At 47.1% G+C, this 115,343-nt stretch carries 104 protein-coding genes and 1 other annotated feature (2 of these 105 running past the window's edge); of the genes, 24 read left to right on the forward strand and 80 right to left on the reverse strand.

Features of this window, described 5'->3' with window-relative positions; genetic code table 11:
* The 3 genes in view from M662_RS15010 to M662_RS15020 are tightly spaced (at most 16 nt apart) and all read right to left on the reverse strand, a layout consistent with a single transcriptional unit that may run on beyond the window.
* Positions 1-509, reverse strand: the 5' portion of a protein-coding gene (locus M662_RS15010) for a GNAT family N-acetyltransferase (RefSeq protein WP_026578175.1). 46 nt of this gene lie to the left of the window's left edge; only the first 509 of its 555 coding nucleotides appear in the window; its start codon is at positions 507-509; its stop codon lies off the left edge, out of view.
* A gap of 16 nt (positions 510-525) precedes the next feature.
* Entirely contained in the window at positions 526-1,209 is a 684-nt protein-coding gene (locus M662_RS15015) for a response regulator (protein ID WP_026578174.1), read from the reverse strand.
* A complete protein-coding gene (locus M662_RS15020) occupies positions 1,206-2,798 on the reverse strand; it encodes an ATP-binding protein (RefSeq protein WP_035388314.1) in 1,593 nt (530 codons plus the stop codon). The genes M662_RS15015 and M662_RS15020 overlap by 4 nt, the downstream gene beginning before the upstream one ends.
* Before the next feature lie 96 nt (positions 2,799-2,894).
* Here M662_RS15020 and M662_RS15025 point away from each other — a divergent pair, with 96 nt between their 5' ends.
* Complete coding sequence (locus M662_RS15025) at positions 2,895-3,911, forward strand: DctP family TRAP transporter solute-binding subunit (protein ID WP_026578172.1); 1,017 nt, start codon at positions 2,895-2,897, stop codon at positions 3,909-3,911.
* Between the two features lie 18 nt (positions 3,912-3,929).
* Entirely contained in the window at positions 3,930-4,235 is a 306-nt protein-coding gene (locus M662_RS15030; protein ID WP_008634146.1) for a DUF3870 domain-containing protein, read from the forward strand.
* A gap of 75 nt (positions 4,236-4,310) precedes the next feature.
* Here M662_RS15030 and lhgO read toward each other — a convergent pair whose 3' ends face one another.
* The 4 genes from lhgO to M662_RS15050 form a co-directional block, all read right to left on the reverse strand.
* On the reverse strand, positions 4,311-5,516 hold the full coding sequence (gene lhgO, locus M662_RS15035; RefSeq protein WP_026578171.1) for an L-2-hydroxyglutarate oxidase: 1,206 nt from the start codon (positions 5,514-5,516) through the stop codon (positions 4,311-4,313).
* Between the two features lie 12 nt (positions 5,517-5,528).
* The gene (glaH, locus tag M662_RS15040) at positions 5,529-6,464 is read right to left on the reverse strand and encodes a glutarate dioxygenase GlaH (protein ID WP_026578170.1); all 936 of its coding nucleotides are present in this window, start codon (positions 6,462-6,464) and stop codon (positions 5,529-5,531) included.
* A gap of 258 nt (positions 6,465-6,722) precedes the next feature.
* A complete protein-coding gene (locus M662_RS15045; protein ID WP_008637689.1) occupies positions 6,723-7,253 on the reverse strand; it encodes a chromate transporter in 531 nt (176 codons plus the stop codon).
* A complete protein-coding gene (locus M662_RS15050) occupies positions 7,250-7,804 on the reverse strand; it encodes a chromate transporter (RefSeq protein WP_026578169.1) in 555 nt (184 codons plus the stop codon). Before M662_RS15050 ends, M662_RS15045 begins: the two co-directional genes overlap by 4 nt.
* A gap of 113 nt (positions 7,805-7,917) precedes the next feature.
* Between M662_RS15050 and M662_RS15055 the strand changes: the two genes are divergently transcribed.
* Positions 7,918-9,036, forward strand: coding sequence for a glycerate kinase (locus M662_RS15055; RefSeq protein ID WP_026578168.1), 1,119 nt, complete (start codon positions 7,918-7,920; stop codon positions 9,034-9,036).
* 27 nt (positions 9,037-9,063) lie between these two features.
* Here M662_RS15055 and M662_RS15060 read toward each other — a convergent pair whose 3' ends face one another.
* The 24 genes from M662_RS15060 to M662_RS15175 form a co-directional block, all read right to left on the reverse strand.
* Positions 9,064-9,462 carry a PaaI family thioesterase gene (locus M662_RS15060; RefSeq protein WP_026578167.1) on the reverse strand — a complete coding sequence of 133 codons (399 nt, stop codon included), beginning with the start codon at positions 9,460-9,462 and terminating at the stop codon, positions 9,064-9,066.
* Positions 9,463-9,476: 14 nt separating this feature from the next.
* Positions 9,477-10,256, reverse strand: coding sequence for an enoyl-CoA hydratase/isomerase family protein (locus tag M662_RS15065; protein ID WP_026578166.1), 780 nt, complete (start codon positions 10,254-10,256; stop codon positions 9,477-9,479).
* Between the two features lie 5 nt (positions 10,257-10,261).
* Positions 10,262-11,461 (reverse strand): thiolase family protein, encoded by a 1,200-nt coding sequence (locus tag M662_RS15070; protein ID WP_026578165.1) that lies wholly within the window; start codon positions 11,459-11,461, stop codon positions 10,262-10,264.
* A gap of 10 nt (positions 11,462-11,471) precedes the next feature.
* Positions 11,472-12,623 carry an acyl-CoA dehydrogenase family protein gene (locus M662_RS15075; RefSeq protein ID WP_008637683.1) on the reverse strand — a complete coding sequence of 384 codons (1,152 nt, stop codon included), beginning with the start codon at positions 12,621-12,623 and terminating at the stop codon, positions 11,472-11,474.
* An 81-nt stretch (positions 12,624-12,704) separates the two neighbouring features.
* The gene (locus M662_RS15080) at positions 12,705-13,925 is read right to left on the reverse strand and encodes an ABC transporter substrate-binding protein (RefSeq protein WP_026578164.1); all 1,221 of its coding nucleotides are present in this window, start codon (positions 13,923-13,925) and stop codon (positions 12,705-12,707) included.
* 36 nt (positions 13,926-13,961) lie between these two features.
* Positions 13,962-14,669 (reverse strand): ABC transporter ATP-binding protein, encoded by a 708-nt coding sequence (locus tag M662_RS15085; protein ID WP_008637681.1) that lies wholly within the window; start codon positions 14,667-14,669, stop codon positions 13,962-13,964.
* Positions 14,662-15,426, reverse strand: a complete 765-nt coding sequence (locus M662_RS15090) for an ABC transporter ATP-binding protein (RefSeq protein ID WP_008637680.1) — start codon at positions 15,424-15,426, stop codon at positions 14,662-14,664. The genes M662_RS15085 and M662_RS15090 overlap by 8 nt, the downstream gene beginning before the upstream one ends.
* A 2-nt stretch (positions 15,427-15,428) precedes the next feature.
* Positions 15,429-16,457, reverse strand: a complete 1,029-nt coding sequence (locus M662_RS15095; protein WP_026578163.1) for a branched-chain amino acid ABC transporter permease — start codon at positions 16,455-16,457, stop codon at positions 15,429-15,431.
* A complete protein-coding gene (locus tag M662_RS15100) occupies positions 16,458-17,321 on the reverse strand; it encodes a branched-chain amino acid ABC transporter permease (RefSeq protein WP_026578162.1) in 864 nt (287 codons plus the stop codon).
* Between the two features lie 61 nt (positions 17,322-17,382).
* On the reverse strand, positions 17,383-19,062 hold the full coding sequence (locus M662_RS15105; protein ID WP_026578161.1) for a long-chain-fatty-acid--CoA ligase: 1,680 nt from the start codon (positions 19,060-19,062) through the stop codon (positions 17,383-17,385).
* 66 nt (positions 19,063-19,128) lie between these two features.
* Positions 19,129-19,893, reverse strand: a complete 765-nt coding sequence (locus tag M662_RS15110) for an SDR family NAD(P)-dependent oxidoreductase (RefSeq protein ID WP_026578160.1) — start codon at positions 19,891-19,893, stop codon at positions 19,129-19,131.
* Positions 19,880-20,308: an acyl-CoA thioesterase gene (locus M662_RS15115; protein WP_008637669.1), complete on the reverse strand. Its 429-nt coding sequence runs from the start codon at positions 20,306-20,308 to the stop codon at positions 19,880-19,882. Before M662_RS15115 ends, M662_RS15110 begins: the two co-directional genes overlap by 14 nt.
* A 55-nt stretch (positions 20,309-20,363) precedes the next feature.
* Positions 20,364-20,930, reverse strand: a complete 567-nt coding sequence (locus tag M662_RS15120) for a TetR/AcrR family transcriptional regulator (RefSeq protein ID WP_008637667.1) — start codon at positions 20,928-20,930, stop codon at positions 20,364-20,366.
* A 76-nt stretch (positions 20,931-21,006) separates the two neighbouring features.
* Positions 21,007-22,179, reverse strand: a complete 1,173-nt coding sequence (locus M662_RS15125; RefSeq protein WP_026578159.1) for a thiolase family protein — start codon at positions 22,177-22,179, stop codon at positions 21,007-21,009.
* Positions 22,180-22,202: 23 nt separating this feature from the next.
* Entirely contained in the window at positions 22,203-22,976 is a 774-nt protein-coding gene (locus tag M662_RS15130; RefSeq protein ID WP_026578158.1) for an SDR family oxidoreductase, read from the reverse strand.
* Complete coding sequence (locus M662_RS15135) at positions 22,966-24,195, reverse strand: acyl-CoA dehydrogenase family protein (RefSeq protein ID WP_026578157.1); 1,230 nt, start codon at positions 24,193-24,195, stop codon at positions 22,966-22,968. Before M662_RS15135 ends, M662_RS15130 begins: the two co-directional genes overlap by 11 nt.
* Before the next feature lie 12 nt (positions 24,196-24,207).
* Positions 24,208-24,621 (reverse strand): MaoC/PaaZ C-terminal domain-containing protein, encoded by a 414-nt coding sequence (locus tag M662_RS15140; protein ID WP_008637658.1) that lies wholly within the window; start codon positions 24,619-24,621, stop codon positions 24,208-24,210.
* Entirely contained in the window at positions 24,618-25,052 is a 435-nt protein-coding gene (locus tag M662_RS15145) for a MaoC family dehydratase N-terminal domain-containing protein (RefSeq protein ID WP_008637657.1), read from the reverse strand. Before M662_RS15145 ends, M662_RS15140 begins: the two co-directional genes overlap by 4 nt.
* Before the next feature lie 13 nt (positions 25,053-25,065).
* The gene (fabG, locus tag M662_RS15150) at positions 25,066-25,830 is read right to left on the reverse strand and encodes a 3-oxoacyl-ACP reductase FabG (protein WP_026578156.1); all 765 of its coding nucleotides are present in this window, start codon (positions 25,828-25,830) and stop codon (positions 25,066-25,068) included.
* A gap of 15 nt (positions 25,831-25,845) precedes the next feature.
* Positions 25,846-27,015 (reverse strand): acyl-CoA dehydrogenase family protein, encoded by a 1,170-nt coding sequence (locus tag M662_RS15155; protein WP_026578155.1) that lies wholly within the window; start codon positions 27,013-27,015, stop codon positions 25,846-25,848.
* Between the two features lie 163 nt (positions 27,016-27,178).
* The gene (locus M662_RS15160) at positions 27,179-27,862 is read right to left on the reverse strand and encodes a YetF domain-containing protein (RefSeq protein WP_026578154.1); all 684 of its coding nucleotides are present in this window, start codon (positions 27,860-27,862) and stop codon (positions 27,179-27,181) included.
* Between the two features lie 108 nt (positions 27,863-27,970).
* Complete coding sequence (locus M662_RS15165) at positions 27,971-32,215, reverse strand: cell wall-binding repeat-containing protein (RefSeq protein ID WP_236096563.1); 4,245 nt, start codon at positions 32,213-32,215, stop codon at positions 27,971-27,973.
* Positions 32,216-32,553: 338 nt separating this feature from the next.
* Positions 32,554-34,608 (reverse strand): S8 family serine peptidase, encoded by a 2,055-nt coding sequence (locus M662_RS15170; protein WP_051348926.1) that lies wholly within the window; start codon positions 34,606-34,608, stop codon positions 32,554-32,556.
* A 244-nt stretch (positions 34,609-34,852) separates the two neighbouring features.
* Entirely contained in the window at positions 34,853-35,620 is a 768-nt protein-coding gene (locus M662_RS15175) for a tyrosine-protein phosphatase (RefSeq protein ID WP_026578152.1), read from the reverse strand.
* A gap of 369 nt (positions 35,621-35,989) precedes the next feature.
* Here M662_RS15175 and M662_RS15180 point away from each other — a divergent pair, with 369 nt between their 5' ends.
* The 5 genes from M662_RS15180 to M662_RS15200 all read left to right on the forward strand — a co-directional run bounded on the left by M662_RS15180 (position 35,990) and on the right by M662_RS15200 (position 43,560).
* Entirely contained in the window at positions 35,990-37,564 is a 1,575-nt protein-coding gene (locus M662_RS15180; protein ID WP_026578151.1) for a DUF2334 domain-containing protein, read from the forward strand.
* A gap of 68 nt (positions 37,565-37,632) precedes the next feature.
* Positions 37,633-39,357: a polysaccharide deacetylase family protein gene (locus M662_RS15185; RefSeq protein ID WP_051348925.1), complete on the forward strand. Its 1,725-nt coding sequence runs from the start codon at positions 37,633-37,635 to the stop codon at positions 39,355-39,357.
* On the forward strand, positions 39,350-40,627 hold the full coding sequence (locus tag M662_RS15190) for a glycosyltransferase family 2 protein (protein ID WP_026578150.1): 1,278 nt from the start codon (positions 39,350-39,352) through the stop codon (positions 40,625-40,627). Before M662_RS15185 ends, M662_RS15190 begins: the two co-directional genes overlap by 8 nt.
* Positions 40,628-40,645: 18 nt before the next feature.
* Positions 40,646-41,737: a glycosyl hydrolase family 8 gene (locus tag M662_RS15195; RefSeq protein ID WP_051348924.1), complete on the forward strand. Its 1,092-nt coding sequence runs from the start codon at positions 40,646-40,648 to the stop codon at positions 41,735-41,737.
* An 83-nt stretch (positions 41,738-41,820) separates the two neighbouring features.
* Complete coding sequence (locus tag M662_RS15200; RefSeq protein ID WP_026578149.1) at positions 41,821-43,560, forward strand: ABC transporter ATP-binding protein; 1,740 nt, start codon at positions 41,821-41,823, stop codon at positions 43,558-43,560.
* Between the two features lie 38 nt (positions 43,561-43,598).
* Here the strand turns inward: M662_RS15200 and M662_RS15205 are convergent, their stop codons facing one another.
* The 4 genes from M662_RS15205 to M662_RS15220 form a co-directional block, all read right to left on the reverse strand.
* Positions 43,599-45,122 (reverse strand): tripartite tricarboxylate transporter permease, encoded by a 1,524-nt coding sequence (locus M662_RS15205; RefSeq protein ID WP_008633113.1) that lies wholly within the window; start codon positions 45,120-45,122, stop codon positions 43,599-43,601.
* A 14-nt stretch (positions 45,123-45,136) separates the two neighbouring features.
* Positions 45,137-45,595 carry a tripartite tricarboxylate transporter TctB family protein gene (locus M662_RS15210; protein WP_008633108.1) on the reverse strand — a complete coding sequence of 153 codons (459 nt, stop codon included), beginning with the start codon at positions 45,593-45,595 and terminating at the stop codon, positions 45,137-45,139.
* 57 nt (positions 45,596-45,652) lie between these two features.
* Positions 45,653-46,651 (reverse strand): tripartite tricarboxylate transporter substrate binding protein, encoded by a 999-nt coding sequence (locus M662_RS15215; RefSeq protein WP_008633106.1) that lies wholly within the window; start codon positions 46,649-46,651, stop codon positions 45,653-45,655.
* Between the two features lie 202 nt (positions 46,652-46,853).
* Entirely contained in the window at positions 46,854-48,419 is a 1,566-nt protein-coding gene (locus tag M662_RS15220) for a metal ABC transporter solute-binding protein, Zn/Mn family (RefSeq protein WP_035388309.1), read from the reverse strand.
* Positions 48,420-48,626: 207 nt separating this feature from the next.
* On the opposite strand from M662_RS15220, the gene M662_RS15225 reads away from it, so the two are divergent.
* From M662_RS15225 to M662_RS15240, 4 genes are all read left to right on the forward strand, one after another.
* On the forward strand, positions 48,627-49,304 hold the full coding sequence (locus tag M662_RS15225; RefSeq protein ID WP_026578147.1) for a response regulator transcription factor: 678 nt from the start codon (positions 48,627-48,629) through the stop codon (positions 49,302-49,304).
* Positions 49,301-50,674, forward strand: a complete 1,374-nt coding sequence (locus M662_RS15230) for a sensor histidine kinase (protein ID WP_026578146.1) — start codon at positions 49,301-49,303, stop codon at positions 50,672-50,674. Before M662_RS15225 ends, M662_RS15230 begins: the two co-directional genes overlap by 4 nt.
* Positions 50,675-50,745: 71 nt before the next feature.
* Complete coding sequence (locus tag M662_RS15235) at positions 50,746-51,753, forward strand: ABC transporter permease (protein ID WP_026578145.1); 1,008 nt, start codon at positions 50,746-50,748, stop codon at positions 51,751-51,753.
* A gap of 1 nt (position 51,754) precedes the next feature.
* The gene (locus tag M662_RS15240; RefSeq protein ID WP_026578144.1) at positions 51,755-52,435 is read left to right on the forward strand and encodes an ABC transporter ATP-binding protein; all 681 of its coding nucleotides are present in this window, start codon (positions 51,755-51,757) and stop codon (positions 52,433-52,435) included.
* Positions 52,436-52,563: 128 nt separating this feature from the next.
* On the opposite strand, the gene M662_RS15245 is transcribed toward M662_RS15240, so the two are convergent.
* The 9 genes from M662_RS15245 to M662_RS15285 form a co-directional block, all read right to left on the reverse strand.
* Positions 52,564-53,241, reverse strand: coding sequence for a response regulator (locus M662_RS15245; RefSeq protein WP_026578143.1), 678 nt, complete (start codon positions 53,239-53,241; stop codon positions 52,564-52,566).
* Positions 53,222-54,826: an ATP-binding protein gene (locus M662_RS15250; RefSeq protein ID WP_051348923.1), complete on the reverse strand. Its 1,605-nt coding sequence runs from the start codon at positions 54,824-54,826 to the stop codon at positions 53,222-53,224. The genes M662_RS15245 and M662_RS15250 overlap by 20 nt, the downstream gene beginning before the upstream one ends.
* A gap of 127 nt (positions 54,827-54,953) precedes the next feature.
* The gene (gene dhaM / locus M662_RS15255; protein WP_026578141.1) at positions 54,954-55,331 is read right to left on the reverse strand and encodes a dihydroxyacetone kinase phosphoryl donor subunit DhaM; all 378 of its coding nucleotides are present in this window, start codon (positions 55,329-55,331) and stop codon (positions 54,954-54,956) included.
* Positions 55,332-55,333: 2 nt separating this feature from the next.
* Complete coding sequence (dhaL, locus tag M662_RS15260) at positions 55,334-55,945, reverse strand: dihydroxyacetone kinase subunit DhaL (RefSeq protein ID WP_026578140.1); 612 nt, start codon at positions 55,943-55,945, stop codon at positions 55,334-55,336.
* 16 nt (positions 55,946-55,961) lie between these two features.
* Positions 55,962-56,957 carry a dihydroxyacetone kinase subunit DhaK gene (dhaK, locus tag M662_RS15265; protein ID WP_026578139.1) on the reverse strand — a complete coding sequence of 332 codons (996 nt, stop codon included), beginning with the start codon at positions 56,955-56,957 and terminating at the stop codon, positions 55,962-55,964.
* Between the two features lie 71 nt (positions 56,958-57,028).
* Positions 57,029-58,522, reverse strand: coding sequence for a glycerol kinase GlpK (gene glpK / locus M662_RS15270; protein ID WP_026578138.1), 1,494 nt, complete (start codon positions 58,520-58,522; stop codon positions 57,029-57,031).
* A gap of 28 nt (positions 58,523-58,550) precedes the next feature.
* The gene (locus M662_RS15275; protein WP_026578137.1) at positions 58,551-59,378 is read right to left on the reverse strand and encodes an MIP/aquaporin family protein; all 828 of its coding nucleotides are present in this window, start codon (positions 59,376-59,378) and stop codon (positions 58,551-58,553) included.
* A 492-nt stretch (positions 59,379-59,870) separates the two neighbouring features.
* Positions 59,871-60,755: a hypothetical protein gene (locus M662_RS15280; protein WP_026578136.1), complete on the reverse strand. Its 885-nt coding sequence runs from the start codon at positions 60,753-60,755 to the stop codon at positions 59,871-59,873.
* Between the two features lie 60 nt (positions 60,756-60,815).
* Positions 60,816-61,751 carry an LCP family glycopolymer transferase gene (locus tag M662_RS15285; RefSeq protein WP_026578135.1) on the reverse strand — a complete coding sequence of 312 codons (936 nt, stop codon included), beginning with the start codon at positions 61,749-61,751 and terminating at the stop codon, positions 60,816-60,818.
* A 269-nt stretch (positions 61,752-62,020) separates the two neighbouring features.
* Between M662_RS15285 and M662_RS15290 the strand changes: the two genes are divergently transcribed.
* Positions 62,021-64,525, forward strand: a complete 2,505-nt coding sequence (locus tag M662_RS15290) for a cell wall-binding repeat-containing protein (protein WP_051348922.1) — start codon at positions 62,021-62,023, stop codon at positions 64,523-64,525.
* Between the two features lie 40 nt (positions 64,526-64,565).
* Here M662_RS15290 and M662_RS15295 read toward each other — a convergent pair whose 3' ends face one another.
* On the reverse strand, positions 64,566-66,449 hold the full coding sequence (locus M662_RS15295; RefSeq protein WP_026578134.1) for an LTA synthase family protein: 1,884 nt from the start codon (positions 66,447-66,449) through the stop codon (positions 64,566-64,568).
* Between the two features lie 277 nt (positions 66,450-66,726).
* On the opposite strand from M662_RS15295, the gene M662_RS15300 reads away from it, so the two are divergent.
* A complete protein-coding gene (locus M662_RS15300; RefSeq protein ID WP_008636747.1) occupies positions 66,727-67,296 on the forward strand; it encodes a copper resistance CopC family protein in 570 nt (189 codons plus the stop codon).
* 6 nt (positions 67,297-67,302) lie between these two features.
* Positions 67,303-68,421, forward strand: coding sequence for a copper resistance D family protein (locus tag M662_RS15305; RefSeq protein ID WP_026578133.1), 1,119 nt, complete (start codon positions 67,303-67,305; stop codon positions 68,419-68,421).
* Between the two features lie 78 nt (positions 68,422-68,499).
* On the opposite strand, the gene M662_RS15310 is transcribed toward M662_RS15305, so the two are convergent.
* Positions 68,500-69,111, reverse strand: coding sequence for a GntR family transcriptional regulator (locus M662_RS15310; RefSeq protein ID WP_026578132.1), 612 nt, complete (start codon positions 69,109-69,111; stop codon positions 68,500-68,502).
* 185 nt (positions 69,112-69,296) lie between these two features.
* Here M662_RS15310 and garR point away from each other — a divergent pair, with 185 nt between their 5' ends.
* From garR to M662_RS15325, 3 genes are read left to right on the forward strand one after another with little or no spacing between them, the layout of a single operon-like run.
* The gene (garR, locus tag M662_RS15315) at positions 69,297-70,199 is read left to right on the forward strand and encodes a 2-hydroxy-3-oxopropionate reductase (RefSeq protein WP_026578131.1); all 903 of its coding nucleotides are present in this window, start codon (positions 69,297-69,299) and stop codon (positions 70,197-70,199) included.
* Positions 70,200-70,215: 16 nt separating this feature from the next.
* Positions 70,216-71,643, forward strand: coding sequence for a four-carbon acid sugar kinase family protein (locus tag M662_RS15320; protein ID WP_081694909.1), 1,428 nt, complete (start codon positions 70,216-70,218; stop codon positions 71,641-71,643).
* Between the two features lie 23 nt (positions 71,644-71,666).
* On the forward strand, positions 71,667-73,016 hold the full coding sequence (locus M662_RS15325) for a GntP family permease (RefSeq protein WP_008636753.1): 1,350 nt from the start codon (positions 71,667-71,669) through the stop codon (positions 73,014-73,016).
* A 75-nt stretch (positions 73,017-73,091) separates the two neighbouring features.
* On the opposite strand, the gene M662_RS19595 is transcribed toward M662_RS15325, so the two are convergent.
* The 3 genes from M662_RS19595 to M662_RS15335 form a co-directional block, all read right to left on the reverse strand.
* Positions 73,092-73,382: an RDD family protein gene (locus M662_RS19595; protein ID WP_328700189.1), complete on the reverse strand. Its 291-nt coding sequence runs from the start codon at positions 73,380-73,382 to the stop codon at positions 73,092-73,094.
* A gap of 3 nt (positions 73,383-73,385) precedes the next feature.
* Entirely contained in the window at positions 73,386-73,529 is a 144-nt protein-coding gene (locus M662_RS19600) for an RDD family protein (RefSeq protein ID WP_236096520.1), read from the reverse strand.
* 115 nt (positions 73,530-73,644) lie between these two features.
* Positions 73,645-74,139, reverse strand: a complete 495-nt coding sequence (locus M662_RS15335; RefSeq protein WP_026578129.1) for a lactoylglutathione lyase family protein — start codon at positions 74,137-74,139, stop codon at positions 73,645-73,647.
* Positions 74,140-74,257: 118 nt separating this feature from the next.
* On the opposite strand from M662_RS15335, the gene M662_RS15340 reads away from it, so the two are divergent.
* The 3 genes from M662_RS15340 (at position 74,258) to M662_RS15350 (ending at position 76,302) form a co-directional block, all read left to right on the forward strand.
* Entirely contained in the window at positions 74,258-74,611 is a 354-nt protein-coding gene (locus M662_RS15340; RefSeq protein WP_051348921.1) for a winged helix-turn-helix transcriptional regulator, read from the forward strand.
* Positions 74,611-74,835, forward strand: a complete 225-nt coding sequence (locus tag M662_RS15345) for a hypothetical protein (RefSeq protein ID WP_008636768.1) — start codon at positions 74,611-74,613, stop codon at positions 74,833-74,835. Before M662_RS15340 ends, M662_RS15345 begins: the two co-directional genes overlap by 1 nt.
* 135 nt (positions 74,836-74,970) lie before the next feature.
* Positions 74,971-76,302, forward strand: a complete 1,332-nt coding sequence (locus M662_RS15350) for a hypothetical protein (protein WP_026578127.1) — start codon at positions 74,971-74,973, stop codon at positions 76,300-76,302.
* A gap of 66 nt (positions 76,303-76,368) precedes the next feature.
* Here M662_RS15350 and M662_RS15355 read toward each other — a convergent pair whose 3' ends face one another.
* From M662_RS15355 to M662_RS15410, 12 genes are all read right to left on the reverse strand, one after another.
* The gene (locus M662_RS15355; protein ID WP_026578126.1) at positions 76,369-78,018 is read right to left on the reverse strand and encodes a gamma-glutamyltransferase family protein; all 1,650 of its coding nucleotides are present in this window, start codon (positions 78,016-78,018) and stop codon (positions 76,369-76,371) included.
* A gap of 160 nt (positions 78,019-78,178) precedes the next feature.
* The gene (locus tag M662_RS15360) at positions 78,179-78,517 is read right to left on the reverse strand and encodes a hypothetical protein (protein ID WP_026578125.1); all 339 of its coding nucleotides are present in this window, start codon (positions 78,515-78,517) and stop codon (positions 78,179-78,181) included.
* Positions 78,518-78,548: 31 nt separating this feature from the next.
* On the reverse strand, positions 78,549-79,703 hold the full coding sequence (locus M662_RS15365; protein ID WP_008636772.1) for a CapA family protein: 1,155 nt from the start codon (positions 79,701-79,703) through the stop codon (positions 78,549-78,551).
* Between the two features lie 12 nt (positions 79,704-79,715).
* Positions 79,716-80,165, reverse strand: a complete 450-nt coding sequence (gene pgsC / locus M662_RS15370; protein WP_008636774.1) for a poly-gamma-glutamate biosynthesis protein PgsC — start codon at positions 80,163-80,165, stop codon at positions 79,716-79,718.
* A gap of 14 nt (positions 80,166-80,179) precedes the next feature.
* Entirely contained in the window at positions 80,180-81,364 is a 1,185-nt protein-coding gene (gene pgsB / locus M662_RS15375; RefSeq protein ID WP_026578124.1) for a poly-gamma-glutamate synthase PgsB, read from the reverse strand.
* A gap of 253 nt (positions 81,365-81,617) precedes the next feature.
* Positions 81,618-84,089, reverse strand: coding sequence for a cell wall-binding repeat-containing protein (locus tag M662_RS15380; RefSeq protein WP_026578123.1), 2,472 nt, complete (start codon positions 84,087-84,089; stop codon positions 81,618-81,620).
* 30 nt (positions 84,090-84,119) lie between these two features.
* Complete coding sequence (locus tag M662_RS15385) at positions 84,120-88,082, reverse strand: cell wall-binding repeat-containing protein (protein WP_026578122.1); 3,963 nt, start codon at positions 88,080-88,082, stop codon at positions 84,120-84,122.
* A 256-nt stretch (positions 88,083-88,338) separates the two neighbouring features.
* The gene (locus M662_RS15390; RefSeq protein WP_008638697.1) at positions 88,339-89,064 is read right to left on the reverse strand and encodes an ABC transporter ATP-binding protein; all 726 of its coding nucleotides are present in this window, start codon (positions 89,062-89,064) and stop codon (positions 88,339-88,341) included.
* Positions 89,065-89,079: 15 nt separating this feature from the next.
* Positions 89,080-90,105, reverse strand: coding sequence for an ABC transporter permease (locus M662_RS15395; RefSeq protein WP_081694917.1), 1,026 nt, complete (start codon positions 90,103-90,105; stop codon positions 89,080-89,082).
* Positions 90,074-91,288, reverse strand: a complete 1,215-nt coding sequence (locus M662_RS15400) for an ABC transporter permease (RefSeq protein ID WP_026578120.1) — start codon at positions 91,286-91,288, stop codon at positions 90,074-90,076. The genes M662_RS15395 and M662_RS15400 overlap by 32 nt, the downstream gene beginning before the upstream one ends.
* A 39-nt stretch (positions 91,289-91,327) precedes the next feature.
* Positions 91,328-92,941: a DUF6583 family protein gene (locus tag M662_RS15405; protein ID WP_026578119.1), complete on the reverse strand. Its 1,614-nt coding sequence runs from the start codon at positions 92,939-92,941 to the stop codon at positions 91,328-91,330.
* A gap of 368 nt (positions 92,942-93,309) precedes the next feature.
* A complete protein-coding gene (locus tag M662_RS15410) occupies positions 93,310-93,741 on the reverse strand; it encodes a VOC family protein (RefSeq protein ID WP_008638690.1) in 432 nt (143 codons plus the stop codon).
* 285 nt (positions 93,742-94,026) lie between these two features.
* Positions 94,027-94,240: a binding site (T-box leader), on the forward strand.
* A 101-nt stretch (positions 94,241-94,341) separates the two neighbouring features.
* On the opposite strand from M662_RS15410, the gene M662_RS15415 reads away from it, so the two are divergent.
* From M662_RS15415 to M662_RS15425, 3 genes are all read left to right on the forward strand, one after another.
* A complete protein-coding gene (locus tag M662_RS15415) occupies positions 94,342-95,685 on the forward strand; it encodes a sodium-dependent transporter (RefSeq protein WP_008638687.1) in 1,344 nt (447 codons plus the stop codon).
* A 328-nt stretch (positions 95,686-96,013) separates the two neighbouring features.
* The gene (locus M662_RS15420; protein WP_008638683.1) at positions 96,014-96,214 is read left to right on the forward strand and encodes a hypothetical protein; all 201 of its coding nucleotides are present in this window, start codon (positions 96,014-96,016) and stop codon (positions 96,212-96,214) included.
* A gap of 212 nt (positions 96,215-96,426) precedes the next feature.
* Positions 96,427-96,933 carry a DoxX family protein gene (locus tag M662_RS15425; RefSeq protein WP_008638675.1) on the forward strand — a complete coding sequence of 169 codons (507 nt, stop codon included), beginning with the start codon at positions 96,427-96,429 and terminating at the stop codon, positions 96,931-96,933.
* 37 nt (positions 96,934-96,970) lie between these two features.
* Here M662_RS15425 and M662_RS15430 read toward each other — a convergent pair whose 3' ends face one another.
* The 19 genes from M662_RS15430 to M662_RS15520 form a co-directional block, all read right to left on the reverse strand.
* Positions 96,971-98,401, reverse strand: coding sequence for a peptide MFS transporter (locus M662_RS15430; RefSeq protein ID WP_051348920.1), 1,431 nt, complete (start codon positions 98,399-98,401; stop codon positions 96,971-96,973).
* Between the two features lie 363 nt (positions 98,402-98,764).
* Positions 98,765-99,376, reverse strand: coding sequence for a pyroglutamyl-peptidase I (pcp, locus tag M662_RS15435; RefSeq protein ID WP_026578118.1), 612 nt, complete (start codon positions 99,374-99,376; stop codon positions 98,765-98,767).
* A 57-nt stretch (positions 99,377-99,433) separates the two neighbouring features.
* Positions 99,434-100,363 carry an aldo/keto reductase gene (locus M662_RS15440; protein ID WP_008633184.1) on the reverse strand — a complete coding sequence of 310 codons (930 nt, stop codon included), beginning with the start codon at positions 100,361-100,363 and terminating at the stop codon, positions 99,434-99,436.
* A 79-nt stretch (positions 100,364-100,442) separates the two neighbouring features.
* Positions 100,443-102,017, reverse strand: coding sequence for a sensor domain-containing diguanylate cyclase (locus tag M662_RS15445; RefSeq protein ID WP_051348919.1), 1,575 nt, complete (start codon positions 102,015-102,017; stop codon positions 100,443-100,445).
* A 123-nt stretch (positions 102,018-102,140) separates the two neighbouring features.
* Entirely contained in the window at positions 102,141-102,302 is a 162-nt protein-coding gene (locus M662_RS15450) for a hypothetical protein (RefSeq protein WP_161484912.1), read from the reverse strand.
* Positions 102,303-102,540: 238 nt separating this feature from the next.
* On the reverse strand, positions 102,541-103,905 hold the full coding sequence (locus tag M662_RS15455; protein WP_026578117.1) for a hypothetical protein: 1,365 nt from the start codon (positions 103,903-103,905) through the stop codon (positions 102,541-102,543).
* A gap of 137 nt (positions 103,906-104,042) precedes the next feature.
* Positions 104,043-105,173, reverse strand: coding sequence for a Ger(x)C family spore germination protein (locus M662_RS15460; protein WP_008633188.1), 1,131 nt, complete (start codon positions 105,171-105,173; stop codon positions 104,043-104,045).
* A gap of 1 nt (position 105,174) precedes the next feature.
* Entirely contained in the window at positions 105,175-106,269 is a 1,095-nt protein-coding gene (locus M662_RS15465) for a GerAB/ArcD/ProY family transporter (protein ID WP_008633199.1), read from the reverse strand.
* A gap of 15 nt (positions 106,270-106,284) precedes the next feature.
* Positions 106,285-107,919, reverse strand: coding sequence for a spore germination protein (locus M662_RS15470; protein WP_051348918.1), 1,635 nt, complete (start codon positions 107,917-107,919; stop codon positions 106,285-106,287).
* A gap of 33 nt (positions 107,920-107,952) precedes the next feature.
* A complete protein-coding gene (locus M662_RS15475; RefSeq protein WP_026578116.1) occupies positions 107,953-108,681 on the reverse strand; it encodes a ZIP family metal transporter in 729 nt (242 codons plus the stop codon).
* Positions 108,682-108,798: 117 nt separating this feature from the next.
* Positions 108,799-110,280, reverse strand: coding sequence for a DHA2 family efflux MFS transporter permease subunit (locus M662_RS15480; RefSeq protein ID WP_008633206.1), 1,482 nt, complete (start codon positions 110,278-110,280; stop codon positions 108,799-108,801).
* Between the two features lie 2 nt (positions 110,281-110,282).
* The gene (locus M662_RS15485) at positions 110,283-110,909 is read right to left on the reverse strand and encodes a TetR/AcrR family transcriptional regulator (protein WP_026578115.1); all 627 of its coding nucleotides are present in this window, start codon (positions 110,907-110,909) and stop codon (positions 110,283-110,285) included.
* Between the two features lie 136 nt (positions 110,910-111,045).
* The gene (locus M662_RS15490; RefSeq protein WP_026578114.1) at positions 111,046-111,573 is read right to left on the reverse strand and encodes a GrpB family protein; all 528 of its coding nucleotides are present in this window, start codon (positions 111,571-111,573) and stop codon (positions 111,046-111,048) included.
* Between the two features lie 268 nt (positions 111,574-111,841).
* Entirely contained in the window at positions 111,842-112,300 is a 459-nt protein-coding gene (locus M662_RS15495) for a DUF1648 domain-containing protein (RefSeq protein WP_008633219.1), read from the reverse strand.
* 11 nt (positions 112,301-112,311) lie between these two features.
* Positions 112,312-112,563, reverse strand: coding sequence for a hypothetical protein (locus tag M662_RS15500; RefSeq protein ID WP_235601495.1), 252 nt, complete (start codon positions 112,561-112,563; stop codon positions 112,312-112,314).
* A 159-nt stretch (positions 112,564-112,722) separates the two neighbouring features.
* Positions 112,723-113,280 (reverse strand): hypothetical protein, encoded by a 558-nt coding sequence (locus tag M662_RS15505; RefSeq protein WP_026578112.1) that lies wholly within the window; start codon positions 113,278-113,280, stop codon positions 112,723-112,725.
* Between the two features lie 117 nt (positions 113,281-113,397).
* Positions 113,398-114,399 carry a sugar kinase gene (locus M662_RS15510; protein ID WP_026578111.1) on the reverse strand — a complete coding sequence of 334 codons (1,002 nt, stop codon included), beginning with the start codon at positions 114,397-114,399 and terminating at the stop codon, positions 113,398-113,400.
* Complete coding sequence (locus tag M662_RS15515) at positions 114,396-115,028, reverse strand: bifunctional 2-keto-4-hydroxyglutarate aldolase/2-keto-3-deoxy-6-phosphogluconate aldolase (protein ID WP_008633227.1); 633 nt, start codon at positions 115,026-115,028, stop codon at positions 114,396-114,398. Before M662_RS15515 ends, M662_RS15510 begins: the two co-directional genes overlap by 4 nt.
* An 11-nt stretch (positions 115,029-115,039) precedes the next feature.
* Positions 115,040-115,343, reverse strand: partial view of an SDR family oxidoreductase gene (locus M662_RS15520; RefSeq protein WP_026578110.1) — the final stretch only. Its footprint extends 539 nt past the window's final position; 304 of the gene's 843 nt are visible here — the last part of the coding sequence; the start codon falls outside the window, past its right edge — the gene reads right to left on this strand; its stop codon occupies positions 115,040-115,042.

Genomic DNA, 115,343 nt, shown 5'->3' on the forward strand with positions numbered 1-115,343 from the left:
CAAAGATCATCAAATTTCCCAAGTGTATATTCATAATTCCTGAGCAGTCCTTCCTTCATGAAACCATGACGGGTGACCATCTGTCCGGAGGCAGTATTATCCGGTTCAATCAATGCCTCCACCCGTTCTAAACCCAGCGTTTCAAATCCATAATCAAGGACGGCATCCAGTGCTTCTGAAGCAATTCCTTTTTTCCAATGAGATCTGCTTAATTCAAAGCCGATTTCGGCACGATAATGCTCCTTCTTCCAATGGAGATAACCACAGCTACCAATGACCTTATCGTCTTCTCTCCTTGTCACTCCCCACCGGATGCCGGTACCTTCTTTTCTAATCTTTCGGTACCATGCCACTTCCTTCCGGGCATCAGCAACTGTGATGGATGGTGCTAATCCGAGGTGTGCAACCACCTCTTCATCCGACAGGTATTCCAACATATCTCCTGCGTCTCCATCCGATACTTCTCTTAGAACCAAACGTTCTGTTACGAGCTTCGGGAAGTCTCCCATATCATTCTCTCTCCTTCTAATTATAGCGATAGCGGTTGACTGGTCTTCCTACACCTCCGTACTGAAGATCCAAAGTAACCACGCCCTGCTTTTGAAGATACTCCAAATAACGTCGAGCAGTCACGCGTGCCATACCCAGTCCGTCCGAAACTTCTTCCGCAGAGAGCGCTTCCGATCGACTTTGTATATACTCCTGGACTTGCTCCAGCGTCTTCTCATTCAACCCTTTGGGCAGTGTTTCGTTTCTAGTCTTTTTTTCTCTTTTTAAAAAGGTGTCCAACTGATCCTGACCCAAGTCCCCCTCACCGGTTGTTTTGCTGTAATAAGAATGGTAAGACAGCAATGCCTGCTGAAGCCTTTCAAACTTGAAAGGTTTCATAATGTAATCATGCACCCCGTACCGCAGCATAGCCCGTACCGTCTCTTTCTCCTTCGCTGCTGAGATGACAATGATATCGGAGGGAAAGGCATGCGCCCTGATTTCCTTGATGGTCTGCTTCCCATCTTTCTCCGGCATATACACATCCAGTACAATCAGATCCGGAGACAACTTCTCAGCCAGTTCCACTCCTTCTCTCCCATTCCCTGCTGTCGCGATGACTTGAAAGGGAGTCACCTGCTCAATGAACTGGCGATTGACTTCCTGCACCATCGGATCATCCTCAATTAACAACACATTAATTACTGGCTTCACACTCATGATACCTCTCCTTCCATCGGTATGGTTAACAAGACACTCGTTCCTTCTCCAGGTTTGGTAACAACCTCCCAGTCCCCGCGGCCCTTCTCCACGATCTGTTTCACCAAAAACAGACCGATTCCGGATCCCGTCTCCTTCGTTGTAAACCCTTTGTCGAACATCCGAATCCGTTCCTCTTCTGTCATTCCTCTGCCGTTGTCTTCTACTGAGATCACACAGGAACATCGACCCTGAATCACAGAAATATCCAACCATTTCTGTTCTTTATAGATTCCGTCAAACGATTGGAAGGCGTTCTCAATCAAGTTGCCGATTATAATGACGAAATCGTGCTGATCCAATAAAGGAGGAAAAACGTGCATTTCACTGTAGTCATCCAATGTAACCTCGATTCCAAGCTCCAGACCTCTCGATATTTTACTGAGAAGCAGACCGGCAATGCTGTAATGAGGAAAACGCTGCATGAGGAACCCGGATAAACGTTCCTGATTTTCCGATGTATCAAAAACAAAATCCAACGCCTCTTCTCTCTTGTCCAGTTGAATCAACCCTGCAATGGTATGTAGTTTATTCAGGTGTTCATGGTTCTGTATTCTTAACGCATCCACAAACGCTTTGACTCCCGTCAGTTCTTCAGCGAGCTCTTTTACTTCCGTACGGTCTTGAAATACCATGACAGCTCCGACGATTTCCTCCTCAATCCTAATCGGTATGGAAGTACTTAGAATAACTGTCTGATCCATTCGAACTTCTTTGTTTCTTACCTGCTCCCCGGTCACTAATGAATGGATAATTCCTACATCCGGAATAACACGCTTCCAATGCTGATTCAGGAAATCTCCCTGTAGAGAAAGGATGGCTTTTGCTTTCTCATTCATAATCGTGATCCGGCCTTCCTTGTCAATGGCAATGATCCCTTCATTCATCGCCTGAAAGGTAGCTGTTCGTTCTACGAGCAGCTGAACAATTTCATGAGGCTCAAGACGATAGGTCCCTTCTTTTAAATGACGGGCGAGCATCCAGGAACCGACGATGCCGAAGCTCAAAGTTAGAAGTAATACGAACAATATCTCCCCTTTAACCGCCCCAAGAATATCAAACCAGGAAGGAAGCAGGTTCCCGACGATGACCACTCCGATCTGTTCATGATTCTCATTCATGACGGGGACGAATCCTCGTACGGCAATCCCTGAATCACCCTTGGCTTTGGAGACATAGCTGTGTTCTGCGAAGGCAGGCCCTTCATCCTTCCCAGCAGAAGCTGTCCCGAGTTTGGAAACCATTGGATGGGAGTAGCGGATACGATTCATGTTCAAAACGACGATGTAATCTGCTTGATTGACCATCCGGATTTGTTCGACAATCGGGTTAATGACTTTCCACCCTTCTGATTCTCTCAACCCATCTTCTATTGCCGGCAGGTTAGCGACCGTTCTCCCTGTCATAAGGGACCGTTCCCCTAAAGACTCCTCCTGCGACTCGACGGCATTACCGATAATGACGATTCCTCCGATTAAGATGGAGAACAGGACAATCCCAAAAGACAGAATGGTAATCTTCCACCGGATCGGCATTTGTTTCACTGGCATACATAAGCTCCTTCACTCCATCACTTCTTCTAGTGTATCACTTAAAAGTAAATCTATGGTACACTGTTGTAAACGATTTCAAGAGGGGGATTCTCATTGAAATCATTTCTGGCGATTGCCCTGCTTCTCTTTCTCGGAATCGCTTCAGCATTATTCTTCGGCCGGGATTTCAGTGAGACTGCCCAGTCGCTTGAATATGACGACGAACAGGAAGGATTAAAGGAAGCGGTTGTTATCAACTTCAGTCATGTTGCAGCAGAAAACACACCGAAGGGAATGGCTGCAAGAAAGTTCGCCGAGCTTGTGGAGGAGCGTTCTGCCGGCAAGATAAAAGTAAATGTATATTCCAACGGCTCTCTGTACAATGACAAGAATGAATATGAGGCATTAAAAAGCGGCCACGTCCAAATGATTGCGCCGGCAACATCCAAAATGACCATCCACTTCCCAAGCTGGCAGATTCTCGATCTTCCTTTCGCTTTCCGTAATGTAAGCGAGGTTAAAGCCGTGTATGAAGGAGCGACCGGTGAAGCACTGCTCGGAGAGTTAGAAGAGGACGGTTTAAAAGGAATGACCTTCTGGTATAACGGGTTTAAACAGATAACGAGCAACAAGCATCCACTCATCATGCCGGAGGATTTTGAGCAAATGCATTTCCGGATCATGCCGAGTCCAGTACTTAAAGCTCAGTTCGAAGCGCTTGGAGCAAGCACAAGCGAACTCCCATTCAATGAAACTTACAACAATCTGGAGGTCGACTTCATTGATGGACAGGAAAATACAATCTCCAACATTTACACCAAGAAACTTTACATAGAACAAGCACACATGACCATCAGCAACCATGGGTATTTAGGATATGTGGTGTTGATGAATGAAGACTTTTGGGAACAGTTAACGGACAGCCATCAGCAAATACTGACCGAAACTATGGAAGAAACGACGGCGTGGATCGAACGTCATTCCATTGAAATGAATGACGCTTATCTGAGGCAGATGAAAAGGGACGAATCCATTGAGATTCATTACTTGACCCCCGCTGAAAGGGAAGAGTGGCAGAAGGCGATGGAAGCTGTTTACAGACGTCCTTCCACGTTAACCGAAAACAAATGAAGAAAGAGGCGGAATAGAATGAAAACCATTTTTGTAGCGGGACACGCAAAGCTCCCCGGAGGTATGGCTGCCAATCACATCTCCGAGTCGTTGACATTGACACTGGAGATTGACAGGAAATACGGGGTAATTATTGATGCTTCCTGTACCCTGGCAACCGATCATGGCAGGGAATATATAAAATCTCTCCTAAAAGGATACAGCCTGAAAGACGGCACGGAAGAACCTGTTGCGAGCCTCAGAGAAGGATACCTCGGTAAAGCCGGCAACGCTCTTGAAGCTGCCTTGAAAGACTCTTACAAACAATATCAGCTCCATCACTGACAAAAGCACCATTGCCCGGGCAATAGTAAAAGGACCAGACTTCATCTGGTCCTTCCTTTTTTACTGCACATTCTCTTACCCGGCCTTCCTGCCGGCAACCTCAGGCATTCTCCTGGCAATTTCTTTTCCTATCTCCAACGAAGCCGTTGCCGCAGGAGAGGGAGCATTACACACATGGACCGTCCTTTTCCCTGCAATGATATGAAAATCATCTACCAATCTTCCGTCTTTCAACATGGCCTGCGCCCGCACCCCCGATTTTGTCGGGATGACATCCTCCGTTCCAATTTCCGGAACCAGACGCTGCAGGCTCTTCACGAAGCTCTGCTTATGAAAAGAGCGGAGCATTTCCTTCGATCCCTCTTTCACGTTCGCTCCGGCAAGCTTCCAAAATCCCGGGAAGGAGAGGACGTCCAAAGCATCCCTCCATCCAAAATCCGTCTTCTTGTACCCTTCCCGCTTCCAGCTCAGGACGGCATTAGGTCCTGCATGGACACCTCCGTCGATCATCTTCGTCAAATGCACACCAAGGAAAGGGAAATCAGGGTTCGGTATCGGATAGATTAATCCTTTCACCAGGTGAGCCTTCTCAGGTGTCAATTCGAAATATTCCCCTCGGAAAGGAATGATTCTTACATCCGTGTGAATACCTGCCATCTTTACAAGTCGATCACTGAAAAGTCCTGCACAGTTGACCATGTACCTCGTACGTATCGTCTTCTTTTCTGTCTCGATGTTCACATCTTCGGGTCCTTCGTTGATGGAACGGACGGCTTCTCCCATTAAAAATTCTGCGCCGCCGCCTTCCAACAGAGCCTTTAATTTGTGACTAACCTGCTTATAATCGACGATTCCGGTGGAAGGAACCTTTAACCCGGCAAGCCCGGCGACATGAGGTTCAATAGCGGTTAGTTCCCGCTTGTCCACCCTTGTCACGTTCAGCCCATTTTCCTGAACTCGTTTGTAAAGCGCTTCTAAACGCGGCAGCTCTTCCTGTTCCGTCGCTACCAGAACCTTTCCGCAGATATCGTGTGGAATGTTATGCATCCTGCAGAACGCTTCCATACTGTTCCGACCCTGAACGGCCATTTTCGCTTTTAAACTTCCCGGCTGGTAGTAAACCCCGGAATGGATGACGCCGCTGTTTCTGCCCGTTTGATGTTCTGCTATTTCTTTTTCTTTCTCGATAACGATTATCCTTGCATGTGGATGTTCCTGCATCAGTGCATAGGCAGTCGATAATCCTACAATTCCTCCACCAATGATTCCATAATCATACATCTGCATTCCCCCTTATTGTAAGAACCTCCCGCGCTGTCGGAGCAGCTCTCGGTGCAGGGATTCATTCCTCTCGAAACCGGCTCTCCCGTGCAGCCAAAAGCGGTTGTTGAGCATAACCAAGTCTCCGACCGGCAGTTCCAGCTCCAATACTCCAGCCGAATTTTCCATTGAACGGGATAACTGACTTAAGTATTGAGCTTCCTGCATCGTTTCGGGATACACAAATTGATCGATAAAGCAGATACAAGGTTTGTTATTCCACATATAAAATGTTTTGCGCGTAACTTCCTCCGACACGTTCTTACTGGCCGGCGCCTTATAAACAAATGGATGTTTCCCCAGCGGCTGGTTATAAAAGTAATCGAAATCCTCCCAATCATCCAAGTGCAGCAGACGGGAACTGCCACCGACCGCATTTTCTTCTTCCATCTTCATCATCAAGAGCCAGTCCGTTGGCTCATCGACATACGTACCATCTGTATGAAGGGTGAAGCGGCGATATGCCTGGCGAAGATACGAATCACTGTCATCTGTATGTTTCACGGAAAAGCGTGCGTAATACTTTTTAGACATGGCATCAAAGTTAGGAACTCCGGCAAGATGGGAAAGAGCTGTCGAGAACTTCACATAATCCTCTGTGGATGACGTACGCCCCTGTAATCCGATAGTAAAGCCTCCGGAATTTCTGTCGTGAAGCATCGTACAGACAAGCGTTTGAAAGTCTTCGTCTAACAATTGCATCAGAGCATCAGCCACGATCAGACGCTGGTAGGGTATATACTCCAGTTGTTCCACACTGATATCCTGCACTTCGTTCAAGAACTGGGTAACGACTTCTTCTTCCAATTGAATGGAATATAATCGCTGGTGTTTCGGATGCGGCGCAATGTTATACCCTCTTCCAGCAAAAGTACGGAGACTATCTTTCTTCATTTCTACTGCACACATGTTTACTCCTCCATTTATTAAGTAGTAGGATATCCAGGGCCCTGGAAACGAAAAAAGCCAGTTTTCTCCCTTCTCTAAGGAGAAAACTGGCTTATACTGCGAATTCATCTCTGGATCCGGCAGAGACGAGACAGTCTTTACAGTTTCATTTTTTATTTTACGAAACGTTCTTTGTAACCGGTTGATGAAAGGGGCTTCCTCTCTATCTGGTTACTTCTAATTTGATAGTACAACTAACTGAAATTTCTGTCAATACCTTCATCCTAAAAAGAGAGCACCATAAATAAGAGCCCCGAGGATGACGAACGCAGGGTTTAGTTTAACCTTCTCCAATAATACAAAGCTGACCACAATCAGTCCGGCTGTCTGGACGGTACCACTACCTTCATAAGAATTATGGAAGAATTCAAAAGCCATAACTCCCAGCAGAACAGCGATGACCGGCCGGATCAAACTCGTCATTTCCTTGACACGCGGGGAGTCTTTGAACTTAGATAATAAACGCATTAAGAACATCATTAAAATCAGGGACGGAGCAACTGTAGCAAACACTCCGACAAATGCACCTAATACTCCAGCCTGTTGATATCCGATTAAGCCGGCAATTTTCGTATTAATTGGTCCGGGCAGGGCATTTGCCAAGGCCAGCATTTCACTAAATTCAGAAACGGACATCCAGCCGAAACGGTCAACGATCTCGTTTTCCGTCAATGGAATGGCAGAAGGACCTCCCCCATAACCGACGATACCAGGGATGAAAAATGCAAGAAAGATCTTCCATAATATCATGACGCCTGCCCCCTCTCTTTTTTACGAGGACGAAGCAGTGCGTAGGCCAACAGGGCCGCTATAAGTATAGCAGGGTGAACTCCCATCCATTCCATTAGGAAAAGCGAGAGAAGTCCAAGCGAAATGGCAAGAAGCCATCCCATATGTCCTTTCGCTTTTATCATAAAATCATAGGTGAGTTTAGCGAGCATGACTCCGACGACAGGAACGACTGCCTTCGTCATTCCGGACACCCATGCCTGATCTCTAAAGTTATTTAAAGATGTGAGGAAAATGATCAACAACACGATGGTTGGAAGGACCGAAGCCACCAGTGCATTCATCATCCCGACTACGCCCGACACGCGATAACCGATATATCCAGCCATTTTTGTGGCAATCGGGCCGGGCAGGGAATTCGCAAGAGCAAGGACGTCCCCGAACTCATCATCCGACATCCATTTATATTTCTCGACCACTTCCTTATGCACAAGAGGAATAGAAGATGGGCCGCCGCCATAGCCGAGCATGCCTACTCGGAAAAATGCTATAAAAATATCCCACTGTACCATTACCATACTCCTTTCTCCGCTCCCCACTGTACTCCAAATCGATTGGATTTTCTACTCTTACCTATCTCCTCTGGTACAATAAAGGGAAGCAAAAGAAGGGAGTCTTGCCGTTCATGAAATTTGTATTAGCACCGGATTCATTCAAAGGCAGTTTATCGTCAATCGAAGTCAGTCAGGCGATGAAACAGGCCATTCGCGCAGTTCTACCGGATACAGAAACCAGGGCTATACCGATGGCGGATGGAGGAGAAGGAACCATCGAAGCATTGGCAGCCTCTATTCCTCATGAAAAAATCTCCTTCCCATGTACCGGCCCCCTGGGAGAAGAATCGACGGGCTGGTATGTCAAGACGGAAGATAGAGCAATTATAGAAGGTGCAGCCATCGCGGGACTTCCTCTCGTCCCAAAGGACAAAAGAAACCCTGATCATACGACAAGCTACGGCATCGGCCAGGCAATCAGACATGCGCTCGATGAGGGGCTGCGCGACTTCATCATCGCAATCGGCGGCAGTTCTACAAATGACGGGGGACTCGGTATGCTTCAGGCTCTTGGAATAAAAGCATTAGATGGTAACCGACAGGCTGCAGGTATCTTCGGTAAAGACTTACATAACGTCGAGCATATGGACTTTACGACCATCGACCCAAGGGTGTCGGAAGCGACGATTCAAGTAGCCTGTGATGTCGATAATCCATTAACAGGTAAATCCGGGGCCAGTCACGTTTATGGCAGGCAAAAGGGAGCAACAACAGAGCAGATACTCGCCTATGATCAAGCGTTATCGTGTTATGGGAAATTGGTAGAAGAAGCAGTAGGTCATCCACTGATGGATCAGAAGGGAGCAGGTGCTGCAGGAGGACTTGGATTTGCTTTCCTGGCGCTTGGCGGCATCCTTACGTCCGGAGCCCAACTCGTGGGAGAGGCCGTCCAATTGGAAGAAGCGGTCCGGCATGCAGATTTGGTGATTACGGGGGAAGGGCAGAGTGACGATCAAACACTTTACGGCAAAGCACCAGGGTATATCGCCGAGCTATGCCACCGGCACAAAAAGCCGGTCATTCTCCTCTCCGGAAGCCTGGATGGAGATATTGAAAAACTCAACGATCGATTCACCGCCTGCTTCTCCATTGTACCAGGACCCAGGACACTCGATGACTGCCTGGACCATGCAGAAGCCTATGTGAAGCAAGCAACCACACAAATCGTACGGTTATTTAACCATAAGTGAGAGGAGGGCGCATGGCCCTCCTCTTTTTTATCTGATCAACTTGAACGTCCCCATTCCTTTGGCAGCCATCACACCCTCCGTGTCATACATTTCTGCTTCCGCAGTAACAATCTTATAGCCTTGCTGCAGCAACTTTCCTTTGGCGTAGAGATCGCCTCCAGAAACCGGTGCAAGATAATGGACATTCAGGTTTATAGTAGAACAGCGCGTCTTGGTCGCAGAACGGATGGTCATCCCGAGAATCAAGTCGATCATGGATGCGTGGACGCCTCCGTGCAACGTGCCGTTTACATTTCTAAGCTTATCTGTCACAGCAAGCTTCAGAAGAACATCCCCCTCTTCAAAGCGTATAATTTCAAACCCAATGTGCTGGAAATAAGGACTTTGTTCAAAACTCAAACGAACATCATCAACAGAAGCAAGCATGGAGTTATCCCCCTTCATTTCCCCTGGAAAACAGCTCTGCGTTTTTCCATAAAGGCCTTGGTCCCCTCATTTTTATCTTCCGAATTGAACAGGATCGCCTGAGACAGCTTTTCAAGAAGCAAGCCGGTCTTCATATCCGTCTCCGCTCCCATGTGTACGGTCAGCTTGGCAAGCTGGACTGCCAACGGTCCTTTGGCGAGGATCTTTGCAGACACTTCCTCCACTTTTGCTTTCAGGTGCTCCGGCGGTACCATGTCGGTTACAAGTCCTATTCTAAGCGCCTCCTCTGCTTCGATGACTTTTCCGGTCAAAATCATTTCCAATGCTTTTCCTTTTCCGACAAGCCTTGTAAGCCGCTGGGTGCCTCCTGCCCCGGGGATGATGGACAAATTCAGTTCAGGAAGACCAAACTTTGCGTTAGAAGAAGCGATACGGATATCACAAGCCATAGCCAGTTCACATCCGCCACCTAAGGCGAGACCGTTGACCATGGCAACCGTCGGCTTTTCAAAACTCTCGATACGATCGTACACTTGCTGCATATCGTTTTCCTTTAAGGCATCGATGCCTTTCTTGTCAGGCATTTGACTAATATCCGCTCCGGCTGCGAACGCTTTCTCCCCGCTTCCAGTGAAGACGACGAGTTCGACTTCCGGATCGGCTGACGCTCGATCCAGTGCCTCACTCATCTCCTCAAGCGTCTGTTTATTCAGTGCATTCCTTACTTCCGGACGATCGATCCTTAAATATGCGAGCTTCCCTTCTTTTCCATATTGAAGCATTTTCTCCTTCATACGTCTCATCCCTTCCTTTTTTGGTCGATTTGTTCCACCATCAATGCCATTCCCTGTCCTCCGCCGGCGCATAAAGCAGCAATTCCTACCTGTTCGTTACGTTTCCTCATTTCGTGGAGCAGGGTTACAAGTATCCTCGCGCCGCTGGCACCGACTGGATGACCTAAGGCGATGGCTCCTCCATTGACGTTGACGCGTTCCCTGTCCAGTCCGAGCTCCTGTATGACAACAAGGGATTGAGAGGCGAACGCTTCGTTCAGTTCGAATAAGCCGATATCTTCCATTCTCTTCCCTGTCCTTTGCAGAAGCTTCATAACGGCAGGTATCGGGCCGATCCCCATAATCTCCGGAGACACTCCCGAAGCAGCCCAATCCACAACCCGGGCGAGAGGAGTCAGCCCCATCTCCTCAGCCTTTGATGCGCGCATCATAATTAGTGCAGCTGCACCATCATTACGACCACAGGCATTTCCGGCTGTTACGGTGCCGCCTTCTTTAAAAACGGTCGGTAATGCGGCTAGTTTCTCCTCCGTTGTCTCCGGACGTGGATATTCATCCGTTTCAAAAATACTGGTACCTCCCCGCTTATTTAAAGAAACCGGAACAATCTCATTCTTAAACTTCCCGTTGCTGACAGCTCTTCCAGCCCGCCGCTGGCTTTCCGCAGCAAACTGATCCTGTTCTTTCCGTGAAATACCGTAGCGCTCTGCGACATTTTCCGCTGTCACCCCCATCCCAAGACCACTTCCATATAGTTCATGAGGTTGCTGCCCTGCTTCTGTATTGGAGTCGACAAGGTGTGTCCGGTCGCCCCCAAACCTTGCGTTTCTAAGATATATTGGTGATCTGCTCATGCTTTCCGTTCCTCCTGCCACAACGATGTCCGCCTGCTTGAAAAGGATTTGCTGGACGGCGGAAGCGACACACTGCAGACCGGAAGCACATAAGCGGTTGATCGTATAGGCGGGAGATTCTTCCGGAATTCCTGCACGCAGAGCTGCGACCCTTGCGACATTGGAGGCTTCCGTTGTCTGCCTGACTTCTCCAAAAATCACCTCGTCGACTTGATCTTTTCCCACTCCCGAACGGTCCAGAGAAGCTTTAATGACAGTCGCTGCTAGGCTTGAGGAGGGCTGGTCCTTCAACGCTCCCCCGTATCGGCCGATTGCGGTTCGGACAGCACTGACAATGACGACGTCTTCCATCTCATTCCTCCTACCTGGCATATTCCTTCTTCAATTGTCCCGCAATGATGTTTTTCTGAATTTCAGAGGTTCCCTCATATATTCTTGTAATCCTGGCGTCACGGTAAAATCGTTCGATCGGGTAATCGGATATGTATCCAATCCCGCCATGGACTTGTACCGCTTTATCAGCGACGCGGTTGTAGACCTCGGAACCATATAACTTAAGCATGGCAGCTTCCTTGATCACCTTCTGTCCTTGATCGACCATCCAGGCAACTTTGTAGGTCAGTGCGCGAAGTGCTTCTATTTCCACCGCCATTTCCGAGACCATATGAGCTACTGCTTGATGATCAATGATTGGAACGCCGAACTGTTCCCGTTCCCGGGTATAGTGCATCGATAAGTCGAGCAGCTTTTGACAGGAGCCGAGATTCCTTGCAGCCAGTCCTGCCCGGCCATTGGCAAGTATCTTAAGCGCGTTGACATAACCTTGACCGATTTCTCCAAGAACATTCGCTTCCGGCACCTCACAATCTTCCATAATGACTTCCGCCGACTGGGAGCCGTGAAGCCCCATCTTCGGTTCTACTGCCCCTACGTGAAAGCCCGGAAAATCCTTCTGTATGAGGAACGACGTAATCCCCTTCGCTCCTTTCTCCGGATCGGTCACTGCCATTACCGTGAACACATCCGCAATAGGTGCGTTTGTTATATAGTGCTTCGTTCCGTTTAACAGATACGTATCGCCATGTTTGACGGCTGTCGTCTTCAAATTGGAGGCGTTGGAACCGGCACTCGGCTCGGTAAGGGCGAATGCGCCAATCGAATCCCCCCTTGCCATAGAGGGAAGATACCTTTCTTTCTGAAGATCATTTCCCATCTCGACAATGCCCACTGTTCCAATACCCGTATGCGCACCGATCATCGTGGTATAACCGTTGTGTGTCGCTCCAATTTCTTCATAAAGTGCACACTTACCGACCATTCCAATGCCAAGTCCTCCATAGGCTTCCGGTATACTCAAACCAAACAAGCCCATCTGTTTGGAAGCTTCCAAGATCTTATCGGGAATCCTGTCTTCTTTTTCGATGACTGCCGCTGCCGCTTCCACTTCCGACTGGACAAATTCTCTGACGTTTTTCTTCAATAATTCCACGTCTTTTCCCAAGGTGAAATCCATCTGCCGCTCTCCCTTCCTTTTTCTGCCTTCTATATAAGAAAAAGCCGGTCTATCAGTCTACTGATAAAACCGGCCATCCCGTCATTCTACAGCCAGGTCGACAACTTTGCCCTCTTCAATGACACCGATACGAAGATTGGTATGGAAGCCACCGTTCTCATCCAACTTAACAATGGTATAAACCTGCTTCTCTTCCGGCAGTGCTTCCAGACCTTTCTGCATATTTGCCCGGATTGCCTCAGGATTATCGACACTGCCTGCTGCTTTCATTGCTTCCATAAAAATATACGTGGCAACATAGTGATAGCCGGCCTCCGATCCAGGTGTTTCCCCATGTTCAGCTTCATATTTTTCTATGAATTCAGCCGTACCCGGAAAATCAGAATCTACTAATGGAAGCACTCCGACAGAACCGTTCAACATGTCATAGGATTCTGTAACGACTTTCATCTCATCGAACTTCGCCTGGTCCATGACAAGGAATCCGCCTTCAAAACCAAGCTCTCTTGCCTGCTTGGCTACTTTCGCCGTCGGTTCCGAAGGTCCTCCGATAAAGAGTACGTCCGGATCTTCCTTCAGCGCATTTGTCACGAGTGTGAAGAAATCCGTATCTTTTGTGAAATCGATGGAGGAGTTGTAGACGACCTCGCCACCCTGCTCCTCCCAGTAAGGAACAAGTGCTTCCGTCCAGTCTTTTCCGTATTGTGTCGCTGCAGGGAGTGCTGCGAGCTTCTTCCCATGGTTCTCCATGGCATAATTAGTGAACGGCTCCAAATAGCCATCATAGCTGGGCGGAATTCTTACCGTCAGTTCATTGCCTGCTGCTGTAATGTCCGGCTCACTGGAATAGGCGGCTACTAAGAAATTTTCCTCTTCATTGAAGACCTGCATTGCTTTGATTCCACCGCTGTGAGGAGAGAAAATGATCGGTGTGTCATTCTCCTGAAGCATGCGTTTAGCGTTCGCTGCCGTTTCGTTCGGGAGGTATTTGTCGTCGAGAGCAACGACGTTGAACTTATACGTCTGTCCGTCGATTTCAAAACCACCGTTCTCATTAATTTCATCCACTGCCATCGAAAGCCCGTTCAAGGTTCTTTCCCCATAGTAGGCCGCAGGACCACTCAAAGGACCACTGTATCCGATATGGACGACTTCCTCCCCGTCCTTCACTTCCGGCTCATTCGTTTTTGCATCCGCCTCTCCTTCTCCTCCCGACTGGGTGGACGGGTTATCAATACATCCTGCCATAACCATCATCATCGCCAACATCACGAACAAAACCGATAGTTTCATAGATTTCATCGTATAATCCTCCTATGGTTTTTAACTGACTTGTGATTACGCACCAATATATGCTTTTCTTACGGTATCGTTGGCCAGCAGTTCTTCCGCCGTTCCTTGGACAACAACTCTGCCGCTTTCGTATACGTAGCCGCGATCCGCAATCTTCAAAGCTGCATAGGCATTTTGTTCCGCAAGCAGCACCGTTGTCCCGTCCTTATTAATCTTCCGGATGACGTCAAACATTTGCTCGACAATGAGCGGTGCGAGTCCGATGGATGGCTCGTCTAGAAGCAGAAGCTTGGGCTTCGCCATCATAGCCCGTCCAATGGCCAGCATCTGCTGCTGTCCTCCACTGAGTGATCCGGCAGCATCTTCCTTCTTATCGCGAAGGATCGGAAAAAGCTCATAGGCTTCTTCCAAAGATTGTTGAACCTGTTTCCGCTTTCTCCTGTGCACATATGCTCCCATTACAAGATTCTCTTTCACAGACATTTGCGGAAAAAGTTTTCGATCTTCCGCACACTGAACAATACCGGAACGGACGATTTTATCCGGAGCTGTCCCTTGAATGGGTTTTCCTTCAAACAGAATCGTACCAGTGCTCGGTTTATGAAGTCCGCTCACCGTATGGAAAGTAGTGCTTTTCCCCGCACCGTTCGAACCGAGGAGCACAACGAGTTCCCCTTCCGCTACGCGGAGATTGACATGTTCGACAGCGGCAAGATCGCCATATTTCACAGTCACATCCAACAGTTCAAGCACTGGCACTCCCTCCCAGGTAGGCTTCGATGACAGCTTGGTTATTCATTACTTCATCAGCTGTCCCTTCCGCAATCTTCTCGCCGTAATTCAACACCATGATTTTGCCTGCAAGTTTCATAATCATCTTCATTTTGTGCTCAATCAGACAGACAGTAATACCACGTTTGACCATTTTCTGCATGAGCTCTGCCAGGCCCTCCGTCTCCCCGGGGTTAATACCTGCGGTCGGTTCATCGAGAAAAACCACTTCCGGGTCGGTAGCGAGTGCCAGAGCAAAAGCGACACGTTTCTTTTCTTCCTGGGATATTCCTCCCGCAACTTTGTCGCGGACGTCCGTCAGTCCGACAAACTCCAGGACTTCCATCGCCTTATCCCGACACTTCTTCTCCTCTCTGTGGAATCGCTTCGTTCGGAGAATGGCATCCCACAGATTGGAATTCGTTCTCAGACGATGTCCAACAATGACGTTATCAAGCACCGTTGCCTGTTCAAATAAATTAGTGGTTTGGAAGGTTCGTGCCACTCCGAGCTTCGCAATCCTGTTCGGAGGCAGCTTTGTAATATCTTCTCCCTTGTAGAATACTTGACCGGTACTCGGTGTATAGGTCCCGCTTAACAAATTGAAGAATGTCGATTTCCCGGCACCGTTCGGACCGATAATGGCATTGATTTTCCCTGCTTCAATTGTGAAGTCCACTTCATTGACAGCGACAAGGCCTCCGAAGCGTTTCGTCAGCCCCTTCGTTTCCATTAACATCCTCATCCCTCCTTCACTTTTTGTTCCGATTCTTCTTCCTGTGGTTCGAAATACGCTTGGCGCCTTTTCGTTTCCGACCGCTTCTTCGACCCCATCTTTACGCGCCAGTCCATATAAGCTCCGGCAATCCCCCTCGGATAGAAAATGATTAACAGGGTGAGGAGTGGACCGAAGATCAGCATTCGATAATCCTGCAGAAATTGAAGCGACTGGGACAGGGCTACGATGAGAAACGTACCGACTATCGGTCCTGCTAAAGTGCCGATCCCGCCGACAAGCATGTACGTCAACAAGTCGAAGATGACCGTCATATAGCCAATATCAGGACCTATGAATCGAATGAAAGATGCATAGAGAGCACCGGCAAATCCAGCAAAGAAGGCAGACAGGACAAAGACAATCAGCTTATTCTTCATGGTCGAAATACCGATAGTTTTTGCAAGATCCTCCCCATTACGGATGGCTATAAAAGTACGGCCGGTCAGCGAGTGTACGATGCGGTACATAACGAGTATGGTGAGTAAAAGAAAAAATAGGATTAAGTAATATTGAGAGAGTGGTGTGTCAAATGACAATGGTCCAATTGCGGAGGGGGCGGGGATTCCAATCAAACCGCGGACACCGCCTGTGAGACTGTCCCATTTATCAATGACAAGGTAGATGATGTAACCGACACAAAGCGTGTAGATCGCAAAGAAGTGTTCTCTCGTCCGAAGAGCAATTAATCCGACGAGACAGCCGATGGCGCTTGTGATCAGGCAGGCAAGCAGAAGAGACAGCCAGTAGTTGAGTTCTGCCTTGACCGTGAGGAGTCCCAGAGCATAAGCTCCGACAGCGAAGAAGCCGGCATGGGCAAGGGACAGATATCCCGTATAACCAGCGAGCAGGTTCAACCCATAGACCGCAATCATCCATATGAAGGCCAAAGTCAATACATGAAGGAAATAACCGTTATTCAGAACGAAGGGAAACAAAACAGCGACGAGGATGAACCCAATAATCCAGCCCCGTTGTTTAAGAAGCGCTCCCAATCAAAATCCCTCCCTTGCAAATAAACCTTTAGGCTTGATGGACAAGATGGCGACCAGAAGCAGAAACGCGATAATGTCTTTATAATCGTTGGATATATAGGTTGCACCGAGACTCTCGGTAAAGCCAAGAATATAGCCGCCGAGAATCGCCCCCGGGACGCTGCCCATACCACCGATGATAATAATGACAAATGCCTTCAATATAACGAGGTGGCCCATTCCCGGAAAAACGAGGTTAATCGGTGCAGACAAGGAAGCAGCAATGGCGGCAAGCGCGCCTGAGATCATGAACGTCAGCATGGCAACTTTGTTTGTGTTGATACCGACAAGGTGTGCCCCTTCCCGATTCTGAGCCATCGCGATAATCGTCGCTCCGACGTATGTCTTTTTCAGGAACAAATAGAGGAGGACCATGACAACAATGGCACCAACGTTGATCAGCACCCGCTGCACCGTCGCCGTCATTCCAAAAATATCGACGACCTGCCCATATGGGGTAACCATCGTGCGGTAATCTGCTCCCCAAATTAATTGAGCGAAAGCTTCCAAAAATAACAGGATTCCGATGGCGGCAATTTTGTCATGGATCGGCGGGGCGTTACGGAGCGGATGAAATACAATCCGGTCCATCAGTACACCAAGCAGACCGACAACGAGGACGGAGACGGCCATAGCAACCCAGTAATGGACACCGTAAAGCAGCATCATAGTCAGAGTGACATACGCCCCGAGCATATATAATGCACCGTGAGCAAAGTTAGGAATATGAAGAATACCGTAAACAAGGGTGAGACCAAGGGCAACCAGACTGTAGACACTTCCGATTGTCAAGCCATTGAACAACTGTTGCATCAGAATATCCATGAAACTTCCCCTTTACGCTCGATTTTTAAGCATATGCCCCGGCCGCCCGGGGCATCGGTGTTCAGGATTCTTGATTGGCTTCGACCTTTTTGCGTTCATCCTCCTGCAGTTTCCGCCACAAAATCTTTCCGCTGTTGGTCATCGGAAGTTCCTGGATGAATTCAATCATCCGCGGATATTTATAAGCGGCCATTCTCTCTTTCGACCATGCAATGATTTCTTCTTCTGTAATATCACCTTCGTAGGATTCGTTCAGAATGACGAACGCTTTGATATTTTCTCCTTTACGCGGATCCGGTACACCGACGACACACGCCTGCTGGACAGCGGGATGATCATAGAGAGCGGATTCCACCTCTGTCGGCCATACGTTATACCCTGAAGCATTGATCATTCGTTTCAGTCGATCGACGATAAAGTAATAGCCCTCCTCATCCATCCGGCCGATGTCCCCCGTTCGGAAAAAGCTCTTTCCGTCCATATCAAGAAACGCATGCTCGTTCTCCTCCGGACGATTGTAATACCCGACCATGATTTGTGGACCGTTCACAACGATTTCACCGACTTCTCCCGTCCCGACCTCCTCCAAGGTCGCAGGATCTATAATTCTCGCATCCACATTGAACGATGGAATACCGAGACATTGCATCTTCGGACGATCCGGTGGATTAAAATGGGTTTGGGCGATTGTTTCGGACAAACCGTATCCTTCAACAAATTCGAGGCCGGTAAGCTTGTACAGTTTTTCACCAAGCGCTTTTGGAAAGGATGCTCCTCCGCCGGAGATGGCGTAGAGAGTGGTCAAATCCTCTGCTTTCACTTCCGGATTGGCAAGAAAATCAACAAGCATTGTGCTGATTGTCACCCAGTGCGTGCATGCTTCATCTCTGATCGTCCGTCTTGCCATTTCCCGGTTCCACCGCGTCATTACGACTGCGGTATTGCCACTATAGACAGGCATAAGCATACTGTGGACCATACCTGTAACATGGAAGAATGGAAGCGTCGCGAGCGACTTGGAATCCATCGTCGTCCTGGACCAATAGAAGGCACCGAGTGTATTTGCCTGAACCGTACGATGCGTATGCATACATCCTTTCGGCAGCCCTGTCGTTCCCGAAGTATAAGGCATGACGGCAAGATCTTCTGCGCGGACATCGACATCTATCGGTGTATGCTCCCGCTCCAGAGCATCGCTCCAGAGGGTAATCGCTTCCGATTCGAATACCCTTTTCTCTGCTGTTACTTCCTGCGGCTGGAGTTCTTCATCCTTCTTCCCGCGATAATCGGAATACGCCGCAGACAGAATGCTATGTAAAGTCGTAGATGTTAGCAGCGGTTCCACGACGGACATAAGCTCCTGACCTGCAATGGCATGCTCGATGGCTCCGTCTTTCACATAAAACGCGAGCTCTTCTGCTTTCAACATCGGATTGATGGGAACGACAACAGCTCCTGTACGCAGAATGGCAAAAAAACTGACGATATACTGAGGGGCATTCTGCATCAATAAAAGGATTTTATCCCCTTTTTTGACCTCCCACTCTTTCTGCATATATCCGGCAAGGGCATCAACTTCCCCCAGCAGCTTCTCATACGGTATAGTCGTGCCATAATAAGAAATGGCCGCATGCTTCGGATAGCGGCGTGCGGACACTTGCAGGTTTTCATATATCGAGGTTTCCGGAATGGTCAGTGACTTCGTAAGCTTAGGCCAGAATTCATAATGTTTCGTGTGCATACATAGTCCTCCTTCTTCCTTTTTCACAAGACTTTTCTGTAAGCGCTTTCTAAACGGGGCGAAAATTCAGCTGATCATCCATCCTCCATCGACCAGCAAATCGGTGCCTGTCATATAGGATGCTTCTTCGGAAGCTGCAAAGCAGATGACGGCTGCAATCTCTTCCGGTTTTCCTACCCTTTTCAATGCTGTATGACGTTGAATAGACTTCTCAAATTTTTCATTTTTCAACCCTTCTTCGGTCATCGATGTCACTGCAAATCCGGGAGAAACGGAATTGACGCGTACACCGGAATCTGCGAACTCCAATGCCAGCGCTTTCGTGAAATTGATGACCGCGGCTTTTGATGAACTGTAATGCGGAATTTTCGCTCCTGCCTTATGTCCGGACAAAGAAGCAACATTCACAATCGACCGTTTTCTACTTTCCTTCTCCATCATCAGTGGTGCCAATGCCTTCGATACGAGGAAGACACTCTTCAGGTTCACGTCCTGAATGCGGTCCCATTCTGACGCTTCCATTTCCAGAATAGAAGATTTCCCGGAGGTTCCCGCGTTGTTAACCAGAACATCCACGTTCCCATATGTTTCGTAGAGAAAAGCAGCAAGACCAGCTAACTGCTCCTCTTCGGAAACGTCTGCTTGATAAATCGAAGCTCTTCGCGCTCCGAACGCTTCCTGAATATCCGCTGCCACATGCTCAAGCTTGGAAGTCGTCCGTCCTACAAGGACCACAACCGCTCCTTCTTCAGCCAGTCTCATAGCAGTCGCTGCTCCGATTCCGCTGCCGGCTCCGGTCACGACGGCGACTGTGGAATCAAATCTTCCCACGGCTCCCACTCCTTTCCGTCATAAGACAATCGTCAAGTAAAAGGCGAAGCTCATCGGGAATCCGTTCACTTATTTGCTTATCATAATTGAAATGAACAATGACGGCACTCGCTTTCGCTACCAGCTCCTCTGTTCCTTCGACGATGATCCGATGCCCGAAGGAAAAACTGCTGTTGCCGATATCAGATACCCAGGACTGGACAATAAGCGGCTGTCCGAAATAGGCCTGGCTGACGAAATCGCACGTCGTTGTTGCAAGGATGAACGTTCCAACTGTATTCAAGTGGCTCGGGAAAATATCTTGAAAGAACTTTCCCCGTGCCTCTTCCAAGTAGATGAAGTAGCTTGTATTATTGACGTGTCCAGCCATATCCGTCTCGCAGAAACGGACCCTCACTTTACTCTCATGCTCCACTTCCTCACCCCTTCTGACTAGTCAGTATGTTATGGCGATAGCTCTTAAAGAGCTATCATGATTTTGCAATTCCGTTCAAAATCATTTCAAGATAAATGGAAGTGAGATCCTCCTCAGAAACTTTCCCGGTTGGATCAAACCAATAATAGCTCCAGTTCGTCATACCAAGAATTCCACGTGTCACCATATCCGGATTCATCCCTTCCTCGAACTCCCCGTTCGAGATTCCTTCCTCGACTACCTTTTGGACATTCACCCGGAACTGGTCCCTCTTTTCAATAATCGGTTCCAAGTAATCCGGACCCAGATTCCGCATTTCACGGAAAAAGATTCGGGCACTCTGCTTTCGATCCTTAATGCTGTGGATACTCATATAAATCATGCTGCGGAGCTTTTGCTTGCTATCTTTCGAGACGTCATGCAGAATCTCCTCCTGGTTCCGCAAAAGAAATTCAATGAAGTCCAAATGGATGACCGTCAAAAGCTCCTGTTTGTTTTTGAAATAATAGTAAAAGGTACCTTTTGTTACACCGATCTCTTCCACGATTTCCTGCAGAGACGTTTCGGTAAATCCTTTTTCATCAAAAAGGTGGATACTGGTATGAATGATTTTATCTCGCATAGAAAAACACGATCCTCTCGTTTAGGGATGATATAAATTATAACATTCCTAAATCGGGAAAAAGCGACGGATTTCGTCAATCACGTTCGATGATCATCGATATCCCCTGGCCGCCTCCGATACAAGCCGTGATCAACGCATATCTTCCACCGATGCGTTTCAGCTCATAGGCTGCTTTCGTCGTCAGGATCGCTCCGGTCGCACCAAGTGGATGGCCATGAGAAATGGCTCCGCCGTTAACGTTCACCTTCTCCATATTCATTTTCAATTCCGCCTGACAGGCAAGAACCTGGGCTGCGAACGCCTCATTAATTTCAATGACATCCATGTCAGCCAGTGATAATCCCGTCTGCTCCATGATTTTTTGTGTGGCGGGAACCGTACCTATCCCCATAATGTTAGGGTCAACGCCGGCAACCGTACAGGCAACAATTTTTGCGAGCGGCTCCACTCCAACCGCCTCCGCTTTTTCACGCGACATAAGGGTTAATGCAGCAGCGGCATCGTTCAACCCGGAACTGTTCGCTGCCGTCACACTGCCCCCTTGAGCAAATGCAGGCTTCAGCTTCGCCATCCCCTCAATCGTTGAGGACGGTCGTGGATGTTCATCCTGTTTAAATTCGACCGGTTCACCTTTCCGCACTGGAATGTGAAGAGGTACAATCTGTTCATCGAACCGCCTTTCTGCCATGGCAAGCCCCATCCGCTCCTGACTACGCTGGGCAAACGCATCTTGATCCTCCCGGGATATATTGTACTGTTCGGCAAGGTTTTCTGCCGTGATTCCCATGGGTGGATCTCCAATCTCCTTCGGCGATAACTGTGAGGATCGGAACGATGGGGGGACAGGACTGTAGGGACGCTCCGGCCGATCCATCAGATAAGGAGCCCTGCTCATGCTTTCTGTTCCCCCAGCGACATATACATCTCCGTCTCCAGATCTAATGGCTTGAGCAGCTAAGTGAATAGCATTCACCCCGGACCCGCACTGGCGGTCCACCGTCAATCCGGGGATTTTCATTGATAACCCTGTCTGCAGGGCGGAAAATCTGGCAATATTTCCTCCCCCGCTCAAAACATTACCGAAAATGACGTCTTCAATCTGTTCGGGATTGACTTTCGCACGCTTCACGGCTTCCTTAATAACTTCTGCACCAAGAACATGCGCCGGTACGGTTGCAAGAGAACCTCCCTGCTTTCCAATGGCCGTCCGGACTGCTGATACGATCACTGCATCTCTATTCCCCAATTACTCCACTCCCTTCGAAAATGTCACATAGCGTGAGAACCACCATCGATGATGACGACATCCCCTGTAATATGGTTCGACGCCCGTGAACTTAAGAATATTGCCGTTCCTTTCAAATCATCATCGCCGCCGAACTTCCGCAGAGGCGTCCGATTAAGAAACGTATCCTCTCCCCGCTCCATCAGAACCTTGGACATTTTCGTCGGGAAGAATCCAGGTGCAATCGCATTAACGCGGATACCACGGGGACCCCATTTGACGGCAAGATCTTTTGTAAACGTAAGGACGGCACCTTTGCTTGAGTTGTAACCGATTGTATCCATTTGTTCCGGATCAGACCCTTTCATTCCAGCTACGGAAGCGATGTTAATAATGTTTCCTTCTCCTTGTTCCAGCATTATTTTTCCTATGGCCTGGGACATGAGGAACGTTCCTGTGACGTTCACATCCATGACCTTCTGCCAGGCTGCAAGCGGCATTTCTTCCATTGGTGCTCCCCAGGTCGCCCCGCTGTTATTGACCAAAATATCAATGCGGCCGAAATGATCGACGGTCTGATCGACCACATGCTGAATGCTGGAAGCATCTGTTACGTCGCACTCGAACGCCAGCGCATCGACCCCTTCTTTTTTAAGCAAATCACGCACTTGTTCACAGGGCTCAAGTTTCCTTGAACAAACGACGACATGTGCACCTGACTCGGCCAAGCCAAGCGCGATCTGCTTCCCAAGCCCGCGACCACCTCCGGTAACGACGGCTACTTTGCCGCTTAAATCGAAAAGGTCTTTAGCGTGCATGGACTTCGCTCCTCTTTGAAGCTTTTTGCAGTTCATACTTCGCTACCGCACGCCGGTGTACCTCATCCGGACCGTCCGCAAGACGAAGGGTGCGGATGTTGGCCCAGCTTGCGGCAAGGGACTGATCTTCACTGACACCGGAAGCACCGAAAGCCTGGATGGCTCTGTCGATGACATTCAAGGCAATGTTGGGTGCCACTACTTTGATCATCGCGATTTCCGATTTTGCTTCCTTGTTTCCAACTGTATCCATCATGTACGCAGCCTTCAGTGTCAAAAGACGGGCCTGTTCGATTTCTATCCGTGAATCAGCGATCCATTCCCGAACAACTCCTTGATCCGCGATTTTCTTTCCAAACGCTGTACGTTCCTGAACACGTGCACACATCTGTTCAAGCGCGCGTTCTGCTGCACCGATTGTGCGCATACAGTGGTGAATACGTCCCGGGCCGAGACGGCCTTGTGCGATGGCAAATCCTTTTCCTTCTCCCCAAAGCAAATTAGTGGCCGGAACGCGCACATCCTTGAATTCTATCTCCGCATGACCGTGAGGCGCATGGTCATAACCGAATACCGGAAGCATCCGTTTGATAGTGACGCCTTTTGTATCCAGTGGAACAAGAATCATCGACTGCTGCTCATGCTTCGGTGCATCGGGGTCCGTTTTACCCATTAAAATGCTGATTTTACAACGAGGATCTCCTGCTCCGGAGGACCACCATTTCGTTCCGTTGATGACATATTCATCCCCGACCCTCGTGATACTCGTCTGCACATTCGTAGCATCCGATGAAGCAACATCCGGCTCGGTCATCGAGAAACAGGAACGGATCTCTCCGTTTAATAACGGTTCAAGCCACTGCTTCTTCTGCTCGTCCGTTCCGTATCGGACGAGCACTTCCATGTTACCTGTGTCAGGTGCCGCACAGTTGAACACTTCCGGTCCGACGAAGGAACGTCCCATAATTTCACACAGTGGAGCATACTCCATGTTCGTCAAACCTGCTCCATATTCGCTGTCCGGTAAGAACAAGTTCCAAAGCCCTGCTTCTTTGGCCTTCTGCTTCCATTCGTCCATGATTGGCGGAATGTTTTCGAAACGATCCTGTTTTCCAAGCTGTTCTTCATAGATCGCTTCGTTCGGGTAGATATGTGTATCCATGAATTCCTTCAACTTCTCCTGCAAGGCTTTTACCTTATCGGAATGTTCAAAGTACATATAACATCCTCCTTAATGAATAGGCGCTTCTATTAAACGCTTACAAAATACAACATTCCCTTTGATGACATCTTCTTCTTTCTGATTCCTTGCATACACGCGGAACGTAGTCTTCTCTTCCGTATCCTCTTCCACTTCCGCATGAAGGGTGAGCACATCACCAAGGAACACCATGCCCTTGAAGCGGATGGAATAATCCTGGATGAAGCCTTGGTCATAGTAAGGAGTAAACAGCTTGGACAAATTCCCCATCGTCCACATGCCGTGAGCGATCACCCCCGGAAGTCCTGCCCGTTCCGCTTCCTTATCGATCGTGTGGATCGGATTGTAATCGCCGGATGCTCCTGCATACTTGATCAAATCCAGCCTCGTTACCGGTTTCATCGTCACCGTATCGAGGGTTTCCCCAGCTTTCCAATTCGTCATACGCGCATCTCCTTCCTGACCGCTTCCGTAATGATCGCTGTCTGCTCTTCTGAGAAAATCAAACGACCTTCCAAGTCCTCTCCATACTTTTTCACTTTCAAGAATCCCATATTGCCGCTGGAGCCGCTCCGTTCGTAATAATCTTCGATGACCGTATAACAGAGCACTTCCTCCCCAACGAACAGCGGGCGCTCATAATGATAGTGCTGCTCTCCGTGGATAAGCCCTTTAGCGGGAAGATCCAGACCCTTCACGCTTCCATAATCAAACACTCTCGGAAATGTTGGTGGAGCAATATTACGCGTGTAAGCGACATCATCCAAATAAACAGGGTGAGGGTCACCGATTGCCTCGGCGAACTTGATGACCGCTCCCCGCTCTACCGTGTTCTTCACTTTTTCGGATTTCTTTCCGACCGCATGTTTAAACATAGGTATCCTCCTTTTAGTTTCTCGGGCCACCGGCGACATAGATGACCTGCCCGCTTACGAACGAAGATTTTTCGTCAGCGAAAAACGCCACTGCGTTCGCAATATCTTCCGGATGCCCGCTCCGGCCTACCGGTATATTCTGAACGCTTAAGCGAATCATTTCTTCAAAAGAAATTCCTACCCTTTCAGCCGTCTGCTTCGTCATTTCTGTTTCGATGAATCCCGGCGCAACGGCATTTGCGGTAATGCCGAATTTTCCAAGCTCAATGGCAAGCGTTTTTGTAAACCCCTGCAGGCCGGCTTTCGCTGTGGCATAGTTTGCCTGTCCCCGGTTTCCTAATGCAGACGTGGAGGAAATGTTTATAATTCTTCCGTATTTACTTTCAACCATGTACTTTTGTGCAGCTTTGGCAGCGTTGAACGACCCTTTCAAATGAACGTTCATGACTGTATCCCAGTCCTCTGCTGTCATTTTAAACAGCATATTATCTTTGATTACACCAGCATTGTTGACAAGAATGTCGATCGATCCAAAGCGCTTATAGGCTTCCTGCATCGCATCTTCCACCTGGCTGAAATCACTGACGTCCGCGACTTTCGTGTACAGCTCAAGTCCTTCTTCTTTAAATTCTGCTTCTACTTCCTGCAGCGCTTCTTCATTAATATCGATGACAGCGATTTTTGCACCGTCCAATGCCAAGTGTTTGGCAATACCCTTGCCGATCCCGCGGCTTCCACCGGTTACAAAAGCGACACGATTCTTAAATCTGTCCGCCATGATGCTTCCCCTCCTTTATCCAATTTTCACATGCCCTTTAAGTAAATTTCGAGATATGATCAGCCTTTGAATTTCATCTGTTCCGTCGTAAATCCTCCAAAGCCTCGCTTCTCTGTACCAGCGCTCAATCGGCAGTTCCTTCGTATACCCCATGCCGCCATGGATCTGTAAGACGCGGTCGATAACGTTGTTTCCCATGTTAGCCCCATACAGTTTGGCCATCGAAGCATAATGTCTGTTATCTTCCCCCTGATCCAGGGTGAACGCAGCGTTTAACACCAGCCACTTCGCCGCTTCAATCTCTACTGCGGAATCAGCAATCTGCCACTGGATCGCCTGTCTCGTTGAAATCGGCTTACCAAAGGTTTCCCGCTCATTGGCGTAGTCGATTGCCATATTGAGAAGACGTTCTGCTGCGCCGACCGCCCGTGCTCCAACGATCCAGCGGGCGAAGCCAATCCATTCCAAGCCGAGATCGTATCCTTTATGAAGTTCACCGAGAATATTTTCTTCCGGGACACGTACATTGTCGAAAACAAGCCCCGCCGGTCCCCATTCTCCCATCGTGTGAATATATTCAGACTTCCACCCCATATCACGGTCAGCGATAAAGCAGGTGACTCCTTCCCTTCCGTTGGACGTTTGGTGAAGCTCTTTGTCCGTGATGGCGATGACCATGACGAAATCCGCTTCGTTTCCACCAGTGATGAATGTTTTCTCCCCGTTTAACACCCAGTCGTCTCCATCTTTCACGGCCGTCATCCTTATGTTCCTCGTATCCGATCCCGCCCCCGGTTCTGTCATGGCAAAGCAGGATTTCTTCTCTCCATTGATGGTAGGGAGCAGGTATTTCTCCTTCTGCTCTTCGTTCCCATAGTAAAGAATATTGTCTGCAGAACCACCGAACTGAAACGGAACGAACGTGCGGGAAACCTCCATCATGACGATGGCGAGCATCATCTGACCGAGGTCAGCTCCTCCATATTCTTCAGGGGTATTTATGCCCCAGAACCCGGCATCCTTCGCTTTCTGCTGCAGCTCCTCCAATTTCCCGGCAGGAAGACTGGGCTTTCCTTCCCGTTCATTTCTAAGCACATCATTTTCAAGAGGTATCAATTCTTTCTCCACAAATTTTCGTATTGTTTTTCTGACCATTTCCTGTTCATCGGTCAAACGTAAATGCATAACTTTTCCCCCTCTTCATCGATACACATACCTACCGGTTAGTATGTTACTTCTATATTATTTGAAATTTTCTAAAAATACAACAACTTTTGAAGAAATATCCATATGAAACACCTAAAAAAGCCACCTGGAAAAACAGGCGGCTTTTTTAGGTGTTTCATTTTCATTCGCTGCAATCTACATGGAGTTTTCCATCTTCCTGTACTTCTGCATAATAGACATTTTTTATGTCCTGCACACCACTGTCTGCCAACCTTGCATCCAGCCACTGCTCTGTAATGCCCAATTCTTTCAAATTGTATTCAATCTTTCTTCCATCTGCTATTAAAGTCGTCGGCGCAGGGTACACTTTTCTGATTGGTGGAGTACCGGTATCCCTTTTCGTAGCCGTTCTATTCTGCTGGTATTTCAGGACAGAAACCGTACCGTCGATTTCAAACACAGCCATGTCAACCTCAGCGACCGCAAATGCATTCTTTTTCCTCAGCAATACCCGCAGCGCATCCAAATCCAGGCGTGCTTTCTTTAAGGCATTTTTTTCTATCTTTCCATCTTTAATCAAGATGATGGGCTGCCCGTTCATCACTTCCCTGATAGGCTTTGACTTGAGATCCAAATAACCGAGCAGAACGGTAAAGACACTCCATGCAAGAAGAGCGATGATGCCGTTCCGAACACTCAGGGTAGAATCAATGGCAAGTGAAGCTCCTATTGTGCCGACAGAGATTGCCGAAACGAAATTAAAGAAAGTCATCTGGGATATCTCTTTCCTCCCCATCAACCTTGTAAGAAGAAGTAACGTCGTAAAGGCAAGTAACAGCCTGAGGATAAGTTCCACAGTAGACATTTCGTTCACTCCCTATCTTCTTTATCTTCTATTATCAGGAGCCGAACGAAATCTATACACAAAAAGAGTACCTTCCCTGACTCGGGAAAGTACTCTCCTGCGACTACTTTATTCTGTAACTTTCTTCTGTAGAGCTTCTTTAACTGCCGGGCTGACAGCGCCGTCTCCACCAAGAACGGTTACGGATGTAACATCAGTCGTATAGACGTATTTCGTCAAATAAGCATCCAATTCTTTAGGAAGCTTCTCTGGATCGACCAATAGAAGCGAACCTCCATTACCTGTTACCAGTGGTGCTGCTGCGAGAGCGTCCGGATAGTTTCGTCCGCTTGCCACATACAATTCACCAGTATTCGGTCCGAACTCTTTCAACAGCGATACAAGCGTACCGTAACGGTTCGTGCCGGACAGGCGTTCCACGGAAAGAGCCTTCTTGTCGACTTGATTCACCAGGTCATCCGAGATAACACCAGTTCCACCGACAACATAGACATCTTCATCTTCCAGGATGGCCATTGCTTCTTTAGACAGCTTCTTACCATCTGTCAAGACGATCGGCATTCCTTCTGCTCCGGCAAGAGAAGCGGCACTTAACGCGTCTGCATAGTTCTTACCTGTAGCAAGGAAGACACCGTTGCCTTCGAATCCAAAGGAATTCTGCAGCTCATCTGCGATCGCAAGGTTTGTTTCATAACGGGTGTCACCTGACAAACGTTCAACCTTATCAGATGCGATGCTGATCGTGTTCAATTGGCTGAACACTTCTTTAGAAACCGCACCTTCACCGCCTAACAGATACACGTTCTTCGCACCAAGGCGTTTGATTTCCTTAAGGGCTGCATCTGTTAATTTACCTTTACTGTTTACCGGTATGATCGGTGCTTCTGCTGCGGAAGCTAGTGGTCCGGCAGAAAGAGCATCCGGGAAGTTAAATCCTGTGGTTACGATGACTGTATCTGCACCGCCATCAGGATAAAGTTCCTTAGAAATTTCAATAGCTGTTCCTACCCGTTCTTTTCCGGACAGCACTTGTACAATATCCGCATCTGTCGTAATTGGAACGAGATCGAGCACTTCATCTGTCGCTTTGTCCACCATGTAAAGCGCGGAGTATCCTTTGATGGATTTCTCCGGTGTCGTAATGGAGACAGGAACCGTTACAGATTGTCCAACGTCCACTTTCGCAGCGTCTTTCCCTGCTTTTACGGATCCTTCACCCTTCTCCTCGGAATCATAGGATAGGACTTTTTCTTCTGTCATATTCAAGGTGTAATCGACAGAAGCGGTACCTGTACCGAAGTAGTCAACAGCAATCTGGTATTGTCCATCCGGAAGTCCTTTAACAGAGAAAGCTTCACTATCCGAAGCACTCGCACTGGCTGCTACCAGTTCTCCGTCGCGGAATAGGAACAAGTCCAAATCAGCCGGGGCAGCCGGGGCAACATCCACACTTAGAGACACGTTGTTCTCGATATCAATATCGATAACTTCTCCATCCACCTGGGATGCTTCCGTATCCTGCTTCACTGTTCCCTTAATCGTGTCTTTGATCGGTCCTGTGAATCCGACCGTTTCAAATTTAACGTCTTTTGCATCCTTCATGTAGTTCGTGAAAGTAACTTCTTTATCTATCTTCTCGGAAGAAGAAACTTTACCTAAATCTATACGTCCCGGCTCACTGACAAAGTCCTGAGCAACGGCATCCAACGTATATTTATTCATTTCTTTCCCTTGTTCAGGATTGGTTGCACCGTATACATGTACTTCCCAAACCCCTTGCTTAGGAGAAGAGGCGACATATTCATCCAAGTCCTTCCCGTCATAGCCGGCATAGCCGGTAGAAGGTACATTTACTTGAACTCCATCCGGATCAAAGACCATAAGACGGACTCTCGCCTGCTCTTCGCCACCCTCCGTTACGGCATCAAGCGTGAAACGAAGCTCACTCACACCGGAATCTACATCAAATGTATATCCTTTTGTTTGAGCGGCCTGCACTTCATCCGTCGCGCGGAAGCGGTGCTTGTTCTCTTTTGTGAACTCATACCCTGTAACGATCGTCTGGGCACTGCGCGCTTCTACGTATGGTGTAGAAGGATCGTCAAATGTAAGCGTTCCGGCGTTGACGCCCGTCTTCAGCTTCTCGGCATCATAATTGACCGTAATATACTTATACTCTCCTGCACCAAGAGAAACCTCTTTAACAGAAGGCGTAAACCAATCATCAGAAGCTTTCACTTCCAACTTCTTCGCTTCATCGGATGTGTTGTGGACAAGAACTTCCACTGTTTCAGGGATGTCTTTGTTACGGACATATAGGCCTGGTCCGCCGGCGACTTTCTCGCCGTGGAATACAGTGACATCGACATCCTTCACTTCACTGATGAAGTTATCGCGCATATACTCATAAGCAGCCGGCACATCAATCAAGCCGCCACCCTGTTGAGCACGATCATAACCATCCAGCTCTCTCGCCGTCTGGATCAATGCTTCACGAGCAAGCTCGTAATCAAAAGGCATACGATCTTTCTCTGCCGCTGACTTCAGAACGGCCACAGCACCTGCGACGTACGGCGCTGACATACTAGTACCCTGCAGGACATCATATGCTGTCTGGCCTTCTGCTTGATATTGGTGAACCGGCTGGGCGGCATAAGCAGAACCAGGTGCTACGATATCCGGCTTCTGATCACCGGCTTCGTTCGGTCCGACAGATGAGAAGTACCATAAGCCTTCCCCATCAAGTGGATTGCCATCTTTATCTTTTCCATATGGGAAGTTGTTATATTCTTTCGCCCACATCTCCGAGTTGATATAAGCCCCTACAGAAATAACACTGCCTACATCCCCGGGAGACCCGACCGTGTCGATCCCCGGACCTGCATTACCGGCAGATGTGACGAAAACGATGTCGAAATCATCGGAAAGCAGCGTCATCAACTCGCCGTAGCTTCCTGTACCATCGTTCAAGTCAGGGGAAGACCCGAGACTTAAGTTTGCAACATCGACGCCGAACCCACCTTCTGATTCCGGTAGAGCCGCATCAATCATGGCCGTTTGTATGCTCCATGTGTAGGCACCGCCGTCTTCTTGGAAAACACGCATACCGACAATATCTGCCCCCGGTGCGACACCTTCTCCTGCAACTGCTCCATACGCGTTAGAGCGTAGCGGTCCATCCGCTGCGGAAATACCTGCTACGTGAGAACCGTGGCCGTTCAAGTCCGTAAACAGGTTGACCGTTTTAATGCCGAAGTCTTCCTCATAACGGTTCATATCGTTTACTCGGAAGTTGGCACCGACCGTTTCGTCTGTCACATCAACATCGAACGTACCTGCTTCACCATCTTTATAAGCCGTTTCGTCCGTGAAGTCTCCGTCGATATCTGTATCGATGTACACTTCATCACCGACAAGCAGCACCCCGAAGTTGTCCATCACAGGATTGCCGTCTTCATCTACTTCTTCGCTTCCATCCCCATTCAAGTCTGCAAGCGCATTAAAATGGGTGCTACCGAAATAGGCATCTTCTCCATCTGGATTGATTTCATCCAAGGAAAACGCATCTTCTAATTCTTCTGGAATTTCCATGAAGACGACATCACCTTCTGAGAAATAACCGTATGGTTCATTCTCCAGATATTCGGCGTATTTGTCTTCAAGGGGATAAACACCAGTGTTTGCTGCGTGAAAATCAGAGATCGTATAATCTCGGACCTCAGTTATCTTAGAGTCACCGAACTTTCTTGTTTCTGCAAAATCAGCGTCATCCGGCTGTTCTGTGAAGGACTCATGCCCTGGATCGGGACCGGAGTCAATGATCCCTACACGGATTCCTTCTCCGCTGAACTTATCCTGAATTTCATCGACCCCTGTCGCTGGATGCGTTTCCAATTGATCCGGAGTGACATCTGCTTTTGGATCGACTGCACTCTGTTTATCGGCATTCAGTTCCTTCGGCTCCAGTGGTGCAAGCTCCACTTTAGCATTCTCTCCGACCGTACGGACGGAATCTAGTTTGACGACATCCAATATTTTGTTTGTCGGTACATCGGCTAAATAACCATAGTTCTTATGATTTTGTTTGACTTTTACGCCAAGCTTCTCCAACTGTTTCGTAGCATCCGTTTTCCCGTTACCGATGATTACGAGTTCCTGTGTAGCTGCTTCATTATTTGCAAGCTTCAGGACTTCTTCCTGGTTCAACAGCGTGTTGAACGTCTTCGGAGCCTTCGTTTCTGCCTGTACTGCTCCCGGACTATATGTACTGACTCCGGCAAAGGAAGAAGCTACGATCGCCGCACTGGCTAGGACGGACAGCGCTTTTTTCTTCATATTCTTCTTATTTGACACCAAAATAATAACCTCCCTGGTTTTCTTGGTAATCTGACAAACTAAATCCTTCCTCCACCTCCTTTATTTATTAAAATATTGCAAAAAATTACAATATTAATTTTACTTTACAGTTGTATTAAGGTCAAACTATTTATTAAATTCAGAATATTTACCTAATAAAAAAGACCTAACTGTTGTTAGGCCTTTTTTAACCGCGGAATTCACAGGCTGGGATATCCGAAATGGACAGCCTTTTCTATACCTTAAATTTCTACTACTAATTCCCTGCAAAAAAGATAGCAAAGGAAAAATGTTAATTTTTCTACTCGTTTGTAAGAAAAGTTTTATAGAAACTACTAATTTATTAGAACCCGGTCGATTTTCCATGCCAAAGGTATGCTGATTGCTTCTGAACCGCCGATAATATGGTAGTCGGCGCGCTCTCCGAATAACTTCATACTGCGTTCCATAGTCGTCCACTTATTTTGGTTCGTCAAAAGGACAGGGCTGTTCGATTGGACGGCAAGCGGCGTCACCGCCATGGCATCAGGGAAGTTTCTACCTGTCGTAAAATAGAGGGTATCTGCCTGCTTATTTCCAAAGGTGCGATGCATGGCTTCATTCGTTTCATAACGTGTGGCACCCGATATCCGATAAGGGCTGAGAGCCTCCAGTTCCTTTTCCACCTCGTTGGAAACCGGATTCGTTCCACCGACAATATAGGCTTTCGTAATACCCAGGTCTTCCAAGTAGGATCGGGCGCTCTCCGGGATCTTGTTTTGTTTCACATAAATAATCGGATACTGCTTCATCCCACTGTACCCAGCAGCAGAAAGAGCGTCCGGAAATTCCTGACCTGAAACAACGAATGCTTTATTGGTGTCATAAGGAATCAGCTCATTGACAGCAATCGCTGTTTCGTAACGATCGGCACCTTTGATGCGATGAACTCGGTATCCCGCTTCCTTCAAATCCTTCTCAACATCCGGATGGACAGCAACGGTACCACCTACCATGATCACATCGGTTGCCCCGAGACGCTTCAATTCCTTCGCAACAGTTGAAGATAATCTATCTTTCTTCTCCAGTAGAACCGGGCTGTTCAAGTAGGAGGCGAGTGGTGATACAGCAAGGCTGTCCGGAAAATCTTTGGCTGTTGCGAGGATGACAAATTTACCTTCCTGTTTACGTCCATCCACCATCAAGGATTGCTGCTGAAGCTCATTCCAACCCTGTTTAGATATTTCGACAGCCGTATCGACAGCGGTGGCGCCTGAGATTCTGTGAGATTCTTTAATCTGAGCGAGCGTCTTCTCTGCATCAATCATCCCATTCCCTAAATCATACGCACCGGCTACCGGGGATGCCGACTGTTCGATGAGACGCTTCGTCTGTTGTCCGGTCAGGAAAGGAGCTTGATTCTTTACCATAGCTGCCAGACTGCTTACATGGCCGGTGGACATGCTTGTTCCTTCCATATATTCGTAATCGTCTTGCAAATATGTACTGATTAAATCCGTTCCCGGTGTAACGACATCGATATCGGCACCATAATTCGAGAACGAGGCCTTTTCTTTCTTGTTCAGGTCGTAGCTTCCAACCGCGACTACCTGATCGAATGCCGCTGGATAAAGCGTATCGTTCTTCTCATCATTTCCGGCTGCAGCGACGACAAGCACCCCATGTTCGACGGCATATTGGACAGCCTCTTCCAAAGAAGAGCGGTAGGTATATGTACCGAGGCTCAAGTTGATGATGTCTGCATCGTGATCAACTGCATACTCAATACCATCAATAAGGTCTGATACGCTCCCTTCGTTCTCTTCCATCATCTTGACAGGCATAATTCTGACATCACCTTTTGATAAAGAAGCAACTCCTGTCTTATTGTTCGTAACTGCACCTATTAACCCCGCTACATGTGTTCCGTGACCATAATGGTCTGTTGGATTCTGACCACTTTCCAAAAGGTTGGTCCCTTTAATTACCTGTCCCTTTAAATCAGGGTGGGACGCGTTCACACCTGAATCGACGACGGCGACTACAGGCTCTGCATCGGAAGCGTCTTTATAAAGGTTCCAAGCCTTTATTACATTCATTCTCTGAAAGGTTACCTGTTGATCGGGGTAGAACGTATCATTTGGAGCACCCTGCGAGTACACTTTCGCATCAAGCTCCACATACTCCACATCTGGATCCTGCTCAAGGTCTTCTTTCTTCTCTTTCCAATTTCGTTTGTCCGTTTCCACTACATCCAGAGGAAATACCGGATCTGTCGACTGAGTCGTAACCCTGTCCTTGTATTTAACGATCAGCTTAACAGACGCATCCTCTTCCGCCATGACGTGACTGCTTCCAAAACAAACCGCTGCAAGGACAATGAGAATTGCCCATAGTTTTCTAGATTTCATATCGCAACTCCTCTTCTAAAACTTTTCCTATCTCCACAAAATATAAGTTCCTTCGCTCATTCAGTTTACATAAAAATACAAGACTTTTAAATGTTTCCGAGTTTTTTTCTTACTATTATTCAAATAAAAAGCACACCACAAAATGGTGTGCTTTTTCAGACTGTCTTTGAAGTTAACGGCTTCTGGGTCGTTAGCTTCAAAGACGTCGAATGTATGTCGACTATGCTTGATACGTAAATACCCGTTAGAATAAACCCAGCCGCTTCTTCACACGGATGCGCTCCGGTGGATTGGTGAAGACCATTTCTCCGTCCAGTACGACATGGGCGTTCTCCATGAATTGATACATCATATCCGTTCCGAATTTCTTCCCTACTTTATCATACGCCTCTTTCAGGAAGAACCCCCGTTTCTTCGAGTCATGAGCATCGGAGGCGATGACGTGTCCAAGGTTATGTTCAATGATCTGATAAGCAAACTTTTGGGAATCCCTGCCGAATCTCCCGACAAGACTCCCGGCTGATAACTGCGTGAACGCGCCGTTTTTAACAAAGTGATAGAGCAGGTCCGGCTGTTCCCGAAGTGTACGGTTCCGTTCAGGGTGGACAATCACAGGCTTATATCCCGCCATCTGCATGTCGTAGAGCATCTGCTTGGCATAATGCGGAACAGTATTCTCCGGAAACTCTACATATAAATACCCGCTTTTTTCATTTATCGGAAGAACCATTCCCTGCTCCAGCTCTTTTATGAATTCCTCGTGGAGCCGAACTTCTTGTCCAGGCAGAACAGTAAGGTCTATTCCCTCTTCATATAAACGTTCATTTAATTTCCTGCATTGTTCTATGATCTGTTGTGGTTCGTTATAATACTCAGATGTTTGGTGATGCGGTGCAGCTACAACCGTCTCGATACCCTGCTTAAGTGCTGCTCGGGCCATTTCAAGACTTTCTTCCATGTGGCTTGCTCCGTCATCTATACCTGGAAGTATATGACAGTGTAAATCGATCATAACATCCACCTCTTCTATTAGTTTTCTATTTGTGCGACATAAAATCCGACTGTTCATTCACAAGAACAGCCTTCGAAAAAAATAAGGCTTCAGCCTCAGTGACACTTTCGTTCATTATTACGAATCTATTTAAATTATAAAATAGATATCAAAATTATTCAAATTATATTTATGTCGAATAATGTAGTAATTTTCTATGAATTTTGATAGTTTTTATATGCTTACTCTTATGCGAAATCGTTCGTTATACAAAAAAATCCGTTTTATTTTGACATATCTATTATTGAAATATCTTCCCCTTTCCTGTATTGTTCTTTATAAAGAATGATATTATCCTACAAAGAACACCCGATGAAAGGAGGTCTGCTTGTGTCTCGTTTTCTAACTATTCTTTTTATATGGAGCGTTCTACTCCTCAGCACATTGATAACAGGAACTGTAGCAGCTGAAGAAGTGCAGCCAAGCATTCTTGTCGTCTATTCATCGACTCAAGAGGATCCGGGACCAAACATTCACCGCTTGGATATGGTAGCTGGTCATTTTACCAAGGACGTTCGAATCGTTGCAGCCAATGATTTAAATGAATCCCATATAAAAGAGGCAACCCACCTGATTTACTTCGGCGAAGTGAAGTTGAAAATTCCAAAAGAGGTAAAGGAATACATAAATCAATTCCCAGGTAAAATAATTGCTTTTGGTCATAACTACGAACAATTCAGGCCTTTTCATTTCATTAATCATCAAGGAACAGTCCAAGTGGACCAATATACAGTCACAAATCAGGATAACCATACTCTTCCACTTCCAGAGAAAAGAGAGATTTCCGACATTAAGAATTCGGATGCAACGAAGGAATGGATTACAGCGGGAAGACACTATCCTCTTCTCCTTCAAAAAGGAGACTATTATTATTATGCTGCCGACGAATTGACCCTCGATGACATGATAGTTTTCGGGGAAGTACTTCACTATATTCTAGAAATCGATCACCTAAAGGAGCATCCTGCTTATTTCCGATTAGAAGACGTCCATCCCCTTCTCGATCCGAAATTGTTGAAAGATTCGGCTCACGTCCTCCTGGAGAACGATATTCCCTTTATGATTTCTGTCACTCCTGTGTACGTTAATCCAAAAACAGGAGAGCGCTACCGATTATCAGATGCTCCCGATCTCCTTCAAGTTTTAAAGGACCTTCAATCCCAGGGGGCAGCTATCGTCTTACACGGATATACAGATCAGGCATGTTCTCTTCCAACAGGTAGCGGATTCGAATTCATAGGCTGTGAAGAAGACTCCCAACTTCCAAAAGAAGTAATTGAAGAACGGATCAGAAAAGGAACCGAAGAGTTGGTATTACATGGTTTGGAGCCTGTTTCTTTTGAATCTTCCCATTATATGATTCCACAAAACGGGTATGAGAGTGTCCGTCCTTTCTTTACTCTTTATACGGGCCAACTGCAATTAAGCGATGACAATTGGAGAATCATGGACGAGTCCCCTTTCCTCACCACCCCATCATTCTTGAAAGGAATCGCTCTTATTCCGGAGACGCTGCGATACAAGAAACATGCCCAGTCTTCCATTGAAGATATGGAACGGAGAATTCACCAGTTGTCCGCAGCCAGAGACAGCGTAATGAGTGCCTTCTACCACCCTTACCTCGGTCCTGATGGTTTAGAAGAAATGATTGCAACTATGAACGACGTTCCAACTATTGCGTGGAAGGATATTAGTCAACAGGCAGAATTAACATGGAAGAAGAAGGGTGTTGTTCTGGCTGAACATCACGAGCAAAAACCTGTGCCGGAGCAACCTAAAGCAACCATTTTCTCCATCCTTGCATCTGTGCCTTGGAGCGGACTGATCATCGGGTTTTCATCAGCAGTTATGATAATAGTTATCTCATTTATACAAAAGAGCAGATGGCGAAAATACGATCAGTAAATTTTTTTATTTTTTAGTTCTTTATAATGAACGTTTGTACCAATTAAAAAACACAGGAGAGATAAGTTATGAAAAAAATTTGGTGGCTGTCATGCATGATCGTTTTCCTGACCGCTTTATCTCCCGTCGTCATTCTGGCAGACAACAATGTTGAGGAGCCTGATGTCCTGGTTGTTTATTCGAATGAGACTGGAGAAATGGATGAAAACCAGCGGAAACTCGATATGCTTCTTACCCACTTTACAAAAGAAATAAAGATAATCAGTGTGGACGAATTTAAGAAAAGTGATTTAAACGGGGTCACTCATTTGGTCTACCAGGGAATGAAGAAGCACCAGCTTCCTAAGGTATGGATTCGTGCAGTGGATGAGTACGAGGGGAAGGTAGCTGTCTTCGGGTATAACCAGGAGCAATTGGGAAGCCGCTATCGTTTTGCAGAGGCGAACGGTGAAAAAACAGTCCACAGCTTTTACTTAACCCAGAACGAAAACACTAAGTTTAACAGTTCTGTTCAAAGCATTCACTCCATCAAACCAGGGCCGGGATCAGATGTCCTGGTAAAAGCGGTTGGAGGCGATCATACTCATCCCATGATTACAAAACAAGAGAACTCCTACTATATCGGGGTCACGAATTTGATGTCTGACTCCTCCATACCGGTCGGTGAAGTCCTCCATACCTTTTTCAACATGGATCATGAGCACCAACATCCAGGATATATTCGGCTGGAAGACGTCCATCCACTTGTTGACCCGGTTAAATTGAGAGCAGTTGCTGATGTTCTGATTGACAGAGATATTCCTTTTATGATTGCTGTCATTCCTGTCTACACAAATCCGGATACAGGGAAGCAATCCCACTTGTCTGATTATCCAGAAGTACTGAAGACATTAAAATACATGCAGAACAACGGCGGCTCTGTGGTTCTGCACGGATATACCCATCAGTACCATGCGACAGAAACAGGAGAAGGTTTTGAGTTCTGGGACGTGAAGAATAACACTCCGATTTATAAGGATGCAGCGGAAGATACACCCTTGAAAATCCGTGCTGACTTCTCTAATGCAAGAGAATACGAAGCACACAGGGAGGAGCAGAAAGACTTTGAACGTACGTATATAAACCGGAAGCTTTCACAAGGTATTCGTGAATTGAACAGCTTTGGATTAAAGCCACTAGCGTTCGAAGCTCCGCACTACACCATGTCACAGAACGGTTACCGGACCGTCTCTGCCTCCTTCTCCACCTATGTCGGACAGGTGCAGCTGAGCGATAAAAATTGGGAGGTCATGGACAGCGTTCCTTATAAATCGTCTCCCTCTTTCTTTCATGGGATGAGTCTCCTTCCAGAAACATCTGGATATGTAGATCCCGATAATGAAAAATCAGCAGATGAAATAGCCGCCAAAGCAGAGAAACAGATGTTTCTGCGGGATGGCATGGTTTCTTTTTTCTATCACCCCTATTTAGGGCCGGAACGCCTGGTGGAAGTACTGGATAAAATCGATCATCTCCCTGTAAATTGGATCGACATGAATAAAGAGGATGCAATCGTCACAAGTGGAGACTTAACTATCGAAGCAGTCGATGGGGAGGTCAAAACAAACCAAACTATTATCGCCTCTACGACTGATACAAGATTAGGATTCACCTACTTCTTGAAAACATCCGCAGAGAAAATTATGTGGAGTATGGTAGGCACCGTTATACCTGTCCTTATTTTCTTCATTGCTGCTGCATTTCTTTCCAAGAGAAGGATAACGAAAGAGGAAAGGAGGAGACACATTGGCTGATTTGTTATTATACACCTCACTTTTTTTAATCTGGATCATGCTCTTCTATCACATGTTTCTCATGCAGGGAGGATACCTTCATTTTCTTCAATTTCGGAAGACAAAAGCAGCTTGGGAGAAGAAGCAGGAAGAAATGCCGACGGTGAGTATCCTGATTCCTGCTCATAATGAAGAAATTGTCATCGACGAGACGCTTCATGCGATGCTCCGGCTTCAATATCCAGAGGGAAAGCTTGAAGTTATCGTCATTAATGACAACTCGAACGATAACACAGGAAATATAGTAGATACTTACGCAGCAGCACATCCGATGATACGTGCTGTTCACACTAAGCCTCCTCATGCAGGTAAGGGAAAGTCAGGGGCTTTAAACCAAGGATTAAAGGCAGCGACCGGGGATATGATCGTGGTTTATGATGCAGATAACACTCCAGAACCTGAGGCGGTCTATAACTTGGCTCTCGGATTAATGAATGATAAGAAAGCTGGAGCCGTCGTCGGTAAGTTCCGTGTCACAAACAGCAATCGAAACCTTTTGACCAGACTTATTAATATAGAAACGATCACCTTCCAATGGCTCGCCCAGGCAGGGCGTTGGTTCTGGTTCCGGATGGCCACGATTCCAGGAACAAACTTTGCCATCCGCAGATCGATTCTGGAAGAACTGGGCGGGTGGGATGAGAAAGCCCTGTCCGAGGATACGGAACTCAGCTTTCGAGTATACAATCTTGGGTACCACATCCGCTTCTTCCCCGCTGCCATCACATGGGAGCAAGAACCAGAGCATCTGAAAGTATGGTGGAAACAGCGGACTAGATGGGCGCGCGGAAACGAATATGTGATCCTGAAGTACCTGCTGCAATTCCACCGTATGAAAAGAAAGAAAATCATTATTGATCTTCTGTATTTTCTTTTTACGTACCTTTTATTCTTCAGTGGTGTCATCGTCTCCCACTTTCTTTTCATCTGGAATCTTTTCCAGGACCTGAACTTGTCCATCGGAAATGTATCCATTGTACTGCTCGTTCTCGGATTCCTCTTATTTGTAACAGAAGTGACGCTTGCACTCAGCTTCGAACAGGGACAACTGACTTGGAAAAATTTCTTCATCGTCCTTTTCATGTATTTCTCATACTCCCAATTGTGGATCATTCTTGTTGTCTATGCCACATATCTTGAAACGAAGCGTGTTCTTCTCAAACAAGAAGTGACTTGGTACAAAACTCAGAGATTTAAAGGAAAACAGCATTCGGAGAAACATTCCGCATGATCGACAGGTGAATAGACCATGAAGAAAACAACGATTGGAGTCTTGCTGATGACATGTCTTGCCTTCGGATTTTTTGTATTCGGTTCGTTCTCAGGTCACGCAGATAATGCAGATACTCTCCGTTTTATTCAGCGGTCGATGACCAATAAAAACGGGACGCTGGCCACCTACCTGAAAGATGAAACGGGAATTGACAGTGACGAAGTCCGTGGCCGGGAAGCGCTCTCGGAATCGGTGGGGCTGTATCTTCTCTATACTCTGGAAACGAACGATCAAAAACGCTTCCGTAAAATGTACCGCATTCTGGATGATAAATTTCTTATGAACGATGGATTCATTTATTGGAAGCTTTCCAAGAACGGCAAAGCGGAGGTCATGACTAATGCTTTAGTGGATGACCTTAGAATTATGAACGCCCTTTACCTTGCCTCCGAGAGATGGTCTGTTCCTGCTTATAAAAAAACGGCCGATGAAATCGGAAAATTCATCGGTGATCACCTGCTCCGCAGCGACACACTTGTAGACTTCTATGACCGCACAAACTCCCATACTCCTGGATCTTTGACTCTGTCTTACTTAGATCCAAAGAGTCTGGATATCTTATTGGAACGTGGGCATATCAGTCAGGAAAGCTTTGATCACATGTTAGGAATACTGCGCAACTTGCCGGAGCAAAACGGCTTTTATCCGAAATCCTATGGAGTGAAAAACGGGAATTTCCGCTTCGAGGAAGAAGTAAATATGATTGATCAGCTGATTGTAGCTTCCAACCGGGCGCAGCATTTTGGAGAAGACACCACCTTCACTTCTTTCCTCCTGGCTGAATGGCAAAATAACGGGGTCGTATATGGACGATATGACTCTAAGTCCAAAAAACCAACCGTCCCCTATGAGTCTCCTGCTTCCTACAGTTTAATGATTCAGTATGCTATTCAAATCGATAATAAAGAACTCGCCCTTCTCGCTTACGAACGGATGATTCAATTCCGAACCAATTCCCGGGAGTATCGAGGTGCTTATTCCGTAACAGAAGGCAACACGCACATCTTTGATAACCTTCTTCCACTGCTCTCCATTGAACAGTTAAAGAACAAAGACTGGATTTCCTAATCCAGTCTTCTTTATTACCTTCATTCTCAGTGATTCCGTTATAATTAATAGAAAGAAACCACCACTAAAAGTGAGGTATTTGGATGAACTCATTGACGGAACAACCGAAATGGGAACAACTCCTCAGCTTGGTCAAAGCGACAGACCCACCGAAGATCCTATTCAGCACTGCCCTCTTCCTAAGTCTGCTCACAACTTTGGCAAGCCTTGCCATCCCGCTTTTTGCAAGCAGATTGATCGACGATTTCGATTGGAAGGACTTGAATACCCCCATCCTTATTGGAATCGGAGCAGCCTTACTGATTCAGGCGGTCGCCGGCGGTGTTTCTGTGTACATGCTCGCCCGTGTCGGCCAGCATATCATCGCATCCTTGCGGGAAAGGCTGTGGAAGAAGCTTCTGGTCCTTCCTGTATCGCATTACGATACACACGAAACAGGAGATTCCGTCAGCCGGATGACGAACGACACCGGAGTGATCCGCGATTTGATCACCGATCATTTCACCGGATTCGTGACAGGGATCATCTCGGTGACAGGAGCAATCGTCATCCTGTTCTACCTGGACTGGCCGCTCACGCTCGTCATGTTTTCGATCATTCCGCTTTCCCTTTTGTTCCTTATTCCCACCGGTAAGAAAATGGCGGAAATATCCCGCGGTCTCCAATCCGAGACGGCCAGCTTCTCCGCCAACCTGACTCGCGTCATCTCTGAAATCCGCTTAGTGAAAGCATCGAATGCAGAAGACATGGAATGGGATAAAGGTAAATCAGGCATACATAAGCTGTATCGACTGGGATTGAAGGAAGGCGTCATCCAGGCATTAATGTCTCCTCTCGTCTCTTCGCTGATCATCGTCGTCCTTGTTCTGATCATCGGCTTCGGAGGCATCCGTGTCTCTTCCGGCGCCATGACTGCCGGAGAACTTGCCGCTTTCTTTATCTATCTGTTTCAGATCATTATGCCGATCACCCAGATCGTTTTCTTTGCGACCCAATTCCAGAAAACGATCGGAGCCACGGAGAAAGTGATGGACATCCTTACGCTGGAAGAAGAGAAATTGGAGGAAGGACATGATGTATACACAAGGGATGACAGTCTCATCATCGACGGCATCCATTTTGGGTATGATCCTGCTGAAAGGATTCTGCATGATGTAACATTTACAGCTGTGAAAGGAGAGGTTACGGCAGTGGTGGGGCCAAGCGGGAGCGGGAAGACGACCTTGTTCTCTTTAATCGAACAATTTTACAAACCAAGTTCAGGAGTCATCCGCTATGGGAATGAACCGATCGATGCGTTCACATTAAAGTCCTGGCGACGGAAACTCGGCTATGTATCTCAGGAGAGCCCGATTTATGCAGGAACGATCCGTGAAAACTTGACCTATGGTCTGGAGGGAGAAGTTCCCTTTGAAAAAGTGAAAGCAGCTGCTGAAATGGCTTATGCGCATACGTTCATCGAAGCATTCACCAATGGATATGACACAGAGGTCGGGGAGCGCGGCATCAAACTATCCGGGGGACAGCGCCAGCGGATTGCCATTGCCCGAGCCCTGCTCCGGGATCCGGAAATCCTCATGCTGGATGAGGCGACATCCAGTCTCGACAGTCAATCTGAAATCGTCGTCCAACAGGCCTTAAAGAATTTGATGAACGGCAGAACCACGCTCGTCATCGCCCACCGGCTTTCAACGATCGTGGATGCCGATCAAATCATCTTTTTAGAGAAAGGACACGTCACAGGAATCGGCACTCATGAGGAACTTTTTGAGAAACATGCGCTCTATCATGACTTCGCCCGTCAACAACTGCGCGTTGAATAAGGTGACACAAAAAAAGCAGGCAGATGCCTGCTTTTCTTTTATGCTGATGCAGAGTTGCTTTCTGATTCCTCTTCTTCTTTCTTCGTCTGCTTTTTACTGCGAATGAAAGGAATAACGAATGAAAGAATACTTACAATGTAAAGGCTGATGGATACAGGGTCAGAGACGAGGATCATCATATCCCCACCAGAAGCCGTCAACGCCTGACGAAGCGACTGCTCCATCATACCACCAAGGATGAAAGCGAGAATGAACGGTGCTGCCGGGAACTGAAACAGACGCATCAAGTAACCGATGACACCGAAGATCAGGAGTAAGTACAAATCGAACGTACTGAAGCTTATGGCATATACACCGATCAAACTGAAGATGGCGACAAGCGAAATCAGCAGCGGACGAGCGATTTTCAGAATCTTGGCGATGTACGGAATCAGCGGCAGATTCAAAATAAGCAGGAAAATGTTACCGATATACATACTTGCAATGATTCCCCAGAATACTTCCGGCCTGTCCGTCATAAGAAGCGGTCCAGGCTGGATGCCGAGCACAAGGAAGGCGCCGAGCATGACGGCGGTCGTACCGGATCCCGGAATACCAAGGCTTAAAAGTGGAACGAACGCGCCGCTTGTAGCCGCGTTATTTGCCGTTTCAGGAGCAGACAATCCTTTAACAGAACCTTTTCCGAATTCCTCCGGACGCTTCGTGATTTTCTTCTCGGTAATGTAACCGATGAAGGAAGCGATCGTGGCACCGGCCCCGGGAAGTACGCCTAACAGGAAGCCGAGGAAGGACTGCCTTGTCATCGGCCCACGCATTTCTTTAAAATCGGATTTAGACAGTTTCAAACTGCCGATATCCCCTTGGCTTTGCAGCGATTTATCTTTTCTTCGAATAACAAGAAAACAGATTTCAGCTAAAGCGAAGAGTCCAAGAGCGATGACAAGAAAATCGATTCCTTCCAATAAGTTCGGCGTATCAAATGTGAAGCGAGCTGTTCCTGTCTGGCCGTCAATACCAACAGTGGCGACCATAAAACCGACTGTCGCCGCAATCAACGCCTTAATTGTAGACCCATCAGACAGACTTGCAATAGCTGTCAAACCGAGAAACATCAAAGCAAAATACTGAGCCGGTCCGAATGAGACCGCCACTTGAGCCAAAGCCGGGGCGAACAACATCAACAAGACTACGGAAACCGTTCCACCTACGAAGGAGGAAATAGCTGCGATTGCCAATGCCTTTCCAGCTTCCCCGCGCTGAGCCATTGGATAGCCGTCGAACGCTGTGGCAACGGTCCCGGAAACACCAGGAGCATTTAATAGAATAGATGATGTCGAACCTCCGAAGATGGCACCGTAATAGACGCCGGCCATCATGACAAGTGCGATTGACGGGTCCATTCCATAAGTGATCGGAATCATGATCGCGATAGCACTGATTGGTCCAAGACCGGGCATCATACCGATCAATGTACCCGCCATGACTCCGATGAATACGAATAATATACCTTGCAGACTAAAAGCGACTTGAATCCCTTGCATTAACCCTTCCATTGCACCCATAGCTACTCACACCTTTAAAATGGTAATAAACCTTGCGGCAGTCGAATTTGCAGCAGGTAGTTGAACGATAAATACATCACCAGCGGGAACAGGACAGCAACCAGCACATTCGTCTTATACTTCCTGTAGCCTAAGAACAAAGAACAGAAGAAAATAAACAGTGTGGAAGTGATGACGAATCCGAGGATTTCCAACAGAAAGATGTAAACGAAGATCATACCGCCCACTGCCAGTAGAAAGAGAATCTCTTTCTTCGGAACCTCCCTCTGTTTTTTTGCTTCTTCGGTTTCCGACGAGCGGTCAAAAAATAAGAAAATAGCAAGAACGATCAATAAATATCCGAGAACTTTTGGAACGAGATCCGAATCGACTGGTACGTAAGGATATTCCTTCAAGTTGTAGCTCAAATACAAGTATCCGGACGCAAACAAGATGAGAAAAATACTTAATTTTTGATTCAACGTTTTCAACATATGCATCACCTTCACCTTAATGGTAAATAGAAAGGGTCGAAGCGACCCTTTCCTGTCTTACTCTCCTAATCCAAGCTCATCCATCAATCCGGAGAGCTCTTCTTTTTGTTCTTTCAAGTATTTACTGTATTCTTCGGAATCCATGTACAGTTCGTTCCAGCCGTAGCTGTCACGCATTTCCGCAAAAGCGTCGGAATCACTGACTTCTTTTAACTTCTCTTCGTAATATTTCACCTGCCCGTCGGTCATATCTCCAGGTCCGAAGAAGCCTCTCCAGTTAACGAACGTCGCATCGATGCCCTGCTCCTTGGCTGTTTGGAAATCAGACAGCACTTCCCCTTCCAAACGCTCTTCTGCAGTAATACCAAGTACTCTCACCTTACCCGCTCTCACCTGCTCCACCGTTTCCGCAATCCCTGTGGAATAGACATCAGCGCTGCCGTTGAGAATCTGCGTCATTCCACCACTGTCTTGTGCAGATACGTAGCGGATCTTCTTGATGTCGACGCCGGCTTCCTTCGCAATGGCAACGAACTGCATATGGTCCATAGAACCAGGGGAAGAAGTTCCGACTACCGTCACGCTCTCCGGATCTTTCTTCATATCTTCAAACAACTCATTCAAATCCTGCCATTTCGCATCATCAGCGACGGCAAAAGCACCATAGTCCGCAATCATATTAGCAAGTGGTGTAAAGTCTTCATGAGACAATTGTGACTGTCCATTCAATGGAACGAAAATAAGTGGTGGAGAGGAGACAAAAATGTTGTGCGGATCGTTCGTACTGTCGATGTAGGACCAGCCTACCGCACCGCCGCCCCCTTCTTTGTTGACGACACCTACGCTCTTCTCAATAATCCCTTCTTCCTCCAACACTTTACCGACGGTTCTTGCAGTCGTATCCCATCCGCCTCCAGCGCCCGCCGGAGCAACGATTTCAACATTCCGATCCGGCTTCCATTCTCCGTCATCTCCATCACCGGACGCTTGCGATCCCCCACACGCTGCCAAAAATAATACAATCAATAAAGCCCCTAGTTTCCACATGTGTTTCATGCAATAACCCCTCTCTATTTGTCGTTCCTTGATGATAGTGTATCGAAAGAATTCAGAAATGTAACCGTTTTCAAAATATTCTATATTAAATGCAATAAAGCTAATTAACCAAATAAAATTCACGATATAGAAAGTAACAACGAAGCCGGCAAAACAGAAAAAAAAGCATATCCAATTCGGATATGCTTTCTTAGGAATTAAATTAGTGAGCCATCATCTCATGAGCTATCTCCTCTCCGTCCATGTCACTCGGGTAATAAGTCGGCCAGTTTGTCACTTCCTCAAGCAGTGCTTCACGATCATCTCCCCAGTAGAGGTGATAATGTCCAGCATCTGTCGGTTCGATACTGTGGTCGCTGAATTGGAAGTAAGCAGGCATTCCTTCTGATCCGTCTTCCTTCTTGAAAATGTAGCGGACACCGCGATTTCCTCCTTCGTATTCCAGGATCTCATAGCCATCATAACTGTACATGGCAGATTTCTCTTCGCCGTCTTCAAAGAAAGTCACGCTGCCGTCTTCTTCCATGATGATACGATCGACATTTGTTTTATAGCCTGTTTCATAGTACTCTTTGTACTCCGCTTCTGTCTTATCTCCTTCATCTTCCGCTTTATGTGCGAACACCTCATCTAACGTTCCGTCTTGAAGGTAAGGGTAGACAGACTGCCAGTCACCGGCCCAATCGGAAAGGGGGCGGTCTTTTACCTGGCTGTCTTCAAAATATCCATCATAGATCTTCTGTTCCTCTTCACTTAAGGCATGATCATGTCCATGCTCTTCCTCCACTTCTATATCAACGTCCGACTTTTCAGAAAGCGCTTTGGTTAGAACATCCAAATTCTTCTCCATTAAAGAAAAGTAGTCTTCCCCGTTATCGATATCTTCTTCTGTTAATGTTGCAAGGTTATGGATACGCAATGTTTCCGCATCTATTTCCTCTCGGACGACGTCCGCAACTTTCGGTGTAATGTTCTGTTCGAAAAGCACATAGTTTAAGCCGTACTTCTCCGCAGTTTCAACAATCCCCTGTAAGTCTTTCTGCGAAGGCTCATTCGTCGGACTTAAACCGGAAACTGCGATTTGTTCAATGCCGTATAAATCTTCCCAATATCCATAGGCTGCATGGGAGACAATAATTTTATTCTCCGGAAGGCTGTCAATTTGGGTACGGAACTCCTCATCCAGGCTTTCAAGCTGACCTTTTAACTCTTCGAAATTCTGCTCGAATACCTCTTCCTGTTCCGGACGAAGTTCTACCAGTGTATCTTTAATATTTTCTGCCATTTTTATGGAACGGACAGGATCAAGCCAGACGTGCGGATCCTGATCTCCGTGGCTGTGTCCGTGGTCGTGATCATCTCCATGATCATGGTCATGGGCGTGTTCCGCCAGTTCTACTCCCTCCGTCGCTTCTAAAATCGTCACATCTTCATCCTTAATAGAATCAGAGATTTTCTGTGCGTATGTCTCAAGCCCTGCACCGTTGTACAGGAAAGCATCTGCTTCCGCGATTTCTATCATTTCCTTCGTCGTCGGTTCATATGTATGCGCATCTGAACCTGGTGCGAGAATGGACTCAACCGAAGCACCATCCCCTGCAATCTGCTGAGCAAAAAACTGGAGCGGATACACCGTGGTAAATATCTTCAGCGGTTCCTCCGAGGTTTCTTTTTCCCCTTCTCCACTGCTCGCCGTATCGTTTCCACATGCAGCAAGAGCAATTAGTACAGTAAGTAAACTGATGATTCCTAGTAATTTCTTAACCAAGTTCTCTCTCCTCCTTTTGTTCAAACTTATATTATCGTAATCATTACTATTTGTAAACAGTAATTATTACGATTTTTATCAATTCCATGACAGACTTGTTTTTTAGTTACATAGTAAAATGGGTAGGATGAGGTTATCCGTTCACCTTCTGTTCACTTTACTGTGTAAAGGTAAAGGGAAAGAAGGAGTAAAGAGAGGATGAAATGAATGATTTCCATTTTAATCGTTGATGACGATCCCCATATATTGGATCTTGTAAAACTTACTGTGGAACAGGCAGGGTTCCTTGCACGGACTGCTGAAGACGGCAAAGCAGCGCTTCTTATGCTCGAGAAGGAATCCTTTGATCTCGTCATTGTCGATGTGATGATGCCGGGGCTGGATGGTTTCTCGCTAACAAAAGAAATTCGTAAATTTTATGACCTGCCTGTAATCCTGCTCACAGCTAAAGGAGAGCTCTACGATAAAGAACGGGGCTATGATGCGGGGACAGATGATTATATCGTGAAGCCGTTTGAGCCGAGGGAATTGGTCTTCCGAATACGAGCCGTTCTGCGACGTTATGATAAACCGGCTGATTTGGTCGTCCGCGCCGGAGATATAATCATAGACAGAAAAAATTATGAAGTGGCAATCGGCAGGCAGCATCTTCTACTCCCTCTCAAGGAATTCGAACTGTTAAGCTTATTAGCCAGCCGCCCGAATCGTGTCCTCCAGCGTGATATGCTGATTGAGCAAATATGGGGACTCGATTTTGAAGGCGATGAGCGAACGCTCAATGTGCACATCAAACGAATCAGAGAAAGGCTGGCCGGCGCTGAATCATCTGTCAAAATTACCACGGTCCGGGGGATCGGTTACAAGTTGGAGGCGTCTCTTTTATGAAAACCCTGTATTCTAAATTCCTATGGACGACGTTGTTCATTATGATCGGAAGCGCTTTTGCCGGATTTCTCCTTTCCAATCTTTACTATCAGAATGAGCTGAAGCCGGAAAATGACACGAAGAACACGAAGATTGCGCTTCAAATGGCTGCCTATGGAGAAACAGAGAAAAGCCTTGAGGATTTTCTTGAACATACCGCCTCCACCGGCTATCAGCTCTACCTTTTCAGTGAGAAGGAAGGGGAACAATACTTTGGACGCTCGTTTAATGAACATAATTTGCCGGCATCCGCCGTCAGCCGGGTGATCGAGGGAGACATCTATCATGGTATGCGTGATTTTCCGAAGGAGACGTTTGTGACAGGCTTCTTCGCCAATGAACTGCGGAACACCGTCGGGGTGCCTCTAACATATGAGGGAACACGATACGCCTTGTTCATGCGGCCGGACATCGAACTGCTGTTCAATGAACTTCACATCCTGCTCGCGTGGATGGTTGCTGCCATCGTATTATTAAGTCTTGCGGCTATGCTGATTTGGTCAGGGTTGATCATTCACCCCATCCGAAAATTGACGGCTGCTGTCAACAAGGTCGGCGAAGAAGGGTTCGGTGTTTACTTGAAGGTGACAAGGAAAGACGAAATCGGCCAGCTGGCCCGCCGTTTCAATGACATGATCACCCGGCTGGGCAAGCTGGATGAAATGAGAAAAAGTTTCGTTTCAAACGTATCCCACGACATCCGGACGCCGCTCTCCAATATTCAGGGATACAGCCGTCTGCTGGAGAATGACAATCTTCCGCATGCAGAGCGGCAGAAATATTTGGCCGTCATCCAGGAAGAAGCAGAACGGATGTCTGCCTTATCCAGTCAATTGCTGACTCTCTCTTCACTTTCTCCGGAAGAAGAAAACATAAAGAAGAGCCCGGTCGACGTAAGCGGCCAATTAAAGCAATTGATACGAAGGTATCACTGGAGAATAGATGAAGCGGGGATGTCGATCAGCTACAATCTGGACGAAATGATCTGCCTTGGGAACGAAGCTCTACTTTATACAGTCTGGGAAAATTTGCTGACAAACGCAATCAAGTATAACAGCACAGAGGGGACAATATCGATTCAGGGAACCGCCACAGCGGATGAGATAAACGTCTCCATAACGGATTGCGGCATCGGTTTATCAGAAGAGGAGCAGGAGCAGGTATTCGACCGCTTCTACCGGGCGGATCAAGCCAGATCCCGTTCTGTGCCGGGTACTGGACTGGGGCTTTCCATCGTCAAAGAAATCATCGACCTCCATGATGGGAGCGTCCATTTACACAGTGAACCTGGTTCCGGGTCCACTTTCCTTGTCACCCTGCCAAGGCTGTAATCTTTCATTCACCTTCTGTTCACACAGGATGATTAACATGGAAGCAGAAAGAACAGAGAGGAATGAAGTAGATGAATATGGCATGGAAGGAAATGAAGAAAAATAAAGCAAGATTTCTGCTGCTCGGATCCATCGTTTTTCTATTAAGCTTAATGACCTTTATCTTGTCCGGACTTTCCGAAGGGTTGTCGGAAGATAACGTTTCGTTGGTCAAGCAGATGCCTGACAAAACTTTTCACTTAAATGCAGGAGCAGAAGGGTCTTATGCACAGTCGACCATCCCGTCGACAGAAGCGGAAAGCGGGATATTTGCTTTCTCCATTCAGATGGGAACGATGACAGGTGAACAGGAAGAAAAGCATACGGTAGCCTTTTTTTCTTCTAATGAACCGGAACAGGTACAACAGGTCGGCGATGGGGAGGTCATCCTAGATTCATCGCTTAAGAAAGAAGGGCTGTCGGAAGGAGAATGGATTAAGACACCTTTGTTGAAAGAACCGCTGCGGATTGCAGGGTTCACAGACCATAAACGGTTTAACCACTCCCCTGTCGCTTTGCTAAACGAGTCCACCTACCAAAGGATGACAGGACTGAAGGAGTGGCAGGTTCTCGTTGCATCAGATGAAAAGAACACTACAGAATTACGCCCCTTCTCAAAACAAGAATTTTTAACTACCATTCCTAGTTACCAAGCCGAACAGACCACATTGACCATGATCGTCTGGTTCCTGGTCGGGATCAGCGGCCTGTTGTTCGCTGTCTTCTTCTACATGATGAATGTACAGAAAGTTGGGATGTATGGAATTCTAAAAGCCTTGGGGCTGCGGACAAGGACACTTTTTCAAATGATGTGGACTCAAATGGGTGTACTCATCGTCTTATCCATTGTGGCTGCAAGTGCCGTCAGTTTGAACCTGATCCACCTTCTCCCTGAAGGTACGCCTTACTCGCTGTCGGTACAAACCGTTCTGCGCTTGTCTCTCGTGTTTTTCATTGTCGGATTTGCAGGTTCGACATTATCTGCCGTTCAAATCAGGCGAATTGATCCACTCACAGCCATTCAACGAGGAGATGCATAAGATGAAACGTTTAGAACTGAAACAGATAAAGAAAACCTTTCAGAGCGGAGAGGTGGAAGAAGAGGTACTGAAGGGAATTAACCTATCCTTAAAAGAAGGGGAATGGACCGCTTTGACAGGTGCATCCGGTTCGGGAAAGAGCACACTTCTTACGATTGCAGCAGGACTTCAACCTGCTACCGCAGGCGAAGTCCTCTTTGATGGCAAGGTTTTGGATTCCAACAATAAAAAAGCCATGCGGCAGGCGAGAGCGGAAGCATTCGGATTCATTTTTCAATCTTCCCACCTTGTTCCTTTCCTGACCGTGGAAGAGCAGCTTGCAATGATGCTGGATGTCTCCGGATGGACAGCGTATAAAAGGGAGAAGAAACAGCGGATCCGGGAGGCCCTGGATAAAGTCGCCATGACACACCGGACAAACGCTTATCCTTCCTCGCTTTCCGGCGGCGAAAAACAGAGGGTGGCAGTGGCACGGGCGATCATCCATGATCCAAAGGTGCTGTTTGCCGATGAACCGACAGCGAGTCTCGATTCGAAACGTTCCATCGAAATTATGGAGCTGATCCAGGATGTGACCCAGTCTTCCCGTACCACAACCTTAATGGTCACCCACGAAGAAGAACTGCTTTCTTACGTCGATCGGACCGTAAAGATGTCCGACGGCAGAATAACTACATCGTGAAGAAGCCAGTGTCCTGGAGGGAGGGTGCTCAGGGGGATTGTTCATTCACCACAGATGGGAACAAGATAAGAAAGACTTTCTTAACAGTTAATCTGCAGAGAAAATAAAGCCGGACGTCAGGTTCGGCTTTATTTATTACTGTAGTATTTCCGCTCCGGCCTGCCTACCCGCCCGTAATTCATCTCCGCCTTCCCTTTCCTGATGCTGATTAAGTATTCCAAGTATCTTCGTGCCGTCGTCTTCGATGCTCCCATTTCATTACTGGCCTGCTCCGCCGTCAATCCGTCCGCGGAGTCCCTTAACAGCCCTTCGACTTTTTTCAGCGTCCGTGGATCGATTCCTTTCGGTACGTGAATCGGTTCTTCCGCTTCTATCAGTGTCGAAGCTTTCAGGAGGCGGTCGATCCCCGCTTGATCGAAAGAGTCGGCATTCTTTAATAACGTACGCCTGCGGCGGTAGTCTTCTATAGTCTGCTGGAAGCGCTCCAGTGTAATCGGCTTGATAATATAATCGACGACCCCGTATTTCAAGGCTTGTTCAACAACTTCTTTTTCTTTGGCGGCCGTGATCATGATAATGTCCACCTCCAAAGCAGTTTCTCTGATTTCATGAAGAATTTCAACACCAAGCCTGTCCGGCATATACACATCGAGCAGTAACAGGTCGGGCCGCTTTTCCTCGAGGAGCACCAGCGTCTCTGACGCATTCAGCGCTTTTCCTACCACTGTAATACCGGGCATGCTCTGCAAAAACTGTGCATGCATGTCAGCCACCCGAAAATCATCTTCACTGACCATCACTTTCATACTCATCCGCCCCTTTCACTTTAGGGAAGAAAATGGAGAACACGGTTCCTCCATCCGGCGCATCACTGATTTCCATCGATCCCTTCTGCTTGTCTATGACCTCTTTAACATTAGACAAACCATACCCGCGCATTTCCCCTTGTTTAGTTGAATATCCCCGGATAAACAAATAGCAGAAAGAATCTTCCGGGATCCCCCCGCCACTGTCCGTCACTTCAAAAACGACTGCTTCCCCCACATCTGTCGCAAAGAACTCCACCCGTTTTTCCTCCTGATTTTGTACGGCTTCGAAAGCATTATCAATGATGTTTCCGAGGACCGTCACAAGATCCGTCCTGCTGATATGACTCGGGACCCGCTGCAGCTCCGATTCTTCCTGTATCACAAACTCCACCTTCAACTCACTCGCTTTACTCATCTTGCCTGCCAGGATCGCCTGTACGGTGTCATCCCCGATGCGGTCGAAAATAATCCGTTGGTTCTTCTCCGCATAGGTGTACTCCTCCTCGATCATCGCTACGGCTTCGTTTTGTTTCCCTAATTGAAGAAGACCGAGCAGCAGGTACATTTTGTTGGCATGCTCATGCGTTTGTGAACGCAGGCCTTCTGAATAACGCTTCACCTCTGATAACGCCTGCACCATTTCCCTTACCTCCGTTTTATCACGAAAACTGGAAACGACACCGATGACTTTGTCATCCTGGATGATCGGGGTTCGGTTGACGATGACAATCTTGTTTTGGAGGCGCATTTCCTCATCTTTCACCATCCGTCCTGTCCTCAAGACATCCAACATCTTCGTATTAGGAAAGACTTCCTTAATCGGTCGTCCTTCCGTCTTATCCTTGATGTTCAAAAGCTCCATGGCGGAATTATTGATCATCGTGACATTTCCCTGTTCATTTATGGAAATGATTCCTTCTTTGACCGAAGAAAGGATTGCCTGCCGTGCTTGATAGAAGGAGGTGATTTGATATGGTTCGAGACCAAGCGTGTCTTTCTTAATACTGCGTGCCAGGAAAAGACTTCCGATGACCCCGATCAATAACGTCAGGAGAGCGATACCGAAGACGTGGCTCATCTTCTTCCAAACAGAAGAACGCACGTCTTCCAACAGAAAACCGACCGACACGAGACCTACAATATCCCCGTCATTGGAGTAAATCGGTGCCTTTCCCCGCATTGAAGGACCGAGCGAACCTTCAGCGGTGGAAACGTAATACTCACCGTCCATCACCGCACGATCGTTATCGCCACCAACCATCTTCTTCCCGATTTTGTCCGGGTCCGGATGGGCATAGCGGATGCCGGCGGCATTGCCGACTACAACGAATTCCGCTCCCGTTTCTTCCTGCACTCGTAACGCAATGGGTTGAATAGTCCTGGACGGGTCCTCCTGCTGAAACGCCTGTTGGACAGAAGGCATAAAGGAGACGGTACTCGCAACACGAAGAGCGAGCTGTCCCATTTGATCTTCTACATCTTCTTTCTCAATATAAGCAAACGCACCGGTAAGGAGGGCAATGACAAGAAGGAGCAATGAAAGAACCAAGCCCGATATCTTCGTTCTGAGTGATACTCTCATCTTCATTCCCCCCTTCTATGAAACCGTTATCTTATTTCCATCGTATCATATTCCGATTCGTTTGAGTTTTCTAATTTGTCAGACGTTGTAAAAAAACAGAAAACCGGGGGAAGGATCCCCCGGTTCTTCAGTCCCTGCCGAATTCTTTCTGCAAGGAGGCCAATATATCCTCCAACGACTTGTCGATGCTTGCTTCCACCGCTGCTAAATAAGCACCCTCAAGGATAGGATAGGATACAAGCTGAGCTTTCACCTGTTCGCTCATTTCAATCGCCATTTCCGCATTCATCTTTGCACTTCCTAAATCATAAAAAACAAGAACGTTTTCTGCTTCGATCGACTGAATCGCTGTTTGAATTCGGTCAAAGCTTGTCCCGATCCCACCGTCTTCACTCCCCCCGGCGGATACGACCGGAACGCTGCCGACAACCTGATCCAACAGTTCTTTTATTCCTTCGGTCACCTTATCGCTGTGGGAAACAAGCACGATTCCGACATTCGACATGATCACTCAGCCCCTTCCACAGATGCCAGCGCTTCAAATAAGTAAAAGGTAGAGACAGCACCAGGATCAAGATGACCGACGGACCGTTCTTTCAAGTAGGAAGCCCGTCCTTTCGTCGCTTGGAGAGATTCTGTAGCTTCCATTGCCGTTTCTGCAGCTTCTTTCCATTTCACAGGCTCCCAAGTGCCTTCCTCTTTTACTGCTTCGGCGACTGGAGACCACACATCGATCATCGTCTTCTCGCCAATCTCTGCTTTTCCTCTCTGCTTCAAACCTTCCAGTGCTTCCTGCACCATTTCACTGAAGACGGACGCATCGACGTCTCTTCCTTTGCATGCCGTCGACATTTTCAAAAATGCGGTACCATAAAGGGGGCCAGATGCTCCGCCCACTTTTGACATCACGGTCATGGCTGCCTTTTTCAACACATCTGAAACGTCGCTGAAGGACCCGTCTTCCAAAGCAGAAGCCACTTCCTTGAACCCTCTAGCCATATTAATACCGTGATCGCCGTCTCCGACCGCGCGGTCCAGGGAGGTGAGATAATCTTTCTGTTCCTGATACTTCTCATTCGTAATCATCATCCATTGGATGGTATTTTCGACGTTCAACATCGTATACTCCTCCTTCTCAATAACGGAATGCGGGAGCCTCGGACGGCGCATTCAATAACGCCTTCAAGTCGTCATCCACCTTCAATATAGTCAGAGAGCAGCCTGCCATTTCAAGGGATGTCATATATTCCCCAACAAAAGTACGACAAACGGAAACCCCTTTCTCGGCAAGCAATTCCTGTACTTTGCGGTTAAACACGTACAGTTCCATCTCCGGTGTAGCTCCCATCCCATTGATCATGACCGCAGCCTGGTCGTTTCCTACCGGCTCCAATTCTGACAGCACACTGTCCAGAAGCGCTGTGGCGATTTCGTCTGCGGTGGCCAGGGGCTTGGTCTCCACCCCCGGCTCCCCGTGAATGCCGATCCCGAGTTCCATCTCACCGTCCTCCAAATGAAAGCTCGGCTCCCCGGATGTCGGCATGATGCACGGGCTTAGTGCCACCCCCATCGTCCGGACATTATGAACAACGTGTTCAGCTGTCTGCTTGACTTCTTCAAGGGAAGCTCCTTCTTCTGCTTTCGCCCCGGCAATTTTGTGGACGAACACCGTACCGGCGACCCCGCGTCTGCCTGTCGTAAATGAGCTATCCTCGACGGCTACGTCATCATTCACAAGCACACTTTCCACAGCAATTCCTTCTGCTTCTGCCAACTCTTTAGCCATATCGAAGTTCATGACATCTCCCGTATAGTTTTTGACGACCAGCAGGACGCCGGCTCCGCTGTCAACGGCTTTAATGGCTTCTAATATTTGATCAGGAGTAGGAGATGTGAACACCTCTCCGGAAACGGCTGCGTCCAACATGCCTTTGCCCACAAAACCAGCATGAGCGGGTTCATGTCCGCTCCCGCCTCCGCTCACTATCCCGACCTTTCCTTCCACGGGTGCGTCTTTTCTTACAATCACCGTAGTTTCTTCCAGGCGTCTCATTTTTTCAGGGTAGGCAGACGTCAAACCGTCCAACATCTCATGAATAATTTGTTCAGGTTCATTCATTATTTTCTTCATCCATACTCACTCCCTTTTGACAATATGTAAGAGGGCACCCTCTTTCCATGGAAAAAAGGTGCCCTTCTTCATTACTTGAATTGTCTTGTTGCTTCTACAGCTTTCTTCCAGCCGCTGTACAACTTATCTTGTTCCTCTTTGCTCATTTCTACCGTAAACGTACGCTCATTATCAGAATGCTGCTTAATTTCATCTTTATCTTTCCAATAACCGACGGCAAGTCCTGCCAGGAAGGCAGCACCTAGTGCTGTTGTTTCCTGAACCACCGGCCGCTCAACAGGCACACCAAGCATGTCGCTCTGGAACTGCATAAGGAAATCGTTCTTCACGGCTCCACCGTCCACACGAAGGGCCTTCAAATCGATGCCGGAATCAGCAATCATTGCATCCAGCACATCTTTCGTTTGATAAGCTAGTGATTCCAGTGTAGCCCGGACAAAGTGGGCTTTGGACGTACCACGAGTCAATCCGAAGACAGCTCCGCGGGCATCGCTGTCCCAGTACGGTGTTCCAAGACCGACGAATGCCGGTACAAGATATACACCGTCGGAAGAATCGACAGAAGTCGCATATCCTTCTGACTCCGGTGCACTATCGATGAGATTCAAACCGTCACGCAGCCATTGGATAGCTGATCCTGCTACAAAAATACTTCCTTCCAAGGCATATTCGACTTTGCCATCGATCCCCCACGCAAGTGTCGTCAAGAGACCATGTTCAGAAGCGACCCCTTCTTCCCCTGTATTCATAAGCATGAAGCAGCCGGTTCCATACGTATTCTTAGCCATCCCTTTCTCAAAGCAGGCTTGTCCGAACAATGCCGCCTGTTGATCTCCTGCGATACCGGCAATAGGGACCTCCTGTCCGAAGAAATGGTAATCCACTGTCTTCGCATACACTTCTGAAGATGGTTTGACTTCAGGAAGCATGGATTTAGGTACACCTAAAATATCAAGAAGCTCTTCATCCCATTTAAGATCGTAAATGTTGTACATCAACGTCCTTGATGCGTTGGAATAGTCGGTGATATGCGCTTTTCCACCGGAAAGGCGGTAGACAAGCCAAGTATCGATCGTACCAAACATCAAGTCCCCGTTCTCCGCTTTTTCACGGGCACCTTCCACGTTATCCAGAATCCACTTCACCTTTGTACCAGAGAAATACGGATCGAGCAGAAGACCTGTTTTCGAACGGAACAACTCATTATGACCCGCCGCACGCAGCTCTTTACAAATGTCTTCCGTCTGTCTGGACTGCCAGACAATTGCGTTATAGATTGGTTTCCCTGTATGACGGTCCCATACGACAGCTGTTTCCCGCTGGTTCGTAATACCGATTCCGGCAACCTGCTGTGGCTCTACGTCTGCTTTACGTAATACGTCGGCAATACAAGCAAGGACGGATGTCCAAATTTCATTCGCATTATGTTCGACCCAGCCTGGTTTCGGGAAAAATTGTTCAAATTCCTTCTGGCCTGTTTCTACAATTTTTCCTTCTTTGTTAAAAAGAATTGCTCTCGAGCTCGTCGTCCCCTGATCAATAGACAAAATGTACTTCTCTGCCATGAAAATCCTCTCCTTTTTTATATCTCTATCAGCTGATTTTTTCTTCAATCTTCGTTACGGATGCATTCTTCTTTAATTCAGAACTTGCTGCCGCAATAAGAACAACTGCTACGACGACTGACAATCCCCAGAAAACAGCAGTATAGTCCTGCATGAATATTGCGCGGTAGAATACCGCCCCATAAATACCACCAAGAACAGGTCCGACAATCGGTACCCATGCATAGCTCCAGTCTGATCCGCCTTTGCCCGGGATTGGAAGCAGAGCGTGGGCGATTCTCGGCCCAAGATCTCGTGCCGGGTTAATGGCATACCCTGTAGCTCCACCCAGTGACATTCCGATCGCGATAATCAAAGCACCGACGATCAGCGGATTTAATCCTTCCGTGAATTCGTTTGCACCAATGAACAACAAGCCCATAACCAATACGAACGTACCGATAATTTCACTTACAAGGTTTGAGAAAGGGCTTCGTACAGCGGGATCTGTGGAGAACACAGCCAGCTTCGCACCTTTATCTTCCGTTTCCCTCCAGTGAGGAAGGTAGTTCAAGAACACAATCACTCCACCGATGAAGGCACCAACCATTTGTCCCGCAATATAAACAGGAACCTTCGCCCATGCAAATTCACCGATCGCCGCAAATCCGAGCGTCACCGCCGGGTTCAAGTGTGCGCCGGTAAATCCTCCGACCGCATAAACCCCCATCGTAACAGCCAGCCCCCATCCGATCGTAATGACGACCCAGCCGGCACCTTCCGCTTTCGACTTCTTCAAAACAACACCGCCGACGACACCGCCGCCGAAGATGATCAAAATCATTGTACCAATCAATTCACCAAGGAATTCAGACATCAGCCACACCCCTTATCTTGTTTTCAAGCTGCATGGATTAAAAAAAGACTCACCTAAAGCGCTTACTTTTTGATGAAAAAGTAGCGAATAGTGTGAGTCTCCTCGTCTCCATCACATGCTTAACTTGTTGATTCCTACTATACACTCACATGTAAACGCTGTCAACTTTATTTTCATAATTAAATGAACAAATGGAACTAGAAAAAATTACTATTTCTCTATTTCCATTGGATTTGTTGTTTCCTTAGTATGGTTCAAATTCGCTTCTATATCCTCCTATGTCTGAAGCTTCCGTTCCACGTTGTGTAAGGAATAGGCTTCGTATCCATTTGTCCTTTAGGTTATTGTCTTTCCAACTAAAACTTCAGTCCATTTCATCGCACTAAACGAATGGAAAAACGATACCCTGCTCATATTATCGAAGTGTGGGTGTAGAGGTGAGACCACAGAAGAGCGGGGTGCTTCACTTAGAACGTGTCGTCAGGGAGCTTTTTACTCTATATCTCCAAGATACTTCCCGTAAAAAGCATCGTAGCCGATCAATTCATAATAATCCCTGCGTAAATTAGTTCCTTCCCTGTCTTCCTCCTCCAGAAGATTCCACTGGTCTTCATTCATTTTCACGATCGTAAACGGAATCCCTTCTTCCATCACCTTCGCTTTGACAGACAGACTCTCCTTCACCTGCTTGTCTTCATAAAAGAAAGAATCAAAGGTGTACGTTTCGCCTTCTTCCGTATCGAATTCAAACTTCCAGCTCAGCACTTCTTCGTCCGTAAACAATGGATAATCGATGAAGGGAATGAGCCGGGCTTCCTCCACCTCCATCCACGACACCTTCTCTTTCGTGCCTAATTCCACCTGAACGATCCCATCATCTCTTATTGCACGAAAATCATCCATCGTAGAAAGCAGCGTGCCACTGTATAAGAAAAGAAACAAAACAAGCAGCCCCCAAACATACCCTCGTATCCTTCTGAAGGTCTTTAGAAATATGTAAGAGAAACAGATAAGAAGACCCGTTAGCAGAATAGTCTGCACGTTGGAAATCCACCCGACAGACGAAGCATCGAACGCAAAGTCCTGCTCCGTCCGGGAAACACCTTTCCACTTAGCAGGCAGCCATATCAGAATGTAAGCGAATAATGGAAGGAACAAGGTGATTAAGGTGTACACTTTCATGTCCCTGAGCGTTACACGGATTTTCTCCTTTCCTCTAATCAGGTAAAAACCGGCGAAAGCCGGCAACAGTCCCAATCCTGTATATGGAAGTACCTTCTTAAACAGGGATAAATTTTCACCAAGGACGATACCGAGCCCCAAGAAGACCGATGCAATGACCAAGATCCAGCCGGCACCCTTCTTAAATTTCAACATGGAAATTCCCTCCTTTCGACAAAATGAAAAAGTTCCGCTTGGAAGGCGGAACTTTACCGTTTATGAATTATAATCCTGGATTTTTTGACGAGCTTTCTGAACTTCTTGATCACTGATCTGCATGTAGTAGATACCGCCGATCCTAGTGCCTGAACCGGACATTTGGTAGGTAGTCATGTCCTTGCGTGTATCTTTATAATTGACCATGAGATCTTTCATCGTATCAAAATCCAAGTTTGTCGCCACATTGTTTCCAAGGACGTCGAGAACATCATCGATCTTATTGACAGAACCGACATTTGCCCCTTTATCGACGACAGCCTGGATAATCTGGCGCTGGCGCTCGTTCCGCCCCAAATCACCTTTAGGATCTTCATAACGCATGCGTACATAGCCGAGTGCTTCGTCCCCATCCAGGTTCAGCGTCCCTTTCTTGTAGTGGAAACCATTGGAACCTTGCCAATCCAGGTTGTTATCAATGGTGACACCACCGACAGCATCAACCAGTTCCGAGAGGCCTTCCATATTGATCCGCACATAATAATCGAGATCGATATCTAGAAAGTTCTCTACCGTTTGAATCGACATATCTGCACCTCCGAAAGCATAGGCGTGATTAATCTTATCCAGTTCGCCGTTATGCTTGGAGTCGCCGACCATTTCGGTTCGTGAATCCCTTGGAATACTAACGATTTGACTTCTGTCATTCTTCGGATCAAGGGACAGCACCATCAGTGCATCCGATCTTCCGCGGTCATTCGCCCGTTGATCTACGCCGAGCAGAAGAATGTTCAGAGGTTCGGTTGCTTTCACTTTCTTCTTGGTCACCTTTGTGTCTATGGCAGCGACCTGCTGGTTCATCTTCTTATCGACTGTGGCTTTGGCACCATTGTAAACGGTGAAAGCATATACCCCCGTCGTAATCGCCAATAGTACGACAACAATAACGGGAACCTTCCACCATAATCCTTTTTTCTTCTTGTTTGCACGACCCATTCTCTTTCACTCCAATTTTTTCTAGCAATCTATTCCCCATTATATAAAAAGTAGAATATTTATACAATTCGTTTTTAGTAGAAAAGAACGGGACTCCGTCATTATTATGTAAAAAATGACAAAAAAACGGCTAAGATCCCTACCCCGGGGTATATACCTAACAGGACTATATTCCTGAATATATCCTATGCAGTACGGAATGGAGCATAAGTCATAAGTCTTACGTATAAGCATAATCATATTATCTCAAAAAAACAGGGGGGATCGTATTGAATAAGAATCGACTCGGCTTCCTAATTCTAACCATCCTGTCTTTTACACTTATGTCCGCTGTTCCCATATCAGCAGAAGCAATGAGAAAGATTGACAGCTTTGATAAAGAAATAGAAGCCATACGTCTTGGAGAAAAGCATAAGGGTGTATATGTTCAGAGTATAAAGAAAGTGCCCATGACGGCGATTCATGACAGGCAGGTAGTCGTCCAACTAACTCCCGGAACTTCTTTAGATTTCCCTGAATATGAAGAGGTCCAAGCGGATCCATTACTCCTATTACGTATCCCTGTACAGCTTGACTACCATCAGGAACTCCGCCGGATTCAAAGTATGGAGGGAGTGGAAAGCGCTTCCCCTAATATCATTTATACTCCGATGTACAAGCCCTGGGATGTCTATTACCGCTCTTACCAGGATTATTTAAAAAAGATTGGTATGGAACAGGCCTGGGATGTGACCAAGGGCACAAAAGAAGTGAGCGTGGCAGTGATTGACTCGGGAGTACTGCCTTCCCATGAGGATCTGCAGGGTCGTTTGACAGCAGGGTTCGATGCATTTACGAACGGTCCCGTCCGTTCTGATGGTGCGGGACATGGAACCCATGTAACAGGGATACTTGCTGCAAACACCAATAGCAGAGGCGGTATCGGTGTTGCACCCGGTATTAAAGTGATTCCTATCAAAGCTGGAGATGACCGAAGCGTCTACACTTCAGCAGTCCTGCGCGGAATCGATTACGCTGTCGATAACCATGCCGATGTCATCAACATGAGTTTTGGAAGCTTTTATAATGACCCAGCCGTACAGGAAAAGCTGCTGGAAGCCTACGACGCTGGAATTACACTCGTAGCCGCTTCCGGGAATGAAGAGACCAACGTCCCTGCTTACCCGGCCGGCTACCCTTGGGTGATTGCCGTCGGCGCAACCGACACGACCTCATCCTCCCCAAGACATGCGCCGTTCTCCAATATCGGCAGCCACATTGATGTCGCTGCGCCGGGGGTGGACATTTTCAGCACAAGTTACGACGGCACATACGGAGTCGGCAGTGGTACTTCCTACTCTGCACCGATTGTCAGCGGACTAGCCGCCTTACTGATATCCGAACATAGAGACTGGGAGCCTTCGGAAGTTGAATATGCCCTTCAGGCAAGTTCCGATCAGCTGCTCCGCGGAGAATCTAATGAACAGCTGGGATTTGGACAAGTAAACGGCGCTGCTGCTCTTCGCACCGGACTAAAATCTTTAGTAGAGGACTCCTCTGCATGGGATCTCAGTAAAACAAGGCCCCTTCAAATCGGATCGCTTTCCGAATCGTTAAATTATCCAAGTGACAGAGACTTATATAAATGGAACGCGGAGGCACCAGGGCAAGCTTCACTAAGGCTCCACCATCCAGCCGGGCACATCGACCCCGTCCTGGTCGTATACCGGGAAATGAACGGATCGATTTATGAGCAGGACTACATCGACGAGCATGGTCAAGGAATAGCCGAGACGCTCACGTTTCAAGCTGGAGAGGGCACCTATTACATCGGTGTGTATGACTACTATGAGAACTGGTCTGCGCAGCCCTATACTCTTACGCTTGATCAGGAGCTTCCACAGGCCGAGAGAATCAGCGGTACAGACAGATTCGAGACAGCAGTAGAGATCTCCAAACAAGGATGGCAGGATGGAGCAGGTTCCGTCCTGATTGCAACAGGATTTGACTTTCCCGATGCTCTTTCCGCTTCTCCGCTGGCGTATCAGTTGGATGCTCCCATCCTTTTGACAAGACCTGATCGGTTGGGAACAGAAACGAAACGGGAAATAGGACGACTGGGTGCATCTTCGGTTTATATCATCGGAGGCATCAACGCGGTATCTGCCAACGTAGAAAAAGAAATACGGTCACAAGGCCTCCAAGTGACAAGAGTTGCAGGGGGTGACCGCTATGAAACTTCTGTAGAGATTGCTGAAGAACTGAAGCAATTACTGGGAAGGTCACTGACGAGTGCTGTCGTTTCGTCCGGCCGAAACTTCCCGGATGCCCTTGCGTCCGCTCCCTACGCTGCAAGGCATTCCCTGCCCATATTATTGACAAAGGAAAAAACGCTGTCACCTGAAGTGAAAGAGATTACCGATACCTTGCAGGAAACCATTGTCATAGGCGGAACGGGTGTCGTGAATGATTCCGTCGTGCGTATGCTCCCGAATCCCGTCCGATATGCAGGAGAGAATCGCTTTGATACGGCTGTAAGGTTTATAGAAGGTACAGGTATGGAGGCTGATGGAATATATGCTGCTACCGGCTTTCAATTCGCAGATGCGTTGACCGGTTCCGTCCTTGCAGCCAAGGAATCGAAACCGATCGTGCTCGTACGTCACGACCGGATATCACCGGAAGTCATCACATTCTTGAACGGCGCCTCTCCTGAGGTGATCTCCATTCTGGGTGGTACAGCCGCCATCAGCAAAGAGGTAGGATATCATTTAAGAAAGTTTTTGGATCAATAAATAAGAAGAGCCCTCTCCATAAATGGAGAGGGCTCTTCCTTTACTTCAATGACTCAAAATAGGCATCCGACCATTCCAGAAGCTGCAGAATGTCCTGCTGTTCCTTGGCAAATGATGCTTTTGGATCGTCATATTGGTTCTCAATACGCTCGTTTGTTTCCAGATCGATAATGCGTGGTGCGAAACGACTGTTCTCAGCGATGTAGAACCTGCCGTTTTTAAAGAAGGAACTTGTCGGTACATAATACCTCATACCTAAAAGGTTATCCTCATAATGAAGCAGATCATGTCCGAAATAAATAGTATCCGGTTCCACACCAAGAAGATTCAAAACCGTCGGCATCATATCGATTTGACCGCCGAGGTGATCCACTTCACCCGAAAGCTCCTCTTCCTCTCCCGGAACGCCGATAACAAATGGAATGTTGAAACGCTTGGCCAGTGAATAACGGCCACCAATGAAATCATCAAGCAAATCCTGGTCTTTGGATGTAAGCAGTTTTCCGTGAAGGCCGGAATGATCCCCATACATGGCGATGACGGAATTTTCCCAGAGTCCTTTATCTTTCAGACCTTGGAAGAACTTCCCTAGCTCCTGATCCGCGTAATGGACAGACTGTAGATAGTTACCGGTCAATGTCCCTTCGTATTCCTCAGGAAGATCAAGTCCTTCCTTATCTTCCGGCATTTCAAACGGGGTATGACTTGTTAACGTAAGCGCATGCGCGTAGAATTTACCTTCTTTGTCCGCAATATTGTCCAAAGCAGCAAGCGAACGTTCGAAGAAAACTCCATCGGATGGGCCAAAGCCCACCGTATCTTTCTCCCCGTAGAATTCCTTTGCATAGTAATCATCGAAACCGAGGGCCGGATACATGACATCTCTGTTCCAATACTCGACTTCGTCCGCGTGCATCGTAACGGAGTGGTATCCGTTCTGATCAAGAATTCTCGGCAGGGACGGAATCTTCATATCGGTCATTTCCTCTGAGGTAGCCTTACTTCCCAGTGGATAGAGAGATGTATTCATCAAGTATTCCGCATCAGCAGTATTGGCAGATCCGATCTGCTGATAAAGATTGGAGAAGTACATACTGTCTTTGATCCATTTATTGATGTTAGGCGTTATCTCCTGACCGTTTAGTGATTTTCCAATGACGAAGTTCTGCAGAGATTCCACCTGAATCACAATCAAGTTACGATCTTCAGCTACACCGAAATGATTGTGCTCACTCATTGGTACATAATCATTTCCTTTTGTTTCTTCAATCATCTCCTGCGTCACGTTCTGATCTGCGCCGGAGAAAGCGAGAGCCGTCTCACTGTTTGCCCGGTCCTGGTAAAACTGGACAAACTGTGAATTAAACAATCCGTTCTCCTTCGCAAACAAAGCGCTGTCCAGCATCGGATCGCTCTTACTCATCTGAAAATTGACGATGGAAGCAATTAATCCAATAACAAGCAGGCTGCCCATCCATACGTTCGATGTGTAGTTGCGGGTCTTTCTGCCCCACTTTCTCGTCCATACCGTAAGGATGGCGAAGAGGACGAGGTCGGCGAAGAACAATAAGTCTGTCGGCCGGAAGAGCATCATCGCACTTTCATTGACACTTCCTACTTGATTAAGCTGAGTCAAATCATAATAGGTAGGAATGGTACCGAAATACCGCTCATAGACAAGCATGGAAATGAACAGGAGGGTAAGAATGACATCCAGAACTATGTAGACATAGACTTTCCCTTTCTTCAGAACCAATTCAAAGGCGGCAATTAAGGTCAACACGACCATGAATTCAAACCATATCCCCCTGAAAATGTTCGTGTCGTACAGCAGTACATATCGAAATATAATAAACTTTAAAGCGATCATGATAGAAAAATAGAAAAAGTAACTCTTTATTAACCTTGTAATAGAATCTTTCATATAAACACCTCTACAATATTCTATCGAAGTGTTAAGATTATGTAAACGATTTGTAAATAATCACAGGGTCATAAGCCGCTCTTATTCTTATTTTGTTCACATTTCTATGACGATTGTGTGGAATCTCTTTGATATGTTTTGACTATCCTGTGTACTATAGACTAAAATGACTACGTCAAAAAGCCGCACCTTCCCACTGCCGTCAACATTACATTCCAATGACGACATGATTGCAGCACCGGGACGATCGGACAATAGAAAAGAAAGGGAGAGATCCATGAAACAATGGACGATTATAATGGCAGCCCTCTTATTCTTTGTAATGGCGCCTTTAACTATTGTAGAAGCACATACCTCACTGGAGAGTTCTAATCCAGAAGCTGATTCTACCGTGGAGGAACCTGTGGAATCGATTGAACTTACCTTCAATACTGAGATTGAAGAAGCGAGCACCCTGACCATCACAGACGGAAACGGAGAAGTGATGGAGCCTGCTTCTGTAGACATTGCAGATAATATGATGACCGCAAACCTTAATGATCCGCTTCCTGCCGGTGACTATACGGTGAACTGGAACATCGTCGGTGCAGACGGTCATATCATTGAAAAGGAATTTACCTTCACCACAACTTACGAAGAGCCGGAAACAGTGGAAGAAGAAGCGGTGGAAACACCATCCGATGAAGGACAGGAAGAGTCTCCAGATCAGGAAGATTCCGCCGTTGAGTCCGAGCAGGATACTGCAGATGAGGACTCAGGATTCCCCGTCTTCTTTTACGTACTTCTCGGCATCATTATTGCACTTGTTCTCGTTTTAATCGGACGTCTTGCCTTTAGTAAGAAGTGAAAATAGATGATGGAAATTACGCTTTTCGCAGCTGAAGTCGCTCTCTATATCTCTTTCTCTCTTTTAATTGGGGGATTATTGTTATTACTGATTGCAGAAACGTCTAAACCACCGATGGTTATACCGAATAAGCTGATTATCACGGCGAGTATGCTTACGATCGCTGCGGCCTTTCTGCCGATCCTGCCCGTTACCCGAACGCTTGCCAGGGTAGACACGTGGCAGCAGGCATTCATGAACGTCCTGTTTACATTTTCCATAGGAAAATCATTTTTATTCATCACCTTATTCGGCGTGCTGCTTCTTTTGATTTGGACAATCAAAGGGGCAGCGGAGAATAAGTACCTTGTGTCGCTTTCGCTCGCACTCGTCATTGCCATGATTATCAGTTACACCCAATCCAGCCATACCACTTCCCTTGCAGGCTGGCAGGGGCAAATGGCTCACACAATTCATTTTCTTGCCGTCTCCCTCTGGCTGGGGATTTTGTTCATTGTCAGTTGGCTGTCTAAAGGAACGGAAAACTGGAGTGCTTTTTTACGCTGGTTTACACCGACGGCAATCGCTGCCCTGCTCATCGTAACCGTCTCCGGTTTCTTTACGATGTCGATCGATCTGCATGCATACGGGAATACGAACTTAGGTACTGTTCAAGCCTATGAAGACGGTCTCGCCTCAAGCTATGGACAAGGGCTGCTTTGGAAACATCTGTTTTTCTTGGCCATCATTATGTTCGCTGTGATTAACGGTATTCTCTTCAGGAGGAAACGGGAAGATCAAACATTCAATCCGTTTCCATGGACCAAGGCGGAAAGTCTGTTCGCTCTGATTGCCTTCTTATGGACGTCTTACATGGGAAGGGTGGGAATACCGAGTCAGGGAGGCACACCGGCTGCTGATGCCTCTTTCTTATACTCGGTCTTTACCGACAAACAAGAAAGCGGAATCGTCAATGTCACTTTTGCTTTCGGTCCAATGAGCTGGCTGTTGCTCCTGCTTGGTACACTTTTTCTTCTGCTTGCCTTGGTGACAGCAGTGAAAAAATCTTCTGTATCCATGACAGCAACGGCGGGCGCCGCCATGATCATTACCTTCTATCTCGGCGTCATGACCGGTGTCCAATAAATATAAAAAAACGAATCCTTATAAGGATTCGTTTTTTTATTTTGTTTAGAAACATCTTTCTACTCCAGTCTCACTGGTTCATTTTGTCTTTGATATATGCAGAAAGAAATCAAGATCTTCCTGGAGATGGATTTGTAGAAGGCGTTCCGCTTCTGCTGCATCCCTGCGTTCGATTGCCTCATATATCTCCTCATGCTCATCAATCAAGCGCGGGCGGTCATGATAGACGACCGTTTTACGAAACAAGTAAATAATCGACTGCATCCGGTTGATCGTCTCGATTATAAACCGGTTCTTACTCGATTCTACGATAATATCATGGAAGCGCTTGTTTGAATTCATCATCTCTTCATGATTGCCGCGGCGGCTGACAACGATCGTTTCCTTCAGTTCCGCAAGCGTCTCTTTGTCCATATACGTTGCCGCTGTTCTGGCTGCGTCGCCTTCCAATAAGATGCGTACACGGAAGATATCACGCAGATCTGCTTCTGTCGGCTGAACGACTTTTTTTTCTTTTACAAGCCCTTCCTCCTCCAGCTTGCGTAACGCTTCGCGAATCGGCGTCCGGCTGATTCCGAGGAGCTTTGCGTATTTATCTTCTACCAGTTTTGTTCCTGCAGGGATCTCCCCGTCTACTATCTGCTCTCTTAAGTATTCATATGCTTGCACGTATGCTGTGTTCTTTTTCATCTATGTACGCTGCATAGTCCAGCAGCTTTCGCCCTCCTCTAATACACCTTTTTCCAATTATAACATGGTTGGCAAATACTTATTTGTGTACATTTTTTATTTTTTTGTATACAAAATAGAGTATATACTATACAATGAGAACAATAAATGAAAGCGATACCATTACAAAACGGAGGGATTCTACAATGAAGATAGGATTTATCGGCTTAGGAATTATGGGGAAACCGATGGCAGGTCATCTGATCGCCCATGGACATACAGTGAAAGCTTTCGACCTTAACCAGAAGGCGACAGAGGCACTGGCCGCCCAAGGAGCCATCGCTTGTACGAGTTCCAAAGATGCCGCTTATGAAAGCGATGTCATCATTACGATGCTTCCCAAAGCTGCGCATGTGGAGAGCGCCTTATTCGCAGAAAACGGCGTGGTGGAAGGCGCCAAACCGGGCGCCATCGTCATCGATATGAGTTCGATCTCCCCGGTCGAAACGAAGAAAATAGCGACAGAATTGAAAACGCATCACCTGCGGATGATGGATGCACCAGTGAGTGGTGGCGAGCCGAAAGCGTTGGACGGAACCCTTGCTATTATGGCAGGCGGAGAAGAAGATGCTTTCCAGGAAGTGCTGCCGCTGTTGGAATGCATGGGAACGAACATCGTTTTGGTAGGAGCGGTTGGCAGTGGTACAACAGCGAAACTGGCCAATCAGGTCATGGTCAATGTTAATATCGCAGCGATGTCAGAAGCCTTCATTCTGGCTGCGAAAGCAGGTATCGACCTTCCGAAGATGTACGAAGCGATTCGAAGCGGCCTTGCAGGAAGCGCTGTACTGGATGCGAAAGCACCGCTTATCTTCGAACGAAATTTTGTTGCCGGTGGCAGAATCGATATCAACGCAAAGGACTTGACGAATGTATTGAACACAGCGAAAGAATTGGAAGTGGATATGCCGCTCTCCGATCGTGTTCTATCCATGTTTAATGAACTAATTACAGATGGGAAGGCAGCAGACGATCACGGCGGTCTGATCCAGTACTACGAGAAAACAGCCGGTACGAAGGTAGCTGCACCAGTTTTCGAAGGAAAATAAAGAAAGGATGATGAGAATGATCGAGACACATAATCCAGAATCTTATATCAAAAGCCTGCCTGTACAGAACGAAGAAGAATGGGAAAACGCATTTAAGGATGCCTACGCAGACTTCCAGCACAAAATCGTTGTTCTTGATGATGATCCCACTGGTGTGCAGACTGTACACGGCGTTACCGTTTTTACCGACTGGGAGGAAGCGACGATCCGCAAAGGCTTTGAAGAAGACGGACAGATCTTCTTCATCTTGACGAATTCCCGTGCTTTCCGTGCGAAGAAGACGGAAGAAGTCCACAGAAGAATCGCCGCTCGTGTCGAGCAGATTGCACAGGAAAACAACACTCCCTATCTTCTAATCAGTCGGGGAGATTCGACACTTCGCGGCCACTACCCATTAGAGACAGAAGTATTAAAAAACGAATTGGAACGAAGGTCAGAACGCAGGATTGATGGGGAAGTAATCCTTCCTTATTTTAAGGAAGGAGGAAGGCTGACGGTGGAGGGCGTTCACTATATCGTCAGCGACGGAAGCTGGACCCCCGTTGGAGAATCGGAATTTGCCGGAGACCGGACGTTCGGCTTCTCAGCCAGTCACCTGGGCGACTATGTGGAAGAAATGACCGATGGTGCTTACAAGGCTGAAGACGTTACTCATGTCACACTCGCTTCTATACGCCAAGGCGAAATCGAAGCGATTACAGACCAACTGATGAAGGTCGATCATTTCGGCAAAGTCATCGTCGATGCCGTGACGGAAACAGATGTAAAAGTATTTACCATCGCTCTCATCCAGGCACTCCAGTCTGGAAAAGAATTCTTATATCGAACGGCGGCAACCTTTACGAAAATTGTAGGCAATATCCATTCAAAGCCTCTGTTGACGAAAGAAGAACTCGTCCATGACCGGTCTGAACAAGGCGGACTTGTCGTTGTCGGTTCCCATGTCCAAAAGACGACAGACCAGCTGGAGCAGTTAAAAACGATCTCCGGCCTTCACTTCATCGAATTCAACAGCCACCTTGTTCTTGAACCAAAAGCATTCCGTGAAGAAGTGGAACGTGTGAGACGAGAAGCAGATGAGAAAGTGGAAGAGGGAACATCAACTGTTATTTACACAAGAAGGGACCGTCTGGAGTTGGGGGACGGCCAGGAAGAGAAAGAGCTGATGCTTTCCGTCCAGATATCGGAAGCCGTAACAGCCATCGTCCGGCAGTTAAAGAGCTCTCCGAAATATATCATCGCTAAGGGTGGTATTACTTCAAGCGACGTTGGGACAAATGGTCTTGGTGTAAAACAGGCGACGGTCAAAGGACAGGTGGCTCCAGGTGTACCTGTTTGGGAGACGAGCGAAGAAAGCAAATACCCACACCTCCCGTATATTATTTTCCCGGGCAACGTCGGAACAATCCATACATTGAAAGAAGTCGTCGCGTTGATCGACTAAATCCTTTGAAGAGGTGAACCCTAATGCTAACAGGAAATCTACTGATTCTCGTGTTCTTCCTTTCTTTGGCTCTCCTATTCTTCCTTATTCTAAAGGTCAAGCTTGAGCCGTTTCTTTCTTTACTTGCTGTGGCATTGATGACAGGTCTGATCATCGGCATGCCGGTTTCGGAAATTCCAGGCATTATCGTCGGCGGTTTCGGTAACACACTGGCAGGGGTCGGTATTCTTATCGGCCTCGGCGTCATCTTCGGCCAGTTCCTCGCCGCTTCCGGTGCTATCGAAAAAATCGCCAAGTCCATCCTGACCGTCTTTGGACTCAAGAAGTCCCCGGCAGGTCTTGGTCTTACTGGAGCTACGGTTGGTATTCCCGTTTACTTTGACGCCGCTTTCGTCATCCTATCCGGGCTTGTCCGCAGCTTATCCCGTCGTACCGGCATTTCGATCGTCACCTTTGTCACAGCTCTCGGGGTCGGTTTGATCGTTTCCCACAGTATGATTGCCCCAACTCCGGGCCCGCTCGTTGTCGCAGAAAATACCGGTGCTGATTTAGGACTATTCATTTTATACGGATTAATCTGCGCCATTCCTGCGACGCTTGTCGGGGGATACTTATACGGTACATTCATCGGTAAACGCGTCCGCTCCGGTCAGGATGAGGACGCGTCTGCCGAAGTGGCAGCGACCGTTGAAGAAACAGGACCGACGATCAGCACCGGCTTATCGTTTACCATCCTCCTGCTTCCTATCGTATTGATTCTTCTGAATACGGTTACAAATTTAGCGGTACCGAATACGGGATTCGCAAGCATTATCGGACTGATCGGAGATAAAAACGTCGCGTTGTTCCTCAGTGTCCTCGTTGCGATTATCGTGCTGCCAAAATACATTCAAAAACCTAACCAAACGTTGTATAACGAAGCGCTTAGTACATCAGGAAGCATCCTGCTTATTACAGGAGCCGGCGGAGGATTTGGTGCCGTAATAAATGAAAGCGGTATCGGAGATCATTTGATTCAGACGATGCAGAGCTGGAGTATCCCGGTCATCCTGCTTGCCTTCCTGTTTTCTCAAATTCTGCGCGCTTCCCTCGGTTCCACGACTGTTGCGCTTGTCACCACTTCCAGCATCATGGGACCGATGATCGTAGAACTGGGCGTCTCCCCTGTTCTTGTCGGTCTGGCGATCTGTGCCGGTGGTGTCGGGTTATCCCTTCCGAACGATTCCGGATTCTGGGTGGTCAATCGGTTCAGCAAGCTCTCTGTTCCAGATACACTGAAGGCCTGGACACTCGGTGGATTTATTGCCGGGGTCAGTGCTCTTGTTATGGTCTTCCTCCTGAGTCTGTTCAGCGGCATCCTGCCTGGCATATAAAATAAAGCCCGTCGTTCCAATGGAACCGACGGGCTTTTTAACTTTCCTGTTCCGCTTGCTTATACGTGTGAAACCTCAGTTTTCATACGATGTTTCCGCCTTAATTACCTGTGTGCCTCCGATGAAATCATGGATGGCCCGTTTATCTTCCCGGAAAATGACCATGAAAATGCTGACGATAATGGTCACTCCGAAGCTCACGATACTTAGCAGGTAATAGCCGACGAATTCTCGAAGAATCATATTCGATAATTTCACCTGCCCCCCATCTTCATAACGATGCACCCTGATTTTACAAATTCGCTTACCAAGGACATAACCACTCCAGATTAACGGTGTGATGATTAAGTAAAAGGTGTAGAGCAGCTGCTACTCCAACGTGTCCGCCCAATCGGTTGAAAATTCCCCGGTAATCGCAAAATAAAGCAGTCCAATTACAGAGACGAGGATTAATGAATCAAGGAACGAAGCGAGCAGTCTCGATCCGAACCCTGCTGGTTGTTTACGTTCCACGGGATCTCCCCCTTTTTCTCTTTCTACAATACCCTACGATTTTACCAGAGCTGACAGGCGGACATCCAGTCATGATAATAGAGAGGCCGGGAGGATTATCTGCCCGGCCTCTCTATTAATAAGCGCCTTCTGAATAAGTCAGTTCATAACTGTGGGTGTATATTTCAAAGATATTTCCGAATGGGTCTTCCACATAGACCATTTTAAACGGTTTTTCTCCAGGATAATATTCCCGGATCGGCATGCGCTGTTTCCCACCATGAGCCTTGATCTTATCGACCATGCCTTCAATATCCGGGTCTTGAATACAGAAGTGAAAAATACCGGTCTTCCAATACTCGAAGTTGTTCTCCGGTTTTTCATTATTCGGGAATTCAAACATCTCCACTCCGATCTTATCTCCTGTAGCCAGGTGGGCGATCCGGAATTCCTCCCAATCATTCCCGAAGACGTCCCGGCACATCTGGCCGATTGGTGAATCATCATTTTTCACAGGAGACGGGGCCATAATGACATACCAGCCGAAGACCTCTGTATAAAATTTAACTGCTTCATCCAAATCAGGAACGGATAGACCTATATGAGAAAACGAGCGTGGATATGGTAGCATAATACTTCCTCCTAGTTTCTTTTTTCTTTCAGAACCCATTATAATAAGGAGAAGTTCCTTACGTAAGTATGCACTTTTTTGTAAGACACTAACCCGCAGGTAAGAAAGGAAGGAAGAAATGGATGCATCTTTGGATTCTAACGGAAAACTAAAATGTTCAATTGAGTACACATTGAACAAAATAGGCGGCAAGTGGAAAACGGTCATCCTCTGGCACCTGACCGTCGATGGTACACATCGGTACAATGCACTCCGCAGACTTCTTCCCGGCGTCTCCCATAAAGTTTTGAGTCAACAGCTGAAAGAGATGGAAGAAGATGGATTTATCGATAGAACTGCTTATAATACAATCCCCCCGAAAGTGGAGTACTCAATCACGGCTTCCGGGAAAACACTACTTCCTATTTTGGAAGCCATGCACCGCTGGGGAACAGAACATGGATCCGAATCTAACGAGAAAGGAGAATTATAATGGGTTTATGGCAGAAAGGACTGCTCGCTTTTGCACTACTCGCTTTTCTATACTCCTTAATGAACCAAAGCACGTCGATAGAGATCACACTTTTCACTGCCGGTTTGATCCTTATCGCTTTCGGTTGGCAGTTTATGACAGATGACAAGAAAACAATCGGATTTATCTATATCATTCCAGGAGGATTCTTCTCTTTCATCGGCCTGATGGCTTGGCTGACATAACTGTTTTCGCTACTCTGTACAAATGAAATAAAAATAAATAAAACTTTTTTCGTCAAAAAGTGATCCAAGCTTCTCTCCTCTCCGATAGCTGAGTGAAAGAAAACAAATAAGACTCAAAAAGGAGAGGAAACAACAATGAAGTTTAAACGAATTTTTGCCGTATTGATGGCAGTCATGCTTATGGTTCCATCCCTCGCATTCGCAGACAGTAAGGATGAGGCGAAAACACCGGTCCAAACACCGGCCGCTGATTTAAGAGCTGACTTAAGCAGTCTACTTTCCGCTCACTTTGAATACCAAGTACTTACAGCAATCAAAACCTATCAGGACGCTCCTGATGCTGACGTTGCCCGTGAAATGCTCGAGAAAAATGCCGATGAAATGACAGCTGCAATCGAGTCCCTGTACGGGGAAGAAGGCGCGAAGCAGTTCGCAGACATCCTTTCCTCCCAGTATGAAGACAGCACTCAATTGGGACAAGCTCTGAAAGACGGCGACACGACAGAAGCTTCTCAAGCACTTACAGAAGACTTCCCGAAAGAGTTCGGTGCCTTCCTTGGAACAGCTACAGAAGGCAATCTTCCAGCTGAAACAGCAACAGAAGTATTGATGGCTCATGAGCAGGATGTCATCGATGTTGCAACAAGTTATGTAAATGGTAACTACGAAGAAGCTTACAATCAGTTTGATGAAGGTTTCGAGCGCATGTACACAATCGGTACAGCTCTTTCTGACGCTATTGTTAAGCAAATGCCTGAAAAGTTCAATGATACAAAAGCCGTCACACCAGCTGCCGACCTTCGCATGACATTCAATCAGCTTCTGGGTGTACACTTCGGCTACCAGACACTTACAAGCCTGAAACAGACCCAAGGTGCGGATGATGCAGAGATCGTAACAGAGAAACTGGAAGAAAACGCTATGGATATGAAAGCTGCCGTTTCCTCTATCTACGGTGAGGAAGGCGCACAACAATTTGCTGATATCTTCGCTTCCCAGTATAAAGACAGTGCAGACCTTGGTATGGCGATGATGAACGAAGATATGGATAAAGCGGACGCAGCGAAACAGTCCCTTACTCAGGATTTCCCGAAAGAACTGGGTGCTTTCCTTGAGACAGCAACAGAAGGCAACCTCCCTGCTGAAACAGCTGAACAAGTACTGATGGCTCACGAACAAGATGTGCTTGACGTCGTTTCTTCTTATATAGATGAAGATTACGAAATGGCTTACCAGACATACGACGAAGGGTTCAAACGTATGTCCACAATTGGAACGGCTCTTTCCGGAGCAATCGCGACACAAATGCCGGACAAATTCTCTTCTGAAGTAATGCCTGAAACAATGCCTGATACAGGTATGGGTGGAACAGCTTCCAACTCCATGTCCATGTGGGTATGGATGGCAGCAGCTGTCCTTGCAGTCGGTGGAGCTTTCGCCGTAGCCCGTAAAAAAACAAACGCATAATCATAGATAGAAAAAAGCAGGAAGCCTAAGGCTTCCTGCTTTTTTTGGACTTTCAAAAGTAAATTCCTACTCTTCTTTAACCTGCCAGGCACCACCGCGGCGGTCGTCTCCGACGCCGTACATGGTGCTGTTCTGCTTATCAACGACCAGCCCCTGGATTCCACCGTAATAGAACGGAGAATCCTCCAAATGGACGGTGTATCCACGTTCTGTAAGCTTCTGCCTCGTTTCCTCATCGAATTCCTTCTCGACATAAATATCGTCATCTTCGATGTAGAAACGCGGTTCCTTGACCGCATCCTCGAGCGGTTCCTCATACACAAGGTTTCTGGTAAGTACTTGTGTCAACACCATTGGAATCCGTTTTCCTCCCGGCGTACCGATTCCGATCAATTGATCTTCATTCCTCAGTATCGTCGGCGCTGTAAAGCTCCTTGGGTGTTTCCCTGGTTCATACTTGTTCGCACCTGTTTCGCTCTTGCTGAAATTCCGCATCGTATCATTCAGAAAGACACCAGCGACGTTCTGACCGGACCCGAAAAAGTTACTCAGTGAGTGCGTTGCCGTAACGACCATTCCGTCTTTATCAATAACTACAAAGTGGGTCGTGTTATCATCATCCTCTTCGTCCGCTACCGAATCGTTGACTTGGTAATCTTCAGACAATCGGTCCATAGAAATAGTCGAAGCCATCTCTTCTGCATAATCGATATCTGTAAGCTTGTCGAAGTCATTGTCAAAATAACGGGGATCGGCTATTTCACTCAACCGATCATGATACGTCCGCTTCGATATTTCTCCAATTAAGTGGATGAAGTCCGCATCATTTCCCTGCGCACTCTTAATATCAAGCATGTCTGCCATCTGCAGTGACTGAATCAATGTCGGTCCTGCAAGAGGAGGTGCTGCCGAATACACGTCATACCCGGCAAACTTCCCGTGAACAGCTTCATCCTTTTGAATCTCATAGGAAGTGAAATCACTCTTTTTAAGACCGTCGACATGTGCAACGATTTCATCTGCGATTGGTCCATTGTAAAACGCATCTGCTCCGTCCTTTTGAATCAAACGCAGCGTTTCAGCCAAATCCTTCTGGACGAGCGTTTCATTCGGCTGGATCGGACGCCCTTCCGGGAAGAAGTTCGGCGTATCCGAAGCACGCATCCTGTAGGAAGCGGCCGTCAAACGTTCCGTGATGAAGCGGTCGTTGGCAAATCCGTTCTCCGCATACCCGATGGCAGGCTCGATCAGTTCTGCCATATCCACCGTTCCATAGTCCTCATGCACAGCCTCCATCCCTTTGACTACACCAGGAATGGCAAAATTACTTGCCGGCTTAGCTCCGGATGGGGGAGCGATTTCTTTATACTTATAGTTAACCGGTGTCTCTTCTCCGGAAGGCAGGACGAGCATCTCTCCTCCACCGCCGATTCCGGAACCGTACGGCTCAACGACCCCCAGCGTATAGCTGACCGCTACTGCGGCATCTACAGCATTTCCGCCGTTTTCCAATACTTCCATACCGACTTTGACTGCAAGTGGATGGGAGGAGCTGACCCCGTACCCATTCGCCGTTTCCAAGGCCGGTGTTGACTCGACCTCATAATCCGTTTCGTCACTTTTCAGGAAATCGAATTTTCCTTGACTGTAATAAATGAAACCGACGCCTAAAATGACGACGATAAATAAGGTGATGAATATACCTTTATTCTCCAAGCATTCGCGCTCCCTTCCTCTTCCATAGCCACTGACTTATCATCTGCTTCTATTAATTTAATACACTATGTGGCAAAAATAACGTTCCTAATTATAAGCGATTTCTCCCGGAAGAACAATACGACGAAAAAAGCACACCGTTGTCGATGTGCTTTGGGTATTAAGACCCTAACTGGTACTTTTCGTAGTAGTCCGCTTTGTTCGCTTCCCAATCGGCAAGGGAAGTTTCATAGACTTGCTGGCCTTCTTCATCATAGACGCGGACGACACTGCCGTCGCTTGTGATGGCGTATTCTTTCTCTGCTTCATTCGACACAGCTTCCATATTATCAGAGCCTCTGGTCACAGGCTGTGCTTCCGCTTCTTCCTGCTGTTTCTGGAATGTCTCAATATGCACTTCCTCGTTCGCTGAAAGAGATTCTACCTGTTTGAATTGTGTCATAAAAACAAGAGCAGCAGCCAACAAAGCAAAGGGTACGATTGATTTAACTAGTTTCATTATCTATAAGCTCCTTATGATAAAAATGAAATTAACGCGCTTTCTGTTCCTTCAGAATATCGGAATGATCTACTTCTATGACGAGCTTGCCGTTCTCTTCTGTATAGTTATCGTCCGGCTGACCGCGAGTCAGCTGCATGAAGATTTTCTTCTGCGTGTACGGATTCTTCGTCAAGGAAGGCCGCGCTTCCCGGATCCGCATCGGATTTATTTCAAAACGTCCGGTCCCATCTTCCATCAAATCATATTGAACAAGGGCACTGTCTCTTGTACGGGACCACCCCTGGTCAAAAATGAAGTTGCCCAGACTGTAAAAGATGACGGAATCGTCATAGACTTCCACAGGCGATAAGACGTGTGGATGGTGGCCGATGATTACGTCTGCTCCCGCATCGACGATCGCATGCGCCATTTCCTCTTGTCTCGGATGCGGCTCGTTATCATATTCCGCTCCCCAGTGGATATGGACGAAGACCATATCCGCATTCTCTTCGGCTTCCTTGACCCTTGGAAGAACGCTGTCCAGGTCCGACACAGCCACACCTGCTCCGAATTCAAGGGCACGGAATCCAGGAACCGTCACATCCGTTACGCCAAGCGTTGCCACAGTCATTCCATTGATTTCCTGATAATCGATTGCTTCTGCTTCTCCTAAATCTTCCCCAGCCCCAACATAGTCGAGTCCCGATTGCTTCAGTGATGCTGTCGTATCCAGCAAGCCTTGTTCACCGTAGTCCATCGTGTGGTTATTTGCCAGATTGATATTGGTGAAGTTGTTCGCTTTCAAAGCTTCAATCGGTTCCTCATTCGAACGGAGCAGAATCGCTTTATCTGTTTCCGTGTAGGCATCTTCTTCTCCAAGCGTTACCGCATTTTCAAAGTTTCCCGTAACATAATCAGACGATTGGAAATAAGGGGAAACATTCTCAAATAAGTAATCCGTCCCATTTTTATCCCGGACATCCGTTACGTGGCGGCCGAACATCATGTCACCAACGAAAGAGGCTCGGAATGTAGAACCCTCTTTCTGTTCCGCTTCCGGAGCGGACGGTGAATAAAGCCATTCGAATCCGACGATAAACAAGGTAAGGATAAGAAGGGCAATCCAGACATGTTTGTTCGTTGATTTTTTCTGCCGCTTCAGCGTCTTTAAATACTTTTCTTGAAAGGTTAGTTTTTTTGACATTTTACATCCACCCTATATCAGGTAATAAACCGTCATGATCAGGAAGGTCAAACCGCTGAGCAGAAGGGTACTGACCGTCGTCAAGACGAGTCCCTGCTTCTGCATCGTATTTGCGATCAACCCAGGTACGATGACCCCGATCCCACGGAATTCCATGATTTCGAATGGTACGACAGGATATAGAAAGTCAAACAGCAGCTTCAGCACAATTCCCGTACTGAGCATAGCTGCGAATTTCCTACGGCCGTATAGAATAGTGAATTTGGATATACCGTATGTAACGATCACATAGGTTAACAAACTCAGGAAAAAGACGACAGCCAAGAAGATTGGCTGATCAAAAACGAGGGCCAAATATCCTGGGACGACAAGACCCGCAGGCAGGACGCCTGTTTTTTCTGCAAATATTAAACTCAAGATGATTCCCAAAACGAGGGATATATATAAATCAGAACCGAACATTTATCTGTTTCCTCCTAGATGACTTGTGGTTTTTGAACCTTATATTCCTGTAATTGCTCAATCATCGGTTCGGCTGCACCATGGATGTTACCGACACCATAAAGGACACGGCCGTTCATCATTCCAGCCAACACGTCCATAATCTCGTCCGTAGACTTTCCTTCCAGATCGATAAAGTTCTCGACCCTGATGCTTCCTTCTTCAACGGCTTGTACAATCGGCTCCGTCGTTTCTCCGATCAGCACAAGTGTATCTGTCGGAATGTATGGAAGGACATCTTCGGCAAACTGTTCTGTACGATCGACCCGGTCCTCCCGGCAGTTCATAATGACAATCGGATTTTCAGTTGGATAGCCTAGAAACTCGACCCGTTTCCATATATTAATCGTCGAAGTGGCATCATTTGCCGCGAACCCGTTGACGAAGTAGGAAGGATTTTCATAGTTTCCAAGTGGGAGAATACGCATTGCCCCTGGATCGGGCTGAGCGTTCAACATTCCCCGGAAAGCGGTCTCTTCATCGATACCGATGGCTTCTGCTACGGCAAGAGCAAGCGATGCATTTTCCGGAAACACCATATACTCAAACTTCAACAGAAAGTCATCCGGTATTCTTGAATTATCTGCAACAATAACTTTAGTATTACGTTCCTGTGCTGTTTCACGAAACATATCAAGATAAGGGCTTTCTGTCACGATCAAATGTCCGTTGTATGGAATGGTCGCTGTAAAGGAATCCGCCACTTCATCCAGTGTCGGCCCAAGCACATCCATGTGGTCCTCCAAAACATTGACAATAACCCCGATATTGGCCTGCAGCATTTTCTCCTGGAATGTGACTTGATAATCAGGGTTAACCGCCATACACTCACTGATCAGCGCTTCTGCACCGCGATCTGCCGCCTCTTTAACAACCATCCGCTGTTCACGGATATTCGGGCCCTCCGCACGACGCTTGATCGGCTGTTCTTCCGGTGTATCCCAGAAAATCATGCGGGCGGATGTTCCCGTCGTCTTTCCAATCGTTTTATAACCTGCTTCTTTAACGACCCCCGTGATCAGGCGGGTGACGGTTGACTTTCCGCGAACCCCGTTCACGTTGACACGGATCGGGAGCGCATTGATATGTTTCTTGTGCTGCTGCCACTCCAGGGCACCAATGACAAGAACCAAAATCAATACGATCGGAATAAGTAACATGTCTTTTCACTTCCTCTATGGTGTAAATTCTTTACTAATCTCTACAATAACCTCAATTATTATAGAATAAGTGATAGTATTCTACAATATCTGTTTCATAGAAAATAACTATTTGTCGAATAATAAATAATAACCCCCTTAAAAAAAGAGGGATATTTTAGAATTTTAATAAACAATTCAAAAAGAATGTTATATTCCGAATTTTCCATACAAAAAAACCACCTCCCATTGGGAAGGTGGTTTTTCCAGTATATTATTCCTGCTCTAATTGATCTGCTACCTCATCACTGACGGCATTCGTTCCGCCAAGGACTTGGAAATTGTTCAAATCAAGTTTTTCGATTGTTTCTTCTGTCGTTGCCGGCAGCTTGTCTTTTCGGACAAGAAGCATGGATGCATCTTGTTTGGCAGCAAGGACAGACCCTGTAAGTGCATCAGCGAAATCCGCTCCTGTCGCAACAAAAGTTTTCCCTTTTGGTGCGGTCAGTTTCTCAGCAATGATGGAGGCTGTTTCATAACGATCGGCTCCTTTGTAGCGGGTCGGAGCAGGAAGCATAGCTTCTACATCTTCCGAAACAGCGTTTGTTCCACCGACGATGATACTCTGGTCGAAATCACGGAGAGCTGTCTTCGTGATAGCAGGAAGCTTATCTGTCTTAGATAACAGAATCGGATACCCTTCCTTCGCTGCGTATGGAGCGACTGCAAGTGCATCTGGGTAATTGAAGCCGTCTGCTACGATGACGTTCTCAGGATTTCCACCAAGACGGGCAGCGATACCGGCAGCGGTTTGGAACCGGTTCTTACCGGAAATACGCTCGACCTGGACCCCTATACCGTTAAGCTGATATTTCACATAGTTGGATACGGCACCAGTACCTCCAAGGATAACCGCATTCTTCGCACCAAGGCGTTTGATTTCTTCTGTCACTTTACTGCTCAGACCATCTGTCTTCGTCAAAAGAATCGGCGCATCCTTCTGGTAGGCAAGCGGCGCACCAGCTAAGGCATCAGCGAATTCGTCGCCCCGTGCAATGACAACCGTATCTGCGTGATCCCAGCCTTTTTTCGAGATTTCGATGGCTGTCTCATAACGATCGGCTCCTTTAACACGCTCGGTCGCCTTCTCGATGATTCTTCCTTCTTCTTTCGGGGACACGGTTTCTTTTGCATCTAAATATTCCGTGAATACTTGATAGTCAACGAAGAACAATTCTTTCATCTTACCGGCATCTTTCGCTTCCTTGAAGCTTGTATAGCCATCTCCGCCGTCAGCAATGAAAGCGTTCGTCGCAATCGTATATTCTTTGTCCAGATCGAGTGGTTCAAACCCGTCGTCCGTCTTCACTTTAACATCGACAATTCGTTCACCGACTTCATTGGAGCGGTCGAACGTGTACTGCAGTCCGGAAACGTGGGCAAAACGACCGCCGCCGTTTTCCAGATCGCTCACACCATTTTCAAGCGCACGGTGAATCTGGTCTCCTGTCAGATCAAGCGTTACAAGGTTGTTGGCAAACGGCATTGTCGTCAATACCTCACCCATTGTAATCTCACCTTGATCAATGGAAGCACGGATTCCTCCACCGTTATGAATGGCAATAGATGCTTCCGGAACGCTCGTTTGTGCTTTCCAAAGCATGGAATCTGTTATCAAGTTCCCAAGGTTGGTCTCTCCCTGGCGGACATCTGCCCGTTCCCCGTTCAGAGGAACTGTCGTCTCTCCTACCACCTGCTGTTTCAGCTCATCCAGTGGTTTTTCCAATTCGGTCAGCAGCTCCTGCGCCTCAGGATCCGCCTCAATGATATACTCCTCGTCTTCGTTCTTAGCGTCAATTTCGATCAGGTTCTCGTCCCACTTGGTAAGGACGCCTTCCTCGTCGAAGCTTACTTGAAGATCTCCAAGGAATTCACTATATTCCCCCGTTTGAACGACAATGGTAGGTTCTCCGCCCTCATCATAAACAACGGCCTCATCAAGCTGCGTATGGCTGTGTCCGCCGATGATGACGTCGATGCCGTCAACTTTTTCAGCCAAGTCGTCATCATAAGTGACCCCGACGTGTGTTAAAGCGATGACCTTGTTTACACCCGCATCTTCAAGCATTTTCACCGTTTCTTCTGCTTTTTCAATGTAATCTTCAAAAGCTATCGTTTCTCCGGGATTAGATAGGTATGCCGTCTCTTCCGATGTTAGTCCGAATACGCCGACTTGTTCGCCATCCACATCAATGATCGTTGCAGGATAAATGTTTCCCGCTTCCCCCGGTTTTCCGATTTCATTTTTGAATACCGCATTCAATCGTTCGTTTTTGCTGTAATCAATGTTGGCACTGACAATTGGGAAATCTGCTTCCGCAATAAAGTTGGCAAGCGGCTCAGGACCGTCGTCGAACTCATGGTTTCCTGGGACCATGGCATCATAGCCCATCATATTCATAAACTTCACATCAGCAAGACCCTTGTACTGATTGTAGAAAAGCGTTCCGGAGAATACATCCCCGGCATCCAGCAGAATGGAATTGTCACGCGCTGCACGGATTTGATCGACCAGTGTCACCTTACGGGCAACACTGGATAGATGCGCGTGCGTGTCATTGCTGTGCATGATGGTTAAGTCAAAATCCCCCTCTGCCGCCTGGACTTCCCCCGATGGCAAAGCGAACGTACCTAGAGCGATGGCTCCTGTGGCAGCAACAACCGCCAATGGTTTAAGTTTCTTCATGGTTCTACCTCTCCCCTATATCGTTATGATTTACTCTTTTAAATCATCCATGACATCATCACTTACCGCATTCGTTCCACCGAGAATGTGATATTGACTGTAATCCTGTTCTTCTATAACTTGTTCGATAGATTCAGGAATCTGCTGTTTCTGCACGAGCAGCATCGGGGCATTCTCCTTCGCTGCAAGAACAGAACCTGTCAACGCATCTGCAAAATCCGCTCCTGTTGCGACGAAGGCATGATTCGTCTTTCCGAACAGTTTCCCAGCTATTTCTGCGGACGTATCATAACGCGTGGCACCACTGTACCTTGTTGCATTCGGCAATTTCTTCAAGATCTCTTCACTGACTGCCGCCGTTCCGCCGAGAACGATGGTCTCTTCCATACCGGACAACGCACGTTTCGTTTCCGCAGGCAGTTTATCCGTCTTAGTCAGAAGAATCGGGTAGCCGTTGGCCGCTGCATAGGAGGCAGCTGACAATGCATCCGGGTAGTTTCTCCCATCCGCTATGACTGCTTTATCCGGGCTGCCGTCCAGGCGGGCAGCGATGTTCGCTGCTGTTTCATATCGATCAGCACCTTTGATCCGTTCTACGGACAAGCCTTCTCCCTTAAGCTGGTACCCGACATAGTCAGATACTGCGCCTGTTCCACCTAAGATAATGGCCTTCTTCGCACCCAACCGTTCGATTTCCGCCTTCACTTCAGCCGAAAGACGTTTCGACTTCGTTAAAAGAATCGGTGCGTCCTCTTTAAAGGCAAGCGGTGCACCTGCCAGAGCATCCGGGAAGGAGTCTCCACGTGCAATAACAACGGTATCTGCTTCCTCCCATCCCTGCTTAGATACTTCAATAGCGGTTTTATATCGGTCTTCTCCAGACACGCGCTCTACCTGCGTACCGAATTCCAATTGAGCAAGCATCGGATCGTGGTCACTTGCTCTGCCGTCTGCTTCAGAGAAATTTGAGTTAATGTTTACACTGTCGATTTCCGCCAATTTGGCAAGGTTATTGCTGACCAGGATATGGTCGAGCACCTGGGCATTCCCCTGGTAGTTATAGGAATAACGTTCTGTGATCGGCAGCATTTCTGTCATGTTTGTTAAAATATCGCCTTTCAACGTTTCCAACGGCATTGAAAACTCAAAGTCGTTCAAGTCTCCAAGTACGACGACGTTCGCATCATCCACGTTGTCTATAACATCCTGGACAAAACCGTTAAGAACGGCTGCCTGCTTCATTCGCTGCACTTCACTTCCAAGCTCCACAGGATGATTGGCACCGAAGAGCGCATCGTCTCCACCTTTAGAATTGAAGTGGTTGGCAACAACAATTACTTTTTCTCCTTGGAATTCAAATTCTGCCGCCAAGGACTTCCGTGAGTCTTCAAACGCTTCGTTCATCGGATCGACACGGCCCGGATTCAGACTTAATCCATCTTCCGACACTTCGACAGCCGTCTCCGCGTCTCCGTCCTTTTTATCTGTCATCGTTACACGGTCGGGATTGTAAAGGAAGCCGACACGAATGTTTCCTCCCGGCTGACCACCGTCCTGTTTATCGACAGGAGCGATGTCCGTAAAGGCATACTCCGGCCCGCCATCCGCTTTAATGGCATCTATTAATTTCTGATAAGACTCATCCGCTTCGACCGTCCCGTCATCTTCAGCCCCGTTGTTATCCTGGACTTCAACAAGTCCGATGATATCCGGCTGTTTCAGGTTCGCATTGATCGACTCAGCAATTTTATTTACTTTATCCTGATCTGTGGATGCAGAGAAATTCTCCACGTTATAGGACGCGATATTCAGTTCATCTTCGACATTTTCCAGCTTGGTCGTCTCTCTTTTTGTTCCGCCATCAATAATTTCAGGAAAATCGCTCGTCAGGCGGATTTTGAAATTACTGTAGTCATAGCTGACGACTCCGGTGACAGAACCATCCAACTTGTCTCCTACTTTGGCGTTGACATCCAATCCATCCACATCCAGCTGGATTCGTTCCGGATTGTAATCTTCAGGAGAAGCCAGCAGCCCTCCGGCATTTGTAAACAACTGGTCATCGTTCGTATTCACATAGACAGGGAGCTCGTCATATTTAGGTGGGCCGGTGACCGTGGCATCCTTGAGTTCCACCCGCATTCCTTCCAGGCTTTCATAAAAGTCCAAACCGTTTTTATCAGGATCAAAAGCGTCTCCTTCTTTAATCGTCACCGTTGGAGGGATTCTGTCTTCTCCAAGAACAATGGCGGCCGGTAGATCATTGCCTGAGGACTGTACCGTGACGGACGTGGAAGTAATCTGCGTCGTCAGAAGGTCTGCTGCATCATCATAACCGTCCTCCCGCCATTCCTTCACTTCTCCGTTTACCGACACTTCATCGCCGACTTTCACACCGGAACCTTTCGCGTAGACATAGATTCCTTCTGATGTTGCATCATTATCATCTGGATCAGGTTCCTGCATGTAAAAGCCGTTCGTTCCATCAAGAGCCGTAACGATGCCACCGACACTTGATACGTTGACTCCCTCATAAGGAGAGCTGTGGGCTTCCCCTTGAATATCATGAATAGCAATATCCTCCACATCCAAGACATCATAGGAGAATGTAGATACTTCGCTCGTTTCGCCGTCTTCTTTCACGACGACAGCCTTGACTACCGTGTCTTCGGTAAGCTCAATCGGTCCTTCATAGGCTTTGCTGTCTGCTGAGGGAGATGTTCCGTCCACTGTATAATGTATCGCTGCATCCGGCTGGGCCGTCTGCAGAGTAACCTTCGTCCCGGTACTGACTGTACCGCTCCCCGGGCTGGCCGTCACGGAGAAGAGCTTCTCAATGATATCGCCCTCATCTCTCGGCACGAGACGGTACTCATCAAAGCTGTAATTAACGACACCTTGCAGCCTTTCGTATGTCTTACCGCTTTCCAGAGCAAGAGCAGTTGCCGGACTGATCAGGAACTCGCCGCTGTCATCTTCGGCAATGAAGTCTCCACGGTCGTTCTCACCAGTAACTTCTATATCAGCCACTTGAACGAATTCACCTTCGATTGCTTCCCCGGACTCTGCCTGAAAATCAGCCGCTTGTACGACTTGAGGCGCCGGTACTCCTTTAGCAGGGGTCGTAACGACGACTTTGTCCCCGCCGGTTTCAATCTGAGCCATTCCATAGTAGCTTGCGAACTTTCCTTCGGCTGTTATTTCATCACCGACATTTGCCTTCAAACCGGAAGCACGGACAATGATGCCTGCTGTGTCATCCTGTATGTATGCGTTCGTCTGGCCGCCGGCTTCGAACATTGCTGTCACGACACCTTGTACTTTTACTGCAGTACCAATGTTATTCGTTCTTGCATCCGCAATACTTGTGAGAGCAGCTGGATCTTCCGGATCACCTGAACCGGCATCATCCGGGTATTTCCCTAAATGAGTAAATGTATCTTTTGGTAGGCTTTTAAATGAGGTGCTGGTGTCAAAAGCATCATCAGGATTGACATCGCCTGCCAGGCTGTCCGTCTTCCTGGTCAGTGTCACATCTAGTGCGTATTTGTCGGTGGATCCAATCTGGCCGATTGAATCGATGACTTCACCGTTCTTCTTCAGAACGATGACGTCGTCACCATTGAAGTTAGCGACCTGCGAATTCGTGGTATCGGCGACATTCATGATCTCTTTTCCTGCTTGCGCGTGGGCGATTACATAAACTTCACCAGCTTTGAGGGTTCCTTCGAGCTGGAGCTCGGCGGGGTCTACTGTTTTTCCATTAAAATAGGTTTCTAGCGTGAAGGCACTCAAGTCCAGGTCGCTGCCTGTCCCATTGTACAATTCCAAAGCTTTGTTGAACGAGGATCCTTCGATATACTCTGAGATCAGCAGATCATCAGCGGTCGGTGCTTCTGCGCGGACATTTCCGGCTGGAAGCGTGAAAGCTCCAAGAACGAGCGAACCGACAACCACAGAACTCACACTGCGTACGAAGTAGTTCTTCTTCAAAACAAAACCTCCCATATTAATTTTAATTTCTGCAACAATATTCATTATATAACATTAAATGTAACATTAGTGTAAATTGTATAAAAAATTAGTAAAATAATGAATATTTCCGTTTATAAAAAACCGGATTCCTCCCTAAGGAAAGAAATCCGGTTGATTGGAACTATATAAAAAGAAGGAAGCCCCTCAAAAAGTGAGAGGATTCTACACCAAATGACACTTGATTCATCCGACCCTGTCTTCCAATAAGTCTCATTTATGAAAATTCAAGAATACGCTTTAACTCTTTGTGAGATTCATAGGACTTAAGCAGTTCTTCCTTCCCTTCCATCCACTCTGCCTGCGATCCTTGGAAGATCGGTTTCTTTTCAGCAAAGAGAAGGAACTCATCACTCAACGTTTTTAATTCATACCAGTCATGACTGATATAAATGAGCGTCTTGCCATCTGCATGAAGCTGCCTTAACCATGATAGAATATCCTCCTTTGCTGCAAGATCGACGCCGGCCGTAGGCTCATCCAAAAGACAGATTCGAGGATTCCGCATCAGCCCGATGCATAAGTTTACTTTCCGTTTCCACCCCCCGGAAAGGCGATCCACCCGCTGCTGGTACACTTCGTCAAGCCGCAGCATTTCGATCATCGTCTGAAGAAAACCTTCATCTACCTTCCCCTTCTCCAGTTTTCTCCAAAAGGAAATCTGTTCTTTGACTGTCAATTCCTCATAGAGCGCAATGTCCTGTGGCACGTAACCAATATCTGCCCGGACACGGCGCACGGCCTTGTCATACGGTATGTCATCATAGAAGACTTTTCCTTTCGTAGGACGATCGAGGGATGCAACCAACTTTAGAAACGTGGACTTACCGGCACCGTTTGGACCAATGACACCGACGGAGCTTCCCTCTCGAATCGTCAGAGTAAACGGTTCAAGCACTTCTTTTCGCTTATATTTCTTGGAAACGTTTTGTAAATGAATCATGACTGTACTCCCTTCCTACCATTTCTTCACGAGCCAGTAATGGGGCCACATATCGAGGTATCCGATTCCGGATACGGTCAGCATGAATGATGCGAGGGCAAGCAGCAGTAAGACAGGAATCGACCACCGCTTCCTCCCCGTCCCCATGAATAAACACCAGGTGATGAATAAAGTGACAGCGAATACAAGGATACTGCGGATGACCCACTCCTCGATTAACTCTTGAGGAGTAGCAGCGAAATAAAAGAGTCCGCAGATACTCAGAGCGAAGCTGCCAATTCCAACTAAACTGAATAATAGAAAATGATGAAAGAAATAGCGCGTCGTCGTCCCCTGCAGCAATCGGATACGATCAAGGCGTCCTTCTCGATCGTCAGCCAATATTGTTCGAAGGAAGAAGAGAGCAAGCATCCAGCTGTACAAGAAGAATAATTGGATAACCATCACCTGCCAACCTTCCAGTTTAGGAGCTTCCATTGATGGATTTTCCGGGGATCGTTCCGTAAAGCGGACTTGGAACAAAGGCTCCGGTTCCCAGAACTCTTCCGAATAAGCAAACGCTTCTTCAAAGGATGCCGTGCCGTTCGCTGCCGAGACGTCCACCCCTGCTTTTGCATTGAGGGCAAGCCGCATAACTTGAGCTCCAACCGCCTCTTTAGCAAAAACGTCTAATAGTGATTCATCCGCCCGTATCCATGTGACGACATTGTCCACCTGCCCAAGCCGTATCGTATCTTCAAGGCCGCTTTCCAAAATAAAGGCAGCCTCCATGGTACCTTTCCTTACCGCTTTTTCTGCTTCTTCTTTCGTCATAGCAGTAAAACGGAGCCGTTCTGCCTCTTGAAGACGTTCGAGAATGATTCGTGAGTAGGAACTGTCATCCTCGTCAGCAATGGCTACCGGCACAGCCGTCTCTTCTGCTGTCCTTTCAAGCAATGGATATAAAATACATGTCGAAAGAAGTGGGAATAAGAAAAGCAGCAGAAAAAGAACCGGGCGCTTCTTCCATTTATTTAGATGTAAAGATAGATAAGTAAGCATCCCGCTTCTCCCTCCATAATGCAGCCGCCAAGCCAAGAATGTTCAAACCTACGCCCCACAAAGCCAAGCCTGTCAGATGTCCCCGTTCATCCTCATCGAGCAGAGCTGATTGAAAGACATCATAACTTAATTGATAAGGATTCCAGTTCTGGGACAGCCACTCAGGTAAATAAATTCTCGGTACCCATGCCCCAGCACTTAAAAGACCGATAATGGATATAACAAATAAGATTAAGAACCTCATGCCTGCCGGGATTTGTAGAGAGAAGAGGAGAACGGCAAAGGCAGACATCCACAATGCGGCAAGCAGAAGCCCAAGATGAAGGGTCGGAGACTGCACCAATGCAGCATCTGTGCGGGAAGTGATTGCAACGAGCAGCTCCAACATTCCAAATGTTACAAAGCCCCATTTCCACTGCTTTGCCATGACCCAATGGACAAAGGTGATATCAGCCATCCGCCACCTCATCAGAATGGACCCTGTTTCCCTGTTTCCGTCGAGCATCTGATAACAAACGAGAAAAAGGAAGATGAACGTCATCATAACAGCGAGATACGCATGCCTCTCCCATCCGATACCGGCTCCTGAAACCACCATCTCTTCCTCAAAAACATCGTTCCGGTCCAGTGCGAATAAACTATAAGTTATGATGACCTCCTGAAGCCGTCTGCTTCTTTCCCCTTCAGGCATTTCGCGGATACTTAAATCATAAACAGCATTAACAGCACTCTGGGATGCCGATATGTAGTCGGCTCCACTATCCAGAAGTACTTGAAGCATCGTTGCATCCACAGGATCGTCTTCATTCGTCATGACAACGATTGGATCATTCTCACCGTTCATCAGACTGCTCGTAAATCCTTCCGGAATCATCATGACACCGGCAAGCTCCCCTTGTTCAAAAGCCGCTTCTGCCTCTTTCGCATCCATCGGGGTAAGCGTCAATGCCTGACTCAGCCGCTTCTCTTCTGAAAGCTGATTGATAAGTGCTTTTGTCTGGAACGTATCGTCCTCATCAACCACCGCCGCCCGTACAGGCTCTGCGCCTTCTTCTACGAAGCTTTGAAGCATCAATGCTACGAGTACGATCAATAGTAAGGGAATAGCAATAGATAAAAAAAGAGGGGCAGGCCGTTTGACGGCTGCCCTCATTTCATAACGCAATAACGAGAACCCATTCATACGACCTGCCTCCTTTTCTCACTCAGGGTGTTCATCGGATTAGAAACCTGCACCGAAACCGCCCATAATGGAGTTAAGATGTTCCTGGAAGTTCATTTGAACTTCTTGACCAATCTGCATCATTTCCTCATCGGAAACGTCCATAAGCTGAACTGTGTTGTTCTCTTCCAGTGCCGGGAACTCAAGGTCATCCGTAAACGTCAAGTTGTTGTCGAAATTGAACTCAATGTCTGCAGACATATTGCCCATCGCAGGATCATCCATGCTCAGATTCAAACCGAAATCTGTTTTCTGGTTGACTTTATTGTCGCCGTCTTCCTTGGAAGTCGTGTTAATAAATCCAGAAATCGCCGGCATTGCCTGCTGTTCGAAAGCTTCTCCGCCAAGTTTCAGTTCGAAGTCTGACTTAGAACCTTCGTTCGTATAGTCCGTGTTCAAAAGAAGGTCGGCTGTAAAGTTATCCTGCTCGAAGTCTGACTTCACTCCGATTGTATAATCAACGTGAAGTCCTTTATCTTTCTCTTCACCTTTCTCTTCATACTTAACAGCAATGCTCTCGTCTTTACTGTCAGGGGAAAGGTTAACATCAAAGGTAGACGTGTACTTATCTTCGCCATCCTTCATGTAGTCGTTAGAGATTGCAACCTTAATTGTTTCGTCCGTATCATCAGCAATGTTCATTGTCCAAGTCTGGTGGGCTACTAAATCGTCCTTGATGTAGGCTTCACCATTGATTCCACCAGGGATTTTAACTTTGTCGATATTTTCGATTGCTTTATCAAGCTCTGCCTGAAGGTCTTCCATTTGAACTCCTTCGACATTTCCTTGAAGCGCTGCCTGCTGTTCCAGCGTATCCTGGATGCGCTCATCTTCTTTCACTTTCTCAAGAAGGGTAACAAGCATCTGCTTCGCTTCTTTTTCACTGATTTCAATCGTTACTTTATCATATTTCTCGCCTTCATATTCTTCGCCTTCAGAAAGCGTGAACTGATCCTGCTTCAACTCTTTACCCAAAGCTACTGCATACTCTGTCAACATTTCTTTCGCTTCTTCCTGCGTCATTTGAGACTGCGCATATTCAGCGAAATTAGGGAGTTCTTCCAAACCTTCGGAAGATCCTGTGTATTTGGTAAGGACATCACCAAGCTGATCGTTGCCGAATGCAAAATACTTATCATATACAAATGGAGCCTGTGCAGCGAAAGTATCTTCGCTCTGATAGAAGTTACCATTTGCCAAACTGCTTCCCTGCATCTGCAGATCCATGCCTCCGTAAAGTTCCTTTGTTTCAGGATTGTACTTGCTGTCGAGATTCAACTGTACGGTTGAAAGTACCCCTTGAATCATCGCTACTTCAGGGAAGACCTGTTGAACCTGGTCTCCTTGGAAATTCATATCCATTGTCACTGTGCCTTCCGACTTATACGCTTCTTTCATTTGACGGTCTGCAAGTTCCATCTGGTCTTCTGTGTATTCAGCCATGCGTTCTGTCTGCTCATCGATCGTATTCTTCTGAGCATCCATGTACATAACCATAGGATTGTTCTCTTTAAGTAATGCAAAAGCCGTTCCTCCGATTGCTGCAATAACTACGACTGTCAGGATGATAATTAACCACTTATTCATCCCTTTTTTCTTTGGTTGTTCGCTCATGTACCTCTCCCTTTCTTCTTTTTAATACCATTTCTGACTATACTTACGTGAGTCGTTTGAGAAAAGTTTCAAGAAATGTCCATATTTCTTGAAAAACCTTCCTCATTATACACCGATATATACCCCATTCCTACACATAATCGGCAAAAAAATACAAAAAATATGCCTGGATTATCCAACTAAATATCTATTCAGCATATTTTGGACCGGAGGGACTGGAAAAGTCAGCACGTATTTATCCTATCGGAGGGCAGCTGAGCTTATGACCATTATTATACAATTGATGTTGGAGAGTTATATTGAAGGATTGAAGGAGAAAAGGGAGACACAGTCAGACAGTATCTCCCACAAATAAAAGAAAGTAAAGATCAGCTGGAAGGTTCCTCATCCACATTAATTTGGAATGTGATGCCGAACTTGTCCTTTACCTGCCCGTAGACCGGACTCCAATCCGTCTTCTGCAGAGGCATGATGGTCTCCCCTTCCGCCGCAAGCGCGTTGAAGATATGCTGCGCCGTCTCCTCATCATCAGGAAGAATGGCCAATTGGACGTTTTCTCCCTGTTTTAAAGACATGCCGGGATACGAATCCGAAAACATGATGTCTGCCTCTCCTGCTTTCAATTGTGCATGCATAATCCGGTCTTTCATTTCATCCGGCAGTGGATGATCAGGGTTTTCAGGCATGTCCTTGAACTTCATGATTCCTGTTATACGGCCCTGGAGTGCTTCTTCATAAAAAGCCAGCGCCTCTCTTGCATTCCCGTCGAACACTAAATAAGGGGTCAATTTGATAGACATTTCAACCACTCCTTCTTCAATTTTTAAGAACGTATGTTCCTATTAAGGATACACCAAGAAAAGACGGGACGCCACCTATATTTTTATTATTCCGAAAATATTGTTCCGTTTTTTGCCTTGGGTTTATAACACTCAAAATCCCTTTGTTTATTTAAATTTTCCCACTTCCACTTGCAAACACCCCTTCTGACAGGGACTATTTCTATACGGCCTTCCGCTATTTCCAAAATAGATTGACAACCTTATAGAAAGCATGATAAAAATGATAACAACCAATAAACATGCAGAACGGCTTTGAAAGAAATACAGTAGCGACTTTTTCCCTGTCACAGAGAACCGGTGGTTGGTGGGAACCGGCACACAAAAGGTACGTGAATTTCATTTCTGGAGCTTTTTTTGCCTTCGGGCAGAAGACGGTGACGACCGTTATACGTTTGAGTGATGGGGATTTTTTGTCTCCATAATCAGGGTGGTACCGCGATAAAAAATCGTCCCTACGGCATGTAGGGGCGATTTTTTATTGTTTTTTCGGAGGAAGACTTTAGTGGTTCTCTGCGCCAAAGAGTCTTTCAATTTCATTGGAAAAGGAGCTTAGTCACTATGAAACAACAAGAGCAATGGACATCCAAGCTCGGCTTCATTCTTGCAGCCGCAGGATCCGCTATCGGACTGGGTGCAATATGGAAATTCCCGTATATTGCCGGTCAAAATGGAGGAGGAGCATTCTTTCTTCTCTTCATCTTATTTACTTTGTTTCTCGGGCTTCCGCTGCTTCTGGCGGAATTCTCCATTGGACGTACATCCCAGAAAGACGCCATTGCATCCTATAAAGAAATCGCCCCCCGGACGAAGTGGCATTGGGTAGGTATTCTCGGAATGATTACTTCATTCCTGCTTTTATCCTTCTATAGTGTCATCGGCGGCTGGATTGTGGCTTATTTATACAAAGTCATCACGGGCCAACTCAATGATTTGTCCTCAACCGATTACGCGGATGTTTTCGGGAGCACCATTTCCAATCCCGGAATCAGCCTGCTCGTCCAGTTTATCTTTATGATCCTTACGATTCTAGTAGTAGCCCGAGGCGTTCAAAAGGGTATTGAGCAAGCCAGTAAAATTATGATGCCGGTCTTATTCTTACTATTTATCCTGCTTGTCATCCGTGCTGTGACGCTCGACGGAGCTATGGAAGGAATCACGTTCCTGCTGCAGCCGGATTTCAGCAAAGTAACATCACAAACCGTTCTGGAAGCAATGGGGCAGTCCTTCTTCACTCTTAGTGTCGGCGTGTCCGTCATGGTGACGTACAGCTCTTACCTGCCAAAATCAGAAAGTCTTCCTAGAGCGGCCTTTTCCATCGGTGGAATGAACATCTTCATCGTATTGTTGGCGGGGCTTGCTATTTTCCCTGCTGTCTTCGCCTTCGGACTTGAACCGGATGCTGGGCCTGTGTTGCTATTCCAGGTACTCCCGACGATCTTCAGCCAGCTTCCTTTCGGCATGGTATTCTTCGGGGCATTCCTGCTTTTGTTCCTATTCGCAGCTTTGACCTCTGCCTTCTCGATGCTTGAGATCATCGTTTCCGTCCTATCAAAAGGAGACACTCGGAAAAGGAAAAAATGGGCCTGGATCATCGGACTTGCGATCTTTATCGTCGGTACGCCGTCCACACTTTCCTACGGCTTACTCGCAGACTATACGCTGTTCGGCCGTACGTTCTTCGACAACATGGATTACGCCGTCAGTAACGTCCTGTTCCCGATTGGTTCCCTGTTGATTGCCCTGTTTGTCGCAAATAAAATGAAGAAAAGCGCTTTATATGAAGAACTCAGTCATGGCAGCAGTCTGAAAAAAGGGTTGTTCAATGTGTGGTTCATCCTGCTTCGCTATGTCGCACCCTTACTAATCATCATCGTTATGCTTGATGTGATCGGAGTTATCTAAAAAACTTATCCGGTTGAGAAAAGAGTTGTAAGCTCGAATTACCTCGATGTGATTATGGAAGCCCCATTACGGCAAGGGGCGGAGAGAAACAGGCAGCGTCCAACGGCGGAATAATGCAGCGATGAGGACGCTCACCTGCCGCCCCGTGGAAGGCGTCCCGTTTTGAACACTTCCTCTACCTATGAAATGTATTACTTCACCAAGTTGAATGAACAGAGGGATACCCCCCTCTGTTCTTTTTTTATAAAATCATGAAAGCTCCCTTCTTTTATTTTCCAGGTGATTGAGGTACCATGAGGTAGAAAACCAAGGAACGGAGTGATTACGAGTGACTAAACGATTCATGCTTTTCAATACTATTTTTCACGGAATCATCCTTGTGCTGGCCTTTTTCATCGTCACGGTTTATGCCCTCGATGGCTTCCAAGTCTTCTATATGGCGATTGGAACACTGATTGCAGCTAACAGCATTTTCCGTATTTTCAAAGGGATGAAGCACCTGCGTTTACGAAAGGACCAAGCAGTGTGAAAAGAAGCCTCTATACTTTGGAGGCTTCTTTTCATAAAAGTAAACAGGAACCGTGCAATAGTCATGATAAAGACATATGTTATCGTCCAATTTGTGAAATGGTGAACAAAGTTATAGCCCTCCATCCTTTTCCAGCTTATACTGTAAGTGTAAGGAAGAGCTCTTATCCATTATCATGTGAAGTGGTGAACAAACTAAAAGGAGTGAGAAAAATGATTAATGATCTTTTGCGGAATAACAAGGTTGCTGCTGGTGTGTTGACGTTCGTACGGTTGTATCTTGGGTATGTGTGGCTGACTTCCGGTATTGGAAAATTAACAGGAGGCTTCGAAGTTCAGGGGTTTCTGCAAGGGGCGATCGGCAAAGCGGAAGGGGCGCATCCAGCTGTCCAAAGCTGGTGGGCCGTATTTCTTGAACAAGTGGCACTTCCAAACCACGAATTGTTCGCCTTCCTCGTCATGTGGGGCGAAGTTCTCGTAGGTCTGGCATTGATACTCGGCTTATTTACGAACCTTGCCGCTCTTGGCGGAATCATGATGAACTTCAGCTTCCTGTTAAGCGGAACGACAAGCACCAATCCGCAAATGGCGATATTAACCATATTCCTCCTCGTCGCAGGTGCGAACGCAGGACGTTACGGCCTCGACCGCTGGGTGCTTCCATATTTGATGAAGAAAACAGAACAGAAGCGGCATAAACGAGTGCTTGCTCATACGTAAAAAAAAAGGACTTCCTTAATTGGAAGTCCTTTCTTCGTTATGCTGTTTTCATTTGATCTTCTTTCTCCAGCTCTTCCAAGTTCATCAGTTTCTGAATCTGCTTGGTCAATGCGAGAAGAATGAAGCCGAGAACGATGGCAGCCAGACCGATATAAACATAGATCTCCAGGTAACCTGCCTCTGTCGTCCATGATGCAACGACACCGGCAAGCTTGTTGGATGCTGCGTTACTTAAGAACCATACGCCCATTAACACAGAGGCGAACTTGACAGGGGACATTTTCGTAACCATCGACAAGCCGATTGGTGACAGACAAAGCTCTCCTATCGTATGAAGCAGGTATGTGATCACCATGAAGCCAGCGCTTACTTTCATCGTTACATTATCCGGATCACTGCCTGTGGCCATTACTGCAGGGATCAAGACCATGAAACCAAGTCCTAACAGAATGAGGCCGAACGCCATTTTTGTCGGTACACTGAAATCCCCACGCTTCGTTTTCGTCAGTTTCAACCATATAGCTGACACGACTGGAGCAAACAGCAGGATGAACAGCGGGTTCAAAGACTGGAACCAGGATACAGGAATTTCATAACCGAAAATGGTACGGTCGATGAAATCTCGTGTGTATAACGTGAACGATGCACCTGCCTGTTCGAATCCTACCCAGAACATGATGACAAACACAGCGAGAATCAATATGACCAACGTCCGCTGTTTCTCTTGTTTCGTAAGCGGCTTCGCCTTCTCTTTCTTTACGGGAGCCGCCTTCGTACGGGCAGGCTTCGTACCGATATCACCCAAGTATTTCTTAGAAAGTGCATTAAAAAGAACCTGACCGATGATCATACCGAGAGAAGATGCAAGGAATGCGAATTTGAAACCGAAGTGCTCTACTCCATTTACGGTGGAGTAAAAAATATCCTGATAAAGGAGACCCGCAATCAATGGTGAGAAGAAAGCACCAAGATTGATTCCCATATAGAAGATGGTGAATGCAGAGTCTTTCCTTGAATCATTCTTATCATAGAGCTCACCCACGAGGGTGGAAATATTCGGTTTAAAGAAACCGTTACCTATAATTAATAGAAGCAATCCTAAGTATAATCCCCATTGCTCTTGCACGAGGAACAGCGTAAAGTCACCAAGGGCCATTGTAATACCACCAATGGTGATCCCTGTCCGCAATCCCATGAACTTGTCCGTCAGCCAGCCGCCGATCATCGGAGTCAAGTAAACGAGACCGATATAGTTACCATAAAGAACAAGCGCTTGGCTGTCACTCATTCCAAGACCGCCGCTTACCAGCTCAGCCGTCAAGTATAGAACAAGGAAGGAACGAATGCCGTAATAACTGTAGCGTTCCCACATTTCCGTAATGAAGAGCAGGAATAAACCAGGCGGATGTTTTCCATTACCTTGTTTCGGTGCGTTATCAATAGTTGCCTGCACTATTATTCCCTCCATTTGTAAAAGTGTGTTAGTTTTTAGAAATTTCATTATAAATCAAAATTCGACATATGTAAGTAATAAATGAAAAAGTCTTTATTTTACTATAATTAAAAGTTTTTAGATAATAATAGCGGGATGTTGATATATCAATTGTTATAAACACACAAAAAGGTAGATTCCTCCATAATTTTTTCATTGGAATTTTTCGAAACACGAAACAGTTATCCTTTTTACGCGTTTCCTCTTATCCAAAGTCCACATCTCTACATTTCCCGGGAAATGATGGATCGTGTCAGCTGTATTCCCAATAGGGACACGGTCCATACAAAAAACGTCCTTTTCCTCATGAATAAGGAAAAGGACGTCGAAAAAGTCAGATTAATCATAAGTTACTACTTCAATCGCAGCTTTTACCGCTGCTGCCAAGTCTTCCAGAGACCAGCTCGGGAGATTTCCGTGTCGAACGGCTAATTCATGTGACGCGGGAATATGTATGAATCCTGATGGTGTACTTCGATTCTGTTGTCGGAAATAATAGAGCACCTGGTACATCACATGGTTACATAAGTAAGTCCCTGCTGTGTTAGATATTTCCGACGGAAAACCGTTCTTTTTTATGACTTGAACCATCTCTTTCACTGGAAGCGTGGAGAAGATTCCGTCCGGACCCTGAGAATAAATCTTTTCTCCTTCGGATGTATTTCCCTCATTGTCCTTCTCGCTGCTTTCATTCCAGTTGACAGCGACTCGCTCCGGGGTCACTTTGTCACGTCCTCCTGCCAAACCGAGGGAAATAACTGCATCCGGTTGAACGCGGTCTATATGCTTCTTTATTTCCTTTCCTGACCGGTTAAAATCTACAGGAAGGATTTCTCCTTCTATTCTATATCCATTCATCTCGCTTCCTTTAAGTTCTTCCACGATCTGCTGCGTGGGATTGATTGGAAAATGGAGAAATGGTTCAAACCCTGTTAGTAATAGTTTTTTCAAAAGATCAGCTCCCTAAAAAATAGAACTCCCCGTTAAGGGAGTTCCGAGTTCTTGACGTTATGAAAATATATGATCGATCTTGGAAATATCATCATCCGTCAAGGAGACTTCCAACGTCTTCAAGTTATCAATGACCTGGGATGCACGTTTTGCACCAGGTATAACGGCGTCGATGGACGGCTGATTCAAATACCAGGCGAGAACAATATGTGGAATTTCCACACCCTTCTGCTCAGCGATCGGGCGGAGCTGCTCAACCTTGGCGAGGTTCTGTTTAAATGCTTCTCCCTGGAAAAGCGGATCCTTCGCACGCAGGTCATTGAATGTCGTATTTTCATCATACTTACCTGCAAGCAGTCCGGATGCGAATGGGAAATACGGCACAAAGGAAATTTGGTTGTCTGCTGTGTAAGGCAGCATATCCTTTTCAGCTTCGCGTTTAAACAGGTTGTATTCACCCTGAATGACGTCAACATAGCCGTCTTTATTGGCTTCTTTCAGTTGTTCGACAGAGAAGTTGGAAACTCCGATCGAGCGGATTTTCCCTTGATCTTTCAAATCTTTCAACATACCGACTGCTTCATCCTTCGGTGTATCTTCATCAGGGAAGTGAATGTAGAAGAGGTCGATATAATCGGTATCCAGACGCTTCAAGCTTCCTTCGACCGCTTGTTTTAGAAATTCAGGCCGGTTGTTTATGACCACATCGTCCCCTTTGAATTCGTGGGCGCCTTTTGTCGCAAGGACGATGTCTTCACGCTTGTATTCTTTCATGACCTGCCCGACAAGCTCTTCTGAACGCTCCGGCCCATAAATGAAGGCTGTATCAAGGAAGTTCATCCCTTGGTTAATCGCTGTACGGACGACATCCTTCCCCTGCTCTTCATCAAGGTTCGGGTAGAGGTTATGTCCGCCGACAGCATTCGTTCCAAGGCCGATCGGATTGATGTGCAAGTCAGATTTACCTAAACGGATAGATTTGTCCATAACTATTCATCTCCCTTATTATCACTACTCTCCTATTATGTACCACGAAGAAAGCGATGAAAAACCATCTGCACCTGTCCTATTTAGAGGGGCTTGTAACCCCCGTCCGGCTCGACCAGAAGCTGTGTCCATTTCGTCTTTCCTGCTTAACCACGTACATCGCCTCGTCCGCCTTCGCTATCAACACTTCCAACTCATCTCCATGCTCCGGAAAGCAGCTGATGCCGAGACTGAAGCGTACAGGAATGTCTATGGTTCCATAGTGAAAGACGCGCTGTCTTATTTCTTTCGTCAAGAAGGTAACTCTCGACTCCAATTCTTCGCGATTTTCATAATGAATCATTCCGTAAAATTCATCACCGCCGACGCGGGCAGCAAATCCGTCTGGTGGGATGAATTCTGTCAGGCTGTCGGCGATATGAACGAGAAAATCATCGCCTACTTGGTGGCCGTAAGTATCATTAATGGTTTTAAATCCGTCCAGATCGAATACGAGAAGGGCCATATTTTCTTTCCCTACGAGCGCTCCCTCTGCTTTCTCATAAAATCGGCGGCGGTTCGGGAGTTTTGTGAGCGGATCATGGTAGGCGAGAAACTCGGCGGTAGATCGGGCTTCTTTCATCATATGGATATCCCGTATGATAAGCATCAGATAGATACGCTGGTCGATCAGCAGGAAATCACCGTCGATAAGAACGAATCGTTCCCGGCCATCGGCCGTGACGATTTTAGATTCGAGTCCGGAGAATTTCCCTCCCGTCTCAAAAGCCTCATCCAAGGCGGACATTGTCGCCTCCTTGAAGGATTCAGCAAGGGAATCGGTCAGATTGTGTCCGGTAAGTTTTACATAGCGGAGCAGTTTGTTCGTCGCCGGATTCGCACTGTCGATCCTTCCCTTTCTATCTATTAAAAGGATGGACGAGGGATTTAGATCATATAAGATGGAGAATCTTCTACTGTATGAAGCAAGGAAATCGAACTTTTTCATGGCAATATTTAATGCAAAAGCCCAGATAATACCGCCATAGATATATGGATACGGCGGCAGGAAGCCTCGGATCTCCAAATAGCCGAAGATGACATCCCAGATAAGAACAAGTCCGGCTACGATCATCAACGTTTTCAATACACGTTTTTGAACAGGTACCCTGGCTGTTTTATAGAGGTACACGAGCAGGAGTACAATACCGAAGTGAAAGACGTTCCCGATGGTCATCGTCATCAGGTATTCCGTATTGTACTCAGGGTAGTGGAACAAACCGACGTGTTCAAATGCCGCACTATTCGTCAGATTCGTCTGCAGCAGCAGGGTCAGAAGCACCGGGACGGCAGGGACGTAAAAGATCCAAGGATACAAATAAGCAGCCATTCGTTTATAAAGGTGGGTAACTTTGAAGATAAAATGAAGAGATAGCGATAATAGAAGCAGACCTGCGTTTCCGAACAGGTAAGTGGTGATGAATGGACTGTAGGAAATATCGACCTGGTTGCGGATGAATTCGAAGAAGAACAATGTTCCGTATAAGAAAATGTAGCTTCCGAGAAGGATATGTTCGGTGCTTCTCCGGTTCCTCCCCCATACATCGAGAGCTAAATGGAACATCATTCCTGCGGGCAGAAGATATAGGCAGATATAGATCAATAGTTCCTGCATGGAAAACCCCTCCCTGTATGTACGGCTTTCCATTATAATCTCACAGCGCGCGTGTCGAATCCAGTAGAATCTTTAGAAAAGAAAAAACCGGACCAGGTAGGATGGTCCGGCATTACTCTATATTCACGCACCGCTTGGTACGAGCGTTCTCTTTTCTTCTTTCTCTAGTTCCCTTTTCAACACGGACACTTTCAGGCGTTCATGCTCCAACTGTTCCTGGAGCCTCTTGTTTTCCTTCACCAGAAAATCCCTTTGGTCCAACACACGGATCATATCTTCCCTCATTTTGTTTCCCCTCTTTCTAATTATTCACCAATGACGTACGGACACTCATCTTAGAATTTCTCAGAAAACCTGTCTGTCTCTTCGCCGAGGGTTATCTATGTTTTGCCTCTGTTAAGATTATGTTGAAAAACAGCGAAATTTGCAACTGATACGGTAATGAAACAGCACATTGATTGGTTCCTATCTACCAATGTATCCAAAATCTCCAGCTGCTAAACTAGTAATTTCTGTAAAAAAATTAATAGAAAAGCATGGACAGCAGGGAAACTCCTATCCCGACAAAGCCGAGACCGATCGTATAGGGCAGATTCCGAAGCACAATCTGATATGGATTCCGCTTCAAGGCGACGGATGTGATCGTGACAATAAGTCCATAAGGTGCAGACGGGACGGTCGCGATGGCACAGCTGGAGAGGAGAATGACGAGCGTGACCGGAGGGAACGCTCCCAGCAGGAGTCCGCTTATTCCACCGAAGATCCCCATCGTTGCAATCGGGTGAACACCAAGCAGTGTGATGAACAGGAATGCCGCCTGAATGAAGAACATAATCAAAATCGGCCGGCCTTCCAAAGCAATGATCGGATCCTGTATGTATTGCAGGTAAGGCGATGCCGTCAGCGTCTCTGTTAAAAAGGACAGCGTAACAAGCAGAACGATAAAATTGTCGAGCCTGTTCGTATTCCACTTCCACGTCGGCCATCCGATGTGGAAGAAACTCCTTCTTCTATGGATCACCACTGCCCATAAAAACGCGAAAGGAAAGATGGAAATCGTCACAGAGAACAGGAAATCGAGTTGGATGACATTGCCTAGGAAAACGACGACTCCTAGAAACAGGGCCAGGGCGGCTATGAACTGAAAGAATTTCTTTTTATCCATCGGAATGTTCTTGGCCGTATCTTCTTCCGGTAAGGATTCGTTCCGGAACAAGAACCTCGCAAACGCCGAGTCGAGCAGGATCCCTATAATAGAAATCGCGATCATCCACGGCAGGACTGCCAGATAATTGGCTCCTGTTATGAAAATAGCGGTTGCCAATAGAATCTCAAGCGGACTCCATAACAGGGCGAGAGAATAACCCCTCAACGTCACCATCGCTACAAAATTATTACGTACGTTTGCAGGGACATTTTTCAACTTTTCTTTCAACAAATCCTGGGAAACGGTCGCAGAGGATAAGTTCAGGAAAGCAGCAAGCGACACCATTGTCAGCTCACTGCGTCCGTAAAGCTTACTGAGACGACGGTCTTTGTTTCCAATCAAAGACTTCAACAGTGTATTGTAGCGACCTGCCTTCACGGCGCTGTTCATCCAAGGAAGCATGGAGACGAGGAACAGAAGGCTGATATTTCCTGCGAAAGCATCCGGAATATCCCGAAGGCCTGCATCGCTTGAAAAGTAGAAAAAGGTACCGGCAGCAATCAGAACGGTACCAAGAACCTTGAAAACCTTATCAGCACGTGGAAAGCTGATGGCAATCATGATGATCGCAAGGATACCGATTCCTGTGTAAAGTACGGCATTCTGCCAGAATACGTGGATGATATTCAAAAGGAAGACAAATGAATAGAATAGATACAAGTAGTTGGTTAGCTGCGGCATAGTACATCTCCTAACTGGATGGCTTGCTAAAGTCATTAATGCCCTCATACTAAACATTCGTGGAAATTATTTCAATGCTGACGGCTCGTTTGTTGACGAATAGCAGCAGAAAAAGGCCGGTGTCTATATGCACCGACCTACTTCGTCCCCTCTGAACCGAATCCAGTTACAGTAATATCTACATCGAACGTGACATCCGCTTCTGCGAACAGCTCATCCCATTCTCCTTTTACCCGTTCCCATTCTTTCGGATAGGCAATCCGGAAACGTTCGTGGAAACCGACAACATCCGCTGCGTATTCCTCCTGAAGCTTCTTCATCACATCTTCCATCATCCTGGTCACTTCTTTAGAGGTCTCCTTTTCTACTTTTTCAAGCTGGGCAGATTCGAAAGAGTCTCCTTCCTGCGACCAATCTTCGGTGATCCAACCGGATGAGGTAACGTTCACCTGGAAGGAGAGTGTTCCACCGCTCCATTTAGGTATTACCTTCGTATCCAACGTCTGAAGCTCGTACACGGTGACGACCCCATCGTCATTTTTCATCTTTACAACCCCGCCGGTTGCCTGTCCTTTAATCCAATTCACACCTTCCACATCCGACTGATCGAGATGGCCTGCGTACTTCTGTGTCTTTCCTTTAATAATACCTGCTCCATTCAGCTTGATATCACTGTTCACAAGTTCTACATTCGGCATTAGGAAACTGGATTTTGTTGACAAGTAAGTGACGGCATCACCAAGACGGACCGAAGGAAGAAGCCCGGTCGTCCGCGTATGGTTGTTCGTCAATTCCCTTAGATAAGTACTTGGTATATCTGCATTCCCTTCCACAGACAATACCTCTTTCCCCGACTCCCTGGTCAGGAACATCCGCGGACTCATCCTGGAAACGTTATCCCTCGTCACTTGGTTAAGAATCGATGACATCGGGTAATCCTCAAGCAGGTTTTCCTGCAGGATGATGACCTTTAGATGGTTTGTATATAAAGGATTCGGTTCTTCCATGGCTAATTCACGGATAATCTCGTGTATGGAATCTCCTGTTAACGTGAAATTATGAAAGGGCGGCAAATTGGAAGGACCGACGTTTTCATTTTGTAAAGTTGCCAGTTGGCCGGTGTATTCAATCGGATTCTCTTCATCTTCGGATTTATCGAAAGCAGCTCCAAGAATGAATGACAGCTCTTCAATATCTTTGTTATCCCAGCACCCAGCCAGCACAATGAAAGCTAGAAGTATAGACAAAAGACGATAGGTGGTCTTCATCTCATCCGCTTCCCTTCTGCTTTCTGATAACAGCAATCCCCAAAAGTAAAGCTGGAATAGCCATCGAGAAAACAATGCTCGAATAGCCGATGTAATCCCCCATCACAGCCATCTGATTATAATCTTCCGGAATCAGCGCAATCAAATAAACGACCGGGAGCAGAAGATAGCAAACCTTCTTATATTTGGTTTTAAATGTGAATGCCAGGCCGGTTGCGGCTATATAGTGACAGGCGATATACGTCGCAAAGATTTGAATCAACCAGACGACCAGAAAGACGGCGTCGAATCGCTCGAAGAACACCCCTGTATATTCGTACTGCTGAATTAAAGAGAACGTGGGCCATGTATCGATTTTTGTTCGATCGATAGACAGCGCACCGACAACGACGACGACCGTGACTAAATAAAGAAGAACCGTCACGCCGACACCCCAGCCGACGACCTGGAACGCTTTCTTCGGCATCTTCATGAGAGCAATCCAAACGAGCATGAATTCCACACCGCTGAACGTCAACAGCGTCGGGGATATACCTTCCAGAACAGGACCGATTCCCTGTCCGAGAACAGGGCGTAAGTTGTCGATATGGAATATCTTCAGACCGAGCAAGATGATCATAAGAAAGAAGAAAATGGATACAGGATAGAGAAACTCGAACATCCGCGCAATGGGATTGATTCCTCCGACCGACAAATAAATACCGACAAGCAGCATGCTGATCATAATGACAGAAAGCGGCGTATCCTCGAGTAGGTAAAATTGAGTAAGCTCCGCCATCGCACGGATTTCATAAGCAGCCAGAGTAATCGTATAGGAAATAAATAAAAGACTGATGAGTGTTCCGATGAACCTGCCCGTAATGATTTGATTGTACTGAAAGAAATGCTTTTCTGGAAAACGCAGACTGAGGACAATGATCAAAAATCCGGCGCCCAGAGTAATACCTCCACCAATCAAGATCGGTATCCACACATCCGGCGTATTCACTTTCTCCGCCAATGCCCGGGGCAGCGTGAAAATACCGACAGCAACAAGCATCGAGCCGAGCAGCGCAATAGTCTGAGGTGTCGTTAATTTATCTGAACCTGTATTCATAGACCCGTACTCCTTTTAAAACTTCCGGCGCGTCCGCTCTTTTGGAAAAAACTCCTTCGGTCTTTGTTTCATAACGAACAGGGGCAGTCGGAAGATGAAATCTTTCAAATCGCTCCAATTGTAAATCGTTGCCGGTGTAACGTACGGTACACCGAAGCTCCGCAGTTTGACGACGTGAATACATAGAAGCAGGAAAAACAAAATGATCCCATATAAACCTAGAAAGGCAGCAAAGAACATGGCAACAAAGCGCAGCACCCGAAGTGCGACTCCCATCCCGTATTGAGGCGAAACAAAGGAGGCAATCGCGGTCGTGGCAACAACGATGACCATAATGGGGCTGACGAGTCCCGCCTGAACGGCCGCTTCCCCGATGATGATGGCACCGACAAGCCCGATCGTCTGCCCCACCGGACGCGGAAGGCGCAGGCCCGCTTCTCTCAGCATTTCGATAGCAAGTTCCATTAAGAGCGCTTCAATGATCGTCGGAAAAGGGACCCCTATCCGCGTGCTGGCAATGGCAAGAGCGAGCTCTGTCGGAATCATTCCTTGATGAAAGGAAATGAAGGCGACATAAAACGACGGCAGAAAAATGCTTAAGATAGCAGCAAAATATCTCAGCATCCGAATCAGGGACATTGGAATCCAGCGCTCATAATAATCCTCCGGAGACTGTATCATCATAGCGAACGTCGCCGGCACGATTAACGCGTACGGTGTTCCGTCAAGAAGAATAGAGATCCGTCCTTCCAGTAAACCTCCCATCACCCGATCCGGGCGCTCCGTCGCCTGCACCTGTGGAAAGATGGATAAATAATTATCTTCAATCAGCTGCTCAATGTAACCCGATTCAAGTGCATCATCGATGTCGATATTCTTCACCCGCTGGATGACTTCCTGAAGCAGCTCTTCATTGGCAATATCTTTAATATAGACAATAGCCAAATCCTTTTTTGATCGATCGCCTATTTCAAAATTAAGGATAGTCAAGTTCGGGTCATTCGTTAGTCTCCTCAGGATAGAGGTATTGTCACGAATGTTTTCGATAAACCCGATACGAGGCCCGCGGACAAGCGCTTCTGTGGGCGGCTCTTCAATCGCTCTTGACTTCCACCCTTTCACATCAAGAACAATCCCGACCTCCACCCCGTCCACAAGCAACAACGCCGACCCGGTCATGACTCCCTTGATGCCGCTCTCGATATCTTCCACTTCTTTAATCCCGGCTACACTGATCACGTGGTCAATCAGATGCTGCTTCAACGCATCTTTTCTCCAATGCTTCCGCTTACCTGCACCATCTGACATCAGCGGTTTCAAAACAAAATTATTGATTTCCTCCACGTTCACAAGACCGTCGATATGGATAAGGGCACTAGATGGGCCGTCTTCCCCTAGCTTGAAGTTACGTGTTGTAATGTCTGCATTCATCCCGATCCGGTCATCTATTTTCTTTTTATTCTCTTTAAGAAGGTCTCCAATTGGTTCTCTCTCCTGTTCTTTCTCGTACGTTGTCCTAGTCCCTCGTGCCTTTCGCCGCAAGTCGACAATACCATGGGCCGCTTTCGTCGCAAAAACCGGAAACAGAATCAAGACAACGATACCTACATACACATCCGTCCTTGTAAGGAACGCTAACACAGATTCCATGGTATTCCCTCCTTACTAATAGTTTGGCTATTCTTACTGAAAGTGCGTGAGAATCAAGGAACACAATAAACCGACCGAGGCGATAAAACCGACGGCAGCGCCGCCTTCCTCATACGCTTCCGGCATCATGGCAGCCGTCACCATCGCAATGACCCCTCCGGCCGCGAACGCTCCGATGAAGGCGATCAGCCCGTCCGAGGCACCTTCAAGAAAAACATAACCGGTCAGGGAACTAAGCGCAGATAACACGAGGACGACCCCCCATAAAAACAGGATCTTCCGATTAGAGTAACCATCCTTTTTCAATCCGACGCTGGAAGAGAGGCCCTCTGGAAAATTACTGATGAAGATGGCGATGACGAGGAGCCAGCTCACTCCGCCTCCTTCGAGCAGACTGACGCCGATGATGACGGACTCTGGAATGGCATCGATGATCGTACCGAAGAAGATCGCCATCCCGGAGGATCCTTGAGGATTCTCACGGGAACGCTTACGCTCTTTCCCGCCTTTTCTTGCAAGGACAAATTCAACGATCGTAAACAGCAGGGCTCCGCCGAGAAATCCAAGCGTCGTTGTTTTTAGTCCTCCTTCATGAATCGAATCAAGCAGGAGTTCAAACGAAGCAGCACCGATCAAAACGCCGGTACCGAATGCCATGATGGCCCCGATCCAACTCTTCTTCATGGTGAAAAAGAGGCCGACTAGCGAGCCGATAAATACCGCCGATCCTGCGACTCCTCCCCAGAACGCTGCTGTCCACATAGCCCTCACCTTTCTAATTCCGTTATATTCTTCTAGTGTGTGTTAAAAAAGGCAGGCTATGTGGGCCGGCATAAACAAAAAAATCCCCTCACGGTTGTGAGAGGATTTCGTTTCTGGTTAGTTTGTCTGCAAGGCTGGCTCTGCCTTCGTTTCCGCAGCAGGCACTTTCTTTTCTTTCTTCGGCTTTCCTTTGATGAAGAAGGACAACAGTAGCCCGACTATCGCAATGATGGTTGCGACAAGGAACGCTACATCAATGCCGTGGATAAGGGCATTGGACATAATGTTCTGCGGCTGTTCACCAGCAGACGGCGTATAGTCTTTGGACGCATTCGTCATCACTGTTACAAGCAGTGCCGTACCGATGGAACCTGCGATGGTACGAAGCGTGTTGTTCATCGCTGTACCATGCGGGATCCACTCTTTAGACAACTGGTTCAACCCTGCTGTAGATACCGGCATCATAACCATTGCGACACCCATCATGCGGATCGCATAGATTGTCACGATGAAGCTGTAACTCGTGTCCGCCGTCAAGTTGGAGAAGACGTACGTCATTGATGCGATGATGGTAAGTCCGGTAATCGCCAGCCAGCGTGCTCCGATCTTATCAAAAATCCTTCCGGTGATGGGAGACATGATTCCCATGACGAGCGCTCCCGGAAGCAGCATCAGACCAGATTCAAGTGCTGTGAATCCGCGCATCGTCTGCATGTAGATCGGCAGGAGCAATTCTGCACCGAGCATGGACATCATGACGATCATCGTGATGACAGCGGCAAGGGCGTAAATTTTGTTACCGAACACACGGAACTCTAGGATCGGTGTTTCCAAACGGAACTGACGGATGATGAACGACGCAAGGGCGACGACACCGATAATCAACGTAATATACACGTTCGGACTGGACCAGCCGTCATTACCGGCGCTGCTGAATCCGTAAAGCAGTCCGCCGAATCCGAAGGTAGACAGGATAATGGACAGCACATCGATCGTCGGGTTCGTCTGTTCCGTTACGTTCTTAAGCGCAAAGGCACCGAAGATGATGGCTCCGATGGCAATCGGAATAATAATGAGAAACGGTGTTCTCCAGGAATATTCTTCGACGAGATACCCGGACAATGTCGGCCCGATTGCCGGACCGAAGGCGATGACAAGTCCCGCCATCCCCATGACCGTCCCCCGCTTCTCGACTGGGAAAATCATCAACATAACCGTCTGCATGAGCGGCATCATAATACCGGCACCGCTCGCCTGAATCAAACGGCCGATAAGCAGCACCGAGAAGTTAGGTGCAGCTGCCGCTACGACGGTACCAATCGTAAACAGCGTCATCGCTGTAAAGAACAAGCGTCTCGTCGTGAACTTTCCTATTAAAAAGGCAGTGATCGGAATCATTACCCCGTTGACGAGCATGAATCCCGTCATCAACCACTGGGATGTATTAGCGGTAACATTCAATGTTTCCATAATATTCGGCAGCGCCGTGTTCAACAACGTCTGATTTAATATTGCCACAAACGCACTGACTAACAGTACCGATACGATCGCTATGCGGTTGATCGGCTGTTTCTCTACTTGCTGTGTTTGTTCAGCCATACTTATTCCTCCTCATTCCTGATGGACAAGCCGCGCTTCAGAAGCCTGAGCTCGATCGCAAACTGCTCCATCGCTTTCTCTTTTGATAAACCTTTCGCAAAATGCCGGATCATATTATTGAACATCACCACACGAACGAGATGGATCGCATGGTACAATTCTTCTTCATTTCTTACATCCAGCAGACTCTCATCGATATACTGCCGGATATCATTCAAGTAAGTAAGGAATCGATCCCTTGTTTCCCCATTCGTAAACGTATTCTGCACTTTGTGATTCATGTTTAGAAACACGTGCTTGAAGAACAAGCGGTTCTCTTCCTCTTCAAACTCATCCAGCGTCTGGTGGAACAAATTCGTCATCGCTTCGAATATGTTCCCTTCTGTCTGCTGCAGATAAGAAATGAACAAAGCCTGCCTCTCTTTCGAGTGCTGTTTCAACAGATAGAAGAACACGTCCTCTTTATCCTCGAAATACTGATAAAAACTGCCTCTGGATACTCCGCATCCTTTAATGATGTTGGAAATCGAAGAATCGTGAAGCGGTGCTCTAGAAAACTCGGCACGCGCTGCCTTCATCAGCGCTTCCTGCTTCTCTTCTGGTAAATTGAAGAATGTTTGTTTCGGCATAGTATGCTTTCCCCCACAATGTGACACGGTGTCACATCCAACTGATAGTATGTATATTACTCCCCTTGATTCGAATAGTCAACTAAAAAGTGACACGGTGTCACATTTTTTATTTTCAAAAAAATAAGCCGGGAGATCACCGTCTCCCGGCCTTCGTTCGATACCAAATCATTGCTTGCTTTTCTATCTCTTTAACAACGTTGTTCTTTCCTGCAATATAGGCATCAATATCCTCGGGGAACCTGACGGCAAGCTCCGCTTTCAAGCGCCCGTATTTTTCTCTCGCCCGCTTGTGCGCGCGTAAATAATCACGAAAAGCGAGATGGCGGACGATTTCGCTGCTGCCCTTCGGAAACACGTGGACATGGTGGGTCCGGTCGTCCCCGCCCTTTTGAAAGAAGCGCCGGCCGGCGATCCCGTTTTCCCCTTTTGCTTCATAACCATGGGCCGCCATTTTCTCTTCGTATGTATCGACAACGGAAATGTCGGTTACGACCGGTAGGATATCAATGACCGGCTTCGCATGCAGACCAGGTACTGCCGTGCTGCCAATATGATGAATAGCCGGGACCACTTCCCCGAAAATCTTCCGGAGCGAATCCGCTTCTTTTTCGAACATTGCCGGCCATGCTTCGTTGTAACTGGTGACTTCTACGTTACGCAAGGTCTCTCCCCTTTCCACCGCTGCTACCCTTTTGTTACAGTATATAATAGATAAAGGAGGAATGTTCTATCGCTACTGTCCTTATAATCCTGATGGCCGTTTTGCTGCTCATCAGCTTCATCCGAAAGCTGACGAAGAAAAAAGTTTCCGAAGGCGAGGCTTACACGCCGCTTGACGACGTTTACGAAGGTCGGAACAACCGGAGCACCCTTCCTGACATAGAGACTCACCGGAAAGCCCCTTATGAAGAAAGGGACGACGTATAAGTTCATTCCCGTAATAATGCAGCCCAGAACAATTGATACATGCAGACAAAGAACAGAGCAGCCATTAAACCGATGGCCGTATAAAAGTAGAAAGAAACCTCTCTTCCTGCCGCCTGCATCAGGAAATCCTGATTTGCGGACAGAACAATGAGAAGAATCGTATTTTGAATTACGACGAGGAAGAGAACGGCCCGTTCGTATTGTATCTTTTTGTTTTTCTCGGTTAGATTGATGTAATTCAGCTTCTCCGGCCGGCGTTTTAACAGACCGATCAACCGCCAGCTGAGGATGCCGATGACCGGAAGAAGGAACAGGAAGTACTTGGACCCCCATTGATCGGGAACAGTATTGGTGAAGTGGATGGGGATGTTCCTCGGCAGATCCGGCAGATGAACACCCAGCTGGACGCTGTGGAAAAGGAGAGCTGCGGCTGTCAACAAAGGGATAGACCGCTGTATCATGATCTCCTTTTTCACGGCGTGTTCCAAAAGAAGGTTGTGACAATAAGGGGGATAACGATCGTTACTATCACCAAGGCCCCGTTCCCGATCAAACCGATGCGCTTGTAGAGCCCCTTCTCAGAAAACACTCCTGCAATCAATCCGAAGACCGCAAGTACGACACTGATAAGAAGGTAAGCGTCGTTCCCAAGCAGCATGACAATATACAGGATAAGGCTGAGAGCAAATAAACAGATGGATATCCGTGCCATGGTTCGTTTCATCTCTTCCTTTCACACCCCTTTCTCATTAGCTACTTCCAATTATTGCAAAATATATGACATTCATCAATAGTTACGCTATGATCCAATGCCCTGTCCCATTATGGATTTGGTATATAGAAAAAAGACCCTCTCTTTTCGAGAAGGTCTTCCAAGCTGCGTTCACAAGGCTGTCGTCTGGGAGACTTCCGTTTCATCAGGATCCGTTCCATCCTGCATATCCGGGCGGTCTGGCAGGTCTATTCCCGCTTCTTCCAAACGGGCGTCTGCCTCCTCTTTCGTCATCGTGCCGGCTTCCACTTGATCGCGTACCTCCTCCATCACCTGCTTCTGCTCATCGGTTAAGTTCTCCATGAATCCACCTTTTCCGTGATGGGGACCTTTCAGGCCGAGCGCTTCCATCTGATCTCTCGCTTCCTCTTCCGTCATCTCACCTGCTTCCACCTGATCGCGGATGGCGTCGACTTTCGCTTTCGTCTCTTCATCCAGCGCCTCAAAGCCGTGCCCGCCCCGATGGAATCCCTGCTCCTTCAGCTGATCAACTGCTTCATCTTCGGTGATGTCCCCACTCTTAAACTGCTGAAGAAGCTCGCGGACTTCGGTTTCAAACGCAGACTCTCCGGACTCGGAATCCGACGTGGCAGCAAAGGCAACACCCGGAATCGCGATGGCCAGCGCAAGCGCTCCTGTGATGGCTTTCTTCGATAATACGTTTTTCATTTGGTATCCTCCTGTAAACAATATTTGTGTTACAGGTTCATCTTACAAAGGATATGAGTCAGGAAGATGTCAAAGAAAAAGATACGTGTCCTGAATAGGACACGTATCTTTTTCTTACTACCTCGCCACATCCACTGTTTGGCTTTGCACCAGATCGGTTACATCCGCTTCCGTAAAAGAAAAGTGGTCCCCTTTCACGGTATGCTTCAATATGCTGGCTCCTAAACCGAATTCTAAGATTTCCTGGTTATCGTAATTCTTCAGATTACCGTGGATAACGCCGGACGCAAAACTATCGCCGCCACCGATACGATCGAGGACCTTGAACGTATGCGGAGATGTTTCGTGCAAGGATCCGTCTTTGTACAGAAATCCCTGCAAACGATGCTGCTGTCCATCCATCACATGTCTGTCTGTGCAGGCAAATACGCTGATACCATATCTTTCGGAAGCTTTCTCGTAATAGTACCTAAGCCGCTCCCTGTCAAAGGAAGGACTATCTCCATAACCCAGCGTGTATTCAAAATCCTTCATCCCTGCAAAACAGATATCGACATAAGGAAAGATTTCTTCAAAGGCCTCCTTCGCTTCTGACTGACTCCACAATTTACTTCTATAGTTGCAGTCAAAGCATACCGTTATCCCATTTCGCTCAGCCTCTTTACATGCTTCCAGGGTGATAGTTTTTGCGACAGGACTGAGTGCAGGTGTAATGCCCGATACATAGAATAGAGAACACCCCTCAAAGATTTCCTCCCAATCAAAATCCTCCACAGTCAGATTGGTAAAGGAAGAATAAGAGCGGTCATACGTAACCTTGGAGGGACGGGAACCATAGCCTTCTTCTACAAAATAGATCCCCATTCTCCCCTCCACCGACTTCACTTTGCTCACATCCACTTGATTCTTCCTTAGAAAAGCAAGCGCATTCTCCCCGACATCGTTTGGAGGGAGAGCAGAGACCAGTGACACTTCATGGCCAAATTGGGAAAGAGCAACGGACACATTCACTTCCGCTCCGCCGATAAACCGTTCAAACATACCGGTTTCTTTCAAGCGTTCATAAGATGGAGCATTCAACCGAAGCAGTACTTCCCCTAACGTAACGATTTTCGTCACACGACGCACTCCTTTACTGCTTGGACATAAGCTTTCGCTCTTTCTGTCACCGCTTCATAATCACCGATGCTGCCGGGCTTGGTGATATCCCCGCCTATTCCAACCATAATAGCGCCAGCTTTCAGCCACTCTTGAACGTTATCCAAGCTTACTCCACCAGTCGGCATAACTTCCACTTGAGGAATTGGACCTTTAACCGCCTTGATATGGGATGGCGAGAAGGCCTGCCCAGGAAACAGCTTGACAATGGAAGCACCAGATTCAAGGGCAGCCACTGTTTCATTCACCGTCATACAACCTGGTATGTAAGGGATTTGATAACGATTGCAGAGAATAGAAGTTTCTTTATTGAAATTCGGCCCTACCACGAAGCGTGCACCTGCATGGATGGCCAATTTCGCTGTTTCCGCATCCAGAACCGAACCAGCCCCGACGAGTACGTCGTCCCGATCGGCAAAATGCCGGATGACTTCATCCGCTTGAGGGATTGTAAAGGTAATCTCAAGGCTTTGGATGCCGCCACGCACGCATGCTTCCGCTGTATGCACTGCTTCTTCATAGCTATCCCCTCTGATTACCACCGTTAATTTTTGATCTATCAATTCTTTGTATATTTCATATTTACGCATGTCCGTTCCTCCTAGACTCCAGAATATGCTGAAAAACCACCATCAATCGGTACAACTACTCCGTTGACAAAGCTGGATGAGTGGCGATCCACAAGCCACAGTAACGTCCCGATCAGTTCTTCCGGCTCTCCAAAACGATCCATTGGGGTTTGGGATATGATTTTATCTGCCCGCGACGTGTAATCGCCCGTTGTATCTATTAACAGGTCTCTGTTTTGGTCCGTAAGAAAAAATCCAGGGGCTATCGCATTCACGCGGATCCCCACTTTAGAAAAATGAACGGAAAGCCATTGCGTAAAGTTACTGATCGCTGCT

It is taken from the genome of Bacillus sp. SB49 (genome assembly GCF_000469135.2).
In the GTDB taxonomy this organism is placed as follows: Bacteria; Bacillota; Bacilli; order Bacillales; family Halobacillaceae; genus Halobacillus.

Excerpts from the sequence above, each read along its gene's own strand:
- M662_RS15015 (WP_026578174.1), bottom strand. The coding sequence starts at position 1,209 with ATGAGTGTGAAGCCAGTAATTAATGTGTTGTTAATTGAGGATGATCCG.
- M662_RS15020 (WP_035388314.1), bottom strand. The coding sequence starts at position 2,798 with ATGCCAGTGAAACAAATGCCGATCCGGTGGAAGATTACCATTCTGTCT.
- M662_RS15030 (WP_008634146.1), top strand. The coding sequence starts at position 3,930 with ATGAAAACCATTTTTGTAGCGGGACACGCAAAGCTCCCCGGAGGTATG.
- lhgO (WP_026578171.1), bottom strand. The coding sequence starts at position 5,516 with ATGTATGATTATGGAATCATTGGTGGAGGAATTGTAGGATTATCGACT.
- glaH (WP_026578170.1), bottom strand. The coding sequence starts at position 6,464 with ATGTGTGCAGTAGAAATGAAGAAAGATAGTCTCCGTACTTTTGCTGGA.
- M662_RS15045 (WP_008637689.1), bottom strand. The coding sequence starts at position 7,253 with ATGATATTATGGAAGATCTTTCTTGCATTTTTCATCCCTGGTATCGTC.
- M662_RS15050 (WP_026578169.1), bottom strand. The coding sequence starts at position 7,804 with ATGGTACAGTGGGATATTTTTATAGCATTTTTCCGAGTAGGCATGCTC.
- M662_RS15055 (WP_026578168.1), top strand. The coding sequence starts at position 7,918 with ATGAAATTTGTATTAGCACCGGATTCATTCAAAGGCAGTTTATCGTCA.
- M662_RS15060 (WP_026578167.1), bottom strand. The coding sequence starts at position 9,462 with ATGCTTGCTTCTGTTGATGATGTTCGTTTGAGTTTTGAACAAAGTCCT.
- M662_RS15065 (WP_026578166.1), bottom strand. The coding sequence starts at position 10,256 with ATGAAGGAGAAAATGCTTCAATATGGAAAAGAAGGGAAGCTCGCATAT.
- M662_RS15070 (WP_026578165.1), bottom strand. The coding sequence starts at position 11,461 with ATGGAAGACGTCGTCATTGTCAGTGCTGTCCGAACCGCAATCGGCCGA.
- M662_RS15075 (WP_008637683.1), bottom strand. The coding sequence starts at position 12,623 with ATGGATTTCACCTTGGGAAAAGACGTGGAATTATTGAAGAAAAACGTC.
- M662_RS15080 (WP_026578164.1), bottom strand. The coding sequence starts at position 13,925 with ATGAAATCTATGAAACTATCGGTTTTGTTCGTGATGTTGGCGATGATG.
- M662_RS15090 (WP_008637680.1), bottom strand. The coding sequence starts at position 15,426 with ATGTTAATGGAAACGAAGGGGCTGACGAAACGCTTCGGAGGCCTTGTC.
- M662_RS15100 (WP_026578162.1), bottom strand. The coding sequence starts at position 17,321 with ATGGATATTCTGATGCAACAGTTGTTCAATGGCTTGACAATCGGAAGT.
- M662_RS15105 (WP_026578161.1), bottom strand. The coding sequence starts at position 19,062 with ATGCACACGAAACATTATGAATTCTGGCCTAAGCTTACGAAGTCACTG.
- M662_RS15120 (WP_008637667.1), bottom strand. The coding sequence starts at position 20,930 with ATGCGAGATAAAATCATTCATACCAGTATCCACCTTTTTGATGAAAAA.
- M662_RS15130 (WP_026578158.1), bottom strand. The coding sequence starts at position 22,976 with ATGCACGCTAAAGACCTTTTCGATTTAAGCGGCAAAGTAGCCGTCGTT.
- M662_RS15135 (WP_026578157.1), bottom strand. The coding sequence starts at position 24,195 with ATGTACTTTGAACATTCCGATAAGGTAAAAGCCTTGCAGGAGAAGTTG.
- M662_RS15140 (WP_008637658.1), bottom strand. The coding sequence starts at position 24,621 with ATGACGAATTGGAAAGCTGGGGAAACCCTCGATACGGTGACGATGAAA.
- M662_RS15145 (WP_008637657.1), bottom strand. The coding sequence starts at position 25,052 with ATGTTTAAACATGCGGTCGGAAAGAAATCCGAAAAAGTGAAGAACACG.
- fabG (WP_026578156.1), bottom strand. The coding sequence starts at position 25,830 with ATGGCGGACAGATTTAAGAATCGTGTCGCTTTTGTAACCGGTGGAAGC.
- M662_RS15155 (WP_026578155.1), bottom strand. The coding sequence starts at position 27,015 with ATGCATTTACGTTTGACCGATGAACAGGAAATGGTCAGAAAAACAATA.
- M662_RS15160 (WP_026578154.1), bottom strand. The coding sequence starts at position 27,862 with ATGTCTACTGTGGAACTTATCCTCAGGCTGTTACTTGCCTTTACGACG.
- M662_RS15170 (WP_051348926.1), bottom strand. The coding sequence starts at position 34,608 with ATGAAATCTAGAAAACTATGGGCAATTCTCATTGTCCTTGCAGCGGTT.
- M662_RS15175 (WP_026578152.1), bottom strand. The coding sequence starts at position 35,620 with ATGATCGATTTACACTGTCATATACTTCCAGGTATAGATGACGGAGCA.
- M662_RS15185 (WP_051348925.1), top strand. The coding sequence starts at position 37,633 with ATGAAAAAAATTTGGTGGCTGTCATGCATGATCGTTTTCCTGACCGCT.
- M662_RS15195 (WP_051348924.1), top strand. The coding sequence starts at position 40,646 with ATGAAGAAAACAACGATTGGAGTCTTGCTGATGACATGTCTTGCCTTC.
- M662_RS15200 (WP_026578149.1), top strand. The coding sequence starts at position 41,821 with ATGAACTCATTGACGGAACAACCGAAATGGGAACAACTCCTCAGCTTG.
- M662_RS15205 (WP_008633113.1), bottom strand. The coding sequence starts at position 45,122 with ATGGGTGCAATGGAAGGGTTAATGCAAGGGATTCAAGTCGCTTTTAGT.
- M662_RS15210 (WP_008633108.1), bottom strand. The coding sequence starts at position 45,595 with ATGTTGAAAACGTTGAATCAAAAATTAAGTATTTTTCTCATCTTGTTT.
- M662_RS15215 (WP_008633106.1), bottom strand. The coding sequence starts at position 46,651 with ATGAAACACATGTGGAAACTAGGGGCTTTATTGATTGTATTATTTTTG.
- M662_RS15225 (WP_026578147.1), top strand. The coding sequence starts at position 48,627 with ATGATTTCCATTTTAATCGTTGATGACGATCCCCATATATTGGATCTT.
- M662_RS15230 (WP_026578146.1), top strand. The coding sequence starts at position 49,301 with ATGAAAACCCTGTATTCTAAATTCCTATGGACGACGTTGTTCATTATG.
- M662_RS15235 (WP_026578145.1), top strand. The coding sequence starts at position 50,746 with ATGAATATGGCATGGAAGGAAATGAAGAAAAATAAAGCAAGATTTCTG.
- M662_RS15240 (WP_026578144.1), top strand. The coding sequence starts at position 51,755 with ATGAAACGTTTAGAACTGAAACAGATAAAGAAAACCTTTCAGAGCGGA.
- M662_RS15245 (WP_026578143.1), bottom strand. The coding sequence starts at position 53,241 with ATGAAAGTGATGGTCAGTGAAGATGATTTTCGGGTGGCTGACATGCAT.
- M662_RS15250 (WP_051348923.1), bottom strand. The coding sequence starts at position 54,826 with ATGAGAGTATCACTCAGAACGAAGATATCGGGCTTGGTTCTTTCATTG.
- dhaM (WP_026578141.1), bottom strand. The coding sequence starts at position 55,331 with ATGTCGAATGTCGGAATCGTGCTTGTTTCCCACAGCGATAAGGTGACC.
- dhaL (WP_026578140.1), bottom strand. The coding sequence starts at position 55,945 with ATGTTGAACGTCGAAAATACCATCCAATGGATGATGATTACGAATGAG.
- dhaK (WP_026578139.1), bottom strand. The coding sequence starts at position 56,957 with ATGAAGAAAATAATGAATGAACCTGAACAAATTATTCATGAGATGTTG.
- glpK (WP_026578138.1), bottom strand. The coding sequence starts at position 58,522 with ATGGCAGAGAAGTACATTTTGTCTATTGATCAGGGGACGACGAGCTCG.
- M662_RS15275 (WP_026578137.1), bottom strand. The coding sequence starts at position 59,378 with ATGTCTGAATTCCTTGGTGAATTGATTGGTACAATGATTTTGATCATC.
- M662_RS15280 (WP_026578136.1), bottom strand. The coding sequence starts at position 60,755 with ATGTTGAAATTTAAGAAGGGTGCCGGCTGGATCTTGGTCATTGCATCG.
- M662_RS15285 (WP_026578135.1), bottom strand. The coding sequence starts at position 61,751 with ATGGGTCGTGCAAACAAGAAGAAAAAAGGATTATGGTGGAAGGTTCCC.
- M662_RS15295 (WP_026578134.1), bottom strand. The coding sequence starts at position 66,449 with ATGAAAGATTCTATTACAAGGTTAATAAAGAGTTACTTTTTCTATTTT.
- M662_RS15300 (WP_008636747.1), top strand. The coding sequence starts at position 66,727 with ATGAAACAATGGACGATTATAATGGCAGCCCTCTTATTCTTTGTAATG.
- M662_RS15305 (WP_026578133.1), top strand. The coding sequence starts at position 67,303 with ATGATGGAAATTACGCTTTTCGCAGCTGAAGTCGCTCTCTATATCTCT.
- M662_RS15310 (WP_026578132.1), bottom strand. The coding sequence starts at position 69,111 with ATGAAAAAGAACACAGCATACGTGCAAGCATATGAATACTTAAGAGAG.
- garR (WP_026578131.1), top strand. The coding sequence starts at position 69,297 with ATGAAGATAGGATTTATCGGCTTAGGAATTATGGGGAAACCGATGGCA.
- M662_RS15320 (WP_081694909.1), top strand. The coding sequence starts at position 70,216 with ATGATCGAGACACATAATCCAGAATCTTATATCAAAAGCCTGCCTGTA.
- M662_RS15325 (WP_008636753.1), top strand. The coding sequence starts at position 71,667 with ATGCTAACAGGAAATCTACTGATTCTCGTGTTCTTCCTTTCTTTGGCT.
- M662_RS15335 (WP_026578129.1), bottom strand. The coding sequence starts at position 74,139 with ATGCTACCATATCCACGCTCGTTTTCTCATATAGGTCTATCCGTTCCT.
- M662_RS15340 (WP_051348921.1), top strand. The coding sequence starts at position 74,258 with ATGGATGCATCTTTGGATTCTAACGGAAAACTAAAATGTTCAATTGAG.
- M662_RS15345 (WP_008636768.1), top strand. The coding sequence starts at position 74,611 with ATGGGTTTATGGCAGAAAGGACTGCTCGCTTTTGCACTACTCGCTTTT.
- M662_RS15350 (WP_026578127.1), top strand. The coding sequence starts at position 74,971 with ATGAAGTTTAAACGAATTTTTGCCGTATTGATGGCAGTCATGCTTATG.
- M662_RS15360 (WP_026578125.1), bottom strand. The coding sequence starts at position 78,517 with ATGAAACTAGTTAAATCAATCGTACCCTTTGCTTTGTTGGCTGCTGCT.
- M662_RS15365 (WP_008636772.1), bottom strand. The coding sequence starts at position 79,703 with ATGTCAAAAAAACTAACCTTTCAAGAAAAGTATTTAAAGACGCTGAAG.
- pgsC (WP_008636774.1), bottom strand. The coding sequence starts at position 80,165 with ATGTTCGGTTCTGATTTATATATATCCCTCGTTTTGGGAATCATCTTG.
- pgsB (WP_026578124.1), bottom strand. The coding sequence starts at position 81,364 with ATGTTACTTATTCCGATCGTATTGATTTTGGTTCTTGTCATTGGTGCC.
- M662_RS15380 (WP_026578123.1), bottom strand. The coding sequence starts at position 84,089 with ATGAAGAAACTTAAACCATTGGCGGTTGTTGCTGCCACAGGAGCCATC.
- M662_RS15390 (WP_008638697.1), bottom strand. The coding sequence starts at position 89,064 with ATGATTCATTTACAAAACGTTTCCAAGAAATATAAGCGAAAAGAAGTG.
- M662_RS15395 (WP_081694917.1), bottom strand. The coding sequence starts at position 90,105 with ATGCTTACTTATCTATCTTTACATCTAAATAAATGGAAGAAGCGCCCG.
- M662_RS15400 (WP_026578120.1), bottom strand. The coding sequence starts at position 91,288 with ATGAATGGGTTCTCGTTATTGCGTTATGAAATGAGGGCAGCCGTCAAA.
- M662_RS15405 (WP_026578119.1), bottom strand. The coding sequence starts at position 92,941 with ATGAGCGAACAACCAAAGAAAAAAGGGATGAATAAGTGGTTAATTATC.
- M662_RS15410 (WP_008638690.1), bottom strand. The coding sequence starts at position 93,741 with ATGTCTATCAAATTGACCCCTTATTTAGTGTTCGACGGGAATGCAAGA.
- M662_RS15415 (WP_008638687.1), top strand. The coding sequence starts at position 94,342 with ATGAAACAACAAGAGCAATGGACATCCAAGCTCGGCTTCATTCTTGCA.
- M662_RS15425 (WP_008638675.1), top strand. The coding sequence starts at position 96,427 with ATGATTAATGATCTTTTGCGGAATAACAAGGTTGCTGCTGGTGTGTTG.
- M662_RS15430 (WP_051348920.1), bottom strand. The coding sequence starts at position 98,401 with ATGGAGGGAATAATAGTGCAGGCAACTATTGATAACGCACCGAAACAA.
- M662_RS15440 (WP_008633184.1), bottom strand. The coding sequence starts at position 100,363 with ATGGACAAATCTATCCGTTTAGGTAAATCTGACTTGCACATCAATCCG.
- M662_RS15445 (WP_051348919.1), bottom strand. The coding sequence starts at position 102,017 with ATGCAGGAACTATTGATCTATATCTGCCTATATCTTCTGCCCGCAGGA.
- M662_RS15450 (WP_161484912.1), bottom strand. The coding sequence starts at position 102,302 with ATGAGGGAAGATATGATCCGTGTGTTGGACCAAAGGGATTTTCTGGTG.
- M662_RS15455 (WP_026578117.1), bottom strand. The coding sequence starts at position 103,905 with ATGCCGCAGCTAACCAACTACTTGTATCTATTCTATTCATTTGTCTTC.
- M662_RS15460 (WP_008633188.1), bottom strand. The coding sequence starts at position 105,173 with ATGAAGACCACCTATCGTCTTTTGTCTATACTTCTAGCTTTCATTGTG.
- M662_RS15465 (WP_008633199.1), bottom strand. The coding sequence starts at position 106,269 with ATGAATACAGGTTCAGATAAATTAACGACACCTCAGACTATTGCGCTG.
- M662_RS15470 (WP_051348918.1), bottom strand. The coding sequence starts at position 107,919 with ATGGAATCTGTGTTAGCGTTCCTTACAAGGACGGATGTGTATGTAGGT.
- M662_RS15475 (WP_026578116.1), bottom strand. The coding sequence starts at position 108,681 with ATGTGGACAGCAGCGTTCTGGGGAGGAGTCGCAGGATCGGCGGTATTT.
- M662_RS15480 (WP_008633206.1), bottom strand. The coding sequence starts at position 110,280 with ATGGCTGAACAAACACAGCAAGTAGAGAAACAGCCGATCAACCGCATA.
- M662_RS15485 (WP_026578115.1), bottom strand. The coding sequence starts at position 110,909 with ATGCCGAAACAAACATTCTTCAATTTACCAGAAGAGAAGCAGGAAGCG.
- M662_RS15495 (WP_008633219.1), bottom strand. The coding sequence starts at position 112,300 with ATGATACAGCGGTCTATCCCTTTGTTGACAGCCGCAGCTCTCCTTTTC.
- M662_RS15500 (WP_235601495.1), bottom strand. The coding sequence starts at position 112,563 with ATGAAACGAACCATGGCACGGATATCCATCTGTTTATTTGCTCTCAGC.
- M662_RS15505 (WP_026578112.1), bottom strand. The coding sequence starts at position 113,280 with ATGAAAAACGTATTATCGAAGAAAGCCATCACAGGAGCGCTTGCGCTG.
- M662_RS15515 (WP_008633227.1), bottom strand. The coding sequence starts at position 115,028 with ATGCGTAAATATGAAATATACAAAGAATTGATAGATCAAAAATTAACG.